General features: G+C 55.0%; 76 protein-coding genes, 1 tRNA gene and 1 riboswitch. Of the genes, 48 read left to right on the top strand and 29 right to left on the bottom strand.

Annotated elements, in window-relative coordinates:
* Nucleotides 1-194 precede the first annotated feature (194 nt).
* Together RT613_RS06555 and RT613_RS06550 are read right to left on the bottom strand one after the other, a co-directional pair.
* Nucleotides 195-1,745: an iron ABC transporter permease gene (locus RT613_RS06555; RefSeq protein WP_313614054.1), complete on the bottom strand. Its 1,551-nt coding sequence runs from the start codon at nucleotides 1,743-1,745 to the stop codon at nucleotides 195-197.
* 318 nt (nucleotides 1,746-2,063) lie between these two features.
* Nucleotides 2,064-5,699, bottom strand: coding sequence for an ATP-binding protein (locus RT613_RS06550; RefSeq protein ID WP_313613935.1), 3,636 nt, complete (start codon nucleotides 5,697-5,699; stop codon nucleotides 2,064-2,066).
* Nucleotides 5,700-6,011: 312 nt separating this feature from the next.
* Between RT613_RS06550 and RT613_RS06545 the strand changes: the two genes are divergently transcribed.
* The 8 genes from RT613_RS06545 to RT613_RS06510 all read left to right on the top strand — a co-directional run bounded on the left by RT613_RS06545 (nucleotide 6,012) and on the right by RT613_RS06510 (nucleotide 15,215).
* A tRNA-His gene (locus tag RT613_RS06545) sits at nucleotides 6,012-6,088 on the top strand.
* Between the two features lie 433 nt (nucleotides 6,089-6,521).
* Entirely contained in the window at nucleotides 6,522-8,252 is a 1,731-nt protein-coding gene (locus RT613_RS06540) for a flagellin (protein WP_313613933.1), read from the top strand.
* 244 nt (nucleotides 8,253-8,496) lie between these two features.
* Nucleotides 8,497-8,716, top strand: a riboswitch (cobalamin riboswitch).
* A 249-nt stretch (nucleotides 8,717-8,965) separates the two neighbouring features.
* On the top strand, nucleotides 8,966-9,187 hold the full coding sequence (gene nrdH / locus RT613_RS06535; RefSeq protein ID WP_313613931.1) for a glutaredoxin-like protein NrdH: 222 nt from the start codon (nucleotides 8,966-8,968) through the stop codon (nucleotides 9,185-9,187).
* A 12-nt stretch (nucleotides 9,188-9,199) separates the two neighbouring features.
* Complete coding sequence (gene nrdI, locus RT613_RS06530) at nucleotides 9,200-9,616, top strand: class Ib ribonucleoside-diphosphate reductase assembly flavoprotein NrdI (RefSeq protein ID WP_313613929.1); 417 nt, start codon at nucleotides 9,200-9,202, stop codon at nucleotides 9,614-9,616.
* Nucleotides 9,586-11,739 (top strand): class 1b ribonucleoside-diphosphate reductase subunit alpha, encoded by a 2,154-nt coding sequence (nrdE, locus tag RT613_RS06525; RefSeq protein WP_313613927.1) that lies wholly within the window; start codon nucleotides 9,586-9,588, stop codon nucleotides 11,737-11,739. The genes nrdI and nrdE overlap by 31 nt, the downstream gene beginning before the upstream one ends.
* Nucleotides 11,740-11,756: 17 nt before the next feature.
* Nucleotides 11,757-12,731 (top strand): class 1b ribonucleoside-diphosphate reductase subunit beta, encoded by a 975-nt coding sequence (gene nrdF, locus RT613_RS06520; RefSeq protein ID WP_313613925.1) that lies wholly within the window; start codon nucleotides 11,757-11,759, stop codon nucleotides 12,729-12,731.
* Between the two features lie 189 nt (nucleotides 12,732-12,920).
* Nucleotides 12,921-14,468: a Ppx/GppA family phosphatase gene (locus tag RT613_RS06515; RefSeq protein ID WP_313613923.1), complete on the top strand. Its 1,548-nt coding sequence runs from the start codon at nucleotides 12,921-12,923 to the stop codon at nucleotides 14,466-14,468.
* Nucleotides 14,469-14,480: 12 nt separating this feature from the next.
* Nucleotides 14,481-15,215 (top strand): RlmE family RNA methyltransferase, encoded by a 735-nt coding sequence (locus RT613_RS06510; protein WP_313613921.1) that lies wholly within the window; start codon nucleotides 14,481-14,483, stop codon nucleotides 15,213-15,215.
* A 33-nt stretch (nucleotides 15,216-15,248) separates the two neighbouring features.
* Here the strand turns inward: RT613_RS06510 and RT613_RS06505 are convergent, their stop codons facing one another.
* Nucleotides 15,249-16,637 carry an MDR family MFS transporter gene (locus RT613_RS06505; protein WP_313613919.1) on the bottom strand — a complete coding sequence of 463 codons (1,389 nt, stop codon included), beginning with the start codon at nucleotides 16,635-16,637 and terminating at the stop codon, nucleotides 15,249-15,251.
* Nucleotides 16,638-16,836: 199 nt separating this feature from the next.
* Here RT613_RS06505 and RT613_RS06500 point away from each other — a divergent pair, with 199 nt between their 5' ends.
* The 4 genes from RT613_RS06500 to adhP all read left to right on the top strand — a co-directional run bounded on the left by RT613_RS06500 (nucleotide 16,837) and on the right by adhP (nucleotide 21,226).
* Nucleotides 16,837-17,838 (top strand): MBL fold metallo-hydrolase, encoded by a 1,002-nt coding sequence (locus RT613_RS06500; protein WP_313613917.1) that lies wholly within the window; start codon nucleotides 16,837-16,839, stop codon nucleotides 17,836-17,838.
* Nucleotides 17,839-18,048: 210 nt separating this feature from the next.
* Nucleotides 18,049-19,554 (top strand): IMP dehydrogenase, encoded by a 1,506-nt coding sequence (guaB, locus tag RT613_RS06495; RefSeq protein ID WP_313613915.1) that lies wholly within the window; start codon nucleotides 18,049-18,051, stop codon nucleotides 19,552-19,554.
* A 121-nt stretch (nucleotides 19,555-19,675) separates the two neighbouring features.
* Complete coding sequence (locus RT613_RS06490; protein WP_313614052.1) at nucleotides 19,676-20,077, top strand: MAPEG family protein; 402 nt, start codon at nucleotides 19,676-19,678, stop codon at nucleotides 20,075-20,077.
* A gap of 123 nt (nucleotides 20,078-20,200) precedes the next feature.
* Nucleotides 20,201-21,226, top strand: coding sequence for an alcohol dehydrogenase AdhP (gene adhP, locus RT613_RS06485; RefSeq protein WP_313613914.1), 1,026 nt, complete (start codon nucleotides 20,201-20,203; stop codon nucleotides 21,224-21,226).
* Nucleotides 21,227-21,236: 10 nt separating this feature from the next.
* Here adhP and RT613_RS06480 read toward each other — a convergent pair whose 3' ends face one another.
* Entirely contained in the window at nucleotides 21,237-22,148 is a 912-nt protein-coding gene (locus RT613_RS06480; protein WP_313613912.1) for a LysR substrate-binding domain-containing protein, read from the bottom strand.
* Between the two features lie 153 nt (nucleotides 22,149-22,301).
* Here RT613_RS06480 and katA point away from each other — a divergent pair, with 153 nt between their 5' ends.
* Together katA and RT613_RS06470 are read left to right on the top strand one after the other, a co-directional pair.
* Complete coding sequence (gene katA / locus RT613_RS06475; protein ID WP_313613911.1) at nucleotides 22,302-23,783, top strand: catalase KatA; 1,482 nt, start codon at nucleotides 22,302-22,304, stop codon at nucleotides 23,781-23,783.
* Nucleotides 23,784-23,953: 170 nt separating this feature from the next.
* Entirely contained in the window at nucleotides 23,954-24,571 is a 618-nt protein-coding gene (locus tag RT613_RS06470) for a TetR/AcrR family transcriptional regulator (RefSeq protein WP_313613909.1), read from the top strand.
* 31 nt (nucleotides 24,572-24,602) lie between these two features.
* Here the strand turns inward: RT613_RS06470 and RT613_RS06465 are convergent, their stop codons facing one another.
* Entirely contained in the window at nucleotides 24,603-25,556 is a 954-nt protein-coding gene (locus tag RT613_RS06465) for a LysR substrate-binding domain-containing protein (RefSeq protein WP_313613907.1), read from the bottom strand.
* Nucleotides 25,557-25,701: 145 nt separating this feature from the next.
* Here RT613_RS06465 and RT613_RS06460 point away from each other — a divergent pair, with 145 nt between their 5' ends.
* On the top strand, nucleotides 25,702-25,998 hold the full coding sequence (locus RT613_RS06460; RefSeq protein WP_313613905.1) for a DUF1127 domain-containing protein: 297 nt from the start codon (nucleotides 25,702-25,704) through the stop codon (nucleotides 25,996-25,998).
* A gap of 150 nt (nucleotides 25,999-26,148) precedes the next feature.
* On the opposite strand, the gene RT613_RS06455 is transcribed toward RT613_RS06460, so the two are convergent.
* The 7 genes from RT613_RS06455 to RT613_RS06425 form a co-directional block, all read right to left on the bottom strand.
* Nucleotides 26,149-27,522 carry a glutamate--cysteine ligase gene (locus tag RT613_RS06455; RefSeq protein ID WP_313613903.1) on the bottom strand — a complete coding sequence of 458 codons (1,374 nt, stop codon included), beginning with the start codon at nucleotides 27,520-27,522 and terminating at the stop codon, nucleotides 26,149-26,151.
* Nucleotides 27,523-27,649: 127 nt separating this feature from the next.
* A complete protein-coding gene (locus RT613_RS06450) occupies nucleotides 27,650-28,387 on the bottom strand; it encodes a 16S rRNA (uracil(1498)-N(3))-methyltransferase (protein WP_313613902.1) in 738 nt (245 codons plus the stop codon).
* Between the two features lie 19 nt (nucleotides 28,388-28,406).
* Entirely contained in the window at nucleotides 28,407-29,912 is a 1,506-nt protein-coding gene (locus tag RT613_RS06445; RefSeq protein ID WP_313614051.1) for an inorganic phosphate transporter, read from the bottom strand.
* Nucleotides 29,913-30,103: 191 nt separating this feature from the next.
* The gene (locus RT613_RS06440; protein ID WP_313613901.1) at nucleotides 30,104-30,595 is read right to left on the bottom strand and encodes an NUDIX hydrolase; all 492 of its coding nucleotides are present in this window, start codon (nucleotides 30,593-30,595) and stop codon (nucleotides 30,104-30,106) included.
* A 169-nt stretch (nucleotides 30,596-30,764) separates the two neighbouring features.
* Complete coding sequence (locus RT613_RS06435) at nucleotides 30,765-31,502, bottom strand: HAD-IIB family hydrolase (protein ID WP_313613899.1); 738 nt, start codon at nucleotides 31,500-31,502, stop codon at nucleotides 30,765-30,767.
* Entirely contained in the window at nucleotides 31,502-32,830 is a 1,329-nt protein-coding gene (locus tag RT613_RS06430; protein WP_313613897.1) for a glycosyltransferase family 1 protein, read from the bottom strand. Before RT613_RS06430 ends, RT613_RS06435 begins: the two co-directional genes overlap by 1 nt.
* 127 nt (nucleotides 32,831-32,957) lie before the next feature.
* Complete coding sequence (locus RT613_RS06425) at nucleotides 32,958-33,854, bottom strand: LysR family transcriptional regulator (protein WP_313613895.1); 897 nt, start codon at nucleotides 33,852-33,854, stop codon at nucleotides 32,958-32,960.
* A 164-nt stretch (nucleotides 33,855-34,018) separates the two neighbouring features.
* Between RT613_RS06425 and RT613_RS06420 the strand changes: the two genes are divergently transcribed.
* Nucleotides 34,019-34,399 carry a DUF4870 family protein gene (locus tag RT613_RS06420; protein ID WP_313613894.1) on the top strand — a complete coding sequence of 127 codons (381 nt, stop codon included), beginning with the start codon at nucleotides 34,019-34,021 and terminating at the stop codon, nucleotides 34,397-34,399.
* Between the two features lie 69 nt (nucleotides 34,400-34,468).
* Here the strand turns inward: RT613_RS06420 and RT613_RS06415 are convergent, their stop codons facing one another.
* Both RT613_RS06415 and RT613_RS06410 read right to left on the bottom strand, forming a co-directional pair.
* Nucleotides 34,469-35,167, bottom strand: a complete 699-nt coding sequence (locus RT613_RS06415) for a L,D-transpeptidase (protein WP_313613893.1) — start codon at nucleotides 35,165-35,167, stop codon at nucleotides 34,469-34,471.
* Nucleotides 35,168-35,300: 133 nt separating this feature from the next.
* Nucleotides 35,301-36,077, bottom strand: coding sequence for a L,D-transpeptidase (locus RT613_RS06410; protein WP_313613892.1), 777 nt, complete (start codon nucleotides 36,075-36,077; stop codon nucleotides 35,301-35,303).
* Nucleotides 36,078-36,263: 186 nt separating this feature from the next.
* Here RT613_RS06410 and RT613_RS06405 point away from each other — a divergent pair, with 186 nt between their 5' ends.
* The gene (locus tag RT613_RS06405; protein ID WP_313613891.1) at nucleotides 36,264-36,893 is read left to right on the top strand and encodes a DNA-3-methyladenine glycosylase I; all 630 of its coding nucleotides are present in this window, start codon (nucleotides 36,264-36,266) and stop codon (nucleotides 36,891-36,893) included.
* Nucleotides 36,890-37,333: a hypothetical protein gene (locus RT613_RS06400; protein ID WP_313613889.1), complete on the top strand. Its 444-nt coding sequence runs from the start codon at nucleotides 36,890-36,892 to the stop codon at nucleotides 37,331-37,333. Before RT613_RS06405 ends, RT613_RS06400 begins: the two co-directional genes overlap by 4 nt.
* Nucleotides 37,334-37,406: 73 nt before the next feature.
* Here the strand turns inward: RT613_RS06400 and RT613_RS06395 are convergent, their stop codons facing one another.
* From RT613_RS06395 to RT613_RS06380, 4 genes are all read right to left on the bottom strand, one after another.
* Nucleotides 37,407-37,775, bottom strand: coding sequence for a DUF305 domain-containing protein (locus tag RT613_RS06395; protein ID WP_313613887.1), 369 nt, complete (start codon nucleotides 37,773-37,775; stop codon nucleotides 37,407-37,409).
* 75 nt (nucleotides 37,776-37,850) lie between these two features.
* Nucleotides 37,851-38,153: a hypothetical protein gene (locus RT613_RS06390; RefSeq protein WP_313613886.1), complete on the bottom strand. Its 303-nt coding sequence runs from the start codon at nucleotides 38,151-38,153 to the stop codon at nucleotides 37,851-37,853.
* 115 nt (nucleotides 38,154-38,268) lie between these two features.
* Nucleotides 38,269-39,033 carry a hypothetical protein gene (locus tag RT613_RS06385; RefSeq protein WP_313613884.1) on the bottom strand — a complete coding sequence of 255 codons (765 nt, stop codon included), beginning with the start codon at nucleotides 39,031-39,033 and terminating at the stop codon, nucleotides 38,269-38,271.
* 82 nt (nucleotides 39,034-39,115) lie between these two features.
* On the bottom strand, nucleotides 39,116-39,361 hold the full coding sequence (locus tag RT613_RS06380; RefSeq protein ID WP_313613882.1) for a DUF2798 domain-containing protein: 246 nt from the start codon (nucleotides 39,359-39,361) through the stop codon (nucleotides 39,116-39,118).
* A 370-nt stretch (nucleotides 39,362-39,731) separates the two neighbouring features.
* Between RT613_RS06380 and hisS the strand changes: the two genes are divergently transcribed.
* From hisS to RT613_RS06360, 4 genes are read left to right on the top strand one after another with little or no spacing between them, the layout of a single operon-like run.
* The gene (hisS, locus tag RT613_RS06375) at nucleotides 39,732-41,246 is read left to right on the top strand and encodes a histidine--tRNA ligase (RefSeq protein WP_313613880.1); all 1,515 of its coding nucleotides are present in this window, start codon (nucleotides 39,732-39,734) and stop codon (nucleotides 41,244-41,246) included.
* 1 nt (nucleotide 41,247) lies between these two features.
* Nucleotides 41,248-42,369, top strand: coding sequence for an ATP phosphoribosyltransferase regulatory subunit (locus RT613_RS06370; RefSeq protein WP_313613879.1), 1,122 nt, complete (start codon nucleotides 41,248-41,250; stop codon nucleotides 42,367-42,369).
* The gene (gene hisG, locus RT613_RS06365; protein ID WP_313613877.1) at nucleotides 42,366-43,061 is read left to right on the top strand and encodes an ATP phosphoribosyltransferase; all 696 of its coding nucleotides are present in this window, start codon (nucleotides 42,366-42,368) and stop codon (nucleotides 43,059-43,061) included. Before RT613_RS06370 ends, hisG begins: the two co-directional genes overlap by 4 nt.
* Nucleotides 43,062-43,117: 56 nt before the next feature.
* Nucleotides 43,118-43,531, top strand: a complete 414-nt coding sequence (locus RT613_RS06360) for a GFA family protein (protein WP_313613875.1) — start codon at nucleotides 43,118-43,120, stop codon at nucleotides 43,529-43,531.
* 50 nt (nucleotides 43,532-43,581) lie between these two features.
* Here RT613_RS06360 and RT613_RS06355 read toward each other — a convergent pair whose 3' ends face one another.
* Nucleotides 43,582-44,022, bottom strand: a complete 441-nt coding sequence (locus RT613_RS06355) for a DoxX family protein (RefSeq protein ID WP_313613873.1) — start codon at nucleotides 44,020-44,022, stop codon at nucleotides 43,582-43,584.
* Nucleotides 44,023-44,262: 240 nt separating this feature from the next.
* Here RT613_RS06355 and RT613_RS06350 point away from each other — a divergent pair, with 240 nt between their 5' ends.
* Nucleotides 44,263-44,964 (top strand): glutathione binding-like protein, encoded by a 702-nt coding sequence (locus RT613_RS06350; protein ID WP_313613871.1) that lies wholly within the window; start codon nucleotides 44,263-44,265, stop codon nucleotides 44,962-44,964.
* A gap of 80 nt (nucleotides 44,965-45,044) precedes the next feature.
* Here RT613_RS06350 and RT613_RS06345 read toward each other — a convergent pair whose 3' ends face one another.
* From RT613_RS06345 to groES, 3 genes are all read right to left on the bottom strand, one after another.
* Complete coding sequence (locus tag RT613_RS06345) at nucleotides 45,045-45,590, bottom strand: hypothetical protein (RefSeq protein WP_313613870.1); 546 nt, start codon at nucleotides 45,588-45,590, stop codon at nucleotides 45,045-45,047.
* A gap of 905 nt (nucleotides 45,591-46,495) precedes the next feature.
* Nucleotides 46,496-48,133 carry a chaperonin GroEL gene (gene groL, locus RT613_RS06340; protein ID WP_313613868.1) on the bottom strand — a complete coding sequence of 546 codons (1,638 nt, stop codon included), beginning with the start codon at nucleotides 48,131-48,133 and terminating at the stop codon, nucleotides 46,496-46,498.
* 75 nt (nucleotides 48,134-48,208) lie between these two features.
* Nucleotides 48,209-48,505, bottom strand: coding sequence for a co-chaperone GroES (gene groES / locus RT613_RS06335; protein ID WP_313613866.1), 297 nt, complete (start codon nucleotides 48,503-48,505; stop codon nucleotides 48,209-48,211).
* Between the two features lie 170 nt (nucleotides 48,506-48,675).
* On the opposite strand from groES, the gene chrA reads away from it, so the two are divergent.
* The 5 genes from chrA (at nucleotide 48,676) to RT613_RS06310 (ending at nucleotide 55,945) form a co-directional block, all read left to right on the top strand.
* Nucleotides 48,676-50,028 (top strand): chromate efflux transporter, encoded by a 1,353-nt coding sequence (chrA, locus tag RT613_RS06330; protein WP_313613864.1) that lies wholly within the window; start codon nucleotides 48,676-48,678, stop codon nucleotides 50,026-50,028.
* Nucleotides 50,029-50,133: 105 nt separating this feature from the next.
* Nucleotides 50,134-50,982 (top strand): TIGR01459 family HAD-type hydrolase, encoded by an 849-nt coding sequence (locus tag RT613_RS06325; RefSeq protein ID WP_313613862.1) that lies wholly within the window; start codon nucleotides 50,134-50,136, stop codon nucleotides 50,980-50,982.
* Nucleotides 50,983-50,999: 17 nt separating this feature from the next.
* Entirely contained in the window at nucleotides 51,000-51,980 is a 981-nt protein-coding gene (locus RT613_RS06320; RefSeq protein ID WP_313613860.1) for a bifunctional riboflavin kinase/FAD synthetase, read from the top strand.
* A 300-nt stretch (nucleotides 51,981-52,280) separates the two neighbouring features.
* Entirely contained in the window at nucleotides 52,281-55,184 is a 2,904-nt protein-coding gene (gene ileS, locus RT613_RS06315) for an isoleucine--tRNA ligase (RefSeq protein WP_313613858.1), read from the top strand.
* Nucleotides 55,185-55,312: 128 nt separating this feature from the next.
* Nucleotides 55,313-55,945: a hypothetical protein gene (locus tag RT613_RS06310; RefSeq protein ID WP_313613856.1), complete on the top strand. Its 633-nt coding sequence runs from the start codon at nucleotides 55,313-55,315 to the stop codon at nucleotides 55,943-55,945.
* A 55-nt stretch (nucleotides 55,946-56,000) separates the two neighbouring features.
* Here the strand turns inward: RT613_RS06310 and RT613_RS06305 are convergent, their stop codons facing one another.
* Nucleotides 56,001-56,456 (bottom strand): nucleoside deaminase, encoded by a 456-nt coding sequence (locus RT613_RS06305; RefSeq protein ID WP_313613855.1) that lies wholly within the window; start codon nucleotides 56,454-56,456, stop codon nucleotides 56,001-56,003.
* Nucleotides 56,457-56,526: 70 nt separating this feature from the next.
* Here RT613_RS06305 and RT613_RS06300 point away from each other — a divergent pair, with 70 nt between their 5' ends.
* The 9 genes from RT613_RS06300 to lpxK all read left to right on the top strand — a co-directional run bounded on the left by RT613_RS06300 (nucleotide 56,527) and on the right by lpxK (nucleotide 66,134).
* On the top strand, nucleotides 56,527-58,479 hold the full coding sequence (locus RT613_RS06300) for a pseudouridine synthase (protein ID WP_313613854.1): 1,953 nt from the start codon (nucleotides 56,527-56,529) through the stop codon (nucleotides 58,477-58,479).
* Nucleotides 58,460-59,017, top strand: coding sequence for a 16S rRNA (guanine(966)-N(2))-methyltransferase RsmD (gene rsmD / locus RT613_RS06295; RefSeq protein ID WP_313613852.1), 558 nt, complete (start codon nucleotides 58,460-58,462; stop codon nucleotides 59,015-59,017). Before RT613_RS06300 ends, rsmD begins: the two co-directional genes overlap by 20 nt.
* An 88-nt stretch (nucleotides 59,018-59,105) precedes the next feature.
* Nucleotides 59,106-59,990 carry a patatin-like phospholipase family protein gene (locus tag RT613_RS06290; RefSeq protein ID WP_313613851.1) on the top strand — a complete coding sequence of 295 codons (885 nt, stop codon included), beginning with the start codon at nucleotides 59,106-59,108 and terminating at the stop codon, nucleotides 59,988-59,990.
* 128 nt (nucleotides 59,991-60,118) lie between these two features.
* On the top strand, nucleotides 60,119-61,468 hold the full coding sequence (locus RT613_RS06285; RefSeq protein ID WP_313613849.1) for a TldD/PmbA family protein: 1,350 nt from the start codon (nucleotides 60,119-60,121) through the stop codon (nucleotides 61,466-61,468).
* 27 nt (nucleotides 61,469-61,495) lie between these two features.
* Complete coding sequence (locus tag RT613_RS06280; RefSeq protein ID WP_313613847.1) at nucleotides 61,496-62,278, top strand: 3'(2'),5'-bisphosphate nucleotidase CysQ; 783 nt, start codon at nucleotides 61,496-61,498, stop codon at nucleotides 62,276-62,278.
* 78 nt (nucleotides 62,279-62,356) lie between these two features.
* Nucleotides 62,357-62,596, top strand: coding sequence for a DUF4170 domain-containing protein (locus tag RT613_RS06275; RefSeq protein ID WP_313613846.1), 240 nt, complete (start codon nucleotides 62,357-62,359; stop codon nucleotides 62,594-62,596).
* Between the two features lie 226 nt (nucleotides 62,597-62,822).
* Nucleotides 62,823-64,142: a lipid IV(A) 3-deoxy-D-manno-octulosonic acid transferase gene (gene waaA, locus RT613_RS06270; RefSeq protein ID WP_313613845.1), complete on the top strand. Its 1,320-nt coding sequence runs from the start codon at nucleotides 62,823-62,825 to the stop codon at nucleotides 64,140-64,142.
* Nucleotides 64,143-64,272: 130 nt separating this feature from the next.
* Nucleotides 64,273-64,998 (top strand): HAD family hydrolase, encoded by a 726-nt coding sequence (locus RT613_RS06265; protein WP_313613843.1) that lies wholly within the window; start codon nucleotides 64,273-64,275, stop codon nucleotides 64,996-64,998.
* A gap of 101 nt (nucleotides 64,999-65,099) precedes the next feature.
* Complete coding sequence (lpxK, locus tag RT613_RS06260) at nucleotides 65,100-66,134, top strand: tetraacyldisaccharide 4'-kinase (RefSeq protein WP_313613841.1); 1,035 nt, start codon at nucleotides 65,100-65,102, stop codon at nucleotides 66,132-66,134.
* A 6-nt stretch (nucleotides 66,135-66,140) separates the two neighbouring features.
* On the opposite strand, the gene RT613_RS06255 is transcribed toward lpxK, so the two are convergent.
* Together RT613_RS06255 and mutL are read right to left on the bottom strand one after the other, a co-directional pair.
* Nucleotides 66,141-66,380 carry a DUF2093 domain-containing protein gene (locus RT613_RS06255; RefSeq protein ID WP_313613839.1) on the bottom strand — a complete coding sequence of 80 codons (240 nt, stop codon included), beginning with the start codon at nucleotides 66,378-66,380 and terminating at the stop codon, nucleotides 66,141-66,143.
* 106 nt (nucleotides 66,381-66,486) lie between these two features.
* Nucleotides 66,487-68,310 carry a DNA mismatch repair endonuclease MutL gene (mutL, locus tag RT613_RS06250; protein ID WP_313613837.1) on the bottom strand — a complete coding sequence of 608 codons (1,824 nt, stop codon included), beginning with the start codon at nucleotides 68,308-68,310 and terminating at the stop codon, nucleotides 66,487-66,489.
* A 332-nt stretch (nucleotides 68,311-68,642) separates the two neighbouring features.
* On the opposite strand from mutL, the gene RT613_RS06245 reads away from it, so the two are divergent.
* The gene (locus RT613_RS06245; protein ID WP_313613835.1) at nucleotides 68,643-70,328 is read left to right on the top strand and encodes a response regulator; all 1,686 of its coding nucleotides are present in this window, start codon (nucleotides 68,643-68,645) and stop codon (nucleotides 70,326-70,328) included.
* A gap of 148 nt (nucleotides 70,329-70,476) precedes the next feature.
* Nucleotides 70,477-71,829, top strand: coding sequence for an EAL domain-containing protein (locus tag RT613_RS06240; protein WP_313613833.1), 1,353 nt, complete (start codon nucleotides 70,477-70,479; stop codon nucleotides 71,827-71,829).
* Nucleotides 71,830-71,883: 54 nt separating this feature from the next.
* Here the strand turns inward: RT613_RS06240 and RT613_RS06235 are convergent, their stop codons facing one another.
* The 4 genes from RT613_RS06235 to RT613_RS06220 are packed head-to-tail and all read right to left on the bottom strand — an operon-like array spanning nucleotide 71,884 to nucleotide 75,105.
* On the bottom strand, nucleotides 71,884-72,774 hold the full coding sequence (locus tag RT613_RS06235) for an SMP-30/gluconolactonase/LRE family protein (protein ID WP_313613831.1): 891 nt from the start codon (nucleotides 72,772-72,774) through the stop codon (nucleotides 71,884-71,886).
* A complete protein-coding gene (locus tag RT613_RS06230; RefSeq protein ID WP_313613830.1) occupies nucleotides 72,774-73,406 on the bottom strand; it encodes a 2-dehydro-3-deoxy-6-phosphogalactonate aldolase in 633 nt (210 codons plus the stop codon). Before RT613_RS06230 ends, RT613_RS06235 begins: the two co-directional genes overlap by 1 nt.
* Before the next feature lie 5 nt (nucleotides 73,407-73,411).
* Nucleotides 73,412-74,341 (bottom strand): 2-dehydro-3-deoxygalactonokinase, encoded by a 930-nt coding sequence (locus RT613_RS06225; RefSeq protein ID WP_313613829.1) that lies wholly within the window; start codon nucleotides 74,339-74,341, stop codon nucleotides 73,412-73,414.
* Complete coding sequence (locus RT613_RS06220) at nucleotides 74,341-75,105, bottom strand: SDR family oxidoreductase (protein WP_313613827.1); 765 nt, start codon at nucleotides 75,103-75,105, stop codon at nucleotides 74,341-74,343. Before RT613_RS06220 ends, RT613_RS06225 begins: the two co-directional genes overlap by 1 nt.
* 57 nt (nucleotides 75,106-75,162) lie before the next feature.
* On the opposite strand from RT613_RS06220, the gene RT613_RS06215 reads away from it, so the two are divergent.
* From RT613_RS06215 to RT613_RS06175, 9 genes are all read left to right on the top strand, one after another.
* Entirely contained in the window at nucleotides 75,163-76,059 is an 897-nt protein-coding gene (locus RT613_RS06215; RefSeq protein ID WP_313613825.1) for an IclR family transcriptional regulator, read from the top strand.
* 157 nt (nucleotides 76,060-76,216) lie between these two features.
* Nucleotides 76,217-76,957: a helix-turn-helix transcriptional regulator gene (locus RT613_RS06210; protein ID WP_313613823.1), complete on the top strand. Its 741-nt coding sequence runs from the start codon at nucleotides 76,217-76,219 to the stop codon at nucleotides 76,955-76,957.
* 87 nt (nucleotides 76,958-77,044) lie between these two features.
* Nucleotides 77,045-78,271, top strand: a complete 1,227-nt coding sequence (locus RT613_RS06205; RefSeq protein WP_313613822.1) for a CmpA/NrtA family ABC transporter substrate-binding protein — start codon at nucleotides 77,045-77,047, stop codon at nucleotides 78,269-78,271.
* Nucleotides 78,272-78,356: 85 nt separating this feature from the next.
* On the top strand, nucleotides 78,357-79,496 hold the full coding sequence (locus RT613_RS06200; RefSeq protein WP_313613820.1) for an Mrp/NBP35 family ATP-binding protein: 1,140 nt from the start codon (nucleotides 78,357-78,359) through the stop codon (nucleotides 79,494-79,496).
* Between the two features lie 261 nt (nucleotides 79,497-79,757).
* A complete protein-coding gene (locus RT613_RS06195) occupies nucleotides 79,758-80,735 on the top strand; it encodes a magnesium transporter CorA family protein (protein WP_313613818.1) in 978 nt (325 codons plus the stop codon).
* 15 nt (nucleotides 80,736-80,750) lie between these two features.
* Entirely contained in the window at nucleotides 80,751-82,667 is a 1,917-nt protein-coding gene (locus RT613_RS06190; protein ID WP_313613816.1) for a potassium transporter Kup, read from the top strand.
* A 323-nt stretch (nucleotides 82,668-82,990) separates the two neighbouring features.
* A complete protein-coding gene (locus RT613_RS06185) occupies nucleotides 82,991-84,142 on the top strand; it encodes a cell wall hydrolase (RefSeq protein ID WP_313614050.1) in 1,152 nt (383 codons plus the stop codon).
* A gap of 271 nt (nucleotides 84,143-84,413) precedes the next feature.
* Nucleotides 84,414-84,779 (top strand): AtpZ/AtpI family protein, encoded by a 366-nt coding sequence (locus RT613_RS06180; RefSeq protein WP_313613814.1) that lies wholly within the window; start codon nucleotides 84,414-84,416, stop codon nucleotides 84,777-84,779.
* Between the two features lie 62 nt (nucleotides 84,780-84,841).
* Nucleotides 84,842-85,586 (top strand): F0F1 ATP synthase subunit A (locus RT613_RS06175; protein WP_313613813.1); only part of this gene is annotated, 745 nt, incomplete at its 3' end.

Genomic DNA, 85,586 nt, shown 5'->3' with positions numbered 1-85,586 from the left:
GCCATTGATTGATTGGGTCGTTTTTTAACACACTGTTAAGAGGCGTTTGACAAAAGTAAATCAACGTGGGGCTATCCGATGAGTGGATAGCGCAGGGACCTCTGGTTCCAAAGACATGATGTCGGCCTACTCCTCCTTTCGTTGAACAGCATAAATTTTTTAAGGCAGCATTAGCTGCCTTTCTTTTTGGGCTATTACTCCGAGGGGCGCTGCTCAAGCGAGCGCGACACCAGCGCAACAGGGATCAACCCCGCCGCAATGATGATGATGGCTGCCACGGACGCATCCTGCACCTTGGAGCGCGACGCATCCTCGTAAACCAGTGTCGCCAGCGTATTGAAGCTGAATGGCCGAAGCAGGATCGTCGCGGACAGTTCTTTCAGCGATTCAATAAACACCAGAAGTGAGGCCGTCAGTGCGGCCGGGCGCATATTGGGAATAAGCACTGAAATCAGTGTTTGCAGTTTTGTCCTGCCAAGCGTGCGTGAGGCCATATCCATGTGCGGGGAGAGCTTCTGGAAACCTGCGTCCAGAGAGCCCTCGGCCATGGTCATGAAACGTACCGTGCTGGCATAAATAATGGCAAAGGCAGTGCCACTCATCATCAGGCCGGTCGAGTAACCAAAGGTGCTGCGCATGAAGGCATCGACGTGATTGTCAAAACCGGCGAGCGGGATCAACACGCCAATTGCCAAAACGGTGCCGGGTATGCCGTAACCGAGCGACGCAATGCGACCTGCCGTGCGGGTAACGGCGGACGAATTTGCCCGTGCGGCGTAAGACAGCACGAACCCCATGGCCAGCGTCAGGCAGGCAGCCGTGCCGGAAACCGACAGGCTGTGCCACAAGGCCTTGATCAGCTTCGGTGACAGAAAACCATCCAAGCGCCTTGCAGCATAGGCGCCAAGCACCAGAACAGGAATGGCAAAACCGGTCAGAACCGGCAGCACACAAAGAGCGGTCGCCAGCCATTTTTTTGCACCGCTCAAAGGTTTGAGCAGAAATCGCTGCGCCATCATCGTTGTCTTTTGCGTGGAAAAACGCTGGCGTTTTCGCGCCTGCCTCTCCAGCAGGATCAGCGCACCAACGATCAGCAGGACCGCCGCAGCAATCTGCGTGGCGCCGGCAAGACTGCCGCGGTTCAACCAGGTTTCATAGATGGTGAAGGTCAGGGTCTGCACACCGAGATATTCGACAGCCCCGATATCATTGAGTGTTTCCATCAAGACCAGCGTCAGGCCGATCATGATGGCCGGGCGGGCCATCGGCAATTGCACCTGCCAGAAAATCCGCGATGGTGATGCGCCCATGGTACGGGCAGCTTCTGCCGCAAACCGCCCCTGCATACTGAAGGCTGAGCGGGCGGAAAGATAGATATATGGATAGAGCACAGAACTGAGCACCAGCACCGCACCGCCAAGCGAACGGATATCTGGAAACCAGTATTCCTTGATGCTCTGATAGCCGAACAGGCTGCGAACCGTGGTTTGAATCGGACCGGTGAAATCAAAAAACTCGCCAAAAGCATAAGCAGCGAGATAGGCAGGGATGGCCAGCGGCAGAACCAGCGCCAGCGACAACACCCGGCGTAGCGGAAACTCGAATGTCGTCACCAGCCATGCGGTCAAAGCACCGAAAAACGTGGTGAGCAGGCCAGTGCAGACCAGTAGCAACAATGTACGGGTGCCTGCCCTTGGCAGCACATAAGCGAACAGATGTTCCCAGTTGCCCACACCGCCGCTCATGGCGATCCAGAACACGGCAATGATGGGAATGGCAACGATGAACGCCACAAGAATGGCAATGAAACTCAGCAGGTTAAAACGGGTGCCTTGCCCGGAAATATGCTGAACACTGGTATCGGCTGGCTGCAATTGTCTGATCCTTCCACCGGTCTTGCGGCAGAAATCCGTTACTGCAAAAGAAGTCCGCTCTTTACAGCATCCCTTTGCAAACAGGAAATGCTTTCACTGATGTGCACTGTGAAAATTGCCGCAGATCAGACTAATGTCAAAAAAGCGAGCCCACGCATGTCTGATGCGTGAGCTTAAAAGCACAGTGGCTCAGTTTGCCAGAACCCGCTGGGATGGGAAGTTGATCTCAACCAACGTGCCTTCATTGGGTGACGAGTTGATCGAAAAATTGGCGCGGTTCGCATCAACCATGGCCTTGGTCAAGGGCAAGCCCAGACCGGTGCCATCGCCACGAATTCGGTTGCTGGACGCCACCTGGCGGAAAGGCTTCATGGCCTGTTCCAGCTCTGTCCGGCTCATGCCGATGCCAGTGTCGCGAATGCGCAGGTTGACGCTGCCATTCGGCTCATAAGCGGTCGATACAACGATCTGCCCACCAGCCGGTGTAAAACGAATGGCGTTGGACAGGATGTTGAGCACAATCTGCTTGATGGAGCGAAGGTCCGCAACAATGGCCGGCACGGATTGCGACAGCGAGGTGCGAATGATGACGCGCTGATTGTTGGCCTGTGGCTGCACCAAAGACACAGCTTCAGAGATCGTGTCGTTCAGTTCAACGGCCACGAAATCGAGATCCATCTGACCGGCTTCGATCTTCGAAATGTCGAGCAGGTCGTTGACGATATCGAGCACATGGCGACCGGAACGGCCAATGTCATTGGCATATTCGACGTAACGCGGGTGTCCGATCGGGCCGAAGCGCTCCGTTGCCATCATGTCGGCAAAGCCGATAATCGCATTGAGCGGCGTGCGAATTTCATGGCTGACGCGGGCAAGAAAATCTGTCTTGTGAGCGTTGGCAGTTTCTGCAACGCGCTTGGCATTGCGCAGCTCTTCTTCGGTGCGTTTCCACTGGGTAATGTCCCGGATGACGGCACAAAAACCACGCGACGACTTGAGCCGGCCAATGGTCATGAACAGCGGCAGGAAACCACCGCTTGCTTCTCGACCAATCACATCACGGCCGTCATTGAGAACACTGGCGACACCATTGTTCGACAGGCCGGAGAGGTAATCCAGCACGGCCTTCTGGCTTTCATGGGCAAACAGAACAACAAAGGGTTTGCCGCTGATCTCGCCATTGTCGTAATTGAACAGCGCACTTGCCGACCGGTTCAGCGAACGGATCGTGCCCTCCTCGTCCAGAATGACGATGCCATCCGTTGCGGTTTCGAGGATCGAGTGCAGCTCATCGACTTCACCCTGCAAGGTCTCGACCGCAAGGTTATTCGCCGGTGCGTCAATAACTTCGGCGACTGGAGTGACAGGGGCGGGTTCAACCACCTTGTGCACAGGCACCAGCGACAACATCAGCGCGGCTGAACCGTGCCAACGGATAGACTGCAGACGGGCATTGACCGGAATGAGATCGTTTTCAGCGCTCACGGCAACCATACCGCCACTGCCTTCACCGATGTTTTCCAGATCCTGTCGCTGCAACAGCGCGTCGATGCCACCAACCGAAGCCAGTTCTTCAACGGAGCTGTAGCCGGTCAGGCGCAGGAAGTCCGGGTTGGCGTGAATGAGGTCGTCGCCAGTGTGAACAAGCAATGCCAGGGGCAGCGCATCCACCGTCTCTTCCGTCAATGTGCCGGTCTCGCGGGAAGGTGCGACCTCTTCCTGTTGAGTGGCCTCGACAGCTGCTGACGCCTCGACGTCGGCAATATCTGGAGTTTCCTCAATCACCTCTGGCTCTTCACGATCATGGGTGACCGTCTCAACCTGGGTTTCTTCAACGGGATCGACCATCGAAACGACTGGCGTTTCCGTCTCAAGCTCTTGCTGCACGGGTGCTGGTTCGGAGACCTCAGCTGCGACCTCTTCGCCCTTTGGTGTCAGCTGGCGCGCAATTTCACGGAACGCTGCCTGTTCACCAGGTGTCAGACCGTCGCGTCCACGCGAGCGATGTTCCTCAAGCTGGATGATCTTGTCGGAGAAACGACGGTTGGGTGTTTCGCTGATGCGAAGCGCTGGCACTTCTTCGCGCGGCGGCTGGAATGAGACAGGTGGCTCGTTGCCTTCAACTGAGTTGGCAGTGGCTTCCTCGGTAAGTTCGGCATCAGGCAGGCTGTCTTCAAAGACATGCTCGTCCGTCTCGGCGTCCTGCTCCAAGACCTCTGGCTCAACATCTGCTTCAGGCGTCAGGTCGGCGACTGGCATGTCCAGTGCGGATACCGTGTCATTGTCTGCCAGGCTCAGGCCAATCGCTTGCGGGTCTTCCACCGCATCAGCCAGCCGCACAATGCCAAAACCACGGAAGCCATCAAACTCTCTGGTTCTCGTATAGGTGGGTAGCGCTGCCAGATCGATCGGAACCGAAAGTGACGTGCCTTCAACCGGCCAGAAAATCGTCTTGCCCGACCATGTGTCACGCTTGCTCAGCAGCTCGGTAATCTTGCCGTCCGTGTCGAGGTTCAGCAGGCTTGCAACATCGGCAAAGGACATGCCTTCAACAGCGGCGGAGCGTGGTCCAACCGCTTCGGCAAATTCATGCGAAATTGAACTGAAGCAACCATTGGCATCAATTTTCCAGACGAAACGCGAGGCTCGTGCGGAGGGATTAAATACGAATGCGCCCGGTGCCGCAGACGGAGCTTCTTCGGCGTCTTCGATCTCGTCGGCGACGACGTCTGTTTCAGAGACCTGCTCGACAGATGCACTCGCTGCAGCGCTTGGCTCAATGTCGTCAAAAACAGGAAAATCGAGGTCTTCGGAACGCTCATCATAATTTTCGGCAGCAAGGAGCTGTACTTCGTCCTCAACGACGGCGACATTTTCCTCAGCCTCAGCCTCAGCCTCAGCCTCAGCCTCAACAGGCGCATGCTCGGGCTCTTCGACATCGGCAAAGATCAGTGACGCCTGCGCATCAAGGGCTTCGGAGGCGTCAAACTCTTCGTCCTGCTGCGGCAGATCTTCGATGCTGGCGATGTCATCGATCAACGTTTCGAACTTGGTTTCAGCTGGTTCAACAACGGGTGCTGTCACTTCTACAGCGGCCACGGGTGCTGCCGGAGCGACCTCCTCTTTATTGCTGTCATCATATACCGGATCGAGCGTACCGATTGCGGTTTCCACCACAAACAACAGGTTCATCACTGGTGCCTGGCTAAGCTGGCCGGTGGCGGCTGGCAGATAACCCTTACCCGTCGGAATAGGGCGCTTGATCAGATGCCCAGCCTGATGTTGGGTCATCGTTGTCAGCGTTTTTACGGTATTCGGCGTGATGTCGAGGTTGCGGAAATTGTCCGAAGCGGCCAGGATCAAGCCGTTTTCGTCCAGCACAGCCAGATGAATGTCAGGGTCGCTGAAACCTTCGATCATACGCTTGGCACATTCCTGCGCAGAAGGTTGCTGCACATCGACGGGCGATGAGAAAAGAATGGCCTGTGTGTTGGCGTCGATGTTGATCAGTTCAACGATTGCCTTGACCGGCACGGTTCTGAAACCGGCAGCGATACGCGCGGTGAAGAATTGGGAATCACCCAGTTCCGAAAGCTTGCTGGCCGCCATGGAAATCTGCCGGAAGGTAATGTCCTGCGGCTTTGGGCCATGGTCCAGAAAATCGTAGATGGAATTGGTCCCGAACAAGGAGGCGCCGCGGCCATTTGCCCACAGCACATGTTCAAGGTCGATCGAAAACAGCACCAGAGCTTCGCCCCGGCCGAAACGGTCACGCACACGCTCATGAACAGCTATATCTATGAAAGGATATTGAACGGCGGGCATCTCGAAACCTATTCTGGTACTGCTGACCCCAGCATGTTTCTGCTGCTTTTCCTCATGAAAAGCCAACCTTTAATGCGTGCGGGGCATGTTAACAGAATATTAAATAACTTCCCAGCGCATGGCGGTCCATAATCACCGGCACGGAATTGGCAAACAGAGTTAATTGCCGAAACTTTGATGGCTCGCCGTTCTCCGGTCAATGATCGCCATTTGCTATTCCACGTCTTTTTTTGTAAAAAGTTCAAAGGGTCTTGCAAAAACGGAAAACACCCCGTATGTGACCCCCATAGCGGCCTTGCAGGTCGTTTGTGTGCGGTTGTAGCTCAGTTGGTTAGAGCGCAGGTTTGTGGCACCTGAGGTCGGTGGTTCAACTCCACTCAACCGTACCATTCCACTTTTCCCTTGATGTTCATATATCCCGATGCCTTATCAGGCAGGGGGACGCGCGATTAAGGCCCATTTCTGCTGTTATGCGTTGTTTGAACCTGCGTGTGATGTCGTAAGGCCGACACCATCAATCCTCCCGCATCTGTGTGATTCTAAGCCGCGCCCAATCCGGTGATCAAAGGATGCGTCCCTGACTCTGCTGCGTCGGATTGCGGCGCTTTCGGCATGGACAGGACGTCTAATCTCAATGGCCAAGGACTTTATGCAGCCGCGATGACGGCAAGGGCGGGATTTGATGGTGTAAAGACACTCAATGATTGCGCCGATGCCAAGAAAGCATAAAAAGCGTTAACCAGTTGTTAACCATACAAGTGATTGTATCTCCTCATGATTGTAAGCTCATGACGAGCGGTTTCCCTACAGCTCGAGCATTCCATGACCTCCATCCTAACCAATGGTGCGGCAATTTCTGCGCTCCAGACCCTGCGTTCCGTATCGTCCAATATGGAAACCACGCAAAGAATGGTTTCAACCGGACTGCGCGTTGAGGTCGCTGCCGACAACGCAGCCTATTGGTCCATCTCGACAACCATGCGTTCGGACAACATGGCGATTTCTACCGTGTCGGATGCGCTTGGTCTTGGCGCCGCAAAGGTCGACACAGCCTATGAAGGCACTAACTCCATTGTCGATGTTCTCAAGCAGTTCAAAGCCCGTCTGGTGGCTGCGAAGGAAGATGGCATCGACAAATCAAAAATCCAGGAAGAATTGAAACAACTCAATGATCAGGCCGAAAGCATCGTTGCTTCAGCCAGTTTCAGCGGCGAAAATTGGCTCAACACGACGGCCGCGACACATCTGATGGAAACGGATAGCCTCAGTTCATCCGTTGTTTCGGCGTTTGTGCGCTCAAGTGAAGGCTCGGTTGCGGTCAAAACATCAGACGTAGATCTCAGAACCATCAGCATGCTGAATGAAGGCGGTGGCGGTATCCTGCAAAAGGATTTGGGTGGCGTGGCTGATATTGGTGGCTTTGCTGATGCCAATATGAATGTCTATGCCCATAATGGCCACGAGACACATGTATTCACCGGGCCGGCGACCTTTGTCGGCACTGATTTTATCGAATTTTCGGTTCTTGTGGACGCTTTTGATACAGATGTCGGTGTGACAATCACCAATCTGAGAATCGACAAGTCAGTGGTTGACGCCGCCCTTGGCACTTTGGACGGCACCATCAACAATGCCTATGACATGACCCGTGTGCTGCAAAAGGTGTTTGATGACAACGGCGTGCCATTGTGGGCAGTCAAGCCAAATGGCTTTACGTCATTTGGCAGTGATGCGACCCGTTATGAAATCGGTTCTCTCGAGACATCAGGCCATAATGGTTCCAGCGTCGACATTACAGGCGTGAACTCCAGCTTCACCAGCGGCCACCCGGCGGGCTTTGGGCTTGGTCTGGAAGATACTCCCTCCGCCAATCACGATAACATGTTCCCGAAGGGCTGGGTCAATTTCACAGAACCTTTCACGGTATCGGGACTTGCTGAAATCAGCTTCGACGTTGAAGTGAATGGGGGCGGTGTGCAGACGTTGATGATCGACAAGTCAGTGGTCGATGCTGCGCTCGGCACCACCGACGGCCTGATTGGCGACCGCGACGCTTTTGCAACGGTGCTGGCCTATGTCACCGCAGGCAGCGGCATCACGGTGACATCGACGGATACGGAATATCCCGGGCTGATCGTGTTCATGGCCGATCCTGCCATCTATCCGGAGGCCGGTAACCGCGCGGCGGTGTTCAATGTCTCAAACGTTCGCACAAACCTGCCATTCACGCTGGATTTTGATCTCGCTGAGATCGATGTGACATCGACCCGGTTCAAGATCGACAGATACATCGAGGGCGTTGAGCACATGCTCAAGGAGTCGATTTCCAGCGCTGCTCAACTCGGTGCTCTCTCAACGCGTATCGACATGCAGACGGAATTTGCAGACCGGCTGTCTAATGCGATCGACAGTGGTATCGGCCGTCTTGTAGATGCAGATATGAATGAAGCCTCAACCCGGCTCAAGGCAATCCAGACCCAACAGCAGCTGGGTATCCAGACACTGTCCATTGCCAATTCCAACGCCGAAGGCGTGATGCAGTTGTTCCGTTAATCTGCAGGTCCATTCAAAAAAGCCTCTCGCATAAGACATGCAGGAGGCTTCTGGTATTTACCAGCGCGTGTTTCAAAACGGCAGTTTTTTTACGGCATATCTCGCTCGGTGCAGCGTTGGGAAACGGCCCGCAATGCTGGGCGACACATGTTCCGTCACACGCTCTCCATAAAACGAATGCATTCTGTTGTGAGGAAACCAGTCTTAGGGCTTGTCGTTGATTGACGAATCACGCGCAATAACTACTATATATAGTGTTCTAGGTTCTTCTTTGTCGCAAGACATGGAAGCTAAGATGGGAATATGGTGCGTTTGAGAAATCAGGCAATGCCATAGCTGCCCCCGCAACTGTAAGCGGATAGCGTCTACTTAAATCCGTCACTGAAGCATGTGTGCTTTGGGAAGACTAGGTATGATGCCGTGACCCGCGAGCCAGGAGACCTGCCTCGAGCAAAAACAATCCACGGGCGGGGTGTCCGAAGGGTGCATGTTATCCCAGGCAAAGCTTGGCATGCGCATATTTGCCCCCTGCCAAAGCTTCGGGGTGAAAGCATGCTGTATGAAATATGTGTTCCGTTCGTCATGATGCGCGCGCGGCATTTTATCTGATCTGATTTCAGACCCCCAAGACATTTTAAAAACCAACGGTTTCGTCGCCAAGACGTGACCGACTGCATCCGCTTGTCCAAATTTATCGATCAACGAGGAACGTCATGAACATCACAGTCTATAGCAAACCCGCATGCGTCCAGTGCACGGCCACGACACGCGCTCTTGAGCGTAAGGGTATTGCCTACAATGTCATTGACGTGTCCGTGGACGATGCGGCGCTGATGCATGTGCAGAATCTCGGCTATCGCCAGGTGCCGGTTGTTGTGGCGGGTGATACCCATTGGGCCGGTTTCAGGCCTGACATGATCAGCGCCTTGTCGTGATGGGCAGGTCAGATGGGGCTGATTGTCTATTATTCATCGACATCGGAAAACACCCGTCGCTTCGTTGAAAAACTGGGATTTCGGGCGTTGCGCTTGCCGATCGGGGCAGGCGAACCGCCACCCATGGTCACGGAACCCTATGTGCTTGTGGTGCCGACCTACGGCGGCGGCAGCGCAAAAGGCGCGGTTCCCAAACCGGTTATTCATTTTCTCAATGCGACGGAAAATCGCCGCCTCATTCGCGGTGTCATCGCTGCCGGTAACACCAATTTCGGCGAGGCTTACTGCCTTGCCGGCGACATCATATCCCGCAAATGCGAGGTGCCGTTTCTCTACAGGTTCGAACTGTTGGGCACCGGAGATGATGTTGCAAAAGCCAAACATGGATTGGAACGATTTTGGACGTCACAACACACGAACGCCCACTAAAGGTGGGTGAAACGGCGCTGGATTATCACGCGCTCAACGCCATGCTGAACCTCTATGATGATGAGGGCAAAATCCAGCTCGACAAGGACAGGTCGGCGGCACGGCAGTATTTCCTGCAACACGTCAACCAGAACACGGTGTTTTTCCATAACCTTAGGGAAAAACTCGATTATCTCGTGTTGGAAGGATATTACGAGCAGGAGGTGCTAGACCAGTATTCCTTCAATTTCGTGCGTAATCTTTTCGACGAAGCCTATGCACGCAAATTCCGTTTTCCGACCTTCCTCGGCGCCTTCAAATATTACACCAGCTACACGCTGAAAACCTTTGACGGCAAGCGTTACCTTGAACGTTATGAAGACCGCATCTGCATGGTGGCGTTGACGTTGGCGCGCGGCAATGAACAATTGGCCCGTAACCTGATGGATGAGATCATTTCAGGTCGTTTCCAGCCGGCAACACCGACATTTCTCAACGCAGGCAAAAATCAGCGCGGCGAGTTGGTGTCCTGCTTCCTGTTGCGTATTGAAGACAACATGGAAAGTATTGGTCGCTCCATCAATTCGGCGCTGCAATTGTCCAAGCGTGGTGGTGGTGTTGCTTTGTCGCTGACCAATCTCCGTGAAATGGGCGCACCGATCAAGAATATCGAAAACCAGTCATCCGGCGTCATTCCGGTGATGAAGCTGCTGGAAGATGCGTTTTCCTATGCCAACCAGCTTGGCGCTCGCCAGGGGGCAGGGGCAGTTTACCTGCATGCCCACCACCCTGACATCATGCGGTTTCTCGATACCAAGCGCGAAAACGCCGATGAGAAAATCCGTATCAAGACCCTGTCGCTCGGTGTGGTCATACCAGACATCACCTTTGAACTGGCTAAGAACAACGAGGAAATGTACCTCTTCTCGCCTTATGACGTGGAGCGGGTCTACGGCGTGCCGTTTACCGAGATTTCGGTCACCGAAAAATACCGCGAAATGGTAGCCGACAGCCGCATTCGCAAAAAGAAGATCAAGGCCCGCGAGTTCTTCCAGATCATTGCGGAAATCCAGTTCGAAAGCGGTTATCCCTATATCATGTTTGAGGACACGGTGAACCGCGCAAACCCAGTTGCCGGTCGTATCACCATGAGCAATCTGTGCTCTGAAATCCTGCAGGTCAGCGACGCCAGCATCTTTAGTGATGATCTTTCCTACAGCCATATGGGCAAGGATATTTCCTGCAATCTTGGCTCTCTGAATATTGCAGCCGCAATGGATTCTGCCGATTTCGGCTCAACCATTGAAACGGCAATTCGTGCACTGACCGCCGTTTCGCAGATGAGCCACATCTCATCCGTGCCATCGGTCGCCAAGGGTAATGATGAGAGCCACGCCGTTGGTCTGGGGCAGATGAACCTGCACGGTTATCTCGCCCGTGAACGCATTTTCTACGGTTCGCCAGAAGGCATCGATTTTACCAATATCTATTTCTACACCGTGGCTTATCACGCGGTGTGCGCATCAAACCGGCTGGCTGTGGAACTGGGTGAAAGCTTCAAGGGCTTTGAAAACTCCAAATATGCGTCCGGTGAATATTTCGACAAATATGTCGAGCGCGAATGGACGCCCGCGACCGAAAAGGTTCAGGAACTGTTTGAAAAGGCCGGTATTCACATTCCAACCCAGGATGACTGGCAGGAGTTGAAGGAGGCAGTCATGGCATCTGGTCTTTATAACCAGAACCTGCAGGCCGTGCCGCCAACCGGTTCGATTTCCTACATCAATCATTCCACATCCTCGATCCATCCGATCGTCTCGAAGATTGAAATCCGGAAAGAAGGCAAGATCGGCCGCGTCTATTATCCCGCAGCCTTTCTGACCAACGACAATCTTGAATATTATCAAGATGCCTATGAAATCGGCCCTGAAAAGATCATCGATACCTATGCCGCGGCAACGCAGCATGTCGATCAGGGCCTGTCATTGACACTGTTTTTCCGTGACACCGCCACCACCCGCGACATCAACCGAGCGCAGATCTACGCCTGGAAGCAGGGCATCAAGACCATTTATTACATCCGGCTGCGTCAGATGGCGCTCGAAGGCACGCAGGTTCAGGGCTGCGTTTCCTGCACGCTGTAAATTGAGGGACGATATTTATGAATATACAAATCAAGGCTGCCAGCCGCCTGCGTGCAATCAACTGGAACCGTGTTGAAGATGACAAGGATCTGGAGGTCTGGAACCGTTTGACCGGCAATTTCTGGCTGCCGGAAAAGGTGCCGCTATCCAATGACATCCCGTCCTGGGCAACATTGACACAGCAGGAACAGCAGCTCACCATTCGTGTGTTTACGGGCCTGACACTGCTCGACACCATTCAAAATGGTGTCGGTGCGGTAAAACTGATGGCCGATGCCACTACACCGCATGAAGAGGCGGTGCTCTCCAATGTCTCCTTCATGGAGGCGGTGCATGCACGGTCCTATTCGTCGATCTTCTCAACGCTGTGCCTGACGCCCGATGTGGATGACGCCTATCGCTGGTCGGAAGAAAACGAATTTCTGCAGCGCAAGTCGACACTGATCATGGAGCAATATGCCTCCACTGATCCTCTGAAAAAGAAGGTCGCCAGCGTTTTTCTGGAAAGCTTCCTGTTCTATTCCGGCTTCTATCTGCCGATGTATTGGTCCAGCCGCGCCAAGCTGACAAATACAGCCGATTTGATCCGCCTGATCATTCGTGATGAGGCCGTGCACGGTTATTACATCGGCTACAAGTTCCAGCGTGCTTTGGTCCGATTGGGAGATGCGCAAAAGCAGGAGATCAAGGACTTTGCCTTTGACCTGTTGCTGGAGCTTTATGACAACGAGGCGAAATACACCGAAGAGCTTTATGACGGTGTTGGTTTCAGCGAAGACGTCAAGAAGTTCCTGCATTACAATGCCAACAAGGCTCTGATGAACCTGGGATATGAGGCACTGTTTCCGCCGGAGGCATGCAAGGTCAATCCTGCCATCTTGTCAGCGCTGTCGCCCAATGCCGATGAGAACCACGACTTCTTTTCCGGTTCGGGCTCGTCTTACGTCATCGGCAAGGCCGTTGCCACGGAGGATGATGACTGGGATTTCTGATGTCCGGTCGGTGCGTGCTGTTCGTTCATTTTGGTAAGCTGCATTGAGTTTTGTTCCTGTGGTGGCGGTGCGATGTCGCGACCACAGGCCAAAACAAAAAACGGTTGGCTAAAATGCCGGGGGCTGGTATGTTCTGCCCAACGAAACCTTCAAACGCCTGCGGCATTGCTCACGCTTTCGCGCGGCGAAATGGACAAGACAGTGACTGACCCCGGCAGCGGCGAAAAGCCGTCAGAATCAGGGGCGTCGACGGTAAACAAGAGCAGAGCGAAACGCTCTCGTCGTGGTAAAAGCAAGCGCAACGGTAATAACCGTGGCGCGCAGGTTGCTACGCAAGTTGTTGCCGTCGGTTCCCATGCTGATTCTCAGCATGAAACCTCACCCGGCCCGGATGCCGGGGCGCGTAAGCGCAAACGGCGCAGGCGTTCGCGCGGCGGCGGACAAAACACCAATACTCCAGAGACAAGACAGGCCGGTGACGGCGCGCAAGCGAATGGTCCGTCTGCCAAGACAACGGGCCCGCAAAATGGGCCGGCTGAAGGCCGCAAATCACGCGACCGTCGTCGTGGTCACAGAGGGCCACAGGGGCGTCCGCTGGTCCCCTCGCATGTTGCCAAAAATGGCAAACCGCAAGGCCAGTCGTCCGCACAGGACGGAACGGGCGCGACGTCGCGTGCCGATAATCGCCATGGCCAGCGTGCACATGACCGTGATGGTGACCAAGCCGCCGATATGTATGCGGCGCTTGATCTCGGCACCAACAATTGCCGTCTGCTGATTGCCCAACCGACACGCCCCGGCCAGTTCCGGGTGGTTGATGCCTTTTCCCGTATCGTGCGGTTGGGTGAGGGGCTGATTTCAACAGGACGTCTGTCGAATGATGCTATGGATCGCGCGGTTGAGGCCTTGCGTGTGTGTGCCGCAAAACTTTCGGGACGCCCGATTCGGCGCATGCGTCTGATTGCAACCGAAGCCTGCCGTGCTGCCGAAAACGGCGAGGAATTCCTGTCGCGGGTCACTCGCGAAACTGGCCTCAATCTCGAGATCATCAGCCGGGAAACCGAAGCCCGTCTTGCGGTCTCGGGTTGCTCGTCGCTGATTGGTCGTGATGCCCGTTCGGTTGTGCTGTTTGACATCGGTGGCGGTTCGTCGGAAATCGCGGTCATTCGAGTTGGCGAAAACCGCTCCAACCGTCTTGCCAATCACATAACCCACTGGACCTCACTGCCGGTTGGCGTTGTCACGCTGTCGGAACGCCATGGCGGACGCGATGTGACCCCGCAGGTGTTTTCTGCCATGGTGACTGAAGTCGAAGGTCTGCTGGATACATTTGTTTGCCCGCCATTTGCGGCAAGTGATGTGCTGGAAGATTTCCACCTGATCGGCACTTCGGGCACGGTCACGACACTGGCAGGCGTTCACCTGGATTTGCCGCGTTATGATCGCCGCAAGGTTGACGGTCTGTGGTTGTCCGACCGCGAAGTAACCGCCATGCAAAACAAACTGCTGGATTGGGATTTTGCTGGCCGTGCCGCCAATGCTTGCATTGGCCCGGATCGTGCGGATCTGGTTCTGGCAGGCTGCGCTATTCTGGAGGCAATTCGTCGCCGTTGGCCAGCCCGGCGCATGCGGGTTGCCGACCGCGGTCTGCGTGAAGGCCTGTTGACGGATATGATGGCGGATGATGGTGCATGGCGGCGTAACCGCCTGCGTCGCCAGCAAAACGGTGCGAGATAAGGAACCAAGTTTATGAGTAAGCCTCCCGCCGGAAGCAATCGCACCGGCCGTAAAATTGGCCAGAAGGTGAAAAAAACCAAGCTCAAGGCGTCGTCACGCCGTTGGCTTGAGCGCCATATCAATGACCCCTATGTGCAGCGCGCCAAGCTGGAAGGCTACCGTGCGCGTGCGGCCTACAAGCTGCTTGAAATCAACGACAAGCACGAAATCCTGAAGGGTGCGACCCGCATTATCGACCTGGGCGCTGCTCCGGGCAGCTGGTCGCAGATTGCCGCAAAGGTGACGGATTCGACCGAAGACGATATTCGCGTTGCCGCGATCGACTTCCTTGAGGTCGATCCTATTCCAGGCGTGCGCCTGTTGCAACTCGACTTCCTTGACCCAACGGCACCAGAAAAGCTGAAGGAAGCGATTGGCGGCACACCGGATCTGGTTCTGTCGGACATGGCAGCGCCGACCACAGGTCATCAGAAAACCGACCATATTCGCACGATGCATCTGTGCGAAGTCGCGGCGGACTTTGCCATTGAGGTTTTGGCAGAAGGCGGCCACTTCCTGGCCAAGACCTTCCAGGGCGGTACGGAAAAGACCTTGCTCGATCTGTTGAAGCGCAACTTCAAGCAGGTTCTGCATATCAAGCCGGCGTCGTCGCGGTCTGAATCGGTGGAAATGTTCCTGCTGGCCAAGGGCTTCAAGGGTCGTAAAAACACGGCGCTTTCCGAACCGGAAGCCGAAGAAGAGGTTTGAGGGAGCCGCTTGTTCAGCGGCCCCGATATTTCCTTATGCATCAATGCGCGGGCGATGGCCGGAAATGGCCTCGCCCGCGTTTTTATCAAGACGGAAAAGCGGTATCAGCGCCAGAAGCGAGAAGGCCGCGACCAGCACGAACGCCAGATGGAAATCGGCAAGCTGCAGATGCGAGCCCGTCATTGCAGAGCTTGCTTCCAGAATGGTGGCCGCAAATGCAACACCAAGCGCAAGGCTGATCTGCTGCAGCACGGATGACATGGATGTCGCTTGGCTGGCCTGTTTGTTGTCGATCTCAGAATAGCTAAGTGCATTGGACCCGGTGAAGAAGAACGACCGGGCAAAACCTGACACGACAAGAACACTGATGATGATGGAGTGCGGTGTTTCCGGCACGAAAAGTGCGTTGGCCGCGGTGGTCATGGCGCCGACGATAGAGGCGGCAATCAGTGTGGTTTTAAAGCCGGTTGCGGCAAATATCCGCTTGGCGATGAACTTGGTGGTGATGGCACCAATAGCGCCTGCGAATGTCACCATGCCGGACTGGAAGGCATTCAGGCCAAAGCCGATCTGCAGCATCAACGGCATCAAAAACGGAATGGCGCCCGTTGAAATGCGGAAAATCGTGCCGCTGACCGAGGTAATGCGGAAGGTTGTGTTCTGGAAAATCTTGAAATCAAGGATCGGGGCAGGATGCCTGCGTGCATGCAGCACATATAGCACGCCGGCCAATATGCCGGCAAGGATCGAGGCTGCTCCAACCATTGGCGGCAAGGCCGGAAGGCTGATGACCGAAACGCCAAACACCACGCCTGATGCAGCGATGGAGGATAGCAGAAATCCTTTCACATCCATGGCTGGCGGATTGGTGGTCTCGATTTCCGGCAGATAGATGCTGGACAACACGATACCGGCAACACCGATTGGAATGTTGATCAGGAAAATCCAGTGCCAGGAAAAATAGGTGGTGATGAAACCGCCAACCGGCGGCCCGGTGAGCGGGCCAAGCAGCGCCGGGATGGTCAACAACGCCATGGCGGATACTAGCTCCTTGCGGTCGGTGGTGCGTAGCAGCACCAGTCGGCCAACCGGCGTCATCATCGCGCCACCCATGCCCTGCAGGAAGCGGGAAAGCACAAATTCCGTCAGCGAACCGGATATTGCGCAGAACAATGAACCCACCATGAACACCCCGATGGCGAGCCGGAAAATGGTCTTGGCACCGAACTTGTCGGCCATCCATCCGCTGATCGGAATGAAGATTGCCAGTGCCACCATGTAGGAGGTGAGGGCCAGTTTGAGCGTAATCGGCCCGACATTCAAATCGTGAGCAATGGTCGGCAAGGCTGTTGCAATGACGGTGGAATCCATTTGCTCCATGAACAGTGCCACGGCGAGGATAAGCGGTATGATGCGGTTCATGGATATGCCTGTGCTGCGCTTGTGATCAGGTTCACACGGGGTGCGTTTTAGTTTTTATGCGTGTGAATGCCAATCCGTTTGTCATTGAAATGACACGCATCACGTCTGTGTGATCCCTCATCTCTGAGGTATGAAGGTCGTGGTCTTGTCTGCATACTCCTGTCCCGATGAAAAAGAAAATATGTGAGGAGACAGGAAAATGGCTGTGACTTCAAAAATCGGCAGACGTGTACTCTTGGGATCTGCTGGAACCGGAATTCTGGCTGCTCCGTTCATCATGGCGCGGGCGTCGATGGCACAGACGGCGCAACCGCAAACCTCCATGGAGATAAATCACGCAATGGGGCCGGAAACAAATCGCTTCAAGCTGGGCAATTTTGAGGTTCTTGTCATCAAGGATGGCTCCGCCGTATCGGGACCACCAAACGAGACTTTCGGTACCAACCAGTCGGCAGAGACTGTTGGCACGCTTCTGGAAGAAAACTTCCTTCCCAAGGACAAGTTCGTCAACAGCTTCTCACCCGTCATGGTCAATACCGGGTCTGAACGTGTGCTGTTTGATACCGGTTTCGGTGAAGCTGGACGGGCCAACGGCAATGGCCGCCTGACCGAAGGTCTGGCCGCAGCCGGTTACAAGCCGGAAGATATTTCCGTTGTTGTGCTGACCCACATGCATGGCGATCATATTGGTGGTTTGACCGAAAAGGATGCGCCTGCATTCCCGAACGCCCGTTATGTTGCGGGTCAGGTTGAATATGATTTCTGGACCGCCGATGCTCGGGTCGGAACGCCAGCCGAGAACGGTCACAAGGGTGTGTTGGCCAAGGTCAAGCCGCTGGCAGAAAAGATGAGTTTCATCGGTGAAGGGGCGGAAGTTGTGCCCGGGATCACCGGTGTTGAAGCATTTGGCCACTCGCCGGGTCACATGATTTTCCGTCTGGAATCGGAAGGTCGCCAACTGGTGCTGACGGCAGATACAGCCAACCATTATGTGCTGTCGCTGCAACGCCCGGAGTGGGAAGTGCGTTTTGACATGGACAAGGCTGCCGCCGCTACGACCCGCAAAAAGGTCTTTGACATGATTGCAACCGACAAGCTGGCCTTCATTGGTTACCACATGCCGTTCCCGTCCGTCGGCTTTGTGGAAAAACAGGAGGAGGGATACCGCTTCGTTCCCAAATCCTATCAGTTCGACCTCTAAGGCGGTTCCCGCTGCGGTTGTTTTTTCCGCAGCTATGCACAGCGGTCTCGGCTGCTCGGCAAGCCCGGATTAACGAATCCGGGTTTTTTCTATTTCCTTCCTGTCATAGACGTGTTACCAGCCCTCGCCAACTTCCAAGCACTCCTTGTGAAACCGCCGGTGGATGATTCTTCCCGGTGGATACCCTATTCTTTAATGAAGGAAATTGGCATGGCACGCATTATTCAAACGCCCACAGGTTTGGACGCCCTCACTTTCGACGATGTGCTCTTGCAGCCGGGACATTCTGAAGTGATGCCGGGCCAGACGAATATTTCGACGCGCATCGCCCGTGATATCGAGCTGAACCTGCCGATCCTTTCCTCCGCCATGGACACGGTCACCGAAAGCCGGCTGGCAATTGCCATGGCCCAGGCCGGTGGTATTGGTGTTATCCACCGCAACCTCACCCCGGCTGAACAGGCCGAGGAAGTCCGCCAGGTCAAGAAGTTTGAAAGCGGCATGGTCATCAACCCAGTTACCATCGGCCCGGATGCGACCCTTGCTGAAGCCCAGAGCCTGATGAAGGCCCACGGCATTTCCGGTATTCCGGTTGTTGAAAACGGTGGTCAGGGTGGCCATAAGACTGGTCGTCTCGTTGGTATCCTTACCAACCGCGACGTTCGTTTTGCCTCTGATCCAACCCAGAAAATCTATGAGCTGATGACCCGCGAAAACCTCGTGACGGTCAAGGAAAGCAGTGTTGACCAGCAGGAAGCGCGCCGCTTGCTGCACAAGCACCGCATTGAAAAACTGCTTGTTGTGGACGCACAGGGCAACTGCGTTGGCCTCATCACCGTCAAGGACATGGAAAAGTCGCAGCTCAACCCGAATGCGACCAAGGATGTGCAGGGCCGTCTGCGTGCCGCTGCTGCCATCAGCGTTGGTGACGATGCGCGCGACCGTGCAGAACGCCTCATTGACGCAGGTGTCGACGTTCTGGTCGTCGATACTGCTCACGGCCATTCGCAGCGGGTTCTTGACGCGGTGACGCAGGTCAAGAAAATGTCCAACGCCATCCGCATCATTGCAGGCAACGTTGCGACGGCCGATGGCACCAAGGCGCTGATTGATGCCGGTGCTGACGCCGTCAAGGTTGGTATTGGCCCTGGCTCCATCTGCACCACACGTATCGTGGCTGGCGTTGGCGTTCCGCAGCTTGCTGCCATCATGTCGGCGGTTGAAGCAGCCCAATCCCTGGATATTCCTGTGATCGCTGACGGCGGTATCAAGTTCTCGGGCGACCTTGCAAAGGCAATTGCTGCCGGTGCATCGGCTGTGATGATTGGTTCGCTGCTGGCCGGTACGGATGAAAGCCCAGGTGAAGTGTTCCTCTACCAGGGCCGTTCGTTCAAGGCTTACCGTGGCATGGGCTCCGTTGGTGCCATGGCACGTGGTTCGGCTGACCGCTATTTCCAGGCAGAAGTGCGCGATACGCTCAAGCTCGTTCCAGAAGGCATCGAAGGTCAGGTTCCGTACAAGGGACCGGTTTCCGGCGTTCTGCACCAGCTCGCTGGTGGCCTGAAGGCTGCTATGGGTTATGTTGGTGGTGCCACGATTCCTGAATTCCAGGAACGTGCAACATTCGTTCGTATTTCCGGTGCTGGTTTGCGTGAAAGCCACGCACATGACGTGACGATTACCCGTGAAAGCCCGAATTATCCGGGTAGCGTTTGATCGCCTCGCGCGCTAGTTTAGCGACAACATGAACCTTAAATACGCTCCCTGATCCGGATCGGGTCAGGGAGCGTATTTTTGACTGCTGATGAAGGAGAGCCCGATGTCACCCACAACCGCAATGTTCTGGCCGATGATTGCGCATGCTTTCCTTGTTTTCGCTCTGTACTGCCTGCTCTTCATCCGCCGGAAGAAATTCACCTTTTTGAATTCGGACGCTATTCGCAATTTCCGCGATACTGGCGAGGAAGCCCGCGAAAGCCAGTTGGTCAACAAGAATATTGCCAACCAGTTTGAACTGCCGGTGCTGTTCCATGCAGCCTGCCTGCTGCTGTACATCACCGATGCGGATAACATTGTTACCATTGCCTTGGGTTGGGTATTCGTGTTTTCGCGTTACGTGCATTCATATGTTCATGTCACCAGCAATCGCCTGCGTTACCGTGCACCGGCATTTGCCGTCGGTTTTGCAGCGCTTGTCTGCATGTGGATATGGATGGTCGTCTGGCTGGCATTTGAATAGTCGGACTGCCGCATAATTGCGACAGTGCCAGATACGAAACACCGTTCACTTGCGATAAATCAATACCACCTCATGTTGTTTGTCTATTCTCCAACCATGCATTGGTTGAAGGAGGCATGACAAATGGCAGCAATGATGAAAGCCGCAGTCGTCAGGGAATTTGGTAAACCGCTTTCCATTGAAGAGGTGCCAATTCCTGATCCGGGTCCCGGCGAAATCCTCATGAAGTATGAAGCGACCGGTGTTTGCCACACGGATTTGCACGCGGCGAATGGTGATTGGCCGGTCAAGCCCAATCCACCTTTCATTCCTGGTCACGAAGGCGTTGGCTACGTTGCAAAGATTGGCGCTGGCGTCACGGGCATCAAGGAAGGTGACAGGGCCGGCACACCGTGGCTTTACAGCGCTTGCGGTTGCTGCGTGCCATGCCGCACCGGCTGGGAGACCTTGTGTGCCGAACAGAAGAACTCCGGTTATTCCGTCAATGGCAGCTTTGCGCAATATGGTCTGGCTGATCCGAAATATGTCGGCCGTCTGCCGGATAATCTCGATTTTGGTCCTGCCGCACCGGTACTGTGCGCTGGCGTGACCGTTTACAAGGGATTGAAGGAAACCGAAGTGAAGCCTGGTGAATGGGTCGTCATCTCTGGGATTGGTGGTCTCGGTCACATGGCCGTGCAATATGCCAAGGCCATGGGCATGCATGTGGTGGCTGCCGATATTTTTGACGACAAGCTGGAGCTGGCGAAAAAGCTCGGCGCGGACATTGTTGTCAACGGCAAGGCGGCAGATGCCATTGAACAGGTACAAAAAGCCACAAAAGGTGTTCACGGCGCGCTGGTGACGGCGGTATCACCAAAAGCCATGGAGCAGGCCTATGGTTTCCTGCGTTCCAAGGGCACCATGGCGCTGGTCGGTCTGCCACCGGGTTACATTTCACTTCCGGTGTTTGATACGGTGTTGAAGCGCATTACCGTGCGCGGCTCGATCGTTGGCACACGACAGGATCTTGAGGAATCCCTGACCTTTGCAGGTGAGGGCAAGGTGGCCGCCCACTTCTCCTGGGACAAGCTGGAAAACATCAATGATATTTTCCACCGCATGGAAGAGGGCAAGATCGACGGCCGTATCGTTGTCGACCTGAATTGATCCTGACGGCTTAACCGGTAGCCTGTGTTTCCTTTTTGGAAGCGCAGGCTGTTATCGTTTCAGCAAGGGCGATCATATCGGCTGAACGTGCGCTGGACCGTCGCCAGGCAAGGCCAATTTGACGGGATGGCTGTGGTTCAGCAAAGGGCACTATGCGCAGATTGTTGCGTTTGGTTTCCAGAGGCACGGCAATTTCCGGAATGAGGGTCATGCCCATGTCATGCGATACCATTTGCAACAGGGTAGTCATCGACGTGGCGCCAAAATTGACCAGACTGCGTTTGCCGGCAGTGCCGCAAACCGCCAGTGCCTGATCCCGCAGGCAATGCCCTTCTTCCAGCAGCAACAAGCGGTCCATGTCTACCTGCGCTTCTGTGAGAGGCGACGACAAAACACTGTCCTCGTTGCTGGCAACGGCCATATAGAACCGGTCGGTAAACAGGGCCTGACTGGCCAGAGCGTCGTCATCCAGCGGTAATGCGGCAATGACCGCATCGAGTTTTCCCTCTAGAAGGTCACTTCGCAGGCGGTCGGTCATCGCCTCTTTCAATTCGATTTCGATACGTGGATAGACTTTGCGCAGGCGTGGCACCAGTTGTGGCACGAGATAGGGTGCAATGGTCGGGATAATGCCGATGCGCACCAACCCTTCCAGCACGCCTGAACCTCTACGTGCAGTTGCTTCCAGCCGTTCCACTTCGGCCAGAATGATCCGTGCATGCTGTAATATTTCCATGCCTTTTTGTGTTATGATCACTCCGCCACGCCCCCGTTCCACCAATTTGACACCAAGGTGGTTTTCCATTTCCATGATCTGGGCTGAAAGTGCCGGCTGGCTGATATTGGCTGCCACCGCCGCCTTTCCAAAGTGCAGGGTGTTGGACAGAGTTTCAAAATAACGCATTTGCCGAAGTGTAATCATGATAGGAAAATCCTATCGAAAATGATCGGAAATACAATTGGAAATTATGAGAATGGGATGCGAAAAACCATTGTTAGAAGTATTCTAGACAAGCGTCCGGCCTGATTGCCGGTGACTTGCCGCCATCGAGAGTGAACCCAAAAGGAGGAAATCATGGCTGATCGCCCGACAATGACCACCAGCGCAGGATCACCAATTCCTGATAACCAGAATTCTCTGAGTGCAGGCGAGCGTGGCCCGCTTCTGCTGCAGGACTACCAGTTGATTGAAAAACTGGCGCACCAGAACCGTGAACGTATTCCTGAACGCGCCGTACATGCCAAGGGTTGGGGTGCCTATGGCACGTTGAAGATCACTGGCGATATCTCCCGATATACCAAGGCCAAGGCACTGCAGCCCGGCGCGGAAACACCGCTGATCCTGCGTTTCTCTACCGTTGCCGGTGAGCAGGGTGCTGCTGACGCCGAGCGCGACGTGCGTGGTTTTGCCATCAAATTCTACACCGAAGAAGGCAACTGGGATCTCGTTGGCAACAACACGCCGGTATTCTTCGTTCGCGATCCCGTCAAATTCCCTGATTTCATTCACACGCAAAAGCGTCACCCGCGGACCAATCTGCGTTCTGCAACTGCCATGTGGGACTTCTGGTCGCTGTCGCCTGAAAGCCTGCATCAGGTTACCATCCTGATGTCTGACCGTGGTCTGCCGACCGATGTGCGTCACATCAACGGTTATGGTTCACACACCTATTCCTTCTGGAATGATGCCGGTGAGCGTTATTGGGTGAAATTCCACTTCAAGACCCAGCAGGGCCACAAACACTGGACCAATGAGGAAGCGGAAGGCGTTATCGGCAAGACTCGCGAGTCAACGCAGGAAGACCTGTTCAACGCGCTGGAGCGCGGCGAATATCCGCGTTGGACCGTTCAGGTTCAGATCATGCCAGAGCTTGATGCTGAAAAGACATCCTATAACCCGTTCGACCTGACCAAGGTCTGGCCGCATGGCGAATATCCGCCAATCGATATCGGCGTGATGGAATTGAACCGTAACCCGGACAACTACTTCACCGAAATCGAAAACGCTGCTTTCTCGCCGTCCAACATCGTGCCGGGCATAGGTTATTCGCCTGACAAGATGCTGCAGGCCCGCGTGTTCTCTTATGCGGATGCGCATCGCCACCGTCTGGGCACGCACTACGAAAATATTCCGGTTAACGCGCCGAAGTGTCCCGTGCACCACTATCATCGTGATGGTCAGATGAACACCTACGGTGGTATCAAGACCGGTAATCCTGATGCCTATTACGAGCCGAACTCTTTCAATGGCCCGGTTGAACAGCCTGCTGCGAAAGAGCCGCCACTGCGTATTTCCGGTGATGCAGCACGTTACAATCACCGCATCGGCAATGATGACTACAGCCAGCCACGCGCTCTTTTCAACCTGTTTGATGCGGGCCAGAAGCAGCGTCTGTTCTCGAACATCGCCGCTGCCATGGGTGGTGTGCCGGGCTTCATTGTTGAGCGTCAGCTTGCGCACTTCCGCCAGGTTCATCCTGACTATGAAGCCGGTGTAAGGGCAGCCTTGAAGACCGCTCACGGATATCAGGCAGATACGATCAGCGCTGCTGAGTAGAGATTTGATGGCAGTTTAACACTGAAAAGCCGGGCAATTGCCCGGCTTTTTTGGTTGTTCATTAAAAAGCCGACAAAGCGTTTCAACTTTCGTCAAAACTGCCTGTGCCATATCGCGACGATTGTGGTGGCGTGGGGGCTACCCGCATGTGTTTCAGGATGGGAAACAATATGCCGAGACGTGGTAAGCCAGAACGTATTGAGCCGAGAAAGACGCCACAGCAGGACAGAAGCATTCAGCGTGTGCATGCTATTCTGGAGTCGGCAACCCGCCTCATCACACAAAGTGGTGTCAGCGCGCTGACCATGACGGCACTTGCCAAGGAGGCTGGTGTTCCGATCGGGTCAATCTACCAATATTTTCCGGAAAAAGCGGCCATCCTGCGTGCACTTTTCGACATGATTTCTGCGCGTGTGGAGGAGCATATCATTCACTCCCTGGAAAAGGCGACGACACTCGACGAACTCAAGGAACACGTTTTTGTCCTGATCGACTGGTATTACCGCGAATGTCGCGAAAACCCGATCTATCTCAGCATCTGGCTGAGCATGGAAATGGACAAGGCGCTGGCTCAGCTCAACATTGAGCAGAGTTATCGCCTGGCCGAAGTCTTTATTTATTACACTGCACCTTTGCGTACACCCCGTCCCGGTGAGGACTACGAAGCGCGCTGCAAACTACTCAGCTACTTTCTCGGTTCGTGCATGCGGCTCGCTTTGTTGAGTGAGCAGGATCATGCAAAGCGCATGCTTTTGGAGTGCAAGCGCTTGATCCGCGAAAGCATCTAGGCTGCGCCTGAGACAGCAGACAATTTGCCACCTACCAGCCCGGCAGCATATGGCCGGCACGAAGCCGCGGCATCTTTGGATATGTCTTTACATCGCTGTCCAGATCATCGGTTGTTGCCGCTGTCAGCGTAATATTGTCGAGACATGCGGAAATGTGATCAGTGATTGCATTGGCAAGCGACGGCGAGATGCCAGGGCGCTTCATCAAGCCGATTTGAACCGGTGGAAGCGGTGGAAAACCGTCATTGGCGGTTAACACCTTCATGCCGGTACGCAGTGCCGATTCCGGCAATACCGAAACGGCCATGCCGGCCAGCACGGCAGACGCAATAACCGTTGATGACCAGCTGGTGAACAACACCTGATAGTCACGCCCATCCGCATCCAGTGCTGAACAGGCAAGCTGGCGCCAGTGGCAATCCCTGCGTCCGACAGCCAGCGGCACAGGCGCATTGTCGCGCAAGGGGTGATTGGCGGACGCCACCCAGCACAATGGCTCTGTACGCACCACGTCAGACACGCGGGCGCGGGGATTGTGTGTCACCAAGGCAATGTCGAGTTCGCCCCGTTGCATCTTCTCAGCGAGACTGACGGAGGGTTCGCAGACGATGTAAAGTTCGACATTGGGATGGGTCTTGGCAAAGCGACCGATAATTTCCGGCATGTAGCGATCGGCATAGTCATCGGGTGTGCCGATACGCAATGTGCCTTCCAGCCGGTTATCATCAAATGCAGCGATGGCCTCGTCATTAAGACGAATGATGCGTCGCGCATAGTTCATCAGCTTTTCGCCCTCGGCGGTCAAACGGTTACCACGACCATCCTTGGTGAAGAGCTGTTTGCCAATCCGCTCCTCAAGGCGGCGCATTTGCATGGACACCGCAGATTGCGTTTTGAAAATTCGGTCCGCAGCCTTGGTGAAGCTGCCCGTATCCACGATGGCGATGAAAGTATGTAGCTGATCGATATCAAGCGGGGCGGACATGGTGCATCCCATAAAAACCATTGATGACTAACATTAAAAACATTCGTTGGACTGATCAATGGGGCTGCGTCATTTAAGATACAACCAAATGACAGACAGGACAGGACGCCTGACGTCGACATCGTGCCAAGGAAAGGACAATATCATGAGCACGGCAGACCAGATGATTGCAAGCAGTATTTGCCAGCCGGAAAAGAGCACTGAAGTTCGTCGTTCTTCCCGCTTTGGCAAGCACGTGAATATGGTTTGGCGCAACCTCGTGGCCCGCTTTCAGGTCAACCGACTGACCGATCTTGATGATCGAATGTTGGCAGATATCGGGATTGTTCGACAGGACGTACTAAAAGCCCTGAATGTGGGCTTGCTAGACGACCCCGCTCAGCAGTTAATAAAGGCAGCTGAGGTGCACGCGACCACACGGTTCGCACGCAAGACGGCCTGATTTTTGAGAGTTTTCCCCGCAGGGTGATTGCCAATAGCCCTGCTTTTGCCCGGTGCCAGGCTATGCCGCACCGGGCTTTTTTTTGGAAAGCCGGTGCGATATTCCACTGTTAAATCAAATAGCTGAATGCGGCAGATTGCCTGACGCAAATCAGTATTGATATTCGTCGTAAATCGGTGCGACCGACTGAGCCCAACGACCGTTGTAAGCAGCAAGCATATCTTCTGCCAAGGTTGTTTTTTTGGCGATCACTTCATCCAGTGTCGACAGGAAAACGGTCTCGTCCTGCCCTTCGGAGTTAAGACGATTGCGGTTTTTCAGGCCAAGATGGGAAATTTTCAGCACTTCCTTGCCAATATCCAGCAGACTGTGGCCAGCAATGTTTGCCTTGAGTGCTTTTACCGGAACTTCGTCACGCAAAGCGTTTACCTGATCGACAGTCCAGTTGGCGGTCAGTTCATCGGCAGCAGACAGAGCCTGGTCATCATACAGCAATCCAACCCAGAAGGCGGGCAGGGCACAGATCCGGCGCCATGGGCCACCATCGGCACCACGCATTTCAAGGAAGCGCTTGAGGCGAACATCAGGAAACAGCGTGGACAAGTGGTTGGTCCAGTCACCCAGCGTCGGTTCCCAGTCGGTGATTTCGCCCTTCAGCGCACCATTCATGAACTGGCGGAATGTGATGTGGGTGCAATTGTGATATTTGCCATCCCGCACGACGAAATACATCGGCACATCAAGCGCCCATTCGACATAATGTGCGAAAGCGAAATCGTCAGCGAATGTGAAGGGCAGAATGCCGGCACGGTTGTTGTCGGTGTCGCGCCAGATATCGCCACGCCAGGAAAGCTGGCCGTTCGGTTTGCCCTCGGTAAAGGGCGATGATGCAAACAGCGCGGTCGCCAGAGACTGCAACTTCATGCTGACACGCATCTTGCGCCGCATGTCGGCTTCGGACGAAAAGTCCAGGTTCACCTGAATGGTGCAGGTCCGGTACATCATGTCCAAACCCTTGCTGCCGACCTTCGGCATGTAGTCGGTCATGATTGCGTAGCGGGATTTTGGCATGCGTGGCGTTTCGGCAAAGCTCCAAGATGGTGTGCCACCCATGCCGAGGAAGCGGATACCCAGAGGCTCAGCAATGTCGCGCAGCAGGGAAAGGTGCTGGTTGGACTCTTTGCAGGTCTCATGGATGTTTTCCAGCGGTGCACCGGAAAGCTCGAACTGACCGCCCGGCTCGATGGAAATCGCGCCCATGCCGGTCGGTTCGGCCAGACCAATGATGTTTTCACCATCCATGATCGGTTCCCAGCCAAGCCGGGACTCCATGCCTTTCAGCAGGGCTGAAATGCTCGCGTCGCCGAAATAAGGCACAGGCTTATGGCTGTCGCGGAAGAAAACGAATTTCTCGTGTTCCGTCCCGATGCGGAATTTTTCAACCGGCTTGCAGCCGCCTGCCAGATAATCTGTCAGTTCCTGTTTCGATGAGATCGGAGTCTGATCGGTGGTATCGCGAGCCATTGATGTAACCTTACTGCGCAACGTCTGTCTGTCATTCAAAAAGCCAGATAGGGCGGGACGATAGCCTCTGCAAATGAATTTCTTTCAATCATGGATTAATGCCGTCGATCAGCATCATCCGGATTGATTATTGCCAATCGCCAATGCTTGCCTGAATAACCGCAAGTGCCGCGACAGCTGCGGTGTCTGCCCGCAAAATGCGCGGCCCAAGCGGGATCGGTGTCACGCTTTCGTGATTGCGCAGCAACTGTCGTTCTTCTTCCGAAAAACCGCCTTCCGGACCGATCAGCAACGCAAGCTCGCGATCCTTGATGCGCGATAACACGGGAAGAGGGTTCTGGCCCTCATCCCCTTCATCACAATAGATAATACGGCGCGACGATGGCCACGTATCCAGGAGATCACGCAGTTTCATGGGCTGCCGGACCTCTGGTATAGCGAGAATGCCGCATTGTTCGGATGCTTCGATTGCGTTGGCCTGCAGGCGGTCCAGATTGGTGATCTTGCCTTGCACATGCTGTGTCATCACGGGCTGCAGCACACCGGCGCCCATTTCGACAGCCTTTTGGATCAGGTAGTCGATACGGCCCACCTTCAAGGGGGCGAAAAGATAATGCAGATCGCATGGGGCAGGCTGGGGCCTTGTCAGTTCCTGCGGCACCAGAACGATTTTCTTTTTAGAGGGAAATGCCAGTCGAGCTTTCCACTCACCGTCGCGGCCGTTGAAGATCAGCACTTCTGCGCCATCGGCCATGCGCAGCACATTGGCCAGATAGTTGAATTGTTCACTGCTGGTGGCAATGCCGGTGCCGAGGATAATCGGGTCCTCGACATAAAGTCGCTGCATACGAAAATTGGCGCGCATTTTTGCTCTTGTTGTTCTGTTACATGAAGAGCCGGAACATAACCCAATAAAGGCCCGCTGCAAGGGCAGCGCTGGCCGGAACGGTGATCATCCAGGCGGCAATGATGGTCATGAAGTGGGAACGGCGCACCAGATAACGGCGACGCAATTCCACCGTGTCGGTTTCAAAGACATTGGTGGATGGAGCACGGGCAGGCTGAGCCCGGACAGCCATTTTACGCCGTGCGGAATTGCGGGTGTACCATTCACGGAAGAAGCCAACACCGAATACCGCGCCGACAGCCGTATGGGTGGTGCTTACAGGCATGCCGAACCAGGAAGCGAGAAGCACGGTCAGTGCCGTGGCAAGCGACACGCAAAAGGCGCGCATCGGGTTCAGTTTGGTGATCTGTTCACCCACCAGCCGGATCAGTCGTGGCCCAAACAGTAGAATACCGCAAGACAAACCCAGGGCACCAATCAACATGACCCACATGGGCACGTTGACGTCAGCGCTCACGGAATGGCTGCGTACGGTTTGAACAATAGCTGCAAGTGGGCCAACGGCGTTCGAGACGTCATTTGCACCATGGGAAAATGACAGGAGGGCCGCAGAGAAAATCAGCGGTATCTGAAAAAGCTGGCGTAGCGACTGGTTCCGGTTTTCCAGTCCGATAGATTGCCTTTTGACAAGCGGAGCGCTGACCAACCAGGTCAGAACTGCACAACCAAGCCCAACAAGTAGAGCGCCATACAATGAAACATACAGGATTTGCTGCAGGCCAATGAAGGCGAGATAGGTTGCAAAAACGCCGGCCATGATGGCGGAGAGAATGGGCACCCAGAAACGGGCAGCCGCAACCTTTTCCGTGCGGTAGATGATAAATTCCTTGATAAAGGCAAGGAAGCCGATAGCGACGGCACCGGCCAGAAGTGGCGAAATCATCCAGCCTGCGGCAATCCCGGCCATGGAAAACCAGTCAACCGCGCTTAGTCCAGACGCAGCGATGCCAGCACCTGCAACACCGCCAACAATCGCATGTGTTGTTGAAATCGGCGCTTTAAGCCATGTTGCAAGATTGATCCACAAAGCCGCAGCGAGCAGTGCAGACATCATCGTCCACACGAGAACATCGCTGTCCGTAATCGCAGAGGCGTCGATAATACCGTTTGAGATCGTCTGCACAACTTTGCCGCCGGCGAGCAAAGCGCCTGCGATTTCGCATATTGCCGCCATCACAAGAGCGGCAGTCATGCTGATGGCTTTGGCACCGACGGCAGGACCGACATTGTTGGTCACATCGTTGGCGCCGATGTTTACCGCCATATACGCGCCAATGGCTGCGGCAGCGACAATGATCCAGACCTCCGGAGTATCACTGACGGACGCACCAGCAAAGAAACCTGCAACGATCAGGAACAGCGTTGCCGTAGCGTAATTGGCAAACTGCCGCGCGATATAGTGCGTTGCAGCCTCGACATTGGTTATCTTGTCGAGGTCCTTGTCGAGGGTACGTTTTGTCAGGTCTGGCTGCTCCATAGCCATCGTCACCTTTTGTCCGGGTATCCTTTCATCCGTGGTTCAGGCGGCTTAAGGGAGGGTGTAAAATTCATGATAACGCGCGACCTACGAACGGACGCAGGTTTGTGGCGCTTGTTATCCTATGATGGAAAATATCGGTTAGTTTATGGAAACCACAAAAGCAACATCAGGAGGCGTGAAACTCACGCCAGTTATCAAGTCTTTGCAGGGTTTGTGGTGGCAACACGTTTGCCGAAGAAACGGATGAGTGCCTTCAGATCAGGCTCGTTCACACGGCTTGCCGCTTCCTCAACAGAAACCCATTCCAGTTTGCGGCTGTTCTTCTCGGGGAAGTTCTTGACCAGATCTTCCACCTCAAGCGCATGCACCTGCACTCTGCACAACACATTCATGCCATTGGACAGCTTCTTCTGATACTCGAAGAACCCGAGAATTTCCTTCTCGACCTTGCCCTTTACACCAGCCTCTTCGTAAGCCTCCTGTGCCGCAACCGTATGCGCCTGCTTGCCCTCCATGGGCCAGCCCTTGGGGATAACCCAGCGTCCAGTATCCCGGCTCGTCAGCAACAGGATTTCCACCTCGCCCTGCTTTTTCTTGATGCGATAACACAAAGCCGCGTATTGCTGGCGCGGTGGGCGCCGCAGCATCAGATAAACGTCTTTGGTCAATCGGCTAAGCAGGTTCAATAACGGAGTTTCCTTCCATCTCGGCTCACAGAAATATAAGCAATTTAGAATATTACGTTTGAATCATGAAAATATAATGATTCTGTATAGTCTGCGCCCGAAAAAGCACCGTCAATATCCTGTTTGCGCCACGACAATGGCGCTCCACTGGTATTTTGTGGTGAGGATTTTAGGGCTGCTGAGCCAGCCAGTGGGTCAGACCCTGAACGACCCCGTCGGCCATCGGCAAATCAGCGATCATCCCCCGGTCATTATTGTCGCCGAGTTCTCGCAGTTCATCCAGGGCATTGGCGACAATAATGCCGCGCGCACCGGGAATTTCAAACATCGCGCGATCATTGCCAGTATCACCGGCAACAATGATGTTTTCCGCTGTAATGCCTAGTGATTTGGCAAGCCAGAGCGCCGCAAACCCCTTGTTGGCATTGCGGGGCAACACATCGAGATCACGGCCGCTTGAGTAAACGATTTGTGCCTGTAGCCCCTGAGCGTCAAGATCCTGCTGGATCGCATGCAGAGCATCTTGGGTGGAATTGTGCAAGTACCAGCTTGATTTCAGTGCGTGCTGGTATTGGTCAGGCTGTTTTTGGACGCCAGCTATCCGAGAAATGACCCTTTCCACAGCGCGGTCGTCAAAACCGTGAGCAATAGCAGAGCTGAACATGTCGGAAATGCCTGTGTCTGCCTTATTGTACAGCATTGTTCCAACGCCACCGATGATGAAATCTGGCTCCGGCAGCCCGGTTTGGTCAATCAGTTCTATCTGGTCTTCCACCAGACGGCCGCTATTGTAAACCAGAACGGGACGAATGGCGTCCGGCAACGATTGCCAGAACCGCGCGAAGCGAAGGGTCGCCTCGGAATTTCCAACAACCGTGCCATCCAGATCAGTCGAAAAAAGCCGCATCAGTCGCCGTCGTTCCACGGTTCGGCCCAGTCTGCTTCTTCAAGAACTGGCATCATCGTGCGTCCTTCCACCAGTGCAAGCAATTGCTGGGCAATACCGGTCCAGGTGAACAGACTGCGTGCCTTGTGCGCACCCATACGCGACAGGCGACCATAAAGCCGTTCATGTTTGAACGGTTTCATCATGGTGATGCCAAGATCTTCCTTATCGAACGGATCGGCAAACAGCGCATGGCGGCCATAGCTGACAGCCCGGAACAACCCGCCATGAATGGTCACCACCGTTGGAGTACCGCTGGCCATGGCCTCAATCGCGGTCATGCCGAATGGTTCATAGCGGCTCGACAAGACGAAAAGATCGGCAGCGCGGTACATATCGGGTAGGTCTTCATCGGATACGTAACCGGAAAACACCACCTTGTCCTGCAGACCAAGATCATCCACCCGGCGTTTGAGCTGGGTCAAGATGGTGGTTTCGTTTGCATCCATGTTCTCGCCGCCGACGGCCAGATGCAGACGAGCTTGTGGTTCACGCTCAGCCAGCACGGAAAACCCGTCAATCAACAGGTCGTAACCCTTGTTGGTGGCCAGACGGCCAAGGGCAAGAACGGTTTTGCCTTCAAAGCCGAAACGGTTTCGCAACATTTGCCGTGATGCCTCCGACACGGGAAAGAACCTGTTGTCGTCATATCCAGGCGGGATCATGTGCACTTGCTTGCGCTTGAGATTGTAGTCCTCAAGCAGCATGTCCAATTGCACCGGCGTTGTGGCGATCACCAAATCACAACTGCGATAGATGATCAGCTCGTGCTGGATGCGTTCCTTGAAGTTGAACTCCAGTTCAAAACTGTCTGCCTTTTCCGGGTAGTCGGTTTCCATCTGGCGCTTTTTCCAGATGCCGAGCGAGTGCGGCGTGTGCAAGTGTGGCACCTTGAGCGCTTCGGAGAGCCGCTGACCGGCCACGCCGGCATCCCAATAATGGCTATTGATGAAGGAATAGGTGAGGTTATTTTTCTTGATAAACCTCAGCGCATTTTCACACCATTCCATGAGATGGCGGTGCAGATACTCCTTGGGAATGAAGTCGTCGCCGCCGCAAGGAATGCGCACTACGCGCACGCGCTCATCAACCTCATCGAATTCAGGCTGGTCTTCAAAGCGTCTTGTATAGAGGTCTACTGTATAGCCGAGCTGGCCAAGTTTACGTGCAAGTTCAAGAACATAAACAACCTGGCCTCCGGTATCGGCTGCGCCGAGAGGCGGATGAGCGGCTACATAGCCATGTGTCGAAACCAGAGCAATCCTTGGATAGCGGTCATGATCAGTCATGAGAAATATATATCCATCTTGGTATAAATTTTCAACTAATGAATGCAAATGCGACTTCGTTGAAAAAGTTCCACAAAAATGACGCAATTTCTAGTTTTTTTTGTGTTGTGCTGTAATGTGCCTGCCGTTACCGCTCCCAGTAGGGAACAGGCGCATAAAGCGCGGTCAGGTAATCGATGAACATGCGCACCTTGGCAGGCAACAGCTTGCGACTGGAATAAACAGCAGACAGCGACACGTTTTTCGAGCCTTCATAATCGGGCAAAACCTGCACCAGTGTGCCATCCCGCAATTCCTGGCCAATATCCCAGGTGGAACGTAGCGCAATACCAAGACCTGCAATCACTGCCTCACGGATCACTTCACTGGAATTTGTGATCAGCATTCCATCTGGGCGGATGGTAAAGGCACCGTCCGGCCCCTCCAGTCGCCAGCTGTCATTGTTATGGGCCGGCAGGCATCGGTGATTTTGCAGTTCGGAAATCGTTGTCGGCATGCCGTGGTTTTCAACATAACTGCGGGAGGCGCAAAGCAGGCGACGGACCGGTGCCAGACGTTTTGCCACGAGGCTTGAATCGTTGAGGTCGGCAATACGGATTGCCAAGTCAAAACTGCCGGCGACCAGATCGGTAAATTCGTCGCTTAACACCAGATTGATGGCAAGAGCCGGATTGGCATCCATGAACGCCCTGAGATGCGGCGCAATATGCATGCGTCCGAACGAGGTCGGAGCGGAGATTTTCAAAGTGCCTGAAATGGCATTGGCCCGTCCGGCAACAAAATCTTCGGCTTCACCGATGCTGACAAGAATACCCTGTACCCTCTCGTGAAAACCTTGTCCTGCCTCGGTCAATGAAATCTGGCGGGTGGTCCGCTGGAATAGCCGTACACCGAGACGTTCCTCCAATCGCTTGATGCGTTTGGAAATTACGGCAGGAGAATATCCCAGCGATCGTGCCGCTTCCGACATGCTGCCGCAGCTTGCGACGAGATTGAAAATTTCCAGATCACCAAGATTGGTCAAAATCTTTTCCATTTATGCCAGAACTGTCATCAATTCTGTAGCAGTTCGCACCCTTCAAGTCATGGGGCTGGGCATAGGTTCCATGCTGGTCAATCTGGTAAAATTCCAAACACGTCCTAAATGTTGAATATGGAAGTGAATGTTATGAATAGCGGAGGTATTTCATGGCAGACCCTATGTCCAACGGACCGGTGCGTCCCCCAAGCGAAAATTGGCTTGAGCCGGGGAAAACCAACATCCAGCTTGTTTATATCCTGTATCTGCTGAGCTTCGTTGTCGGCATCACCAGCATTATCGGGGTGGTTATTGCCTATCTGAACAAGTCGAAGGCAACCGGCTGGATGCAGTCGCATTACATCTGGGCCATCCGCACGTTCTGGATCGGCATTCTCTATGGCTTCATTTCGCTGATGTTGACAGTGGTTTTCATCGGTTTTCTGGGCATGCTGGCCACCATCATCTGGGTGGTTGTCCGCTGTGTTGTGGGACTGCAGAAAGCCGGCAATCAGCAACCGATCGATGATCCGAACAAATGGTTGATCTGAGGGTCATTCAGCTGCCGACAAGCTGAATAGCCATGACAGGGTACCAAACACCCTGTCATGGCTGATTGATCAGCCGCCGAAAATGGTTCGCAGAATATCGATGCCGCGATCGTTGAACGACACATTACCCTGCTTGTTGCCAGGGCCGACAACAATCACTTTTGTGCCGATACCGGCTCGGGCATAGAGGTGTTCGACATCCTTGTTCATCATGCGGATACAGCCGGAAGACATGTTCTGGCCGATCGTCCATGGCTGGTTCGTGCCATGGATGCGGAAAATCGTGTCTCGTCCACCCTGATAGAGGTACAGCGCGCGTGCGCCGAGCGGATTGTCTTCGCCGCCCTTTTGTACTGCTGGCAAAATGCGCCCCTTTGCGGCTTCACGACGGCGCATTTCTGCTGGTGGGGTCCATGTTGGCCATTCGGCCTTGCGGCCAACTTTCACAACACCTGACCAGCCGAAACCATCGCGGCCAACGCCGATGCCGTAGCGGGTCGCGCGGTTTTTACTTTCAACGAAATAGAGAAACTTGTTGTTGGTATCGACTATGATCGTGCCGGGCGTCTCGCTGGTGGAGAGACGTACAACGCGGCGCTTGTATTTTTCGTCGACCTGTTTTTTTTGAATGGCAACTGGCTGTATGTCGGTATTAACAGCTGGTTTGAGTGTTCTGCCAACCAGCGGCGCTGCTTGCGTTGCTGGTACGGAAACTGCAGCAAATGCTGCCATCCCCATGGCAGATACAAGAATATCTCTGCGATTCATCTATGGTCCCCTCACACCTGAAACGGGGTAAAGTTAGCCAAGCTGTCGATGAACGCAAGTCTTGAAGTACATATATTCCGGCAATACTCACTGTACTGCCGGAATATCCTGTTTCATGATTGGCTTTAAAGCCTTACATGACGATAACCTTGGTGCCGACATTGACGCGTTCATAGAGGTCGGTCACGTCTTCATTGCGCATGCGAATACACCCGGAAGAATTGTTGCTGCCGATGGTCCAAGGCTGGTTCGTGCCATGAATACGGTAAAGCGTCGAGCCCAGATACATGGCGCGTGCGCCCATCGGGTTTTGCGGTCCACCTTCCATGAAGGCCGGCAAATAATGCCCCTTTGCGGCTTCACGCGTGATCATTTCTTTCGGAGGCGTCCAGCTTGGCCATTCCGCCTTGCGGGTAACCTTGTGGGTGCCGGCCCATTCAAAGCCGGGCTTGCCTACACCAACACCGTAGCGACGGGCCTTGCCATCTGCCATCACCAGATAGAGAAACCGGTTCGGCGTATCGATGACGATTGTGCCGGCCGGTTGTTGGGTCTGATAGGACACGATCTGTGGCAGGAACTGCGGCGCGATCTGTGCCTTGGCCGGTGAGTTTGGTCGTACGGCAACCTGCTGAACACCCGCAGGGCGCTGGCTGGTTACACCATTATACTGGCGTGTTGGGCGCACGTTCACGGCCTGCTGGCGCCGATAAATCGGCTGGCGAACGGTCTGACGTTGCTGCACCACAACCGGCCTTGTATTGCCCCCGCCAAGCTGCATCAGCCAGGGTGCAGAAAGATCTGGGCTGACGATCACCGGAGGGCGCTCGCGGTAGCGGTCATTGGCCACCGCGGCGGAAGAAAAAACGGATACAAGGCTTAATGCCAGACATAGAGACTTCATCGTCATCAGATCTACTCGTTACATGCACCGAAACATGCATCGACGTTCGCACTTTCGAACAAGCGAATGGTAAATGGCCGTTCATTAAAACCGGCGGCATCGTGGAAACCTTGTCGTAAGGTTACTGCCGGGTTTTGAAACAGGGTGAATCAATGGTAATTCCATGCTGATTTGCATTAAGGGCGGTATCAGATGAGTGAAAATGGTCTTCAGACAGGTCCGGATGGACAGTTGCGCTGCTCCTGGCATCAGGGACTTGAAGATTACCGCCACTATCATGACGAGGAATGGGGAAAGCCGGTTGTCGATGATATCAGGCTGTTTGAAAAAATCTGTCTTGAAGGGTTTCAGTCCGGTCTGTCCTGGCTGACGATCCTGCGTAAGCGTGAGGCTTTCCGCGCAGCGTTCAACGGTTTCGATTTCACAACTGTTGCGCAGTTCACCGACGCGGATATTGATCGCTGCCTGGCCGACAAGGGCATTGTGCGCCACCGAGGCAAGATTGTCTCGACCATCAACAATGCCCGCCGTGCCGTGGAACTGAAGCAGGAGTTCGGCACGCTTGCCCAGTATTTCTGGTCTTTCGAACCGGGTGCTGACGAACGGCCTGCTGTCATGGATTACCAGACCTTAAGGGCAAATCCCACATCGCTAACGTCGGTCAGATTGTCGAAGGACCTGAAAAAACGCGGCTGGACATTTGTCGGCCCAACCACGGTCTATGCCTTCATGCAGGCCATGGGCATGGTCAACGACCATATCGAAGGTTGTTATTGCCGGGCACGGGTTGAAAAGCTCAGGACGGAGTTTGTGCGTCCGTGAACCGCCAATTGAAAAAGCGCCAGTTCATTGCCCTGCTGATGGCGTCTTGCCTGGCTCCGGCAATTGCCTTTGCGCAGCAAGAGCAGCCATTTTGGCTCAATCCCGGTGAGGTCCTGAAAACCATCGGTCCGCTGACAGGTGATGCATTGCGCACCAGCGGCTGGACACGACAGGGCCGAGGCAACGTCTACCGCCTGGACGTCAAAGCTGGCGACGCCTTGCGCATTACCCTGGCATCATCCAGTGAGTTTTTGAACTTCGCGGTTTTTGACATGGCTGACCCAGACGATGACGCGATCTTTTTCAGTGATGCCGGCGTGAAGATGACGACCTTGACGGCTGAGAAGGACACCTGGTGGCTGATCCGCCCCATTCTTATCCTAAGTGCACCGCGTCGTGGTCTGGGCGCGCATTACGATCTCACCATCGAAAAACTGTAGGTCTATCGCTCGGAACCGACGAACGTCCAGCGTAAGGAATGCGCCATCTCTGGCGCATCCCCGTATTCAGGGGTTAGTGACCTTTGCTTTTCAGCCACTCTTTCATCATGGCGATTTCGCCTTCCTGTGCCTTGATGACCTCTTCCGCCAATTTGCGGATTTCAGGGTCCTTGCCGTATTCAAGCTGAATACGGGCCATGTCGATGGCGCCCTGATGATGCGGGATCATGCCGCGCACAAAATCCACATCGGCATCACCGGTAAATTCCAGCGACATGTCGCTATGCATTTTGTCGTTCGCTTCCATGAAGGCCTTGGTCGACGGGCTTACTTCGGTCTGCGCAGCTGCGCCGTGACCGGCATGGCTGTTGGCGTCCTGGGCCCAAGTCTGGCCAGCAAACATCGCAGCGAACGCTGCTGTGATAAGAAGTGTTTTGGTCATAGCTATTAAGTCCTGATTTTATCTTGTTTCAGGTTGAGCGGATAATCCGCAGTTTTGAACTGTCTGGATGAGCAATCAGGATCGGGGAGGAGGGATCGGCGGTGCCGAACCGGACGTCAGGAACACAGTGCCAAAATCCGGTGCCGGATAGGCAAAGACCTGTTTTCCGCTGTCGAAAATAATCATGTTGGGCGCAATGGTCAGGCAGGCGGTGCAAAAGCCGCTATGTTTCATGTCGCCACGATGCGGGCAGGGCTCACCTTTGTTTGCCATCTGCTGTTGATGGGCGTGCGCCTCACCGGTTTGGTTATGATTGGCCTTTTGATGCGCTGCATGCGCTCCGTCCGAGGCCGCCATGTCCTGCATGGCGGTGCGCATCGACATTGGTTCAATGAGAAAAGCAGACTGTGCGGGAATGGACCCGTAAAACAGCCATGCCAAAATCATCAATGTCTTCGCTGCAAATCGCATGCTTCACGTTAAAGCGCGTGGATCAGCGCACGTCAACCGCAATGACCTTGTGCACCACCTTGTAGTCGCGGCTTTCCTCACCCAGCGGCACCACAGGCCACACCCAGTCTGAAACGGGCGCTGGCGGTGTCACACCATACAGTAAATCCACGGTTTCATGGGTGTTTCCGTTGCGATCGATCACCGTGTAATCGATGTCGGTTAGCAGGCAAACGGCGCAGGGCAAGTGCTCCAGCCCATCCATATGTGCCTTGATCAATTTTGGGAGAACATCCTGCTGCATATCTTCCATCCCGTGTTTGGAGAGACGGTCGCGCGCACCAGTACCGATCTGTGACAGCACGTTGGCCGACACAACGAAATCGAGATAGGGCACCAACCGCAGGAACCCGAGCGGTTCGCAGGGACGATCTTGCGTTGCATTCTCATAACCCGAGAGATCGCGGTAAACGAAGCGCAAGTTTTTCAGTTTGCGGAACAATTGTTCCATTTTCACGCTGGCCGGGTGGACGAGATCGATCAACACAACGGTGTCGAACAGTCGACAGAGCTCTCTGACCGGTACATCGCGCCACAGGCCAGAACCCAGCACGACCGCTGTGCGTCGTTGTTTCAGTTTTGCGGCGCGACCCAGAATGCTGCGTTTGCAGTTTTCTTCATGCACCTTCCAGTCCTGTGTGCAGCGTTTGGCACGCGCCCACAGGTTTATGCTGTAACGAATATGGGGCCGGAATTCACGCGGCGTGACGGCGAACGTGGCAGCATAATGGATGGCTTCGAGAATCATGATGCCTTTATCGGTTTTTTGCGCGCTATTGGAAAGACCATGCCAGGCGGGCCGCGCTCTTGACTGAGCGCGGCACAGCACATCAGGCGCGCTGAGGTGCCACGAGAGTCCCGACGATCCTGCGCACCAGTGGCAACACAAGCAGAAGGGTCGGGAAAGCAACCATCCACGACAGACCCCATGCCGACATCCATTCCTGCACGGAGAAATTGGCGATGCCGACGGCCTTGAGAGTAGAGATCAGTGACACGATAAAGGTCATGATGATGGACAGGATTAAAGGTGTCAGGAGCACACCATATATCGCTGGTAAGCGTGACAGTTTCATTAAAGCTTCGCTTTCTGGAAAATCGTCTTCATGGATAGCACCTTTGTCAGCGCCCTCCGCAAAGCCGAAGGGTGAGGTGCGTTGCTTGACGTCAGACGCTTACGGTTGCTGATTGCAACGTCCAAGCGATTAACAAATGGTCTGACGCTTCGCAAGCGCCAAGGTGGCGAGAGCGACCTAGACAAAAGCAGGTTGCAGATGATCCTGTCTGGTGCTGCCCAGCCATCACGAAATCAGATCGGGCGCAACGCGCCTGATTTATCGGCCGCTTGCCTGTTTCCGCTCGCCATATTGGTCGTGTTCGTGCTTGCCGCATGCAGTTCGATCCTCTAATAACCGGCATTATCTTGAAGAAAGCCGGAACGGTAAAATGAGTGAAAAGCAGAAGAAACCGCAGAAACTGAAAGCACGCTTGCCGCGTGGATTTGTGGACCGTTCGGCTGCCGACATTCATGCCACCAACGAGATGGTGGAAAAAATCCGCAAGGTCTACGAGCTTTACGGCTTTGACCCCATCGAAACGCCGCTCTTTGAATATACAGATGCGCTCGGCAAGTTCTTGCCAGACAGCGATCGTCCGAATGAAGGCGTGTTTTCGCTGCAGGATGACGATGAGCAGTGGATGAGCCTGCGCTACGATCTGACCGCGCCTCTGGCCCGTCACGTTGCCGAGAATTTCAACGAAATTCAGCTGCCATTCCGCACCTATCGCGCTGGTTACGTGTTCCGCAACGAAAAGCCAGGTCCTGGCCGTTTCCGCCAGTTCATGCAGTTCGATGCCGATACGGTTGGCGCTGCCGGTGTGCAGGCCGATGCTGAAATGTGCATGATGATGGCTGATACGCTGGAAGCGCTGGGCATCAAGCGGGGCGACTATGTGATCCGCGTCAACAACCGCAAGGTCCTTGATGGCGTGATGGAAGCGCTGGGACTTGGTGGCGATGAGAATGCAGCCCGCCGTCTCAACGTTCTGCGTGCCATCGACAAGCTGGACAAGTTCGGTCCGGAAGGTGTGAAACTGTTGCTCGGTCCAGGCCGCAAGGATGAGTCCGGCGACTTCACCAAGGGTGCAGGCCTTGATGATGCACAGATCGAAAAGGTTCTGTTCTTCGTCGGTATCAAGAATTACGCAGAAAGTGCTGCTGATCTGGCGGCCCTCGTTGCTGGCACCTCCAAGGGTGAAGAAGGTGTCGAGGAACTCAACATCATCGGCGCACTGGTTGCCGGTGCCGGTTATGATGAAAGCCGCATCAAGATCGATCCGTCTGTCGTGCGTGGTCTCGAATATTATACCGGCCCGGTTTACGAGGCTGAGCTGACCTTCGACGTCACCAATGAAAAGGGTGACAAGGTCGTGTTTGGTTCGGTCGGTGGTGGTGGCCGTTACGACGGTCTGGTCTCGCGCTTCATGGGCCAACCGGTTCCCGCAACCGGTTTCTCCATCGGCGTGTCGCGTCTGATGACGGCGCTGAAAAACCTTGGCAAGCTTGGCCAGCAGAAGCCGCTGGCACCTGTGCTGATCACTGTCATGGACGGTGATGTCGAGAGCATGGGCCGCTACCAGCGTTTTACGCAGGCACTACGCGCGGAAGGCATTCGTGCTGAAATGTATCAGGGCAACTGGAAGAAGTTCGGCAACCAGCTGAAATATGCCGATCGTCTCGGCTCTCCGATCGCCATCATTCAGGGTGGTGACGAGCGTGCGCAGGGTGTTGTCCAGATCAAGGATCTGATCGAAGGCAAGCGCCTGTCTGGTGAGATCGAGGACAATGCGACATGGCGTGAAGCCCGTGTAGCGCAGGAAACCGTGCCGGAGGCCGAACTCGTTGCCAAGGTAAAGGAAATTCTGGCCGCACAGGCTGAAGACCGGAAGCGGGCAGGGTAACATGCCTTTCATCGATATGCCGGAATTTGCCGGCGAACTGCTGGATGAATTTGCCAAGCGCAAGACAGTGCGCATCGATACGCCTGTTATCCAGCCCGCCGAACCGTTTCTGGACATGGCGGGCGAAGATTTGCGCCGCCGTATTTTTCTGACCGAAAGCGAAACCGGCGCAAGCCTTTGCCTGCGCCCGGAATTCACCATTCCCGTCTGCCTCCGCCACATTCAAACGGCAACTGGGACACCGAAGCGTTATGCCTATATGGGGCAGGTGTTTCGCCAGCGCCGGGAAGGTGCCAACGAGTTTTACCAGGCTGGTATCGAAGACCTGGGCGACGCAGATATCGCAGCATCTGACGCCCGCGCCATCGTCGATGCAACGTCGGTTCTGAACCGGCTTTTACCATCACAGGCGCTGTCGATAACACTGGGCGACCAAAAGGTATTCGAAGCGGTTGTTGCAGCTCTTGGCCTGCCATCGGGCTGGCAAAAGCGCCTTGTTCAGGCCTTCGGCAACACCCAGCAGCTGGAAGCATTACTTGAGGGACTGATCAATCCAAAACCGGTAACGGGACTGGATTCCAGAGTGGCCGGTCTGCTTGCCTCTGGCGATGAGGCGGAACTTGTCGGTTACATCGACACGGTCATGCAGCAGACGGGTTATTCCACCAATGCCAGCCGTGCACCGGCTGAAATTGCCCGGCGTCTGCGCGAAAAGCTGGCACTGGCCGCAACACGCCTGTCGGACTACAACTTCAATACGTTGAAGACATTCCTGTCATTGCAGGCGCCGCTATCCGGTGCATCTGAAGCGCTTGCCGCTTTTGCACAGGAGGCCGGTTTGCAGCTGGGTGCAGCTCTTTCGACCTTTGATGGTCGCGTTGCTGCGCTGGCAAATTCGGGGGGCGATCTGAATGTTATCCAGTATAAGGCAGCCTTTGGTCGTCCGCTCGATTATTACACAGGGCTGGTGTTCGAAATCAGCAAAACCGGCAGTTCAGACGTGCTGGCAGGCGGCGGCCGTTTCGACAGGTTGATGACGCTGCTCGGCGCGACGGATCGTATTCCTGCCGTTGGTTTCTCCCTATGGCTGGATCGAATTGAAATGGCGAGGGCTTCCAAATGACCATCACCATTGGACTGCCCTCCAAGGGCCGCATGAAAGAAGAATCCTCGGCTATCCTTGAACGGGCTGGCATGAAGATTTCTGCCATCGGCAATGATCGTTCCTACCGCGCCCGTGTCGAAGGACGCGACGACATCGAGATCGCCTATCTCTCAGCATCGGAAATTGCTCGGGAAATTGGTAACGGCACCGTAGACTTCGGCGTAACGGGCGAAGACCTCGTGCGCGAAGGATTGGATAATGCCGACGGTCGCGTCGAGTTTTGTGCGCGCCTCGGTTTCGGCCACGCGGATGTTGTTGTTGCGGTGCCGGAAATCTGGCTCGATGTCGATAGCATGGCAGATCTGGGTGACGTCGCGGCTGAATTTCGCGCTCGCCACGGGCGCCGTTTGGCCATTGCCACAAAGTACTGGCGCCTGACGCAGCAGTATTTTTCTGGCAGCCACGGTATCCAGCTTTATCGCATTGTCGAAAGCCTTGGTGCCACCGAAGGCGCACCGGCTGCAGGTCAGGCCGATATCATCGTTGATATCACCTCGACCGGCTCGACGCTGAAGGCAAACCATCTCAAGATCTTGTCGGACGGTGTCATCCTGCGGTCCGAAGCCTGCTTTGTGCGGGCGCGCAAGCCCGAACACGAGGGCGACGCTGTGGTGAAAGACATCATCGCGCGCGTACAGTCCGCCGTTTAGACTGTCGGTTTTTCGACTGTTCATTTATGATGGCCTGCCTGAAAGGGGAGGCCATCATGCATATTAGCGGACAGTGCCACTGCGGCCATGTCAGATTTGAAGCAGAAGCAGACCCGAACCGCGTTGGCATTTGCCACTGCACGGATTGCCAGACACTGACCGGTTCACCCTTCCGCGTCACATTGCTCGTTGAGCGGGCCGATCTCAAAATTCTTGATAACCAACCCAAGCTTTACCGCAAGACCGGCGATAATGGCCGTGTCCGTCGGCAGTATTTTTGTCCCGAATGTGGTTCACCCCTGTTTACAAGCGGGGAGGGCGAGGATGTGAAGGAATGGGGCATTCGTTGGGGCAGCACCAACGAGCGTGATGTCCTGGTTCCCAAAGCGCAGATATGGGCGCAGTCCTCGGTGTCATGGCTGTCGCAGATCGACAAGCTGCCATCCCACGAGAAAGACTACGTGGAATAAAAAACCGCCGGAACAATCCGGCGGTTTTTGTGTTTTGCACAGCAGGCTGATCAGTCGCGACGACCATCGATGGAGTAGGCGCCAGCACCTGCTGCTGCCAGGCCGAGGAAGCCACCAGCAACGGCAACGTTTTTCCAGAAGATCAGGCCGTTGAACATGGTCAGAAGGTTGTTTGCGGCTTCCGGGAAGTCAGGAACAACAATTGGACCATTGTGAAATACAAATGCGGTGAACAGGCAGAAGAGTGCCAGCGCGAATGCTGCAATCTTGGTCTGGAAACCGAGGAGGATGGCAAGGCCAGAGATAACTTCAAAGATACCGGCAAGGTACGCAAGAGCGGTTGCCGCAGGCAGGCCAGCTCCCGCGATCATACCGGCAGTGCCAGATGGGTCGATGAGTTTTGGAAAACCTGCGAGCAGGAACATGGCGGCCAGAAGGATGCGTGCGCCAAGCAGGATCAGACTATTGGTATTGGAGTTCGTTGCAGACATAAAAGGCTCCGTGGATCATGCGCCGTTACGGCGATTGTTAGGAAAGCTGAATTCTGCAAGCATATATGAATGAGTTTGGCCGTTTTCGAAAGATGGACGAAACTAGACAATTTGTTCTCAATTAGTGAACGATGAAAACGTCAAAAACGGTCTGCAAGTGATGCCTGAGATATAAACATATTTGGCATGAATATATCTGGAATGCGCATACAGTCTTAGCACGAGCGAGGAGAATGTGCCGTGATCGATCTTTCTGCTTTTCCCATCACTAGTCAGTGGCCAGCAACCAATCCTGACATTATCCAGCTCTATTCCCTGGCCACGCCCAATGGCGTGAAGGTTGCGATCGCGCTTGAGGAACTGGGTCTTCCTTATGAGGTACACAAGATCGATATCGGCACCAATGTGCAGAAGTCCACGGAGTTTCTGTCGTTGAACCCGAATGGTCGCATCCCGGCAATCATCGATCCGCACGGGCCAAACAAAAGGCCGATTGGCATTTTTGAATCCGGCGCGATCCTGCTTTATCTGGCTGAAAAAACCGGTAAACTTCTGCCGCGTGATCCGGAAAACCGCTATCTGGCCATCCAGTGGCTGTTTTTTCAAGTCGGTGGTGTGGGGCCGATGTTCGGGCAATTCGGGCACTTCTTCAAATACGCCTCAGACAAGGTCGCAAACAACCCGTACCCGGTCGATCGCTACCGGGAAGAGACCATGCGTCTGTTGAGCGTTCTGGAAAAAAGGCTGGAGCACAACCAGTGGCTGGCAGGAGATGATTACAGCATTGCCGATATCGCCACCTTCCCATGGGTGCGCGGCATTGATGTTCATTATGGTGCCAGAGATGCTCTCGCGCTTGATCACTACCCAGCGGTTGCTGCATGGCGCAACAGGGCGGAAGCACGTCCTGCCAGTATCAAGGGGTTGAAGGTGCCTGCCTGACACTGCTGGCACTGGCAGCCCCCCCCCGCAGCGGCGGAGTGGTTGCTTCCAGCGTGAGCCGTCAGACTGAGGTAGCGACCTTACTGAGCAAACCGTGTCGAATAAAATGCATTCTGGCCCAGCGGCACCTGGAAACGTGGGAACATGAAGAGACCAGTGATGGTCCCGTAAAAACGCTCTTCCTGACCTGAGGATTCCCCGGCGCAGAAAACTGGCTGACGTTCGTTGCCATCTGTGCGTACAGTTGTGGTGAAACAGAAACGTGACGCAACCATTGATGCCTGTTCGAACAATGACAGAATGTTGGCGCGATCATTCTGATCATAGCAGCGCATCAGGCTGAGTAGACCGCATTCGTTGCTTTCAAGGCCGTGGATGGAAGATGACAGTCGTCCAAGCTCGATGATACCGTTGGACAGGTTGCCGGTCCATTTTTCAGAGACGCAAAGCTGCGAAAAAACTCCATGGTCCCCGTCGTTCCATGAAGAAGAAAATTCGGCATTGTTGTTTCTCGAAATCTTAAACACAGTATTCCCCGAATTTTTATGCCAGATTGCGTTCCCTGGTCTCTGGTGACCTGACAATATTGGAATGCATAAAGGCACTTCAACATTTTCCGAATTCAAGCGCGCCGCGATCTTTCCGATCTGCGTGATGCGCCATAAACTGCTGTTTTACATGTCGTTACCGCAAAGCCGCTTCACATTTACGCGGCATGATCCGACTACACGCCCCCTGAAGTGTGTGCCTTTGCGATACAGGTCACTCATCATGAGGGACCAGAAGAAGTGAAACCTGCGACTGCGCAAAGTATTCACTCATGCGAATGACTGCGTGTCTTGATGAATTCTTTTTATGTGAGACGCGCTATTGAAACTTATCTTATGGTTGTAAATATCTGCTGTTCGCGCAGGATTTATAGTTTCTTTTTTTTAAACGGCAATGCATTTTTGCTAAAAAACATCACGTGCTATGTTTTTTCTGCGATTATCCGAAAATGCGCGGGTTTTCGCGATTCTCGAGCATGTTTGTCAGTTTAGCCCTTCATCCAAGCAGTTGTTGGATTTCTGAAAGACGCTCTCATACTCTATTTTGGCAATGTAACAAGTATTTTCTAACAGCTATGCTGTCTCATAATGATTCATATTAGATAGTTTTGTATTTCTAATTTATTTTAAACGGCATTTGAAAATAAAATATAGGTGCCGATCTACGTTGTTTGCCGTAGGTGCGCGACAAAACTGCACGCTGGCGTTACAGAAAACTGAAACAAGAATCCCAGCGCATCAGCATTGATAAGCGTTGTTGGACGTTTCTGTGCTTGCACGTCTAAGACGTAAAACCAAAAAGCAGCATGGGCGAAAAAAAAGGCGATCCGAACTGCCCTCTCATATCTGTGCTGATAAGGACTATTAGAAGTCCATGCCGCCCTGTTTTACGCGCTCGCGACGCAAAACCAAAAAGCAGCGTGGGCGAAACGAAAAAGGGCGATCCGAAGACCGCCCTCTCATATCTGCGCTGATAAGGACTATTAGAAGTCCATACCGCCCATGCCGCCCATGCCGCCGCCTGGAAGAGCCGGAGCGTCCTTCTTTGGCAGTTCAGCAATCATGGCTTCGGTGGTGATCAGCAGCGAAGCAACCGAAGCCGCGTTCTGCAGAGCTGTACGAACAACCTTGACTGGGTCGACGATGCCGAGTGCGATCAGGTCGCCGTATTCGCCGGTCTGAGCGTTGTAGCCGTAGTTGTCTTCGTTCTTTTCAAGGATCTTGCCAACAACGATAGAAGCTTCGTCACCAGCATTGTCAGCGATCTGGCGAACCAGAGCCTGCAGCGCGCGGCGAACGATGTTAACGCCAGCTTCCTGGTCGTCGTTCTCGCCCTTGACGGAGATCTTCGTGGACGAACGCAGCAGGGCAACGCCGCCGCCTGGTACGATGCCTTCCTGAACAGCAGCGCGGGTCGCGTTCAGAGCGTCGTCGATGCGGTCCTTCTTTTCCTTCACTTCGACTTCCGTCGAACCGCCAACGCGGATAACGGCAACGCCGCCAGCGAGCTTGGCAAGGCGTTCCTGCAGCTTTTCGCGGTCGTAGTCAGAGGAAGTTTCTTCGATCTGAGCCTTGATCTGGGCAACGCGGCCTTCGATGTCGGACTTCTGGCCGGAGCCGTCAACGATCGTGGTGTTTTCCTTGGAGATCGAAACCTTCTTCGCCTTGCCGAGCATGTCGAGCGTGACGTTTTCGAGCTTGATGCCGAGGTCTTCGGAGATCACGGTACCACCGGTCAGGATGGCGATGTCTTCGAGCATGGCCTTGCGGCGGTCGCCAAAGCCAGGAGCCTTGACAGCAGCGATCTTGAGGCCGCCACGCAGCTTGTTGACGACGAGCGTTGCAAGAGCTTCGCCTTCTACGTCTTCAGCGATGATGATGAGTGGCTTGCCGGTCTGAACAACAGCTTCGAGAACTGGCAGCATGGCCTGCAGGTTCGAAAGCTTCTTCTCGTGGAGAAGGATGTATGCGTCTTCGAGGTCCGCAATCATCTTTTCAGGGTTGGTTACGAAGTAAGGAGACAGGTAACCACGGTCGAACTGCATGCCTTCAACGACTTCGAGTTCGGTTTCAGCGGTCTTGGCTTCTTCAACGGTGATGACACCTTCGTTGCCGACCTTCTGCATTGCTTCAGCAATGTCGAGACCGATCTGACGCTCGCCGTTAGCAGAGATCGTGCCGACCTGTGCAACTTCTTCCGAGGTGTTGATCTTCTTGGCCTTTGCCTGCAGGTCCTTGACGACTTCTGCAACAGCGAGGTCGATACCGCGCTTCAGGTCCATTGGGTTCATGCCAGCTGCAACAGCCTTCGCGCCTTCGCGAACGATTGCCTGGGCCAGAACGGTAGCGGTCGTGGTGCCGTCACCTGCGATGTCGTTGGTCTTGGATGCAACTTCGCGAACGAGCTGTGCACCCATGTTTTCGAACTTGTCTTCCAGTTCGATTTCCTTGGCGACGGAAACGCCGTCCTTGGTGATGCGCGGTGCGCCGAAGGACTTGTCGATAACAACGTTACGACCCTTGGGGCCGAGTGTTACCTTCACTGCGTCAGCGAGAATGTCGACGCCCTTGAGCATCTTTTCGCGTGCGCCGCGGCCGAATTTTACTTCTTTGGCTGCCATTGTTCAAAACTCCTGGTTTCGAATGGCCGGAACGATGTCCGGCTTTGAATTGAAAGGAACGACGGGTTCGGCAGATTAGCCGATGATACCCATGATGTCGGATTCCTTCATGATCAGAAGGTCTTCGCCGTTGAGCTTGACTTCAGTGCCGGACCACTTGCCGAACAGAACGCGGTCACCAGCCTTGACGTCGAGAGCGACGATCTTGCCGGACTCGTCACGGGCGCCGGAGCCAACTGCGACGATTTCGCCTTCCTGCGGCTTTTCCTTGGCGGTATCGGGAATGATGATGCCGCCCTTGGTCTTTTCTTCGGACTCAACGCGACGAACGACGACGCGGTCGTGCAGCGGGCGGAAATTGGTGCTTGTCATTGTCTAATCCCTCGATCAAATGACTTCACGAACCCGGTAAAAAGGTTCGCATGATGGTTGTTAGCACTCAGCACTTTTGAGTGCCAGCGATGCCGAGATAAGGTTGGGCCAACTGTGAGTCAAGAACGGCCTGTCGGAAAAATTTCACAGAACATGGTTATCAGCGATTCATGACAGAAATTTCCAATGCTCAGGTCTCGTCGACCAACCCATCCTTTTTTGAACTTGTGGCGGTTTTCGGGCGCATCGGGCTTTTAAGTTTTGGCGGTCCGGCCGGACAGATCGGCATGATGCACCGGGTGCTGGTAGATGAGCGGCGCTGGATATCCGAAGACAGATTTCTGCACGCCTTGAACTACTGCATGTTGCTGCCAGGCCCAGAGGCCCAGCAACTGGCCACCTATTGTGGCTGGCTTTTGCACGGCAGGCGAGGTGGCATCATTGCCGGCACCTTGTTCGTCCTGCCCGGTTTTTTTGTCATCGTGGCGCTGGCAGCAGCTTATGCACTTTTTCAGGATACGCACTGGCTTCCGGTGCTGCTGTCAGGTCTGAAGGCGGGTGTTCTGGCAATCGTCATCGAGGCCTTGCTACGCGTAGCGAAGCGCGCCCTTGTCAGCCGATTTCAGATGGCTGTGGCTGCGACCTCCTTCATTGCGCTTTTCCTGTTTGGCCTGCCATTTCCGCTGGTCATTCTACTGGCTGGTGCTATGGGGTGGTTTGTTTCACGCAAAGCTGCATTCGGTATCCAGCCACGTGACGAGGCAAATTTATCAGGCAATGCACGTAAGGCGGATGTAGTGCCGCTGCGGCAAAAGGCTTTGGGTTTTGTTGCCGGAATCGCGATCTGGCAAATCCCGTTCGCCCTGACATGGCTGTTTGCCGCGCCTCAAACACTGGCGCTGCTCCAGACCTTTTTTTCCAAAATGGCTGTGGTCACCTTTGGCGGTGCGTACGCCGTTCTTGCCTATGTGGCGCAGGTTGCCGTGGAAACCCATGGCTGGATGACCGCAGGCGAAATGCTTGACGGGCTTGCCTTGGCCGAGGCAACGCCGGGGCCGCTGGTGTTGGTTCTGTCCCATATCGGCTTTCTGGCCGCCTTTCGAAATCCAGGCTGGCTGGACCCGACTGTCGCAGGGGTGATGGGCGCAAGCATTGCCGCATGGGCAACCTTTGTGCCGAGTTTCATTTTGATTTTTCTGGGTGCGCCTTATGTGGAAAGCGCGCGCAACAATAAAAGACTGTCTGCGGCCCTGTCAGCCATTACTGCTGCCGTTGTCGGTGTCATACTGAACCTCTCTGTCTGGTTTGGCCTGCATGTGCTGTTCCGTGACGTTGAACGTGTGGCACTGGTTCCGGCGATCAATCTCAACCTGTCGGTACCTGTCTGGAACACGCTGGATCCGGTTGCTCTCGCTTTGTTCGTCGTCTCGGCATTTCTCCTGTTTCGGTTGAAACTGGGTATGGTACCGGTACTGGCGCTGTGTATCGCCGTCGGTTTTGGCCGCCTGTGGTTGGACGGTTAGCCGCCACAAGGTGAAACTGCCTTTCGCAGCTGTGGCTTTTTTTCTTGCCATCGACGTTGTGCTTTGCAATGTCAGCCTCCATTATCCAACATCTGGAAAGTCCTCATGGCCCATCGCATTACAACTCTTGGCGAAATCACTGCGCAGTTCGACGTCGTCCTCTCGGATGTCTGGGGTGTGTTGCACAATGGCGTTTCGGCATTTCCTGATGCTGCCATTGCCCTGGAAAACGCGCGCAAGGCCGGCAAGACCGTGGTGCTGATTACCAATTCGCCGCGCCCGGCGCCCGGTGTTGTGGCGCAGCTGCGGGCACTCGGCATTCCCGATAGCGCCTACGACCGGATCGTTACCTCAGGCGATGTGACGCGCGGCCTGATCGCCGAAGGCCCGAAAAAGGTTTTCCTGCTGGGACCGGAACGTGACCTGCCATTGCTTGATGGGCTGGCTGTCGAGATCGTGCCGGAAGCCGAAGCGGAATCTGTTGTCTGCACCGGTTTCTTCGATGACGAGACCGAAACCCCTGAAGACTACACCGACATGTTGAAGGGCTTCCTTGCCCGTTCCGTGCCGATGATCTGTGCAAACCCTGACCTGGTGGTTGAACGTGGCGAGCGCATCATTCCCTGCGCCGGTGCCATGGCCGCCTATTATGAGCAGCTTGGCGGCGAGGTTCGTATTGCCGGAAAACCGCATACGCCGATCTATCAGGCCTGCCTTGCTGCGGCGCTAGAGGTGCGCGGACCATTTGCGCAGGAGCGTATTCTGGCAATCGGTGACGGCATGCCGACAGATGTGAAGGGTGCCCTCTCGAACGGCTTGCAATTGCTCTATATAAGCGGTGGCATTCACGCGGCGGAATACACGCTGAATGGCGAGACGGACGAGGCATTGCTCAACGCCTATCTCAAAGGCCAGGGTGCGGCCCCCGGCTGGTGGATGCCGCGTCTGGCGTGAACAGGAACAAGGCGGAAATGACAGTATTTCATCGCAATGAAAAAAAGGAACCGCTGCCGGAAAATCTGCGCGGCGGCGTCATTGCCATCGGCAATTTTGATGGCGTGCATCGCGGCCACCGCGCGGTGCTGGAACGTGCGTTGGAACTGGCAAGATCACGCCAGGTTCCTGCGTTGGTGCTGACGTTTGAACCGCATCCACGCACTGTTTTCAAACCGGATGAACCTGTTTTTCGGCTCAGCCCCGCGTCACTGAAAGCGCGTCTTCTGGAGGCCGAAGGGTTCCAGTCGGTGATCGAATATCCATTTGATCATGATTTTTCGCAGCGCTCTGCTGATGATTTTGTCAAATCCATTCTTTCTGATTGGCTGGGCGCAAGCTCGGTGGTTACCGGTTTTGATTTCCATTTTGGCAAAGGCCGTGAAGGCGGCCCGGCATTTTTGATGGATGCCGGCAAACGTTATGGTTTTGATGTGACACTGGTTGATGCGTTCAGAGATGAGGGTGCCGAAGTGGTGTCGTCCAGTCGGGTGCGTGCCTTGTTGGCGCAGGGTGATGTGGTGGGTGCCGCCGGCCTTCTCGGTTACCGTTATACGGTTGAGGCGGAGGTCATCAAAGGTCAGCAGCTTGGCCGTACATTGGGGTATCCGACTGCCAACATGGCGCTGCCGCCTGAAACGGCACTGAAAGCTGGCATTTATGCCGTGCGGTTCCGCCGCGCCGATGGAACGCTTCATGATGGCGTGGCCAGCTTCGGGTATCGCCCCACGGTTACGGAAAATGGCGCTGCCCTGCTCGAAACATTTGTGTTTGACTTTTCGGGTGACCTTTACGGCGAAACCTGTTCCGTATCCTTCTTCGGTCATCTCAGGGATGAACTGAAGTTTGATGGGCTGGAGCCACTGGTTGCGCAGATCAAACGGGACGAGGAAGAGGCGCGGGCGCTTCTGTCTGGTGTGCGTCCGTTGGGCGAACTGGATGCTAGGATCGCGTTCTGAAGAGGATGCGCAGTTTCAGCGCGCCAAAGAAGGTTTTCGTGCATTTTTTCGGCGCGCTGCTGTGCTTTGATGCACCAATGCCATCTATTCTCTTTTCAAATGGGCTGAAAGCGCTTAAAGAACCGGCACCATGTACCAATATCGGTTGACGTTCATATCCCGAATTATTGGCCCGGCCTTCCGCCCGCTGTAACAGCCGGAAGGTCCGGGATGTCGGCGCTTGTCGAGGCGCTTTCCGCTTTTGTTTATCAAAATCAATACGACGCGACCCCCTGAGGGCGCCTCAGTAACGGTACGGTTATGAACGACACCGCAGAAAAACTAGACTATTCCTCCACGCTCTATTTGCCGCAGACGGATTTCCCGATGCGTGCAGGCTTGCCGCAGAAAGAGCCGGAAACGGTAAAACGCTGGCAGGAAATGGGCCTTTATAAGCGCCTTCGTGCCTCGGCCGCAGGGCGTGAGAAGTTCGTGCTGCATGACGGCCCTCCTTATGCAAACGGCAACATCCACATCGGCCACGCGCTGAACAAGATCCTCAAGGACGTCATCACCCGCTCGTTCCAGATGCGTGGCTTTGACAGTAACTATGTTCCGGGCTGGGATTGCCACGGCCTTCCGATCGAGTGGAAGATCGAAGAAGCCTACCGTGCCAAGGGCAAGAACAAGGACGAGGTTCCGATCAACGAATTCCGCAAGGAATGCCGTGATTTCGCATCTGGCTGGATCGCGAAGCAGTCTGAGGAATTCAAGCGTCTCGGTATCGAAGGCGATTTTGAAAACCCCTACACGACCATGAACTTCCACTCGGAAGCGCGGATCGCTGGCGAATTGTTGAAAATCGCCAAGAGCGGTCAGCTTTATCGCGGCTCCAAGCCGGTCATGTGGTCGGTTGTCGAGCGCACGGCTCTGGCTGAAGCTGAAGTCGAATATGCCGATGTTGAAAGCGACATGATCTGGGTGAAGTTCCCGGTTGTCGAAGGCCCGGCCGACCTGAAGAACAACTTTGTTGTGATCTGGACGACCACACCTTGGACGATCCCGGGTAACCGCGCGATCTCCTTCTCGTCGCGTTTCCCATATGGTCTTTATGAGGTTGAAACGGCCACCAATGATTTTGGTCCGCAGCCCGGCGAAAAGCTCATCTTCTCCACCCGTCTGGCGGATGATGCTGCAGCCAAGGCCAAGGTAACGTTCAAGTTGCTGCGTGGTGTCACGGCAGACGAGCTTGCATCGATCACCTGTGCCCATCCGCTGGCCGCACTGGGATATGATTTCCCGGTTCCGCTGCTGGATGGCGATCACGTCACCGACGATGCCGGTACCGGTTTTGTGCATACTGCACCAAGCCATGGTCGCGAAGACTTTGATGCGTGGATGGCCTATGCCGCCAAGCTGGAAGCGCGCGGCATCTCGTCTAAAATCCCGTTCCCGGTTGGCGATGACGGTTTCTACACAGAAGATGCGCCGGGCTTTGGTCCGTCTGCAGAAGGTGGTCCAGCCCGCGTCATGGACGACAACGGCAAGAAGGGCGACGCCAACGACCGTGTCATCAAGGCGCTGATCGCGGGCAACAACCTGTTTGCACGCGGCCGCCTGAAGCACAGCTATCCGCATAGCTGGCGCTCCAAGAAGCCGGTCATCTTCCGCAACACGCCGCAGTGGTTCGTTTACATGGACAAGGAACTGGGCGACGGCACCACGCTGCGCTCGCGTTCGCTTTCGGCCATCGACGACACCCGCTTTGTACCGGCTTCCGGCCAGAACCGCCTGCGCGCCATGATCGAGAACCGCCCTGACTGGGTGCTGTCGCGTCAGCGCGCCTGGGGCGTTCCTATCGCTGTTTTTGCAGACGAGCAGGGCGAAGTGCTGGTCGACGATGCTGTCAATGCCCGCATCCTTGAAGCTTTCGAGGTTGAGGGTGCGGATGCATGGTTTGCAGAGGGCGCCAAGGATCGTTTCCTCGGCAATGAACATGATCATGCCAAGTGGCACCAGGTCATGGATATCCTTGACGTCTGGTTCGACAGTGGTTGCACGCACACCTTCACGCTGGAAGATCGCCCTGACCTGAAATGGCCAGCCGATGTCTATCTGGAAGGTTCCGACCAGCATCGCGGCTGGTTCCACTCGTCGCTGCTGGAAAGCTGCGCAACGCGTGGCCGTGCGCCTTACAAGGCCGTCGTTACCCACGGTTTCACCATGGACGAGCAGGGTCGCAAGCAGTCCAAGTCGCTTGGCAACGTTGTCGCTCCGCAGGACGTGATGAAGGAATCCGGCGCTGATATCCTGCGTCTGTGGGTCATGACCACCGACTACTGGGAAGACCAGCGTCTGGGCAAGGCCATCATCCAGACAAATATCGATGCCTATCGCAAGCTGCGTAACACCATCCGCTGGATGCTTGGTACGCTGGCCCACGACACCGGTGAAGACATTGCTTATGCCGACATGCCCGAGTTGGAGCAGTTGATGCTGCACCGTCTGGCTGGGCTGGATAAGGTTGTCCGCGAAGGTTACGACTCGTTCGAGTTCAAGAAGATTGCCCGTGCACTGATCGATTTCTCGAATGTCGAGCTGTCGGCATTCTATTTCGACGTTCGCAAGGACACGCTTTATTGCGACGCGCCATCGTCGCTCAAGCGTCGTGCATCGCTGGCGGTTATCCGCAAGCTGTTCGATTGCCTGGTGAGCTGGCTCGCGCCAATGCTGCCATTCACCACCGAAGAGGCATGGCTGTCGCGTTATCCACAGAGTGAATCCGTTCACCTGGAGCAGTTCCCAACTGTGCCAGCGGAATGGAAAAACGATGCGCTTGCGGCCAAGTGGGACAAGATCCGCAAGGTTCGTACCGTCGTCACCGGCGCTCTGGAAATCGAACGCCGTGAGAAGCGTATCGGTTCTTCGCTGGAAGCGGCTCCGGTCGTGCATGTGGCCGATCCGGACCTGCTGAAGGCGCTTGAAGGCCAGGATTTTGCGGAAATCTGCATCACCTCGGCCATCTCGGTTGTCACGGGTGAGGGCGCGGCGGATGACTTCCGTCTGCCCGAAGTCTCCAAGGTTTCTGTTGAGCAGAAGCTGGCAGAAGGCACGAAATGCGCCCGTTCATGGCGCATCACGGCAGATGTCGGTTCTGATCCGCAGTACCCTGACGTGTCAGCCCGTGATGCTGCGGCATTGCGTGAATTGGCCGCAGTAAAGTAAGGAAAATGACCGGATGAATTGCACTTTGGTGCTTCATCCGGTAAACCTGCCTGAAAATGGCCGGATTTTCGCAGCATTGCCATGCAAAATGGCTATGTCCTATGTTTCGGCTTGGCTGGAAGGGTTCGATGAAGATGATGCAAGGTTTACGCATGTCCGGCGGTATCGCAGGTGTTCTCACCGCTTGCCTGACCTTGAGTGCATGTACCGGCAGTCCGACCTATGGTACGGGCAAATCCTCCATGGAGCAGCTTGTTGAAGATCTGGGTTCGTCCGTGTCGCTGACCGGCAACCAGGAAAACCGCAATCTGAAATACACGCCGCGTCCGGGCCTCGTGGTGCCTGCCAATGCAAGCACACGCCAGCTCAACCAGCCACAGCAGACCTTGGCCAGCCGCGAAAACAACCCGCAATGGGTTGAAGCACCGGAAGAAACCCGCGAGCGCCTGCGCGCAGAAGCGGAAGCCAACAAGAACAATCCGAACTACCGTTCGCCGCTTTTGGCAGGCAATGGCACCAATGGCCAGTTGACCGAAAGCCAGAAGTGGGAGGCCTTCCGTCAGGCCAAGGCCGAAGCCTCTGGCGGCAATTCTGTCAACGGCCAGCGCAAATACCTCACTGACCCGCCAGCAGGCTACCGTTCTGCTTCGCAGGAAGAATTGAGCGATCTGGGCGAACCAGAACAGAAGAAGGCCAAGCGCCTGAAGAAGGAAGCCGCTGCTGCCAAGAAGGGCAGCAACTGGTGGATGCCATTCCAATAATGAATGACTAAGGTTTCACGCTGCAGCTGTTGGCGCAGCGTGACATCGCTTGAAGTCAATCTTCGCGTTTGCTCTGGAAAAAATCCCGAAGCAGCTGCGCGGACGAAACTTCACCAATACCGGAATATACATCGGGCGCGTGATGGCAGGTTGGCTGCTGATAAAAGCGCACTCCATTATCGACGGCGCCGCCCTTGGGGTCTTCCGCGCCGTAATACAGTCTTCGAATGCGTGCAAAAGAGATGGCGGCAGCGCACATCGTGCATGGTTCAAGGGTAACATACAGGTCTGCGCCACTCAGCCGTTCCTGCCCCAATGCTTCACATGCCATACGAATCGCCATGATTTCGGCATGTGCCGTCACGTCGTTCAGTTCCCGGGTGCGATTTCCCGAACTGCCGATAACATAACCATCGAGGACCACCACAGCGCCAATTGGAACCTCCTGCTTTTCACCAGCCTCTTGCGCAACCGCAAAGGCAAGGTCCATGAAATGCATTGTTTCCGCCATTGTCTGCAATTTCCTCTTAACCACGGCCGTTTGAACTGATAGGACACGGCAAACAACAGGCAAACAACAAATGACATTCAAAGACAAGCCGAAGCGCGGTGGTGACAAGAAATTCGACCGTGATCGCAAGCCTGGCAAGCCCGATGGCAAGCCGGTAGCGAAAAAACAGTCCTTCGAGAAGTCAGCATCTGCGAAGGTGGATGCGGATGCGCCGACCGGTAAGCCGGAGCGTATTTCCAAGATCATGGCGCGTGCCGGGGTTGCTTCGCGACGTGATGTTGAGCGCATGATCATGGAAGGTCGCGTTTCGCTGAACGGCGTCAAACTCGAATCGCCCGTCGTCAATGCAACGCTTGATGACACGATCGAAGTGGATGGCATGCCAATCCGTGGTGCCGAGCGCACACGTTTGTGGCTCTACCACAAGCCTGCTGGTCTGGTGACCACCAACTTCGACCCTGAGGGTCGCCCCACCGTATTTGACAATCTGCCGGAAGAGCTGCCGCGTGTTCTCTCCATCGGCCGTCTCGACATCAACACCGAAGGTTTGCTGCTGCTGACCAATGATGGTGGTCTGTCGCGTGTCCTCGAACTGCCAACCACTGGCTGGCTGCGCCGTTACCGCGTGCGCGCCCATGGTGAAGTTGACCAGGCCGCACTCGACAAGCTCAAGGATGGCATTGCCGTCGGCGGTGTGCTCTACGGCGCAATCGAAGCGACGCTGGACCGTACGCAGGGCCACAACGTCTGGATTACCATGGGTCTTCGCGAAGGCAAGAACCGTGAAATCAAGAACGTTCTCGGTGCCCTCGGCCTTGAGGTTAACCGCCTGATCCGTATTTCCTACGGTCCTTTCCAGCTTGGTGATCTGCCGGAAGGCAAGGTTATTGAGGTGCGTGGCCGCATGCTGCGTGACCAGTTGGGCCCACGTCTAATTGAAGCAGCTGGCGCCAATTTCGAAGCGCCGCTTTATAATGACCATGTCGCTGGCGACGAAGAGGAAGCACCTGCCGCCCGTCCTGCAAAGGGCGAGTGGGCAAAGCGCACCGATGGTGACGAAGGTGGACGACCTGCCAGATCCGGCGACAAGCGTGAGGGTCGCGAGCGTGTGCTCGGCCGCCTCGACACGAAACGTTCTGACAAGCCTGCCGGCAAATTCGGTTCCAAGCCGGGTTCGAAATTCGGCGCAAAGGGTCGTGACGACGACGATGGTGATGATCGCCGTCCAGCGCGTCCGCCAATGGGCAGCAGCCGTACAGCCAATGTCTGGATGGCGCCTGGTGCAAAGCCAACCCGCGATGGCAAGGCACGCAAGACATCGGCGCGTGCCGAAGCTGAGCTTCTGTTCAAGCAGCCTTCCGCTCAGGAAGAGGCACGTCGCAGCGTTGTCCGCCATGCCGACGACGAGGGTGAGTGGATCCGTTCCGACTCCCCGCCGCGTGATGAAGAGCGCGGTCGTGGACGTGGTGACAGGCCATCCCGTGGCGACAAGCCATTCGGTGACCGCCCGGCGCGCGGTGAGCGCAGCGAACGTTCCTTTGGTGACCGTCCGCGCGAAGAGCGCTCGTTCAGAGACCGCCCGATACGCGGTGAACGTTCCGAGCGTCCAGCTCGTGGTGATAGACCTGCGCGTGGTGACAGACCGTTTGGTGACCGTCCACCACGCGGCGACAAACCTTTTGGTGATCGTCCGCCACGCGGAGATCGTGCCGAACGCGGTGAGCGCTCTGAGCGCCCAGCCCGTGGTGATAGACCTGCACGTGGCGACAGACCATTCGGTGACCGTCCGGCCCGTGGTGAGCGCAGTGAACGTAGCGAACGCCCATTTGGTGACAAGCCACGCGGCGGCAAGCCCGGTTTTGGTAAACCACGCGGCGAGCGCTCCGAAGGTGGCGCTGCACGCGGTAAGTTCGATGGTAAAGGGTCTGGGGGAAAACCTGGCGGCAAAGGTCCTGGGAAGGGACCTGGCGGCAGGCCTTCAGGTGGCAAAGGGATGACACGGAATGCGGATCGTAGGCGGTGAGTTTCGTGGCCGTAGCTTGGCGGCCCCAAAATCAAACAGCATTCGTCCAACAATCGACAGAACCCGTGAAAGCCTGTTCAACATATTGAGCCATGCCTATCCGGAATCTCTGGATGGCACGCGTATTCTCGATGTGTTCGCAGGCACGGGTGCCGTCGGCCTTGAGGCCCTGTCGCGCGGCTGTCGTATTGCGCTGTTTGTGGAAAATGGCGTTGAAGGCCGTGGACTGCTTTGGGAAAATATCGATGCACTCGGCCTGCATGGCCGTGCACGCATTTTGCGCCGCGATGCCACCAAACTTGGCGGCGTCAACAATATCGAGCCATTTGATGTGCTGTTCGCAGACCCTCCTTACGGGCAGGGGCACGGCGAAAAGGCATTTGTGGCTGCGCATGAAGGTGGCTGGCTGGTGCCGGGTGCGCTCGCTATTCTTGAAGAGCGCGGTGATGTCGTGGTCAGCGTGTCCCCAGTCTTCAAACCGCTGGAGCAGCGCACCTTTGGCGATACAAAGATGCATTTCTATCGTTACGAACCGTGACGGGATGCGGTTGTCATGACCCGGAAAACCGCCTCTCACTGACAATGCAACAGGGCATGTAACGGCTGGTGTGAAGGACGCTCTCAAAATGCAGGAAACGCCTTCTCATCCAGTCCCCGTTGTAAGCGAGCCGCGATTTGCCATTGCCCTTGGCGGCGGTGGTGCGCGCGGTATTTGCCATATCAACATCATCGAAGCGATGGATGAGCTGGGCATCAAGCCGGTTGCTGTCGCGGGCGCTTCCATCGGCTCCATTTTCGGCGCGGGTTACGCTGCCGGCATGAAGGGCGATGACATTCGCCGTTACACGATTGATCTGATGGGGCGAAAGGGCAGTGTCGCAAACCGCCTTTGGAGCCTTGGGCCGGCCACCATGCGCCATCCTGTCGATGGTTTCCGGCTTGGGCAGTTCAATCTCGAGCTTATTCTTGAAGCCTTGCTGCCGCAGGCTATTCCAAAGACCTTTGAAAAGCTGCCAACACCCCTGAAGGTCGTGACCACCGATTATTACGGCCAATGTGAAGCCGTGGTGAGCGAAGGTGACATCTGCACGGCGCTGGCTGCATCATCCGCCATTCCCGCCCTGTTTATGCCGGTGCGCGTTAATGGTCGGGTGATGATTGACGGCGGCATCTTCAACCCCGTTCCTTATGAACCGCTGCTTGATGATGCCGATATTGTGATCGGGGTGGATGTGGTCGGTGGACCGGAAGGCGACGGCGCGACCATTCCCAGCCGTATCGACAGTCTTTTTGGGGCAAGCCAGTTGATGATGCACTCGGCCATCGCTGCAAAACTCAAGCTCAACCCGCCGCATATTTTCCTGCGACCACCGGTAAACCGTTTCCGCGTCATGGATTTTATGAAGGCGGAAGAAGTTTTGAAAGAAACGGCTTCGGTCAAGGATGACCTCAAACGGCAGATCGAAACCCAGATCGAACTGTACCACCGCCGCCGGGAAGGACGGATATGACACGTGTCAAAATCGTGGTGTCGCAGAACAGGGCTGCAATCCAGACCTGATTTTACGCGCCAGATTTTCCTTTACCCTTGATGATCTGCGCACCGGTCAATAAATGGAGCGTAACGAAAGGCGAAATAATGTCCTCAGAAATCAACTCCTCCACTCTTCTCGACCGTGCAAGCCAGTTGGTTGATCTTGCCAAGCAGGCTGGCGCCGACAAGGCAGACGCCGTTGTGGTCCGCTCCCGTTCGCATTCTGTTGGTGTTCGCCTCGGTAAGGTTGAAAACACGGAATCGTCTGAAAGCGATGATTTTGCGCTGCGCGTATTTGTCGGAAACAGGGTGGCCAGTGTTTCGGCCAATCCCGGTTTTGATCTGAAGACCCTCGCCGAGCGTGCAGTTGCGATGGCGCGTGTTTCCCCTGAAGACCCCTTTGCTTGCCTCGCAGACGAAGCGCGTCTCGCTGGAAAATACGACGATCTCGATCTGTTCGATCCGACCGAAGTTTCGGCCGATGCGCTGCGGGAAGCCGCGCTTGCGATGGAAGATGCCGCGCTTGCCGTCAAGGGCGTGACCAATTCATCCGGCGCCGGTGCTTCAACCGGCATGGGCGGGCTTGTTCTTGTCACCTCACATGGTTTCGCAGGCAGCTATATGGGCAGCCGTTTCAGCCGCTCCGTCAGCGTTATCGCCGGCGAGGGAACGAAGATGGAGCGCGACTATGATTTCGACACCCGTCTTTATTTTTCCGATCTCGATAATGCCGAAGAGATTGGCCGTCGCGCCGGTGAGCGGGTGGTTGAACGCCTGAATCCACGTCAGGCCGATACTGGCAAAAATCTGACCGTGGTGTTTGATCCGCGTGTGGCACGCGGCTTTGTCGGCCATATCGCTGGTGCCATCAATGGCGCATCGGTTGCCAGAAAAACCAGCTTCCTGCGCGACAAGATGGGCCAGCAGGTATTGAAAAGCGGCCTGTCGATCACCGACGATCCGCAGATCGTGCGCGGCTCCTCGTCCCGCCCGTTTGATGGTGAAGGTATTCGCGGCGAACGTCTTGTCATGATCGAGGATGGTGTGCTCAAGCACTGGTTCCTGTCTACGTCTGCTGCAAAAGAAATCGGTGGTTTCGAAACCAATGGCCGTGGCGTTCGTGGCGGCACGACCGTTACCCCCGGTTCGACCAATCTGGCGCTGGAGCCGGGCGATGTCTCGCCGGAAGAGCTGATCGCCAGCGTTGGCAACGGTTTCTATGTGACGGAACTGATCGGCCAGGGGGTCAACATGATCACCGGCGAATATAGCCGCGGTGCGACAGGCTTCTGGATCGAAAACGGCAAATTGTCCTATCCCGTGTCCGAGGTGACCATTGCGTCCAACCTCAAGGACATGTTCATGCGGGTAACGCCAGCCAATGACGTTGACCGCAAATACGGTGTCGCAGCACCAACTCTGGCCATTGAGGGCATGACGCTTGCCGGTCGTTGAACCGGCAAAGCAGATAGCGATAAAACAATGACGGCAGTGCATAACAACTGGCAAGCCGACCTCGCGCTTATTGTTGATGCCGCACGGCAGGCAGGCGAGGTGGCATTTGGCTATTTCGGCAACAAACCGGAGGTCTGGTGGAAGAATGAAGGTCGCTCTCCCGTCAGTGCCGCTGACTACGCCGCCAATGCCGTGCTGGAAAAAATGCTGCGCACGGCCCGACCAGATTATGGCTGGTTGTCGGAAGAGACCGAAGACGGACATGACCGCCTGAGCCGCAAAACCGTATTTGTCGTTGATCCAATTGATGGTACGCGAGCGTTCATCTCAGGGCTGGATACGTGGTGTGTCAGCGTTGCGGTGGTGCATGATGGTGAACCTGTTGCCGGTGTGCTGGTCGCGCCGGCGCTGAAGGAAGAATTTGTGGCCGCCAAAGACGGCGTTGCGCAAAGAAACGGTCAGGCGATTACTGTGTCGTTTCCGGCGCCTGTCCTGAATATTGCCGCACCTGAAGATGTTGTCGCCGATCTGTCAAAGAAAAGCGCCCAGGCCATCAACCGCATCAAACACGTGCCGTCGCTGGCCTATCGCCTGGCCATGGTGGCAGATGGTCGTATCGATGGTACACTGGTGCGTACCGGTTCGCACGACTGGGATTTGGCTGCCGCCGATCTCATTCTGCAATGTGCCGGTGGTCGTCTCGTCAACCTCGACGGTTCGCCCATACTCTATAACAAATCGGTGGTTAGCCACCCTCCCTTGTGCGCGGCAAGTGAAACCGTGCTGGCAGGTCTTCTGAACGCTTTGTGAAGCCATGTACCAGTTGACCTTTGTGCTGAAATCCCGCACAGGAAAGGGACCAGATCACATGGCAAGAGATAAAAGAAAATGACCGAATCCAGTGAAAAAAAACAACTTCTGCACCTCGTTTTTGGCGGCGAGCTTGAAAGTCTTGAAGATGTGCAATTCCGCGATCTGAACGGGTTGGATATCGTTGGTATCTTCCCGGACTACGCCTCTGCACTGACGGCTTGGAAAGCAAAGGCGCAGCAGACTGTGGATAATGCCCATATGCGCTACTTTATAGTGCATATGCACAGACTTCTTGATCCGCAGAGCGCGAAATAACGGGCGTTAGTCTTAAAGAGCCCGAATTATGCTGTAATATATTCCAAAGAATCACACGGCATGGGTGTGAAAACTTCCATGCCGTATTTGAATATTTTTGCCGCAAATGAACGAAAAGATTCGGGTCGGCACAATTATTGACGCATTTCGATAAGACAGAAAGTTCCAATCAAAACACCTTGCAGGGGATCGCACCATTGGGCGCACGGATTGAAGGCATACCGTCATGAAGAGCCGAATTGCGCGGGTTGCACTTTCCGGTTACCGGTTGGCAGGCATGGCGGCTTATCCGTTTGCCGGTCCTTATCTCACCTATCGGGCAGTGAAGGGAAAGGAAGATCGCAGCCGTAAGCTGGAACGCTTTGGCTACGCCAGTATAGAGCGCCCCAGAGGCCCGCTCATCTGGTTCCACGCTGCCAGCGTTGGCGAAACAATGGCACTCATTCCCCTGATCCGTGAAATCCGCAAACGCGAAATTCACGTGTTGCTGACCACCGGAACGGTCACCTCAGCAGAACTTTGCCGCTCCAGACTTGGCAATGACGTCATTCATCAATATGTGCCGCTCGATATCAAAATCGCGGTAAAACGTTTCATCAGTTACTGGCACCCGGATGCTGCTATCACCGCGGAATCGGAAGTCTGGCCCGTGACGATGATGGAACTGGAGCAGGCCCACATTCCGCAAATCCGGGTGAATGCCCGCATGTCGGATCGTTCTTTTGCTCGTTGGCAATCGCATGCCGATTTTGCTGAAACCATTTTCAACAAGATGTCACTGGTTATTGCGCAGTCTGATCTGGACGCCGAGCGCTTCCGTGATCTCGGTGCCTGGCCGGTGATGACTTCAGGCAACCTCAAGGGCGATACTGATCCACCACCGGTGGATCAGGAACTGCTGGAGCGTTACCGCCAGCAGATCGGTTTGCGCAAGACCTGGGCGGCAATCTCGACCTTTGAAGGCGAAGAAAAAATCGCCGGAACGGTTCACAACGCCATCAAGGCGCGAAATGGGCAATTGTCGATCATCGTGCCGCGTCACCCAGACAGAGCCGATGCGATTGAAGCGCAGTTGAAGGAAATGAACCTTGTTGTAGCGCGTCGTAGCCGCAACGATGTGATAACGCCGGAAACAGATGTGTTTCTGGGTGACAGCATCGGCGAAATGGGGCTTTACCTTCGCCTGACGGAAATTGCCTTTGTTGGCCGCTCGCTGACAGGCGAGGGCGGGCAAAACCCGTTGGAGCCAGCCATGTTGGGCTGCGCGGTGCTGTCTGGTGCTCATGTGCAGAATTTCCGCGAAGCTTATCAGAAGCTGCTGCGGGCCGGCGGTGGGCGTATCGTCCGTGATGTCGAGATGCTGGCCAAGGCCGTTCATTATTTGATGGTCAACGACAATGAGCGTTACAAGATGATGGATGCCGGCGACCGGGTCATTCAGGATATGCGTGGCGCACTATCATCAACGCTCAAGGGTCTTGAGCCCTACATCGCTCCATTGATCGTGACTGCCAAGTTGATGCCGAGAAATGTGGCAACTGGCTGAGATATCGCTGCGGGCGCGATGCGTTTTGGCGGTTAGAGCTGGCAACGCGCTTTAATCACACGCCTCGTCACATGTCTTTCCGCCCTGGCAGGTTTGTTGCCGAGGTTCTATTTTAAGATCGGTTTTTCCATTGAACAAAGACACGCAGTCCATAGCCGGTATTCTGTTTGACAAGGATGGAACCCTACTGGGTTATGACGCAAGCTGGGGACCCGTGAACCGGGAGCTCGCCCGTATCGCGTCCATGGGTGATCCTGATTTGGCGGACAGGTTGCTTCTGGCCTGCGGCATGGACCCTGTGAGCGGAAAAGTTCAGGCTGACAGCCTGTTGGCTGCTGGTAATACCCACGAAGTTGCCGCCGGTCTGGTTGCGGCTGGCTCGCCGTATGAAATCGGTGAATTGACCAGACGTCTCGACGCCTTGTTTACCAGCGCGGCTGCGGATTCTGTCCCGGTTACCGATCTAAGAGCGTTCTTCGGACGTCTGCGTGAGCGCGGCTTTCGCATCGGCATTGCTTCCAGCGACAACGAGCGTTCGATCCGCGAGACGGCCCGTCGCTTTGATTTCGAAGAGCATATCGATTTCATCGCTGGTTATGACAGCGGTTTTGGCACCAAGCCGCAGCCTGGCATGGTATTAGGTTTCTGTGAGGCGGTGAACCTGTCACCGTCACAGGTCGCGGTGGTTGGAGATAACAATCACGATTTGCATATGGCAAAAAGCGCTGGGGCGGCTTTGAAGGTTGCCGTCTTGACTGGCACTGGTTCGCCGCAAAGCCTGAGTGATGACAGTGATTATTGCCTGCCTGACATCACGGCGCTGGAGCCGCTTTTGCCGCACCGGGCTGCAATTTAACCGTCTGCAAACAGACCTCCAGGCTCACGTTTCGTCACTTTAGTATATTTTATCGTTTCAATCCGATATTGGCAGATAGGGTATTCGGTAGGAGCGACAAGATGATTTCGGAAGCACCGCCCTTCTGGTGGAGGAAAGCGGGCTGGCAGGCGTATGCACTCAAACCCCTTTCCTGGGTTTACGGCTGGATTGCGGGCAAACGAATGCGCCGCGAAAACCGCCCATCGGTCACTGTTCCGGTCATCTGCATCGGCAATTTTACGGTTGGTGGCGCGGGCAAAACACCGACCGCCATCGCAATTGCCAGGGCTGCCGTTGAAAAGGGCTTGAAGCCCGGGTTTCTCAGTCGTGGCTACGGCGGCACGCTGGATGTCACAACGCTGGTTGAACCCCGCCACCGCGCAGCCGATGTCGGCGATGAACCCCTATTGCTGGTCGATCATGCCATGACTGTCATTTCACGACGACGGGTGGATGGCGCGCGCCGCCTTGTTGAAGCTGGCGCCGATCTCATCATCATGGATGACGGCTTTCAGAGTGCACGTCTGACGTTGGATTACGCGCTGGTAGTGATAGACAGTGTTCGCGGTATCGGCAATGGCTGCATGGTGCCATCAGGCCCGGTGCGTGCTCCGATCAAGGAACAGATGCAGCAGCTTTCCGCAATCCTGAAAGTGGGAAGTGGTGAGGCGGCCGATCCACTGGTGCGCAAGGCAGCACGGGCGGGAAAGACCATTTTTGTCGCGGCTATCCAGCCGGTCATTCCGCCGGGTTTTGTCGGTGCACGTGTACTTGCCTATGCCGGCATCGCAGATCCGGACAAGTTTTACAGGACGGTCGAGAGTCTCGGCGGCAACATCATCGAGCGGCGCTCATTCAGCGACCATCATGCATTTGAGGAAGACGAGATTGCCGACCTTTTGGCGCTGGCAGACAAACAGCAGCTTTTACTGGTCACCACGGCCAAGGATTCCGTGCGTCTGAAAGGGGTTCACGGCAAAGCCGAAGAACTCTTCCGGCGCAGCCAGGTCATCGAAATCGAAATGGTGTTCGATGATCCGCAGACCGCATCCGACATGATCGATACGGCAATTGAAAACTGCCGCACCCGTCTTCTCAAAAACAAGGGCAATTGAGTAGGCCTAGAGCACCTGACGTTTCTGGTTTGGCAGAACGCCAGCAATCTTGTCTGCTTCGAGCGATGCGGCGGCGTCCACATAAGGTTCTTGCCGTGCCACGCTCCAGTAGCGCAACTCGTCCAGAGGGATCTGTTTGCCCGTCATGGCACAGGTCACAAAGGTGCCATTGGTCACGATCTGATAATCGCCATCCAGATATTTGATCTTCGCTTCGCGGCTGCCGCTGCCTTCAAACCGGTTCATCCGCTGTCTCCATCGCGTTTTTGAGGTCAGCGCTGTGTTTGGCTGACCTGTTTGTCTTTATGTCTTAATCTCCACCGGCCTGAAATACCAGTGGTTAGAAAATTGCCTAGCTCCGGCCAAACAGCCGCTCGATGTCGGACAGTTTCAGCTCGATATAGGTTGGCCGCCCATGGTTGCACTGGCCGGAACCGGGGGTGTTTTCCATTTGTCGCAACAGGGCATTCATCTCTTCGGGCCGCAGGCGACGGCCGGATCGCACCGATCCGTGGCAAGCCATTGTGGCAGCCACATATTCCAGCTTGTTATGCAGGGTAGAGGCGGTATCCCATTCTGCGATTTCATCGGCCAGCTGTTTTACCAGCCCCTGCGCATCCACCTTGCCCAGCATCGCCGGTGTTTCGCGAACCGCGATGGCACCGGGTCCAAATCGCTCGATTGCCAGCCCCAGACCATCAAAGCCTTCGGCATGTTCCATCAATCGGTCGCAATCTTCCTCTGGCAGGTCGATGATTTCAGGGATCAGCAGAGCCTGAGATGGTGGGCGACGCGAGTGCAGCGCCTTGCGCATCTCTTCAAACACCAGGCGTTCATGGGCGGCGTGTTGGTCAACGATCACCAGCCCATCGTCTGTCTGCGCGACGATGTAATTTTCATGGATCTGTGCACGTGCCGCACCCAGCGGATAGTTGGATGTTGCAAGGCTTTCGGGTGCAGGTTCTGCAAAACTATTTGCCGTTTCCTGCCGAGCTGTCGGCGAGGTCATGTCGATAAATTCGGCCTGCCTGCTTTCTGCGAAGCCCGTGGCCGGCTGATAGGCGAAGGGGCGCGTGGGTGATGTGGCCGCAGCCCACGGTGCGGCGGATTGCGGTCTGGCAGCCTGTGTCGGCTGGAAACCCTGCCGGAACGCGCTCATCATGCCACTGGTGGCCGTGGTGGAGGCGCGGTCACCCTCGCGGGCCAGCGCCTCGCGGATCGCACCAACAATCAGGCCGCGCACAAGGCCCGGATCACGGAACCGCACATCCGATTTCGCCGGATGGACGTTGACATCGACGAGCGCAGGATCAAGTGTCAGTGACAGGACGGCAACCGGGTAACGCCCATGCGGTATCGTTTCGGCATAAGCGCCGCGAATGGCTGAGAGCAGCAGCTTGTCCTGAACCGGACGGCCGTTCACGAACATATATTGATGCGCGGAATTGCCCCTGTTGAAGGTGGGTACCCCTGCAAAGCCGGACAGAGCGACATCTTCACGGGCGGCATCAATGGCAATGGCATTGTCGCGGAAATCTGCCCCCAGAATCTGGCCCATTCGGGCCAGTGCATCGCCCCCCGTTGCTGGAAGTTCGAGGGTCGAGCGGTCGGTGCCGGATAGCACGAAACGAATATTGGGAAACGCAATGGCCATGCGTTTGACCGTTTCGGTAATAGCTGCTGTTTCCGCCCGCTCGCTTTTGAGAAATTTCAGGCGCGCAGGGGTCGCAAAAAACAGGTCCCGCACTTCGACAACGGTCCCAACATTGGCCGCCGCCGGGCGTACATCTGCAACTTTACCGCCGGTCACAGCCACCACAGATCCCTGATCGGAGCCATGCTGGCGACTGGTAATGGTCAGTTTCGCCACCGAACCGATCGACGGCAGCGCCTCACCACGAAAACCAAGCGTGCGAATATCGTCAAGCGTCTGCGAGATTTTCGAGGTGCAATGGCGCTTGATGGCCAGCGCCAGATCGTCAGGGCTCATGCCCGAGCCGTTGTCGGTAATGCGAATAAGGCTTTTTCCGCCGCCCGATGTGGCAATCTCGATGCGCGTTGCGCCGGCATCGATCGCATTTTCGATCATTTCCTTGGCCGCGCTGGAGGGCCGTTCGATGACCTCGCCAGCGGCGATCTGATTGATGAGCGTTTCTGAAAGCTGTTTTATGGACATGATTCTATTGTCGTGAATTTGGCCCTGCGGGAAAAGAAAAATCGTATATCCAAGGCCTCTTATGCACGGGTTCCCGCGCCATTAAGTATCGCTTAAGACAAAAGCGGTAGTCTCGCAACAACTTGAAATGATTACGGGATACTATTTTCCGTCAAAGCATTGGGTGGTCAACCGGAGGGTCACCGATTTTGAAAATGACAGCTTTGCTTCAAGTTCTGCCCGGTATGTTTCTCAGCAATTTCACCGTTCGCGGCCCCGTGCACGATATTGGTTGTTTTATAAATTTTCGGAATGCCCTTGTGGCTGGAGGATGATAGGCGTGGGGAGCAGCAATGACTGATGTGACGTCGCAAGACGTAGACATCCAAACCTCACTGCTGGAAACTGTGTGTGATGCATTGATGACTGCCGTCATTGTGTATGACAAGAACGATATCATTACCTTCGTTAGCCGCCATATTACCCACTACATGCCCACGCTTGGCGAGCGTGTTTTTGTCGGTATGCGGCTGCGCGATTTCCTGAAAATTCGCTATGATTGCGAGGAAGGTTCCAGTCAGAACATTGCGTCAGGCCGCAAGGCCAGCCGGGATGAGTGGATAGCGGATCGGCTCGCAGCCCACTGGAAAGAACGATCCGAACATCTCGAAAAGCGCAGCGGCGATCGTTGGTATCGTTACGTCAAGAAGCGCCTGCCATCCGGCATCGGCATGTGTGTCATCACTGATGTCTCAGAGCAGAAAAAGCGCGAAGAACAATGGCGCTCCGACCTTGAGCGGCTGCAGCTGACCGAAGAAATTCTCGACAATATTCCATTCCCCGTCGTGGTCAAGGACCGTAATCTGACCTATGTCGCCGTCAACAAGGCGACCTGCGACATGATGGAAGTGGTGCCAGAAGCCATGTTGGGGCGGACTGTTTTCGATATTCATTCGCGTGAACTGGCGAGCCGCATTGATGCCATGGACCGCAGGATCCTCGAAACCGGCCAGAGCAGCACTATCCCCGAACATCTCACCAAGATTGACGGTGAGCACGCCCTGCTCATCACCCGCAAACAGAGAGTTGGGAAACCGGGCCGTTATTTCCTTGTCACAACAATGGAAGATGTCACGGCTCTTTCTGTCATGGATGAGACCGGTGAGCCGGTTCTTCCAGGCATGATGCATTTGCCTTTCGTAAAGACGTCACACAAGGGCAGGCCAATCGAAAAACGCGAAGAGCCGGATTTTGCTGCACGTCTCAAGGGCTGCCGTATCCTGTTCGTCTCACCGGATGAGGGGGTTCGCGACAACGCATCGCAGGTATTTGCCTGCGTCGAAGCGGATTATGCCGCAGCAAGCAGCTTTGACGAAGAGGTGACATTCCTGGATGTTGCCGCATCCTCTGGCGTGGACATCGATCTTGTGGTTGTCGATTCCAATATGAGCCATGCTTCATTGGATATTGCCAAGCAGTATGGACTTGCCGTGTTGACGCTGGATGCATTCCAGATCCAGCAGGATCTGGTGCGGCACATCTACAATTTCCTTGCAACGACCTCACATGCAGCCTCCGCTCCCACCTTGCGGCAGAGCCCATGGGATCGTGACCTGAAAGCGGCTCTTATCGAAACGTCACCATCCGGGCTCGACGTGCTTGTTGTGGAAGACAACGAAGTCAACAGGATTGTATTTTCGCAGATCCTTGAAAACCTGAATGTCAGCTACCGCGTTGCAGGTTCTGGTGAAGAGGCATTGCGGTTCTTTGCAGCGCTTTCCCCCTCCATGGTGCTGATCGATACGACGCTCCCGGATTTTGATGGGTTTGAATTGGCGCGCCGGATCCGTGCCTCAGAGGGTGCCGGAAAAAATACACCGCTGGTCGGCGTTATTGCCCATGCCTTTGAGGGTGACCGTCGCGCCTGCCTGGATGCCGGCATGGATGACATGATCCTCAAGCCGGTCAGCCCTGACATGATCGAAATCATTTTGAAGCGGTTCCTTCACTCAACCGCCACGGTAATTGCCAGCCAATAAGTGCTGCTGTCCCACGGGCGTCACCGCCTCAACAGGGCGATTGCTGAGAAATGTCCGTATTTAATGACCCTTAAATATACGCTATATGTTTCTTAAGACATAGGCATCATTGTGCGCTAAATCGTTGCAGATTCCTTAGGACGCAAACATGAAGTCGGCGGAAGCAAACTACCCGCAGATCAGTCAGCATGAGCTGCAGGCTATGGCATATGGCGACCCTTTGACTGGTCTTGGTAATCGCTATCGTCTGCGGGACAAGGTCCGTCAGCTTGCTGCCGAGCGTGCTAGCGATCCAGCCCCTTTTACTGTTGGAATTGCCAATATTGACGGTTTCAAACCGATCAATGATCTTTTCGGTGCGGCGGCTGGCGATGAAATCCTGTGCCAGGTGGCGCATCGCCTGAAGGCCTGTATTCCTGATGGTGCAACGGTAACACGCCATGAAGGCGATGAATTTGCTTTCATTTTACCGTTGGTGTTCGAACGCACCGGTGCCGAACGCATTGGCCACATGATCAAGGATGTGTTGTCTGCACCCTATGATCTGGGTGACCGCAATGTGCGTCTGTCATCGTCATTCGGTTTTGCGGTTTACCCCTTCGCTGGTCAGGAATTCGAGGATTTGCTGAAAAGCGCCGAGACGGCTTTGTATCGTTCCAAACGCCGTGGTCGCGGCCAGATCACTGTCTATTCCAGCGAAATCGCGCAGGAAATGAAACGGGCGACGCAACTTGAACAGGCGCTCCGTAACGCCATCATCACCGATGCGGTCGAGGTTCATTTTCAACCTATCGTGCGCCTGACGGATGAAATGGTCATCGGTTTTGAGGCGTTGGCGCGTTGGCATGATCCCGATCTGGGTTTTGTTTCGCCTGGTGTTTTTGTGCCCTTGGCCGAAGAACGTGGTTTTATCGATGCCTTGTCAGAAACACTGCTGCGCAAGGCAATAGAAGCCGCGCTGTCATGGCCGCGTGATCTGTTCCTGTCTTTCAACCTGTCTTCGGCGCAGTTGATGGATCCAGGCACCGCTGACAATATCCTGTCTATACTTGGTCGAGCCGGTTTTGATCCAAGTAGGCTGGAACTGGAAATTACCGAAACTGCGGTAATGACATCTGCTGAAACGGCAACCAAAATCATTGCCGACCTCAAGCAGGCCGGTGTCCGTATTTCGCTGGATGATTTTGGTACTGGTCAGTCGAGCCTCGGTCGTCTGCGTGACTTCACCTTTGATAAGGTCAAGATCGATCGTGCCTTTGTGTCGCGTATTTCCTCAGACAGACCATCCGAGCATATCGTCAAGGCAATCGTGACAATGTGTGATGGACTTGATCTGGAAGTGGTGGCGGAAGGTATTGAAAACCGTAGCGAGTCCGAAAAGCTGCGTGGTCTTGGCTGTGAAATGGGGCAGGGTTTCTTTTTTGGCCGACCTGTCGATGCCAGCGCGACACTTCGTTACCTGCGCGACAATTTCCGGGACATTGCCCCGACTAACGCCTGACTTTGCAAGTCATCGAAAACAGGCGGCGGACACAGGTTCCGCCGCCCTTTTTGTTTAGCTCAGGCGATAGGCAAAGTCGTGTACGCCATTGACCTCGATACCCAGATCGAAGGTTGCGCCCTGCAGAGCGTCCGGCGCCAGACCAGCGTCCGCCATGCCATCAAAGGCTGACGTTACAAGAAGTCGGTCGGCGTTCTTGCCAATGAAAGCCGGGCAGGTGGTTTGCAGGCCCGGAACACTGTATCGCTCGAGAAGCTGGCCGCTGGCGCTATAGCGTGCAACACTGCCTGCACCCCATTTGGCGTTCCAGATGTCGCCGTTCTTGTCGCACACCGAGCCGTCAATGCCGGCCTCGTCATCGCTGGCATCCACCAGAATGGACGGTTTGGCAATCGGCAGGCCGGTCGCGGGATCAACTGCTACGCTCATCAGCCTGTTGACCTTGGTGTCGGTGTAATAGGCAGTCGTGCCATTTGGCGAAAAGCAGATGGAATTCGGAATGCTGATATTGTCAAACAGCGTCGTCACGGTGCCGTTCGCCACGTGGTAAATGCCACCGGCGCCATCTTCGGCAGACTTACCCATGGTGCCGATCCACAATGCACCGGAAGCATGCACGCGCCCGTCATTGGAACGGTTGCCCGGCATGCCTGGTTCGAAGTCGGCGTGATGGGTCAACTCGCCTGTTGCGATCTGGCGCAGGAACAGACCATGTTCAGATGCGATCAGCTGACGCTCGTCATCGATCCTGGCCAGAACGCTGGCCATGAAGGGCAGCTTGTGCACGGTCTTGCGCCCGGAGGTAAGCTGCAATTCATGCAGCTCCTTGCCGAGAATATTGAACCACCAGGCCGTATCGGTTGCCGCATCATAGGTTGGGCCTTCGCCCAACTGCAGCGCCGTTTCATCCAGGATCTTACCAGAAAAAGGATGTGTCGTCGCCATCATGCCTCCTTGATCGCAGCGTCATAGGCGTTGATCGTCACGATGGCGCGTTCCTTGACTTCCGTAGCGGTCAGGCCCGGTTTGTAAAGGCTGGTACCAAGGCCGAAGGCGGTAATGCCCGCCTTGGTATAATCGGAGAAATTCTTGTCCGACACGCCGCCGACGGCCGCAATCAGCAGGTCCTTTGGCAGAATGGTGCGAATGGCGACAATACCAGCAGGGCCGATAATGCTGGCCGGGAAGAACTTCAGGCCGGTCGCACCAGCCTTGGCAGCCAGCAGTGCTTCCGTCGGTGTCAGCACACCTGGCAAAGTCACCATGCCTTTTTCGCGCGCAGCAGTGATGACCTCAACATCGACATTCGGGCTGACCATCAGCTTGCCGCCTGCCTTGTCGAGGTTTTGAACATCATCAACGCTCAGCACGGTGCCTGCACCAATCAGGCAATCGGCTGGCGCGAGCTTGGCAGCAATCTCGATTGACTTGAAAGGCTCAGGCGAGTTCAGCGGAATCTCAATGGCGCGAAAACCTGTTTCGATCAGAGCGCTGACAACGTCATGGGTTTCTTCCGGCTTCAGGCCGCGCAGAATGGCAACCAGCGGATATTTGATGGATGGAAATGGAATGCGCATGGGTATCAACCTTTCAAATGCGGCCAGATGGTCGTGGCTGCGGCGTAAAGACCGTCGCGGACGGCGGCATCGGCATCGATGAGCGTATAGGAAATGTCCAGAGCTGCCAGTGCAGCCTTGTAGAGTTCACCAAGCCCGCCGGATGCAACGAGCACAACCTGTGTATCACTGGAAACCTGGGAACGGGCACCGGCAATTTCCACCCCGATCAGAATACCGGAAAGACGTGCCTTGGCGTTTGTCGCGGAAAGGGCGTGCAGCAACTGGCCGGAGCGGACGGTAAAGACGTGGTGTGTCGCCATCTGCGGGTTTTCGACCGCCTTGCGCACGGCCGCGATGAATTCCGGGTTTTCGCCAGTCGTTGTTTCACCTTCCGATACCGCGTGGGCAAGAATGGAGTGTTTGGCAATGACCTCAAAAAGCTCACCGGTCATATAGGTGGAGAAACCTTCAACCGTGCCGTCCTTGACGGTCACCCATTTCGAATGGGTCCCCGGCATGCAGACGAGGCAGTTTGCGTTGACCTCATTGGAGGCCAGCGCACCCAGAAGCTGGGTTTCTTCGCCACGAATAACGTCAGGTGCAGTGTCGGCGCGTTGTGCAAGACCCGGCAGAATGCGAATGTCGCGGCTTTCGCCGGGAATACGAACGGCACCTTTCAGCACGTTGTCGATCTGCGCAGGCACGTCGATGTAACCGGCTTCGATCCAGCCCTGACGTGCACCCGCCATGCCGCAAATCAGCACGGAAATATCATCCGGCGCACCGGTTGCGGCAAGGTGGGCATTCAACACGTCAGCAAAACCTGTTCTGGCTGCCGTCGTCATGCCTTCATTGCTGCGTCTCTCAGCAAGGATTCCACCATCCTTGTCGAGTAGCCACATGCGAAAACTGGTGGTGCCCCAGTCCACGGCAACAAATGCGGGCTGCGCCATCAGAAAATTCCTCCGTCTACAATAATGGATTGTGATGTTATGGCCGATGCTGCCTTGGACGACAGGAAAAGGCAGGGGCCGACAATATCTTCAGCAGTCAATATGCGCTTGAGGCACTGTTTGCCCATGGTCGCTTCAATTGACTGTTCTGTGAGCCAAAGTTCCTTCTGGCGTTCGGTGACGATCATGCCGGGAAGGATACAATTGACGCGAATGTTTTCTGGGCCAAGCCGCCCGGCAAGGCTTTTGGTCAGGCCGATAATGCCCGCCTTGGCTGCCGCATAGGAGGGGAGATCCCCCATATTGAGCATGAAGGAGATCGACGAGAAATTGACGATCGCAGCATCTTTTTCTTGTCTCAGATACGGAAGGGCTGCCTGCGTGACAAAGAACATCTGTTTCAGGTTTATTGCCTGATTGTTGTCCCAGTAATCTTCGGTCACCGTCTCGATATCGTGCCGGTCATCCCAGGCGGCATTGTTGATGAGCACGCGGAACGACCCCCTGTTGCGCCCTGCGTCATCAATTGCTTTCTGGGTATCGCTGACATTGCGCAAATCGGCATGCAAGAAGTGGATCGGATGTTTGCACTCTGCTGAAAGCCGCGCTGCCAAGGCTTCACTGGGCGCCTTGGCAATGTCGATGAATGTTACTCTGGCGCCAGCACGCGCAAAGCCCTCGGTCAGTGCTGCACCGATGCCGGAACCACCTCCGGAAATCAGAATGCCAGCATCCTCCAGATCAGGAAAACCCGTCCGCTGCATATTAGCCGCTCCTCGCCATCGACATTCACTCCCACAAAGTCTTGTTAATTCCATTATTTGGAACTATGTTCAACTAAATGGAATTATTCGTCGCTCTTTTGTAAGCTGTCAAGCTTCCGGCAAAGGATGTGCAAGCAAATGCTAGAACACAACGTCGCATCTTTGGGCAAAGTGGATGCGGAAGAACCCGCAACCGGTACACTTGGCAAAGCCATGACCCTTTTGGAACTGGTTGTTATGGCACCCGAACCTTTGCGATTCACCGAGATATTAAACATCGTTGGCCAACCGCGCGGCACGGTTCATCGGCAATTGACCCATTTGTTGCAGGAGGGATTGCTGGAACTGGATGCCCATCAAGCCTATGTGCCGGGTCTGCGCCTCTTGAAGTTTGCTGGCAGGGCATGGGCGCGCAATGATCTCAGAAGTGTGGCAACGCCTTATCTGCGCGAATTGCAGTCGATCACGGGTGAATCGGTACATCTTGGCATATTGAGAGACACGGAGGTTATCTATCTCGACAAGGTCGAAGGGAACCGCGCCATTCGCATGCATTCGCAAATTGGCAACGCATCACCGGTCTTTTGCACCGGGGTTGGCAAGGCGGCCCTTGCAACGTTGGCGCAAGATCGCCTTAAACAAACAGTTGATAATATTCAGTTTAGGTCATTTACCTCAAGCACCATCACCAACCCGAAGGCATTGCTGGCTGAAATCGAAACCATAAGGGTGCGTGGTTATGGTTTCGATCTGGCTGAACACGAGGAAGGCATCCATTGCGTTGCCGCCCCTATTATCTGTGATGGTCATGATTTCGCTGCTGCGGTGTCAGTAACCGGACCAGCTTATCGGCTTACTCCTCAAAATCTTGAGAGTTTGGCACCGATCGTCTGTAAAATCGCGACCAAAATTGCAACTGATATATCCCTGCGGATATCTCCCTCATCCCTTTAATTCCTGAAATTTCGGACTGGAAATTTGCAGAAGTGATAATGTATGACTTTTTACTTCAACTATGATTTGTAAAAAAATTCGCCGTTGGGTAGATACTCTGGCGGAGTTTTGCGAAGCCGGTTTATTTGTTTTTTATCCTACCTAAAGAAAAAGCCCCATGACCATGTCTGAGACCGATGGACTTATCAGTACGCATGCGGAGCGTGTCACTGAAATTGAAATGCTAAAGACGCAATTTGACGTTTTCCGCTTTCTGAAAGGTCTGACGGAAACATGGGGAATGAAAGCCTTTATGGTGGTCAACCTACCCACTCAGGCGGGTTTGGAACTGTCGCAGCACACCATCATCACCAATTGGCCAGCCGAACTTCTGCAGTCATACGACAATGAAAATCTCATTCGCGGTAGTACAGTTCTGGCGGCACTGCAAAAATCGACAGTGCCTTTCTTCGCTGATGCCGATTTCTTGAACAGAGCGGCAGATCCGGCCACATCAAAAATCGTCAAAGCTCTTTTTGAGCGTTTCGAAATGCTCAATTCCATCTGGTGCCCGGCGCATGATGTTGCTGGGGTCCGTGGTGCGGTCTCGTTTTCTGGTAACAAGCAGGGTTTCACGCATCAGGAAATTGCAGAGATTGCCTATGTCTCCACCCATATTTTCGACCGTCTGTCCTATATAAAACGACTGGATAATCGCGTTCCGGACACCTTGACGGACCGCGAACTGGATTGCCTGAACTGGACGGCGGCCGGCAAGACCAGTGCGGAAATCGCCGAAATCCTCATCCTGTCGGAACACACGGTCAATCACTACCTCAACCGGGCAACAAAAAAGCTCGACACCGTCAACAGAACGCAGGCGGTGGCAAAAGCTTTGCGCGTAGGTCTTATAAAATAAGACAATTTTGCTGTTTTATTTGTTTTCTCATTGTTATCTGTCGCGCCTTGCGCAATCCTCTATACGAATCGTCAGGAGGACATGTGCTTGCCGGACAAACCCAATATCTCGGTCGGTTTTTCTCCCTCCGTCGATAGCGCGATCCTGGCAGTCGCGGCAGAGAAGGGTTTTGCAGCGGATGAAGGCATCCGGCTTTCGCTGATCCGCAAAAATCTCGTTGAAGACATCGTCGAATCGCTACGTGATGGCGAAATGGCGCTGGCACAGCTGCCAGCAACATTTCCTGTTTTATCCGCATTGCAGACGGCCGGCATGCCGACAGGTTTTTGTGCACCTTTTACTCTGTCGCTTGGTGGCGTCAGCCTGGTGGTGTCGCGAGATTTACACAAGAAGCTGGAGGAGGCCGGTGCTGTCGGCTTAAGCCCTTCATCCGTGTCTATTGCATTGTCGCGTCTGTGCGGACGGCGAAGGGCCCAAGGTGTGCCAGTGCCGTTGAAAATTGCCGTTGAAAGCCGTTATGCCACGTCCTGGTACGAACTGCGATATATGCTGGCGCACTGTCGCATCGCGGTGCCGAGTGATGTCAACATTGTGATCTCGTCCCCGCAAGCCATGCCCTACCTGCTGGAGGAGGGCACGATTGACGGGTTTTATGCGTCGGAACCGTTTGGCAGTGCCTCGATTCTCAATGGCACGGGTTTCATGGCCACCACCAAATCCAATATCTGGCACAATGCTCCTGAAAAGGTCCTGGCGGTCAGTCAGGAATGGGCAGACCAGAACATGCATGATCTGGAAGCCCTGATACGTGCGCTGTACCGCGCCGGGCAATGGTGTGCCAATGCCAGCAATATAGAAGAATTGACCGGTATTCTGGCCGCACCGAAATATCTCGGGGAAGACGGAGATCTGATCTTGCCGTCCTTCACCGGTTTCTTGTCGATTTCAGATTTGCAGATGCTGGAAATCGACGAGTTTTTTGTCACCAGCGGCAAGGCAGCCAATTTCCCCTGGCAAAGTCAGGCACTGTGGTACTTTAACCAGATGATGCGTTGGGGAGATTGCCCAGCCGAGCTGGCGGATGATCCCGTGATCTGCGAGGCTGTGCGCGATGCATTCAGACCAGACATTTTCCGCAAGGCCCTGAAGCCGGTTTTTGCACATGTTCCCTCGGCCAACCTCAAGATGGAGGGCACTTTGCGTCAACCGGTGCATGTCGGCTCGTCGCGCTCCGGCCTTGTGCTTGGGCCGGACATGTTTTTTGACGGCCGAATTTTTGACCCCGAACGCTTCGAAACTTTCGATGATGTTTGATCTATCTCAGGGATAGTGAAATCCGGGCATTGGCGAATGGCTCTGACGTGTTTATCTACGCTGGAAACCGGAAGGCAGCGCAGTCATGGCACAGGTCGAAAAACAGAAGATTCTCGAAGTTCTTGCGAAGGTTCAGGTACCCGGCGGCACATCTGATATCGTTAAGATGGGCATGGTTTCGGAAATCTTTATCACCGATAACAAAGTCTATTTTTCCATTTCCGTACCGGCGGGACAGGCAGCGGAACTGGAGCCTCTGCGCAAGGAGGCGGAAACGGCGGTCAAGTCCATGCCAGGTGTAGCCTCTGTCATGGTGGCATTGACGGCGGATAAAAAGGCAGGCGAACCTTCCGGTGCGCCGCAGCCCCGCACGGCTCCGGCGGCCGATGGTCTGCGCCCACCTGCACCTCGTCCTCCGGCAAAGGCCGGCATTCCCGGTATCAAGACCATTCTTGCCGTTGCTTCGGGCAAGGGCGGCGTTGGAAAGTCCACCACAGCGGTCAATCTGGCGCTCGGCCTCAAGTCCATTGGTCTGAAGGTGGGTATTCTCGATGCCGATATTTATGGGCCGTCGCTGCCGCGCCTGCTGAAAATCTCGGGCCGCCCCAAGCAGTTGGAAGGCCGCACCATTGTGCCGATGGAGAATTATGGCCTGAAAACCATGTCGATGGGTTTTTTGGTGGATGAAGAGGCGGCGATGATCTGGCGCGGGCCGATGGTCCAGTCGGCACTGCTGCAAATGCTGCGTGAAGTTGCCTGGGGCGAACTGGATGTCCTGGTCGTCGATATGCCGCCCGGTACGGGCGATGCGCATTTGACAATGGCGCAGCAGGTTCCACTGTCTGGCGCGGTCATCGTGTCGACGCCGCAGGATCTGGCACTGGCCGATGCCCGCAAGGGTATCACCATGTTTCGCAAGGTCGAGATACCCTTGCTCGGTGTGATCGAAAACATGAGCTATTTCATCGCTCCGGATACGGGCGCGCGCTATGATATATTTGGCCATGGCGGCGCTAAGGCCGAAGCGGAAAGGATCGATGTACCTTTCCTCGGTGAAGTGCCGCTGACCATTTCGGTGCGCGAAATGTCTGATGCGGGAACGCCAATCGTCGCCATGGAGCCGGATGGACCTGTTGCCAAAATCTACCGCGACATTGCGGTGCGCGTCTGGCATGCACTGCAAGCCGGAACGGGCAAGGCTGCACCCAAAATCGTCTTCGAGTAATGTCAGCCAATAAATAGAGCTTGATTCCCGATCCGTTTGCGGGCAAATGCCTGCGCCGTTTGGAGCATTCGTCAGAAACGTTAATGCGTTTTTGAGCCACGCGATGTTTCAATCGGAAAAGGGCGTCAGGGTTGAATTTTGAGACATCCTCCCAGCGTTCTGTCGTGACGCAATCATAGTTTGTCGTCCATGCCCGGATCGTGATATTGAACGATCGGCGGCAGGCTGACAGCAGTCAGATTTGCAAACCGGAGAAACTGATTGATCAATGCCTATCGCTCGAATTGCGAGGCAATCACCCTTTCGGTGCAACAGCCGATTGCGGAGCTATTTCAAGATATCATTTGGATCGACCTGCTCAACCCGACGCAGCAAGAGGAACGTTATATCGAGGCATTGCTTGGTATTGAGGTTCCGACCCGCGAAGACCTGAAGGATATCGAACCCTCGAGCCGACTTTATGTGGAAGGCGGCAACGTCTTCATGACCGCCTCTCTGGTCTGTAAGGCCGACACCGACGAGCCGCAATTGACGGATGTGGCTTTCATTCTGGCTGGTAACCGATTGCTAACCATCCGGTATGCAGAACCAAAATCCTTCAGCCTTTTTATCGCCGCGATTTCCCGCGTGTCTGGAGAACACCGAAACGGTGTCCAGTTTCTCTTGAAACTTCTGGAAACAATTGTCGACCGTACGGCGGAAATTCTGGAAAAATCCGTCGCTGGTATTGATGGGCTTTCGACTGGCATCTTTGGCAGCCAGGCGCGTGGCAAACGCAAGGCACCGCGCTTTCTCGAAGATCGCCTGGCCGATATTGCGTCCTACCATCGGCTTTTGTCAAAAGTGCGCGACAGCCTGATGTCGTTATCGCGCCTGCAGACATTTCTGTTCAGCGTACCGGCCATCCAGCAGGATGCAAATGCACGCGAACTCTGTCGTTCGATAGGGCGGGACATTCCTTCTCTTTCGGAACATGCCTCGTTCATATCAGGCAATCTTGCCTTTTTGCTGGATGCGTCGCTCGGGCTTATCAATGTCGAGCAGAACGCCATCATCAAGATATTCTCGATTGCGTCAGTGGTGTTTCTGCCTCCAACTCTTGTTGCATCCATTTACGGCATGAACTTTCACGTCATGCCGGAGTTGGACTGGACCTATGGTTATCCGGTTGCGGTGATTGCAATGCTCGTTTCGGCAGTAATTCCGTTTCTCTTTTTCCGCTGGAAGGGCTGGCTCTGAGGAGCCTGGAGTGACATGTCTCAAGGGTATGGAAGTGATGTGAACGATACGGCGACGAACGAGGCGAAGCATACCGAAGGTTTGCTCGCTGCCACGCTCGGTTCTGTTGGTGTCGTCTATGGCGACATTGGCACCAGTCCGCTTTATGCTTTCAGAGAAGCGCTCAAGCCCATTGCTTATGATGGCGTGACACGTATCGAAATCATTGGCCTTATTTCATTGATGATCTGGTCTTTGACGATCATCGTGACATTTAAATATGTCAGCCTGCTGCTCAGAGCCGATAATGATGGCGAAGGCGGCACGTTGTCGCTGCTGGCAATGCTCATGAAAACGGCCGGATCCCGACGGGCAACATTGATCTTTCTCGGCCTGGTTGGTGCGGCGCTGTTTCTCGGCGACGCCATGATCACACCAGCACTTTCGGTTCTGTCAGCGGTGGAAGGCCTGAAGCTGGTCACGCCGGCCATGGATGAATTTGTCATTCCCATTTCGGTTGCCATTCTGGTCGGGCTTTTTGCCATCCAGTCCCACGGCACCAGCACGGTTGCGAAGTTTTTCGGTCCTATCACTGCCGTCTGGTTTGTGGTCATGGGAGGGGTGGGCATTCTGCACATCTCTGACGACTTCGGTATTCTTGCCGCGTTTAACCCCTGGTATGCGGCCGACTTCCTGTTGCGCGAAGGTTTCCTTGGCATTGTGGTGCTGGGCGCGGTGTTCCTGACGGTGACTGGGGCAGAGGCACTTTACGCAGATCTTGGCCATTTCGGGCGCCGCCCGATCCAGCTTGCATGGTTCCTGCTGGTATTTCCGGCGCTCACCCTGAATTATCTCGGGCAGGGGGCTTTTGTTCTCAAGAACCCGGCGGCGATGTCCAACCCGTTTTATTTGATGTTCCCGCAATGGGCCCTGTTACCGGTGGTTATTCTGGCAACGGCGGCCACCATCATTGCCAGCCAGGCGGTGATCACTGGAGCATTTTCGCTTGTGCGGCAGGGGATCAACCTTGGTTATCTGCCACGCATGGAAATCCTGTTCACGTCGGAAACCAATACCGGGCAGATCTACCTGCCTTCGGTCAACACCATCCTGCTGGTCGGCGTCATCGCGCTCGTGTTCAGCTTTCAGAGTTCGGAGGCATTGGCCACCGCCTATGGTATCTCCGTCACCGGCGCCATGGTGGTGACAAGCCTGATGTTCTTTGAATTCGTACGCAGCCGCTGGAACTGGTCGCTGTGGCTGGCGCTTGCGGTTCTGTTGCCGCTTTTCGTGCTGGAACTGGTGTTCCTCGGCGCGAACCTGCTGAAAATCCACGACGGTGGTTATGTGCCTGTCATGTTTGCCATCGTCTTCACCATTATAATGTGGACCTGGCAGCGCGGCTCTAAAATCCTGTTTGCCAAAACCCGTCGCACCGACGTGCCGCTGAAATTGTTCGTGGCCTCAGTGGAAAAGGATAGCCCGCATGCGCCATTGCGCATTCCTGGCACCGCCATTTTCCTGACCGGTGATCCGGAAACGGCCCCGGCTGCATTGCTGCATAATCTCAAGCACAATCACGTTCTGCATGAGAAGAATGTCATTCTGACCATCAGGACCGAAGACCAGCCGCGTGTCGCCCAGGTGGAACGCTTCACCATGCGCCGGCTGAGTGACCGCTTCATTGTTGTAGAACTGCATTTCGGCTTCATGGAAACCCAGAACGTCACGCAGGCGCTGGCCTATCTGCGGCGCGCCGGTTTCAAGTTCGATATCATGTCGACGTCCTTTTATCTGGGACGCAGAAAACTGGTCCCTGATCAGAACTCGGAAATGCCGACATGGCAGAACCGGCTGTTCATCGCCCTTGCCGAAACAGCCGCCGACCCCTCAGACTATTTCCGCCTGCCAGCCAACCGTGTGGTTGAGCTTGGGTCGCATGTGGTGATCTGAACTGCGGTTTGCCATGTCCCCGGATTTGACCCCGGGGGCTGCTGGCAATCGCTGGCAGTCAGCCAATGCTGTTCCGATGACCTTCATTTACAGGCCGGCCCGTGCGTAAGGCATGGGCCCCGCTACTGCGCGCTCACAAAAATGTGTGCCACGGATCTGGCCACTTTCTTAAAAGCCGCTGCATCCAGCGGTCTCGTTAACCAAGCATCAAGGTTAACGAACTATTTTTGCTCATATACGAGTTCGTGTCGCTGGCCCCTCCGGTCGCGTCATTTGTGTGTGTCTGCGTGTTTGGAGTGCCGGTTTTGCGTTCAAAAGGTGTGATGCGTCGCGGGTCGTTCATTTCGGTTGAAAAATGGACGTCGCCTTTGGTCTTGGGTCTTGCCGCATGGCTGGCATTCCCAACTCTTGCTTCCAGGGCTGATCTTGCTGCCTTGCTTGCCGGTCTTGATGTTGGCAACAGCCAGTGGCGCATGGTGCTCACCAATTCCCCTGCCGGTTCCGTTCATTCGGCTTCCCTTGCTTTTAACAATGCCGAAAGCCAGTCCGCTGCCGCAGGTGCTGGCATGACCTTGCCGGATGGCCGCAAGATTGCCTTCGCGGATGAAAAAGAAAAGCGCCCGGCTACACCCGATAGCGAGCGCGTCAACCGCGCTGCCAAAAAGGGTCGTGTCGTTGCCCTTGAAATCATGCAGCCACCGCCAGCCTTCACGGCTGGTTCCGTCCTGCAGCGCACAAGCATGATCGATGTAGAGCCGCTCAGCCGCAAGGAGCGCCCATCCTTCGTCAAGGCAAAGCGCGACAAGCCGGTTGAGCTGGCTTCCTTCTATTTCCGTCGTGATGAAAAGAAAATGGACAATGGTGTATCGCCAATGCTGGCGTCGCTGGTCACCAACCGCAATGCGGATGTGCTGGCAACGGCCTACGCGCCAGCGGAGCCGGATTTCGCACGCGAGTCGCCTTTCGACGCTATTTTGAAGAAACCACAGGCAGGTCGTTTCATTCCAGACATCGGACCGGATGATCATGCCTGGGCCGCGACCCCGCTGCCGCCAGCCGTGTTTTCCGCAGAAGAACAGCAGTGCCTCGCTTCCGGCATCTATTTCGAGGCGAGGGGGGAATCGGTCAAGGGACAGGCGGCTGTCGCGCAGGTCATTCTCAACCGCGTTCGCAACCCGACTTACCCGTCCACGATCTGTGGCGTGGTGTACCAGAACAAGGATTGGCGCAATCGCTGCCAATTTTCTTTCGCCTGCGACAACATTCGTGATCGTGTCAACTCGCAACGTCACTGGAAAATGGCCCGTGAAATTGCCATGGCGACCACCGCCGGTAAAATCTGGCTGACCGAAGTCGGCTCTGCAACCCACTATCACGCCGTTTATGTTCGTCCAGCTTGGGGCAAGAGCATGAAAAAGGTCGGCCGCATCGGATTGCACGTGTTTTACCGCACATATGGCGGCGGATGGAGCTGAAATTGTGGCCTGATGGCAACGATTGATGTGAACAAACCAGGTGATTCCGTCGCCCTGTGGACACCGGAAATGGCTCTGGAAGCCTAAGTGTATGTTTTTACACTGTTAATTTGTGTTTAATCAAGCATATTCAATGCCTTGACTATGTGGGCACTCAAAACTATGTTGCGCGCGACTTCAGAACGGGCTGGAACATGTCAAAGCCCTTGCCGTTTACAACTTCAAAGCGTTCTGGCAGTGCTTGAACGAGGGAAGAAAAGGCAGGTTGGACATGAATAGCAACCGTGACGATAGTCTGGAAGAACGCCGGAAACGCCTTGCTGACGAATTGGCAAAGGTGAAGACGGAGGACGAGGCGGAAGCTGCTGCGGAGAGAAATGCCGGTGAAACACGTAAGGGTTTCGCAATGGCAATGAAGCTGTCTTCTGAATTCATATCCGCGATCGTGGTTGGCGCCATGCTCGGGTATCTTCTGGACTACTTGGCTGGCACGTCGCCTTGGGGGATGATTATACTTCTTCTTCTCGGCTTCTGTGCAGGTGTATTGAACGTCCTGCGTTCGGCCGGTGTCGTGGCTCAACCACGGTTTTCGGACGAGGCGCAGGCAAAGAAACAGAATGGGAAAACCGGCCTTTAAGGCTGTTTTTCGATACGATGAAAAGGCGCCTTTGAGGGCGCCAAAGGCAAAGAGGGCAGCCGGTGGCAAACGATCCGACACATCAGTTCGTGGTACAGCCGATTATTCCGATTGAAATCGGTGGGGTCGATTTTTCCTTTACCAACGCATCGCTGTTTATGGTCGCCACTATCGCAGCCGCTTCTGGTTTCCTGTATTTCGCAACGTCGAACCGTGGTCTGATCCCGACCCGCTTCCAGTCTGTTGCTGAAATGTCCTACGAATTTATTGCCTCGATGTTGCGCGAAGGCGCCGGAAGCAAGGGTATGAAGTTTTTCCCCTTCGTCTTCTCGCTGTTCATGTTCGTGCTCACGGCAAACCTGCTCGGCATGTTCCCATACTTCTTCACGATCACCAGCCAGATCATCGTGACCTTCGCACTGGCTTGCCTGGTTATCGGTACGGTTATCGTCTACGGTTTCTACAAGCACGGTCTTCACTTCCTCGGCGTGTTTGCGCCGGCTGGTGTTCCCAAGGTTCTTTTGCCTCTGGTGTCTTCCATCGAAGTGATCTCGTTCCTGTCGCGTCCGATCAGCCTTTCTGTTCGTCTGTTCGCGAACATGCTGGCCGGCCACATCACACTTAAAGTTTTCGCAGGTTTCGTTGCCACGATGAGCGCTATGGGCGCCGTCGGTATGGGTGGCGCTATCCTGCCACTGATTATGACAGTCGCAATGACTGGTCTGGAATTTCTCGTTGCCTTCCTGCAGGCATACGTCTTCGCGGTACTGACTTGCATGTACCTGAACGACGCCGTGCATGGTGGTC

Source organism: Agrobacterium sp., from assembly GCF_032092815.1.
GTDB lineage: Bacteria > Pseudomonadota > Alphaproteobacteria > Rhizobiales > Rhizobiaceae > Agrobacterium.
This window is presented reverse-complemented; position numbering and strand designations above follow the sequence as displayed.

Coding starts and splice junctions, on each gene's coding strand:
- RT613_RS06555 (WP_313614054.1), bottom strand. CDS start 1,745: ATGAGCGGCGGTGTGGGCAACTGGGAACATCTGTTCGCTTATGTGCTG.
- RT613_RS06550 (WP_313613935.1), bottom strand. CDS start 5,699: ATGCCCGCCGTTCAATATCCTTTCATAGATATAGCTGTTCATGAGCGT.
- RT613_RS06540 (WP_313613933.1), top strand. CDS start 6,522: ATGACCTCCATCCTAACCAATGGTGCGGCAATTTCTGCGCTCCAGACC.
- nrdH (WP_313613931.1), top strand. CDS start 8,966: ATGAACATCACAGTCTATAGCAAACCCGCATGCGTCCAGTGCACGGCC.
- nrdI (WP_313613929.1), top strand. CDS start 9,200: ATGGGGCTGATTGTCTATTATTCATCGACATCGGAAAACACCCGTCGC.
- nrdF (WP_313613925.1), top strand. CDS start 11,757: ATGAATATACAAATCAAGGCTGCCAGCCGCCTGCGTGCAATCAACTGG.
- RT613_RS06515 (WP_313613923.1), top strand. CDS start 12,921: ATGGACAAGACAGTGACTGACCCCGGCAGCGGCGAAAAGCCGTCAGAA.
- RT613_RS06510 (WP_313613921.1), top strand. CDS start 14,481: ATGAGTAAGCCTCCCGCCGGAAGCAATCGCACCGGCCGTAAAATTGGC.
- RT613_RS06505 (WP_313613919.1), bottom strand. CDS start 16,637: ATGAACCGCATCATACCGCTTATCCTCGCCGTGGCACTGTTCATGGAG.
- RT613_RS06500 (WP_313613917.1), top strand. CDS start 16,837: ATGGCTGTGACTTCAAAAATCGGCAGACGTGTACTCTTGGGATCTGCT.
- guaB (WP_313613915.1), top strand. CDS start 18,049: ATGGCACGCATTATTCAAACGCCCACAGGTTTGGACGCCCTCACTTTC.
- RT613_RS06490 (WP_313614052.1), top strand. CDS start 19,676: ATGTTCTGGCCGATGATTGCGCATGCTTTCCTTGTTTTCGCTCTGTAC.
- adhP (WP_313613914.1), top strand. CDS start 20,201: ATGGCAGCAATGATGAAAGCCGCAGTCGTCAGGGAATTTGGTAAACCG.
- RT613_RS06480 (WP_313613912.1), bottom strand. CDS start 22,148: ATGATTACACTTCGGCAAATGCGTTATTTTGAAACTCTGTCCAACACC.
- katA (WP_313613911.1), top strand. CDS start 22,302: ATGGCTGATCGCCCGACAATGACCACCAGCGCAGGATCACCAATTCCT.
- RT613_RS06470 (WP_313613909.1), top strand. CDS start 23,954: ATGCCGAGACGTGGTAAGCCAGAACGTATTGAGCCGAGAAAGACGCCA.
- RT613_RS06465 (WP_313613907.1), bottom strand. CDS start 25,556: ATGTCCGCCCCGCTTGATATCGATCAGCTACATACTTTCATCGCCATC.
- RT613_RS06460 (WP_313613905.1), top strand. CDS start 25,702: ATGAGCACGGCAGACCAGATGATTGCAAGCAGTATTTGCCAGCCGGAA.
- RT613_RS06455 (WP_313613903.1), bottom strand. CDS start 27,522: ATGGCTCGCGATACCACCGATCAGACTCCGATCTCATCGAAACAGGAA.
- RT613_RS06450 (WP_313613902.1), bottom strand. CDS start 28,387: ATGCGCGCCAATTTTCGTATGCAGCGACTTTATGTCGAGGACCCGATT.
- RT613_RS06445 (WP_313614051.1), bottom strand. CDS start 29,912: ATGGCTATGGAGCAGCCAGACCTGACAAAACGTACCCTCGACAAGGAC.
- RT613_RS06435 (WP_313613899.1), bottom strand. CDS start 31,502: ATGCGGCTTTTTTCGACTGATCTGGATGGCACGGTTGTTGGAAATTCC.
- RT613_RS06430 (WP_313613897.1), bottom strand. CDS start 32,830: ATGACTGATCATGACCGCTATCCAAGGATTGCTCTGGTTTCGACACAT.
- RT613_RS06420 (WP_313613894.1), top strand. CDS start 34,019: ATGGCAGACCCTATGTCCAACGGACCGGTGCGTCCCCCAAGCGAAAAT.
- RT613_RS06415 (WP_313613893.1), bottom strand. CDS start 35,167: ATGAATCGCAGAGATATTCTTGTATCTGCCATGGGGATGGCAGCATTT.
- RT613_RS06410 (WP_313613892.1), bottom strand. CDS start 36,077: ATGACGATGAAGTCTCTATGTCTGGCATTAAGCCTTGTATCCGTTTTT.
- RT613_RS06405 (WP_313613891.1), top strand. CDS start 36,264: ATGAGTGAAAATGGTCTTCAGACAGGTCCGGATGGACAGTTGCGCTGC.
- RT613_RS06395 (WP_313613887.1), bottom strand. CDS start 37,775: ATGACCAAAACACTTCTTATCACAGCAGCGTTCGCTGCGATGTTTGCT.
- RT613_RS06390 (WP_313613886.1), bottom strand. CDS start 38,153: ATGCGCACCGCCATGCAGGACATGGCGGCCTCGGACGGAGCGCATGCA.
- RT613_RS06385 (WP_313613884.1), bottom strand. CDS start 39,033: ATGATTCTCGAAGCCATCCATTATGCTGCCACGTTCGCCGTCACGCCG.
- RT613_RS06380 (WP_313613882.1), bottom strand. CDS start 39,361: ATGAAACTGTCACGCTTACCAGCGATATATGGTGTGCTCCTGACACCT.
- hisS (WP_313613880.1), top strand. CDS start 39,732: ATGAGTGAAAAGCAGAAGAAACCGCAGAAACTGAAAGCACGCTTGCCG.
- RT613_RS06370 (WP_313613879.1), top strand. CDS start 41,248: ATGCCTTTCATCGATATGCCGGAATTTGCCGGCGAACTGCTGGATGAA.
- hisG (WP_313613877.1), top strand. CDS start 42,366: ATGACCATCACCATTGGACTGCCCTCCAAGGGCCGCATGAAAGAAGAA.
- RT613_RS06360 (WP_313613875.1), top strand. CDS start 43,118: ATGCATATTAGCGGACAGTGCCACTGCGGCCATGTCAGATTTGAAGCA.
- RT613_RS06355 (WP_313613873.1), bottom strand. CDS start 44,022: ATGTCTGCAACGAACTCCAATACCAATAGTCTGATCCTGCTTGGCGCA.
- groL (WP_313613868.1), bottom strand. CDS start 48,133: ATGGCAGCCAAAGAAGTAAAATTCGGCCGCGGCGCACGCGAAAAGATG.
- groES (WP_313613866.1), bottom strand. CDS start 48,505: ATGACAAGCACCAATTTCCGCCCGCTGCACGACCGCGTCGTCGTTCGT.
- chrA (WP_313613864.1), top strand. CDS start 48,676: ATGACAGAAATTTCCAATGCTCAGGTCTCGTCGACCAACCCATCCTTT.
- RT613_RS06325 (WP_313613862.1), top strand. CDS start 50,134: ATGGCCCATCGCATTACAACTCTTGGCGAAATCACTGCGCAGTTCGAC.
- RT613_RS06320 (WP_313613860.1), top strand. CDS start 51,000: ATGACAGTATTTCATCGCAATGAAAAAAAGGAACCGCTGCCGGAAAAT.
- ileS (WP_313613858.1), top strand. CDS start 52,281: ATGAACGACACCGCAGAAAAACTAGACTATTCCTCCACGCTCTATTTG.
- RT613_RS06310 (WP_313613856.1), top strand. CDS start 55,313: ATGAAGATGATGCAAGGTTTACGCATGTCCGGCGGTATCGCAGGTGTT.
- RT613_RS06305 (WP_313613855.1), bottom strand. CDS start 56,456: ATGGCGGAAACAATGCATTTCATGGACCTTGCCTTTGCGGTTGCGCAA.
- RT613_RS06300 (WP_313613854.1), top strand. CDS start 56,527: ATGACATTCAAAGACAAGCCGAAGCGCGGTGGTGACAAGAAATTCGAC.
- rsmD (WP_313613852.1), top strand. CDS start 58,460: ATGCGGATCGTAGGCGGTGAGTTTCGTGGCCGTAGCTTGGCGGCCCCA.
- RT613_RS06290 (WP_313613851.1), top strand. CDS start 59,106: ATGCAGGAAACGCCTTCTCATCCAGTCCCCGTTGTAAGCGAGCCGCGA.
- RT613_RS06285 (WP_313613849.1), top strand. CDS start 60,119: ATGTCCTCAGAAATCAACTCCTCCACTCTTCTCGACCGTGCAAGCCAG.
- RT613_RS06280 (WP_313613847.1), top strand. CDS start 61,496: ATGACGGCAGTGCATAACAACTGGCAAGCCGACCTCGCGCTTATTGTT.
- RT613_RS06275 (WP_313613846.1), top strand. CDS start 62,357: ATGACCGAATCCAGTGAAAAAAAACAACTTCTGCACCTCGTTTTTGGC.
- waaA (WP_313613845.1), top strand. CDS start 62,823: ATGAAGAGCCGAATTGCGCGGGTTGCACTTTCCGGTTACCGGTTGGCA.
- lpxK (WP_313613841.1), top strand. CDS start 65,100: ATGATTTCGGAAGCACCGCCCTTCTGGTGGAGGAAAGCGGGCTGGCAG.
- RT613_RS06255 (WP_313613839.1), bottom strand. CDS start 66,380: ATGAACCGGTTTGAAGGCAGCGGCAGCCGCGAAGCGAAGATCAAATAT.
- mutL (WP_313613837.1), bottom strand. CDS start 68,310: ATGTCCATAAAACAGCTTTCAGAAACGCTCATCAATCAGATCGCCGCT.
- RT613_RS06245 (WP_313613835.1), top strand. CDS start 68,643: ATGACTGATGTGACGTCGCAAGACGTAGACATCCAAACCTCACTGCTG.
- RT613_RS06240 (WP_313613833.1), top strand. CDS start 70,477: ATGAAGTCGGCGGAAGCAAACTACCCGCAGATCAGTCAGCATGAGCTG.
- RT613_RS06235 (WP_313613831.1), bottom strand. CDS start 72,774: ATGGCGACGACACATCCTTTTTCTGGTAAGATCCTGGATGAAACGGCG.
- RT613_RS06230 (WP_313613830.1), bottom strand. CDS start 73,406: ATGCGCATTCCATTTCCATCCATCAAATATCCGCTGGTTGCCATTCTG.
- RT613_RS06225 (WP_313613829.1), bottom strand. CDS start 74,341: ATGGCGCAGCCCGCATTTGTTGCCGTGGACTGGGGCACCACCAGTTTT.
- RT613_RS06220 (WP_313613827.1), bottom strand. CDS start 75,105: ATGCAGCGGACGGGTTTTCCTGATCTGGAGGATGCTGGCATTCTGATT.
- RT613_RS06210 (WP_313613823.1), top strand. CDS start 76,217: ATGACCATGTCTGAGACCGATGGACTTATCAGTACGCATGCGGAGCGT.
- RT613_RS06200 (WP_313613820.1), top strand. CDS start 78,357: ATGGCACAGGTCGAAAAACAGAAGATTCTCGAAGTTCTTGCGAAGGTT.
- RT613_RS06190 (WP_313613816.1), top strand. CDS start 80,751: ATGTCTCAAGGGTATGGAAGTGATGTGAACGATACGGCGACGAACGAG.
- RT613_RS06185 (WP_313614050.1), top strand. CDS start 82,991: ATGCGTCGCGGGTCGTTCATTTCGGTTGAAAAATGGACGTCGCCTTTG.
- RT613_RS06180 (WP_313613814.1), top strand. CDS start 84,414: ATGAATAGCAACCGTGACGATAGTCTGGAAGAACGCCGGAAACGCCTT.